The sequence below is a fragment of the Bacillus sp. BS98 genome (genome assembly GCF_008432245.1).
Taxonomy (GTDB): Bacteria; Bacillota; Bacilli; order Bacillales; family Bacillaceae_G; genus Bacillus_A; species Bacillus_A toyonensis.
This window is the reverse complement of the sequence record NZ_CP043831.1, coordinates 57,672-173,014: the sequence shown is the minus strand read 5'-3', so window position 1 is coordinate 173,014 and position 115,343 is coordinate 57,672. Positions and strand designations below refer to the sequence as shown.

Sequence of the window (115,343 nt, the reverse complement as noted above, 5' to 3'; positions counted from 1 at the left end):
CTATTTTCTTTTTAGGAGGTGCTGTTGGTTCCTCTCTTGGAGGATGGGCATATGCATTAGGTGGTTGGAGCCTAACATTATGGATAGGAATCGCTTTTCCGATCATAGCCCTTCTTTATTTTTCTACAGAGAAATAGTTTTATAATTGAATTTTAGCAGTCCGCATTCGTTTGAATGCTTATTCATTGGTATATCCCAGTTTTATAGATTAATGGCGGTTATTTTGAAATTTGTATCATTTCTATTTTGGTTTTCAGTTCTTTTAACTTTTGTCGCATTTTCCATTGTCTTGATGATCTATTATCCATTTTTAACATTCCTTATACAATTATTTAAGAATGAGTATAGCATATAAGGGCAGTCTGTATGAAAATGAACTATTTAAATATAAATTAAACAAAAGCGTTAATTAAAAAAAGACCTCTTACGGGAAGATAAGAGGTCATCAAAAAATGTTGTATTTGAAACACGAGATGTTTCATAAAGATGCTTTAAAATAAATTTATATATTACGTATAATAAATATAAAAGTTTATGAAAAGAATAAAAGTGTATAAATCCGTATTTAAATGAAGAATCCCTAGACTTAGGGGGCTAGGGATTCTCGGTCTGGTATACTTCACACGATATTATAAAAAGAATAGAACGTACTGAAGATAACATATGAATGTTACGTAAATGTATCAACAAAGTGAACAAAAGCGTAATTTGAATAAAAAATGACAGCTGAAATGTTAAGGTCGTATCAGCTGTCACTAAAATAGATATTGAGTTTTATTATTAGGTTTTTTAATTGGTATTTTTGCTCTTATTTCTAGAGGAAATTGTACCAAAGATTGCTCCAGACATTGCACCGATTAAAGTCATAAAGATCGCACTCCAGGCTGCAAATGACATAATTACACCTCCTAGTAATAAATTGTTGTAACTAAATAAAGTTATTGTTTCTTAGCCCTTTTAACAGAAATGATGATTGCAACAATTATTAAGAAAAGAAGAGGAGCCCAAGAAAAGAAAGACATTTAGTACTCTCCCTTTAATATTAACTTTGTACATTCTTATAAAACAATTATCTCATGTTCGCAAATCAAACATACAGAATATGTAATATTGCATATCGAATTGTAGATTGAGAAGAAGTGACAATGATAATTGAATAAAAAATAGCTCTTACTACTAAGTAAGAGCTCCTTAAACAGAGAAAAAGTCGTATGTGATTCTATATGAGAACCACAATAACGTTTTAACTCCCTAATATATAGTTGTTTATATGTGTTGACTGTAGTAGAACTGAAAAAATGCTATTTTACTTGAAGGCTAACAACTATCATCACGAGATTAAGAGTTACTATTTACACAATGATTACCTCGGATTAGTTAAGTACTTCTATATACGAACGACAGATAATACTATCATTGATTTGTGTTTAAGTGAATTCCCTGAAGTGTTTGCGGTATATGAGGGGTTCACTGAAGCGCAGATCAAGAAGATATACAGAGGAAAATTACAATAAAAGAGCAGTTAGCAAAAGCTAACTGCTCGGTTCTCCAAAAGGGGGAAAGGAGAAAGGTTAGGGACTTTATTAAATGAGTTATGGCCATCGCCTATCTATATTATTGACGAAATATTAGGTTTTATTCTGACGACCCCAAAAAAAGCACCTTTAAAAAGTGCTCTTTAAGGGGAAAGTGAGGTACTGAAAAGTAAATTAGGGTTTTTTGCTTCGAGATAATATATGACCATTTCATCATAATGTAACGATGAATCACAAAAGAGCAGCTAGCAAAAGCTAACTGCTCATCTCCAAGGGAGAAACTATCATGTTGTTTATATTATTAACGAAATATTGAGTCTTATTCAGAGGATTTATTAATTATGTAGTTTACATGAGAAGACCTATTAACATCCAAGCTGCCCCAATTAGAATTAAAGTTTCGAATGTAATCCAAAATTTTCTCTTTTCTGGTTTTTGAAATTCTTTAATTACAGAAAATACGGCACTTATTCCTACAAGAGTGAAAAGAACAATTCGGATCGTATCAGTCATTTGCATCACCACCTAAGATTTGAATAGTTTAATTATATATTAATTACCATTTTGTAGAAACTTAATAAAATAATCCTTTTAATAGAAAGCTAGGAATAACAATGGGACTAGGAAACCGTGGAATGGTACTTGAAATGCTTATCAATCTATCGAATGAAATGTATCAAAGGGGGGAGTGGCGCTTATAAATAAACGTCCGACTCCTGTGAAGGTGATTAAGAGTAAGGGAAGCTAAGAGTACAGTAGACTATGACGGCGTGTATAAGCGTTCCGCCTTTCGTTTGTAGACTCATAGGTAGTAAAATCACATTTGTCATGTTGATTCTTGATTTCTATGTTAAAACTAGATCGTTTTACCAATGGGATGATGGTTCATTCGATTGAATGAACTTTATGTTATAAGAGAAGTATCAATTGGTTTATTTGGAGTTGATCACGACAATTACTAATGTAAGTTAAGGTTTTTCTTTTAAACAATAAAACGAGTAGAGAGCTTCCGCTCTTTGTTTGAGCCAATACAGCGGAAACATTCCCCTTCCGTCCCTCTAGTGTATTGGTTCAAAAAAGGCGTCGGAAGAAAGATATACGTCTTGGATATAATCACATTGTGTAAAGACTGTAGGTCAGTGAAGGCTATGCGACAGCCAAAGTATTGGCTAACTCTATGGAGTATCAACGAGAAAATTCTTAGTCTTCTCCTAGTCACCGAACGTAAGGCGCGTAGCTAATAAGAGCTAAAAAATTAAATAATGCGGTGGCTTGGAGAAGGCTGAGGGTGCTCAGCCTTGAACTAATAGTGAATTTTTTATTTATTTTCCCACATCCTATTTAGGCTTTTTATTCAAAATGTATAATTAATTTATAATAATAAAAGGATGTTTATGACTCTTATCGAATAAATTAATTTGGAGGGGATTAGGAGATGGATAAATATATTTTTGATGAATTATTAAATTGGGAAAAAAATTAATAGAAAAGTATAAAGCGATTGTAAAGGTGGAAAGAGAAAGAGAACTTGAATCCTTTACTCTGATGAAAAAAATTGAAATTCTAAAAAAAGTGAGTGAAAAGTTTGAAGGGGAAAGGAAAAAACTTTTCGTAAGGGCAGAAATCAATCCGCTTCAAGACAGAGGGAGAAAATTAGACCAAGAAATTAAAAGTACAAAAGGGATTTATTATGAGAATAAGGAGGAAATCGAAATTACCCTTGAATACTTAAGAAAAGAAATTGATAATGATGATGAGAGTCAGCAAATTATTACGGATGATAAAGAGGTATTTTTAAAATGAAACTAGAAAGGCATCCCAAACGGGTGCTTTTTTCTTTGTTATATAGAAATTACACATTAAACTAGGGAACATTCTAATAAGACAAGCATATGATGAATTCGTGGGACGAGTTATCATATGAGGTGAAACTTGGAGCGCCATACTTATTTGTTTAAGGGTACCTAATGATGGGTACTCTTTTTATTTTGAACAAAATGGACATTTGGGTTAAATGAGTATATAAATAGGAAGAATCTAATTATTGGATACATATTTTACTCTAAGAGGTACAAATTCGATGCGACGTGAAAATGAGTTAAATGAATTACCGTGAGGTGTAGGAATATGCCTGGAGAGCCAACTTGCTGCTTTTTTATTTTTAATAGAAAAAAGGAATCCCGAAAGATCCCTTTTTCTAATTATGATATATCGTAATCGCATATAAGTAAAGACATTTAGTATTATATAACAATTAAATAATATAAACAATGAATATTTTAGGATTTACAATAAGGAGGAGTTATAACGATTGTCTTCTTAAAATATTGAAAATAGACGATTACACTTGTGAGGCATATCAGTACAACCTGTTATTTATTGCACCATGAGTATAGGACGTTATAATAGTCCCTAATTACATATAAAGAGGTGCAGAAAATGAATAAAACAGAATTAATAAAAGTAGTAGCAGATAAAGCAGAACTTACACAAAAGGATGCTGCTACAGCGACACAAGCTGTATTAGACGCAATAACAAATACTCTTGCAAATGAAGAGAAAGTACAGATTCTTGGATTTGGTACATTTGAGGTACGTGAAAGATCTGCACGAACAGGGCGTAACCCGCAAACAGGTGAAGAAATGCAAATTGCTGCTTCTAAGGCGCCTGCATTTAAAGCTGGAAAAGAATTAAAAGAGGCAGTGAAATAATTATACATAGTGAAAAAGGATCTGATATTCATATCGGATACTTTTTATTTGTAACATGGCAAGGTCCCTCTTAAAGATGTAAATTTATATATCTTATTTATGTAATTTATGATATGTTTTCATATGTTAATAAATTACAATACTTTTAAAAAGAAGTATACATTATGATAGATGCTACTTCTTTATAGGAAAAGTCTCAAGGTTAAAAACGATTTTCGTAGATGAAATCATTGCGAAACAAAAAAGAAAGAGTTGGAAGAAAAGAAACAACAATCACGAAACAAAGGGGTAAATTACAATGAAGCGTAAGTTATTAGAAGTTGCACTGCCAGTAATATTGATGAGTGGTGTAGGTTGTGCAAGTAAGGACGTAGCGGAAGAGAAAAAAGAGGATAGTGTAAAAGTAGCAGACTATAAGGAAACAGAGAAGGAAAAAGAAAAAGATAAAAGAACAAATAATGACTCTTCAGCAAGTGATAGCGAGTCTGGAACAACAAATAAGGACCCAATAGCTACTGTAATTAAAGATGTAGATAAAATACACGAAGAAAAAGATAAGTTAGAGAAACAAAAAGAAGCGGAAACAACGAAGGAAGAAACAAGTAAAAAGGAAGTTCAGGTAGAGAAGAAAGAAGAAGTTAGTAAAGAGAAAGACAAGGTGTCTGATGCTACGAAACCTAACAGTATGAAAGAGTATCAAGAAAAAGTAGAAATACAGGCTAATAAATTCATAGCTGCAGTAAAAGCTACGAAACCAATAGTTGAAAAAGATGAAACTCTACGAACAAATAAAGATGAATTAAAAGCACAGTTTAATATAGTGAAAGGAGAGGCAGAGAAGTTAGTAGGCCTTAAACCGCCTGAAAAGTACAGTTATTTTAAAATTGAATTTATAGATGCTAATAAGACATTCCTACGGGCATTAGGCGACTTGTTTAAAGCTCTAGACGAAGGAGATGTAGAAAAGGGTGATACGGCTTTAAATGGTGTATTATATGGTTTCGAGCAATTTGGTATGACAATAAATGGCATAAGAGACATAGAAGAATAAAGTAAGTCTTAGATTGAATAATAAAATTGTGAGAAGTGAAAACAAAAAACCTTGATACAGCTGGTATCAAGGTTTTTTTCTCTTAGTAAGGAGACATATATTGATCGCGTTTCCATTGGTATACCTGCGTGCGGAAGATATCCCACTCAATTTCTTTTGCTTCGATGAAGGGCTCAAATAAATGGTCTCCTAGTGCACCGCATACGACTTCATTCGATTGTAATGTAGCGAATGCTTGCGCTAATGTTGCTGGTAAGTCAATAATATCCGCTTCTTCACGCTCTTCTTATGTCATTACATAGATGCTGCGGTCTACTGTAGTTGGGTCAACACTACGTACTTCTATGCGTGTACTAATGATGATACATTTGAGGCTATGCCTACAGAAGAAGAAAAGGATCCAAAGCAAGGCGTAGCACGTGCGGGAACAGTTACCTCATCTTGGAATATACCAGATGGCTAGGTGCACAAAGGAGAATATATATTAGTACATGCGCCTGGTACAACAGCCAAATCAGCTGAAGAATCAAATCGCTAGGAAGAAGAACTGGAGAGATGTATGAAAGAATTTAAAATGCTTCGTGATACAAAAGAAGAACATGAGGCATCAATGAGTTATCGTGTAGTGATTAAGGATTTAAGAGCAAGAGGAGTTAATGCTTCATTGGTAACACGGAGAGAATAAAAAAATCTATCACTTGGCAGAGTGATAGAAAAATAGCCTTGCAAAAGATCTTAGGATTAATTATATCAAATTAGCATTCGTATAACAACGGAGTGTGTTGCATGCTTTTAGACAAGTTATTACATAGAGTGTTGCTGAATCCTAAATTGTTTCAACAAGCAACATCAACACAACACCTAAATTACTTAGTAAACCAATATCTCAAAATAGGATACAAGAATTATCGCTTGTTACGTGTAGAGGACGGATTCGCGATATGTAAACGGGAGGATGAATAATATGGCAGTTTATAGACCAGTACACGTTTCATTTTGGCAGGATTCATTTGTTTTAGATCTTACACCAGAGGAGAAGTATTTCTACTTATATTTGATGACAAACAGTAAGACGTCTCAATCAGGAATCTATGAGCTTCCACTTCGTATTATTGAAACTTGATACAGGATACAATCGTGAAACTGTTATGAAGCTATTAGAACGTTTTGCTGAGTACGGAAAAATTAATTACAACCAAAAAACAAAAGAGCTGTTCTTAATCAACTGGTTGAAGTTCAATCCAATTAAAAATGTAAACATTGAAAAGTGCGTCTTAAAAGAGATTCAATCCGTGAAGGACCAGGATTTCTTAGTTGATTTCTATGAAACTTGTTTGCAATTAGAACGTGAACAAGATTTTAATATTCCTCGTATTAAGGAGTATTTATCAGTCCATCTGGAGGGGCTTATAAGGGGCTTCCAAGACCCTAGCAAGGAAGAAAAGAAGAAAAAGAAGAAGAAAAAGAAAAAGAACAACAACAAGAAGAACGCGCAAGCGTGGAAGAAGTTGTTGAGGTTAATCCAATCTCTTTTTACGAACAAAACTTCGGACTGATTACACCTTTTATTGCAGATGGTATTCATGCATGGATAGATAATTTAAATGCAGAGCTAGTTATTAAGGCTATGGAGATTGCTTTAGAGAAGAATACCAGAAACATGTCTTACGTAAATACGATTTTAAGAGATTGGCATCTTAAAGGCTTCAGAACAATAACTGATGTTGAGGCAGCTGATAAAGCGTTTCGTACTCAGCGATTAACAAAGGCGCAACAACAGACACAAGCTCCCTATCAACAAAAAGGGTTATCGGAATCTACTAAAAACGTAATACAGCAGCAACAAGCATGGGAGCGGAACATTCCAACAGAAGAAGAACTTGCGGTACTTAACCAACAGAATGCGTGGTTGGCACAATGAGTAACGATATGATTCGTAATGTAGAAGCTGAACAAAGTGTTTTAGGTAGCATAATCCAAGAAGGCGATTTAATTAAAGATTGTCAGCTAAAGGTAAAACAGTTTTCTTTACCAACGCACCAAGTAATTTTCAAGGCAATAAGAGAATTAGAGGATGCTGAGCTTCCGATAGATCTTGTTGCTCTCATTGGAAAATTTGGTGAAAGCTTTATACATCAAATTGGCAGAATTGAATTCTTTGTAAACTTAACAGAAGTTGTTACGACTACTAAAAATTTCTCATATCACGAAGGGTTAATTATTGAATCTTGGAAAATGAGACATGCTCAAGGGGTTTCCAAAATTACGGTATGCAGATGTGGTTGTGCAAATACCAAGTCAAGCCAAAGCGATTGATGAATTAAAACCAACAACAGCGCCTGATGAACGTTATGAGTTGTTTGAGAATTATACAATTGGGATTTGGCGTTATAAGCGAGTGGGGGATAAACAATTTGTATGGGAAGAAGCTGAAGAGATATGTAAACGAGCAAGGGATAGCAAAGAGCCGACGCCAATACGACTTCATCTATCCTTGGAACAATCATTTGTTCCGGAGAATGTTGTGCGGTATTTATAAGCATATAAAAAAGCCGAGATTGCTCTCGACATAATTATTCGACAAAGTAATTATAACATAATTGGGAGTGATTGCGGTGGCAGGTATTAGTGAAAATATTGTGGAAATGAAAGCTGAAATTTCATTATTAGAAAATATGATTTACGTTGTGAAAGATGGACAAGTTTATTCGATTGAACCACCAACTACAGGGTATGGTGAACAATCGTTTGTATATAAAAATGGAAAAGTAGCTCGTATGGATGAACGAAGGACTCAGTTAATTTAATGGAGATTGGAAGGGGGGGGGAATGCTATGAAGTTACTTCCCTATAAATTTTATTAAAAAGAGTACTGTAAAACAGTGTAGCAATAATTTTTTTCGGAGAAACTGTGTGAAAAAACTTAAGTTGGTGATTTTAAGTCTCTAAGTAATAAATATGATTACGATTTAATAACTAGCAAATTTCAAAAAATATTCAAAAAAACACTAGATTTTTATATTGGGATATGACATTATAAATTTTGTGTATTTATATAGAAATATGACATTATAAATTTTATGTTTTTGTATTTATGCAATATTATTAATAGGAGGAAATATTTTGTTTAAAAAGCTATTATTATCGTTAATGCTATTATTTTTAGTAATTCCTTGTTTTAATAATGTTTCTTTTGCAGAAGAAACTATTGTAAAACAACCTTTAGACGCGTATTTTTATGCGTATAATGAACCATCCTTTAATTCTCAAAAGTCTAATGGTGGAAACCAATTCGGTCCACAAAAGGCCTTAGGAGTTAAAGAAAAACGTGCCGATGGTTGGTGGAAAGTTGTCACTTATGAGGGTGATAAATGGATTAATATTACAGGAGAACAAAAGAAAATAGAGAAACCATATATTACTTTTGCTGAGCCTAAATTCACATCACCAAAAGGGAACAATAATGAGCCTATTGCTCCTCAAGTAGTTACAGTAATAGATGGGCAAGTAGATGGATGGTTAAAGATTAAAACGAATGAAGGAGATAAGTGGATTTTCCCTAATTCAGAAGCAGTAAAAGTAGATAAACACTTTTATGCGTATAATGAACCTTCATTTACATCTCAAAAAGCAGCTAGTGGAAATCAATTTGGACCACAAAAATCGCTTGTTGTAAAAGAAAAACGTACAAATGGTTGGTGGAAAGTAGCTACTTATGAGGGTGATAAGTGGATTAACCTAGATGGGGAGTTAAAAGCATTCGATAAACCATTTTTAGTGTTTTATGAGCCTGCATTTGCATCTCAAAAAGGAAACATGGAAGTACCTTATAGTCCTACTACTATTAGGGTGGTAGATGGAAATACTGCAGGATGGTTGAAAGTTCAAACTTGGGAAGGCGACAAATGGATGTATCCAGGTGTTGCAGCAACAACAGCAGTTAGTAAGGGTTTTTATGCATATAATGAACCTTCATTCATATCTTCACGCGGAACTCAATTTGGACCACAGAAATTCCTTGCTGTACTTGAAAAACGTGCTGATGGTTGGTGGAAAGTAGTAACTTATGAGGGACCTAAGTGGATCAATCTTGACTCAGAAAAGCCAGGTAATTGGAGCTATAATGCTGAAAAAAGAAGATGGTTTGAGTATGATGGTAATGGAAATGTAGTACAAAAATTTGGCTGGCAAACAATCAATGGGAAAAAAGTATACTATTCTTTCGAAGACTCTGGATTGTATACGAACAAGTGGTATTTTATTGATAATCAACCGTATGAATTTGATAGATATGGTTATCTTGTAGAGAATTCATTTGACAATACAACTCTAGGCGAGTTGGAAAAAGCTTTATTAGAACATTTAAAACAAAATGGTATGCAGTATAAAGTTGGTACAGCAGAATATGAACAGTACTTAGTTGACCAACTTTTAGAACATAAAGATGCGAAGTTAGCCCTTCATCCTAAATATACTAAAATATTAACTTATGCTGCAGAATACTTGCATGAAAGAACGCTATCTGTAACAGAACAAAAAACTTCATTAAAGGCAAGAAGTGCAACAGCTAGTGAAAATGATACGTTTAGTATGAATCATTTAGCAAACAAAACAATGAAACAGGTTAAAGAAAATAACGATAAAAAAGAAAAAGAAGATGAAATAGAAGCGCAGATGGTGCAAAAATCGCCTGATACAAAGGAATTTAAAGCAGAGAAACCTGCTCAAGCACCGAAAGCCGCTGCACGCTCTTCATATTATTATAATCCAAGCGCAGCAGTTAATTATGCTTTAACATGGGCACTTTCTAGAAATAGTGCTTATGGAGATTGGTCTGGTAATGGAGGAGACTGTACAAACTTTGTTTCCCAAGCACTTTATGCAGGTGGTATGCGTCCGATTATTAAAGATAATCTTACGATTGATTCACCTATCATAACAGATGGTAACTATTGGTTTAGTAAAAAAGTTGAGATGTCTTTAAGATATAGAGTAAGTGCTTCATGGGTTAATGTTGAAAAATTTTATGATTTCTGGGCACCGCGTGCAAATATGGTTACAAAAACTTGGAGTCCAATGCAAGTTTATTATGGATCTTCGCCAGGGGATGTAATCCAATACCAATATGCGGGTGGCGGAACAAAATGGCATTCGTTAATGGTTACAGGTAAAGATACTTCTAAGCGAACTATTTATATAAGTCAACATAGTGGTAATAGAAAAAATGAAAACTATGCAAATATTGATAAAGACTCCAACGGTGATTCGCAATGGATAATCTTGAAATTAACAAATAACTAAAAAGAAAAGGTTGCTGATTAATTTTTCAGCAACCTTTTCTATTATTAATCAAATCAATAGTCTATAGAAATTAGAGATTAATTTTGTTGAATAAAATGGTATAATACATAGAAATCAAATATATAGTCCTACTGGAAGAACCAGCGGACATCAAACTATAAGAGCATGAACAATATTGCTCTGTAGTTTGGTGTCCGTTTTTTGTTTTTTACTAATAAAACAGATAAGGAGTGTTATTAAATATGATGCAATTAACTTTTTTGCCTGAAATTGACCGCAAAGCAACACAGGTTCGTTTAGAAATGGTTCTTGAAAATGTTCGTATTTATAGACAATTTGGGATGATTAGAAATGAAATGAAGGTCACAGCTTCAAGCGAGGTAAGATATCACGGTCCAACAAATATAGTAGGAAAGCCAGCTGAAGATATCGCTTTAGCCAATGTTGCTATGAGTGAAAGAGAAGTGAAATTACAATGTTTATCTTTTCAAATTGATAAGGCATTAAGTCGTTTTAGTAAAAATCAAAGGAATATTATTGTAAAACGATATTTAGAAGATGAAGAAGTCTTTGATTACATGGTTTATAACGAAATTGGTATGAGTGAGCGTACGTATAGACGAAATAAATCTAATGCTTTTTATAAATTAGCTTTTGCTCTTAGATTAGAAGTATATGAGGCAGAAGAAACTGGAGGCAATGAATAATGAATTTTGTTCAACCAATACGTGATCCAGAGCAAATACAGCAGTTAAAAGAGTATTTTAAGGAAAAGAGCTTACGTAATTACATTCTCTTCATTATGGGGATTAATACAGGCCTCAGAATTTCAGATATTTTGAAATTGAAAGTAGGGGGTGTTAAAAGCAGTCATATATCTATGCGGGAAAAGAAAACAGGGAAACAGAAACGAATACAAATTACTACAGCACTGAAAAGAGAACTTAAATGGTTTATTGTAGAAAAAGAAGACAATGAGTATTTATTGCAAAGCAGACAAGGTAAGAATCGTCCAATTGGTCGTAGCATGGCATATAAGATATTAAGAGGAGCAGCGGCAGATTTTGGGTTAGATGAAATAGGAACACATACGTTAAGAAAAACATACGGGTATCACATGTACATGCAAACGAAAAACATAGCGTTACTCATGGAGATATTCAATCACTCTTCAGAGAAATTCACGTTACGTTATATAGGCGTAAACCAAGATGCAATGGATAAAGCAATGACTAGGTTTAAAATCTAATCATTGCTTATTTCTTTTTAAATCTAGGGGTATTGCACATGCCCATCAAGCTAAGATTAGGTATTATTACTTTTTGTGTTTATCTTGCCAAATGAATTAATTTGTTATATTTTTCTATAATGATATTTAGTACAATATCAATAGGAGTGATAAATTGTGAAACTTAAAAAAACAAAGATAATTTTGGGGGGCTTATTACTACTGATTCTCTCTACATTCTTAATGACGAAAGAGTCGAAAATAAAAGATTTTCCTGTGTTTATTTTTTCTAACCATGTTGAAGATGATAAGCCAGCAGATTATCAATATACTTTTGGTTATTTACCTTTAATGTCTATAAGGGCTAAAGGGTGGAAAAAAACGCATGAAGAAGGAGCTACTACTGTATTTGAAAAAGAAAATAGAAAAGTTATTGTTATAAAGTTTCCTGAAGAAGACGATTTTTACTTATATGAACCGAAAGATTAATGTTTAGTAGGGGTAACGTAGCATGGCCATCAAGCTAATATTTTGAAGTGTTCCCAGAACGAAATTTTCTTCGTTTTGGGGAACTACCGATTTCTTAAGTTGATGGGCATGGGGGTATTGCAGCATTTTTGAAAAAACTCACGCTAAGAGTATGCAAGATTTTATACAATTCTAGTAACAAACAAGAACCCTAAAATCGCGCTAGGATAGGAATGTATAAAAAAATGCATAGATCCATAGAACAAAAAAAGAAGGTTCCTTGGTGAGAGTACAGTTTCCTCCCTTTTCCTTGCTACCGATAATGAGACGTTATGTTAACCAGTCATGTATAAGGTATACAAGAAAAACACGACACATCACTTTTTGTAAATGGTATAATAAGGAAAATGTGAGGTGGAAAACTAATGGAAGACTCTATGTTTGCGTTTCGAGTTGTTTTCAATGCACTAACATCATTCTTTTCCAACGGGGTCTGGGTCGTTTTGTTCTTCTTCTTGTTAAATAAAACGTATGAAAACAAAACTTTCAGAACAGCATCGAGTATTATTACTGTTGTTGTCTTAGTATTTTATTTGTTTTATTGCATTCGGAATAGCATGTAATGCCTTTCTTTGAATAAGGTAGGGAAATCCCCCAGTATCAAAGACTAAATTTTACCCATACATCATTTTTTTGATGTAGCTCTTGAAGATAAAAACTATTTAATTTTCAAGGAACAGTTATTAACTTAAAACTTATTATACGAGGAGGGTGTATCATGAAAAAAATATGCTTTGTATTAATTGTCGACGCTGGTATAAATTATGGTTCAATATTTTCTCTACCATTTTTAAGGAATCAGGATGATTTGAAGGAATATTTTTCTAAGTATTATGATGTTTCAATTAATTATATTAGGGATAAAAACTCAGTTGACTATTTGGTAGTTCCCAAACCGTGTCCACCTTTTGATAATGAAAATAATCTTCCAATAATTGAAGTACCAGCAATCTTATTTATGGAAAAGGATTTTGAAAAAATAAAGACTTATATAGACAATTATTTTTCTAATAACTCATAAAGAAAATAAAAGTACAGTAAAAAGAAGTCCGATAAAAAACGAGTGGCGTAGAATATTTCTATTAATCATTCGTTTTTTATTATATTTACATATATTTTTTAAAAGAGGATTATAGACGTTCTGAAAAAAATTAATTATAACAAGAACAGTGTTCGTACCCCAATAAGAGGGGTTTACTTTACTTCCAATAACGAAAATTATGTAAATAAGCTGTCCATATGGGCAGCTTATTGTATTTTTTTGCTTAGCATGATTTTTTTCTGAAATGCTGACGGTATTCTAGGGAGCAAAAAAAAAGCAACAAAATATTAAACTTTAGAAACTAAATAAAGGATAATTAAAAAAGTATATGGATTGAGATACTTTATAATTGTAATACATATTTTAAGGTTGTTAGAACACTCAAAATTTATCGTAAGAATCGCTATTTTTTTATAGTCTATTTACATAATTTATGTTATGGTTTCATATGTTAATTACTTACAATTTTTTCAGGAGGGGTGTAGTGGTTTGAAGGTAAAGAATCTAATATTATTAGCTTTTTCACTTATGTTTGTAGCAGGGGGAGCAACAGGGTGTACTACAAAAGAAAAACAAGTAGACAGTAAAATTTCTATTGAGCAAAATAAGAAAGAAGACTATGAAGAAAACTTAGCCTATCTGATGAAAGATGTTTCTGAACAGTCCAAGGTCGTAAGTGACATATTAACAGGCCAAAAGTCAGTAGAAGAGAAGAAGAAAGAATTTGATTTAGCTTCTAAGGACTTACTTGAAACATCTGAAAAGGTTAAAAAATTAAAGCATGACGAAAAGTATAAAGATGTGCAGTTTACAATGGATACTGCTATGGGTTTACTAGATATGTCACTTAAATCAATTGGAGACGGTCTAGAATTAAAAGATAGAAAATTAATAGAAATAGGTAATGATGCAGTAGTCAAAGCTTCTAAGAAGATAGATGAAGCCAACGAGATGATGAAAGACATTAAATAGATGGAAACTAATAAATAAGTTGGAAGAATAGAAAAAGCATTCTAAAACAAAGGGGTATATGTCAATGAAACGTAAAATTTTATCTTTTGTAGTAGTTCCAATGTTAATGTTAACTGGGGTTGGATGTGAGACAAAGGTTAAGAAAGATGAAGTAATGGAAGCTTCTGTTAAACAGAATAAAAAAGAAGACTTCAGTAAGAATCTAGAATATTTAATGAAAGATTTCTCCGAACAATCTAAGGAAATAGACGGTATTGTAAAAAGTAGCAAGTCAATGAAGAAAAAGTCAGAAAAGTTAAAAGAAGTATCTAAACCTTATTTAGAGTTAGTGGATAAAATAAGTAAGTTAGAGTATGAAGAAAAAGATCACCCAGTACAACAAAATGTAGGTGTAGCGATGATTCATGTAAAAGATGGAGTGGCAATCATACAAGAAGGTTTAGATAAGGGGAAAGAAAATGAAGTCGATGCTGGGGTTGAAAGATTAGAGACTGCTTCTAAGTTAATAGATAAAGCAAACAAAGAATTAAAAAAATCTAAGTAACCTAACTATAAGGAGAGTGTATTATATCTACAGGCTATCCTATAATTAATGGATCCTAAAGCTTAATATATAATAAAAATACCGGTTCTAATTAGAACCGGTATTTTAAATGGTATTATTTCGAAGCACTTATTTTACTAAGTAAAATAAGTGTGTAGCCTAATTCCTATCAATAGTCCGTAGGTAACATCATAATATAACTTTTATCGTTATCAATAGTCTATATACGGTGTGCTAATGGAAGTTTATCCACTTTTACATTCGTTTTGGAACGTATCTCAAAATCTGGACTTTCTTGTTGATAATTTAATACTAAATAATTATCTTCCAATTTTAAATCAAAGATGTTTTTATAACTTATTAAAGAATTGTTTTTTTAGTAATTGTGTTTTGAAGTAATCCCAAATACTTTTAGTTATTATTGAGGGAAGCATTTTATCTATACTTGCAGTACTATAATAATGTCGGTATTTTCATATTATAACCTCCTTTTCAAAACCAAAGGAGATTGAAACATTTAAGTATAAATCTAATGATGGTACACGTAAGTTACCCCATGTATCTAAGGGATCTTGCCCATCTATAACATATCTTTCTTCAATTCTCGCTAAATAATAGTTTTCAGCACCAATGCAATTTAGCCAATAAAATAATAGTAAAATAGGTTCGCTATTTTTAGTATCGTTTATGTTTTCTCCTAGTTCTTCTGGCATATTCCACTTAAAATCCGTCCAATGCCATAACAGACTGTGTGGCATTGTATTTTTTGTTTTTGCCTTATTCAGTAATTCATGCACTTTTTCTACGGATTTAGTATTAGTTAATATTTCATCCATGGATCTTAATAAATTTGAATTCCGTATAATTAAAACAACATTTACCATGTGTTTATAAACTCCTAAAGTGTTCTTTATAAAATTTCACGTACCATATGTTTAATATATTTTTATACAAAAGATAATCAAGGGAATACTGTCCCTGGAAGGAAATATCATTTAGAATTTCACACGTAATTACGTAAAACATAATCACAATCGCTACATATACCCTTATATGATTTAGTGTGTATGGTTTTCTTTTCAAATAGTTCAATTGTCTCGACATACATAAAGTGTTATTCGACTATTTATCGAATATATGTTCAGTATGCAATAGTCATATACCGAAATGGAGGTGAATGAAATGATGATTAATAAAGCCTATAAGTTTCGTATCTATCCAAATAAAGCACAAGCAATTCTAATCAACATAACGATTGGTTGTTCTCGCTTTGTATTCAATCATTTCCTATCCTTATGGGATCACGCATACAAAGAGACTGGAAAAGGCTTGACCTATGGTACATGCTCTGCCAAATTTCCTGCCATGAAGAAAGAGTTTGTTTGGCTAAAAGAAGTGGATAGTATTGCGATTCAGTCGTCTGTTCGCAACCTTGCGGATGCTTATACACGCTTTTTCAAAAAACAAACTAGTGCCCCGCGTTTCAAATCTAAGAAAAACAACGTACAATCTTACACCACAAAACAAACAAAAGAAAATATTGCCATTGTAGGAAAAAAGATAAAGTTGACGAAAGCACAGCGTGTTCTTTCTAGAAGAATGAAAGGATCTTCTAGCTGGAATAAACAGCGAATAAAAGTGGCTAGAATTCATGAATGCATGGAAAATTCTAAAAAAAAATTACTTGGACAAAATCTCAACTGAAATCATCTAAAACCACGATGTTATCGGTATAGAGGATTTGCAAGTATCGAATATGTTAAAAAATCATAAGTTAGCAAAAGCAATTAGTGAAGTATCATGGTCACAATTTCGAGCCATGTTGGAATGTAAAGCAAAATGGTACGGCAAACAAGTCATTGTTGTATCGAAAATATTTGCTTCCAGCCAATTATGTTCTTGTTGTGGATATCGAAACAAAGACGTTAAAAATCTCAACCTACGTAAATGGGACTGCTCTTCTTGTCTTACACACCATGATAGGGATATTAACGCAAGTATCAATCTAAAGAATGAAGCGATAAGGCTTCTAACCGCAAGGACTGTGGAGCTAGCCTAATAAATTAGAGTTCGATAGAACTCTTTACTTAGGAATCCCCCTCTTCTAAACGAAGTGAAAGTGGGGGTAGTTCAAAAGAAGTAAATATGAAAAAGTTAGAGAATTATCTTAGTTATTAAATAGATTCTGCCTATACTTTAAGTAGAGCCCAATTTATTAAATTTAAATAGTTTATATGTTCATATATAGAATTTTGAAGGGGGTAAATTGTAAATGATTCCAACGTCAACATATGTGGCTAAATGGGTATTAGATGACTTAACACTTGCATCAAGACCAAATCAGGGAATCAAACTAAGTACATTTAAAAAGTTAGAGAAACTTTATGTAGAATACAGAGAAATGATTGAGGGAGATACTAGCTTTGAAATCACACATTATCTGCTAGAGTTTATCAATCCACATAATCTTTTTGTAGTAAGAGAAGGTTACTATATATTTGATAATAAAACGATGAAATTTATTAAAGTATCGGACGATATTCATTTTTTAAATCAAAGCTTAGCTTATTGTAATAATGGAGTTGCAGTGGATTTAATAAACGGAAAAATGCATTTTTTAGAAGGGCATTATTATAAAGTTAAGACCTCATATGTTGATTTATTAAAAGGAGAAACTATCCCTGTAATGGTACTAAGTCATTTGGATAATAATGTTGGAGTATCAGTTCCTTTGAAAATGTTTAATGAGGAAAGAACTTTTAAAATTTCAGAGAGTTATATAGTTGATCTTACCTCTAAGAATTGCAACAACGATAGTGAATTTAATCAAAAGGGAAACATAATACGATTTTTAAAACCTTCCATTGTGTAGTTAAGGATATATGGTAATTAAATTCATAATGGGTTCAAGAGGATGAAAAAGGTGCCATTTTAAATGTATACAGTCTTTCGCGGTAAAGTAATTATAAAAGATGAATATAAAGTGTTGGTTGAATAAATAAATACAGGAAGCTGGGAAGAAGCAACTCTAAAATTACTAATCGTTAAAGAATATACAAAAGTTTATCAGAGCAAGGATATTCCATTTACAAAGAAACAAATAAATGAAGCATTAGCAGAAGATGATTTTCTATATATGAGATGGCAGCCTGGCAACTGGGAAGAAGAAAATGACTATTATACAAATTTAAAAGATAATGAAAGGGCATTTATAACCAATTTAAAGAACTACAGAGATACAGAACATAACGTGGCACCTATTACCTCATTTATGAATGTGATATTAAAAGAAGTAGCGACACATATTATAAAGCTGGAAGTTTGGTATGGTGAAGCTGATGAATCAGGGGAAAATGTTTTTATAAATAATGATTTTATAAAGAAGTTGTAGCAGTAATTAAATATTGCTGCTTTTTTATTTATTAATACACTAAAAATTATTGTTGTTAGCTTTATGTATATTCATTTATAATAGAATATGGAAAATTTTATACTGCATTTAAGTATACAAGGGCTGGGAGCAGCTCTTTTTTTTGCTCAGGGGGAGTGTGAAAGAAAAAAGTGTATGTTAGTGACAATATTAAATAATCTAATAGAAAATAAAAAATTAGAATTAGTAGAACTTGTAAATAAACATGGCTTTAGTCATACAAAAGTAATCCATTTAAGTCAAGAAATTGATAAATTAATTAATAAATATTTGAATATAAAAAAGGAACCCTATAATAGGGTTCAAAGGGAACAGATAAAAATAAATAAAAAGAATAATTCGATTATATAAGAAATTTGATAATGTAATATTGAGAAAGTGTAAAAAATCAATTAAGTTTGTTTAAAATTTACCCTTTTTAAGGGGATGGGCAAAGAAACCCAATTAGAGATTCAAACAGCATAGGACAGGATAAAACTTGCTGCACAGGTACAAAGATATATATTGAGGAAAAAGAAGGAAACAACGAAAGAATAAGCGCAACAAGTAGGGGATACAGCGGTCCGCCAGGTGAAGATTTTCGATTAAAACTCCCTTAGAATTTTTAAAAAACATCAAAATGTCGCAACTGATTTGTGCACATGGCGACTTCATTTAAAAATACTGTAACCTAGATTCATAGTTAAACAAATAAATGATGAAAACGATTACTTAATTTCGGTTTGAAAGTATTACATGTAACTCAATACTAGTACGTCAAACAGTAGGCGATACAATGGTTTAAAATTGTGCTATACGGTTTCTCATAAAAAACGTTATCCTTTCCGTGTTTTCACAAAGAAGAATAACGTTTTTCTAGTTACGGAACCCAGTATTCGTTTACCTATAAGATGCGCGAGAGGATTCGTGTATTCTAATTTATAAAAAAGTGTAACAATTGGTCACGTTTGACTTCACTCATTTTTCCTAGCTGAAACAATAGGATGACCCGCATTATCAGTTTGTAAGCACTGTGTTTGAAATTTTGTTAGGAGGATAGCATAACTGGATGGCGCGCTATCATATTCAAACATAACTGCACCATCCTGCCAAATACCATTTTCTTTAGAAAAGCTACTGTCCAATGGGTCACCTTGATTCATATGAACGTTGTGTACACCAAGTCCTACATCAAACGGTTCGCCGAAAATATACACTCTTTTTACACCTTTTAAGCAAGTTTTCATTAGCTCAATTACGTTATTCCCATTTTCAGGGATCCAGAGATGCGGACCAAGTACACCTTTGTGACGTATAACATCGATTGATCCCGAATTGGCATCTGATGCCAAACGGTAAAAACCATCTTGTAAGGTAATGATCTTTTCAAACATATTATTGTCTAGATTTTCGATATGTTTATATTCTATTTTAATATTAGTTCGAGATTTCAAATTCACTGCACACTCATATATACCAGCGGAATTGTTAACAAATATAAGATAATGAGGCCATCTTCCTTCCTCGTCTGGCGGTTCAATATAATGTTTGTGCACACTTCCGATAATTACCCCATAACCATTTTGTAGTGGCATTGTAGACCCTCCATTAAATAAACTTTGTCATTATACTGCCCAAAACGTTTCCGAAAAACACGTATCTAGCATGATCTTATTTCCACAAATACGATTCCAAATCGAGGGAGCTTACTATCTTGTGCTATATAAGTGCGTCTTTATGTCCCCAAAAAACAAATGGTTGATATGGAACACTGAAAACCAAATGTAAATTAAAGAAAAACCACAAGTATATGTTTTGTGGTTTTTGTTAGTGCCTTAATTTCTTATGATGATTTCAATCTACTACGCATACTAATTTTCAAAAATCAAATAAAAAGGACTCCATTTTTCTCTTCCTGATGACCTCTTATCTTTCAGTAAGAGGTCCTTTTTTATCTCTCAGTATTGCATAGTCATTAAAATACTATGCAAAAATACTAGAGACTACAACACTGCGATATTCTCTAGTATATCTTCTTTACCCAGATAATTTATTGCTGTTAAGCAATAAATTATGCCTTTTTTGTATAATTTTCGCAAAATTTCTTTGACCCATTATTTATTTCACTATAAAATAATAAAAGGATATATCTGGTTAACGGTTATATGCATAGGTATGTCCTTTTTTGTAATGATATTACGAATTAATGCCTAATACTGATACGGTAAATGAGATAAATCAGGCTGAAATAGGTAGTAAGGAAAGCAAAGCAGTAATAGCAGACAATACATATCGTGAAAACGTTCATAATGGACTAACTATGGATGGAGAGAAGAAGTACGAAAAGATAAGGGGCAAAAGAATATGAACAGATCACTCAAAGGTATCGCATTAACAGGGCTCAGTGTAAGTTTCTTGCTAGCGGGTTGCACAACAGAAACATATGGACTTACACAGTCAGAGTACAAACTGGTAGATAAAGAATTTAAAGCAGATAAAATGGTAGAAGACATGAAGCGTTTGCGCTATAGTGATGAAGAGATTGAAAGACAATTAAGAGGTGCATTAGCTACAATTAAAACTGAAAAAGATGAGAAGAATAAATCTGAAAAGAAGGCTGAAGTGAAAGCTGAGTCATATAGTAGAGAAAGTAAACCAGAAACAAACAAGTCAGGATACGATAACGATGTAGAGGGGTTTCCTTCAGACGAAGTAGATAATGCAGATATAAAGATGGTAAAAGTTTCAGAAAAAGAGTATCCGTATCGTTTATACGAACAATTTGTAAACATTCAATATGAAGCGAAGGAACTAGAGAAGAGAAACAATTTATTATTTACAGGTGATAAAGTTCATATAACTCGTGTATTAGACCAAATAGATACAACAAAGAATGATGTAAACAAATTTGCAAGCCTAACGCCACCTTCCCATTTTAAAGACTACTATGAGCATGCCATCCTAAGAGGGACAAAGGATATTAAAGGAAACTTACAGAAAGTAGAAGATGCGGTTAAAAAGTATGAAGACGGTACGTACAGTACATCTAAAATGAAAGAAATCGTAGAAAATGGTACGAAAAGTATAGAAGAAGGGATTTATATGTGGTTAGGGCTGTTTGAGGAGATAGACGAGAAATACCCTGATGCAAGGCAAAAAGCACTTGATAAGATGATGAAGGATATGAAGGATTCTGTCAATAAAACCTATATTGATAATGATTCAATGCCTGATCCTAACGATGAAATAATTGAACTATCTTCAAGCGGTAAGGAGTTAGTAGGAGTATGGGACTTTTATAAATTTGAAAAGGTAACTTTTAGTATAGACTTCAAAAAAGATGGAACGATGACCATGTATGAAAGTCAAGACAAAGAACAACAAAAGAAAAACTATGCAACAGGAAATTGGTCATACGATGGAGACAAAAAACAAATTACCTTATCATTAAAAGAGTTTATTGAAAACGGTAAGAAAAACGAAGAGAACGATTATGAAAAGAATCTACCCTTCACAGTAAAGTCTTTCACAGGTGATTCTTTACGAATAGCCGATGAAAGAGGTAGCGTTGAAAAAGCGAAGAAACATAAGTAATTTCGTATAAAAAGAGTATATAAAAAATAAAATAATGAAGTCCATTACACTAATATGAAATAAGTAGTAGAGGGGATTGAAAATCTCCTAAAGAGACGTAAATGAGGTTGAAGATGTGGATAACTAAGTTCAGTATATTGACTTTCTATATAACATAAGTGTATTCTGTAGAATGAATCCCTCCGAGGGCTAATATGGAACCTTTAATCGATGTTATTTTATACTTTGTATTTTATTTTGGAGCACTGTTTCTTATACTGGGTACTGCATTGGTTTTATTTATCGCGTCTGCATTATCAGTAATTAGGAAGAAGAATCTATCATTTCTAATGATTAGTTTAGGTATAAATATACTTGTCATTCCATTGTCTTTTTTTATTGGTGGGATGGCAACAGATTCCCCTGGTAGTACGATGCACGATTTTTGGAAAGTATTTTTCTTTATTCAGGTATTTCCGTTCCCCCTACTACTGCTATCTTTAGTTTGGTGGCTTATTCGTCGAAAAAAAGAAAAAGTTCATGTGTAGCGTTTTTAATGCAAATAAGCTGTCCGTTTGGGCAGCTTATTGTATTTATTACTAAGCGTGATTATTTCCAAAATGAATGCAATACCACTAACAGTTAAATTGAAGGTGAAACATATTGAAATCTTATCAGACGTTAGCCCACTTGTATGCATTAGGACTAGGCTGCGGACTTTGGAATAGAGAGGAGGTAATTTCATGGTGCGATAGGTTGATTGAAGCAAATGATCACCCGCCATATGAAATTATCGAGATATCTTTAATGTCTACAGCAAAAATGGTAGGTATAGAATCGACTTTACTGTCATATAGCCGCATAGTTGATGAAAAAACTTCGGTAAACATTCTTCTTTCTGTTATACATGAAAAGTTAGTAGCTCAGAAATGGAATGTGAGACAAGCTATTACTTGCTCCACTCGATTACTAGTAAACAGAGGCCTGTACTGGGAAGAGGAATATTTTGATTTATACAGCCTTGATGATAGCTATGACTTAGCACAGAAAGGTATCCATTTTAATGAAGAAGATGTGATTTCTGCTTATATCGATTCATTAGGTGCTTTTCGCGTCCATTTTAAAGAGTTTGAGGATCTCTATTTGCAAGTCATGAAACAGAAGTGGGGAGGGTAGAAGGCAGGAAAATGAATCATTGAATCGTAAGAGCTACTTCCCGTATTCATCTAAAAAAGTGATGCATTATGAGTGCATCACTTTTTTCATCTCTTTATTTTCCTTCTAAATGTTTTTGCGCTTTCATTTTCCAATAGTTATTTCTAAAATTATTATACTGTTTATAAATGTATTTGTTATTTCTAAAACTTTCCCCTGATTTCACTTAACAATGCAGTGCTTTAGTAAATTCATCATTTTTATTAGCTAGTATTTCGAACATTGAACCAGTTTTTTTGCGTTAAATGATGTAACTCTATTTTATGATTATCCTTTATCATTTTAGCCAAGAAGGCTCCTTCCTCAAGGAATGCGAAGTGAGTAGGTGGGAGATGAATGGGCTTCGGACAAGAGATGGCAGGAAGCCATCTTAATTGTTCGACATACATAAATTGTTACTTCGCTATCTATCGAACGTATGTTTGTTGTATGATAGACACATGCCGAAATGGAGGTGAAATGAATGATGATTAATAAAGCATATAAATTTCCTATCTATCCAAATAAAACACAAGCAACCCTAATTAATAAAACAATTGGCTGTTCTCGTTTTGTATTCAATCATTTCCTATCTCTATGGGATAACGCATACAAAGAGACGGGGAAAGGTTTGACATATGGTACATGCTCTGCCAAACTTCCTGCCATGAAGAAAGAGTTTGTTTGGCTCAAAGAAGTGGATAGTATCGCGATTCAGTCATCTGTTCGCAACCTTGCGGATGCTTATACACGCTTTTTCAAAAAACAAACTAGTGCCCCGCGTTTCAAATTTAAGAAAAACAACGTACAATCTTACACTACAAAACAAACAAATGAAAACATTGCCATTGTAGGAAAAAAGATAAAGTTGCCGAAACTAGGTCTTGTTCGATTTGCCAAGAGTCGCGAAGTAAAGGGACGTATTGTAAATGCTACAGTTAGACGGAATCCTTCTGGCAGATACTTTGTGTCCTTGTTAGTTGAAACAGAAGTACAAGAACTTCCGAAAACACAATCTTCCATTGGAATGGATGTAGGACTAAAAAATTTCGCCATTTTGTCAGATGGAACAATCTATAAAAATCCGAAGTTTTTTCGATCATTAGAAGAGAAGTTGGCGAAAGCACAGCGTGTTCTTTATAGAAGAACAAAAGAATCTTCTCGCTGGAATAAACAGCGAGTAAAAGTGGCTAGAATTCATGAATACATGGAAAATGCTAGAAAATATTACTTGGATAAAATCTCGACTGAAATCATCAAAAACCACGATGTTATCGGTATAGAGGATTTGCAAGTATCGAATATGTTAAAGAATCATAAGTTAGCAAAAATAATTAGTGAGGTATCATGGTCACAGTTTCGAATCATGTTGGAATACAAAGCAAAAGGGTACGGCAAACAAGTCATTGTTGTATCGAAAACATTTGCTTCCGGCCAATTATGTTCTTGTTGTGAATATCAAAACAAAGACGTTAAAAATCTAAACCTACGTAAATGGGACTGCCCTTCTTGTCGTACACACCATGATAGGGATATTAACGCAAGTATCAATCTAAAGAATGAAGCGATAAGGCTTCTAACCGCAAGGACTGTGGAGATAGCCTAATAAATTAGAGTTCGATAGAACTCTTTACTTAGGAATCCCCCTCTTCTAAACGAAGTGAAAGTGGGGGTAGTTCAATAGAAAGATCTAATTGACGTTCGTCTAGAATGTGGGGGTTTGAGCGATCTGTAGATTCAAATGTTTAGGATACTAGATGAATTTGTGATATATTTTGAAAGTAGTGCATAAGTGCAAAATCACAAAAAAGATCACCTGTTAAATTTTATAGGTGGTCTTTTAATGTTTATCAAATAATCTTTTGATTGAAATAGTGCAGAGGTTTTATACTTATTTTTAATAGATAAAACTACATGAAAATAAAAAATAAGTAAAAAATTGGCGGATTATTCGTCTGAATATATAGAATTTTTAACAAAAATTCATAATTATGTTATATAATGATGTTAACAAACCATATTTTAGGCATTACCCCCGATTGTGTAGAATAAATAATTTTTCGATGAGCTAAAGTATTTTGCTAAAAGAACTTGTAGCGGGGCCTGCTACAAGTTCTTTTATGTTTTTAGTAAAGCAAAATAAGAAAAAAGGAGGGAATACAAGTATGACAAGAAATTTTAAGAAAGCAGCACTTAATTCGTTAGATGGGAAATGGGGAGTAGGTATAGGAGTATCAGCTTTATTCTATTTTGTACCAACCTTAAGTGCATCAGCAATCGCCACTTTCATGTATTTAATATTTGCACTGTTTATCGGGATAATTGGCCCGGATGTGTTATTTATTTATTCAATTGGTGGGGAACTACAAGTAGATCCAACAGCACTTGCTGTACTTATTCTAAGTTATATTGGTTTAGGTGGGGTTTGTTTCCTAATTTATAGTCTCATACAAGGTATCTTCAATTATGGATATTCTGTTTTTACTTTACACTTAGGGAAAAAAGAAGATGCTAAGGTAGACGATGTATTTTCGGGATTTAAAAAGAAGAATGTGTTTAAATCAATGAAATTGGGGCTGTTGCAAGCTATTTTTCTTTTTTTATGGAGTCTCTTATTAATTGTTCCAGGTATTATTAAATATTTTTCTTATTCCATGTCGTATTACATATTAGTAGAGAATCCTGATTATTCAGCAAGTGAAGCATTGAGAGAAAGTAAAAGAATAATGAAAGGACAAAAGCTAAAGTTATTTGTTCTTTGGTTAACATTTATTGGTTGGTTTTTATTAGCCGCATTTATAGGAATGTTTACATTTAACCTATCATTTATTTTCATTTCTCCTTATTACAACACAACTGTCTCACATTTTTACTTAGATTTAATTAAAAAACAGGATATTGGAGAAGCGAAGGTAAGTATATAAATTGGAAGAAATTATGTTTAAGGTGAAGTATATACCTTGTGGATAGTGGATATGCGATTAAGCATATCCACTTTTTAATATTATATTAAAGGACTTAAGCTGCTGTATACATCATGATTATTATGATTTGAGTAAGGATACCACAAACATGTTGCGAGTTGGAGGAAATAGCGATGTGGCCGTACCCCATCGCTATCAAGCTAAGCTCATACAACGTCAATTATAGTAGAGGTTATTTCTTTTTTCTAAAGGCTACGTATAGGGAATTTAAAGATTTGCATACGAAATAAACCCTAATGGGTTTCATTTTTTTGATTTAAGCCGCTTGATTATCAGACATGGTACAATTGCAAACGACACCTAATATATCAAAGACTGTTTTTTTCTCATATCTATGAGATTTTCGCCCGTTTTGCTGTAGGAGGTTGAACAAGCGAATTAGAATCTTTGATAGCTCTTGGGTGTCTTTCTGTATAGCTTGAAAAAGAAGAAGAAAGTAATCTTTAATCATATATATGGTCTTATATTCACTCAGTTCTCGCTTCTTTTTTCTAAGAAGTAATTGCCGCATTTGAAACATGGTAGAAGAACAGAGTAGAATAGCAATCAGTTTCCCATACAAATGGCATTCCAATCGTTCTCGTTTTATCTTTTTACAACGATGAATATGAAAGAATGATTTCCGCGTTTTAAATAAAATCTCAATTTGCCAACGTAAAGAATACCAATCATGTACTTGTCCCATTGGGACAATATCTGTAGGAGTATTTGTCATATATACATTGATACCGCTAAGTCGTTTACTACGAGGAGAATACTTCATCCCTTTCTTTTTTTCTCTTACAGTTTGATCTTGTAATCGTTTTTGTTGTTGTTCTTTTGTTAGTCGATGAATAATCACACGAGTTGGGACTTTATCAGTCATTCCTACATAAGCGTTGGATATTTCGCATGTTTGTCCTGGCTGAAGAGAGTTCATTAAAACCTCCATATCTATCTGGATATACTCTGTACCTTTCTTGATTCTGCCATCTTGAAAATAATCAGGGGTAGGATTTTTTTGATAAATACGAGTATTCGATTTGATACGTGAGATATAGTAAGCCTTATTCTCTTGTATATGTTGAAGATCTTTCAAATGGAAATAGCCTAAATCTCGGATATATAAATCATTTGCTGTAACAGTTGGGACACACAGGGAACCGTAGGTTCGATCATGTTGTTTACCTGGACCTGTATGAATATGAAGGAATTGACCACTTAATAGATCATACTCAAGCTGAATCTTCACCCCCGCTGTATGGCTGCATCCTCCTGCACCCGGATAAATGGATGAAAAGGGATCTGGGAGCTGAAATGCAGTTGAATCTAAAATACGGATACGCTTGAAAATAGAAGTATATGGAGAAGAAATTGGCATAGATAAGGCCAATTTTTGATTTAGTAGTTCAGCTAGTATGTGTTGTAAAAATTGGACGGCTGCTTGATTAAATCGTTGATTCAGTCCTTCAGGACTGATGAGTACTTCTGTTGATGCTTCTAAACAGCTAGACAATTGAGTTAAAGACGTCATAGCGACATTTTGGCTCACCCATACACATAAAGCTACTAAATCTTTTGCTTGGTACTTACTGGATCTTTGTACAAAACCAACATTTCTAGCAAGGTCCCGTAAGGTATTTGGAGATAAAAAACTTTGAATTTCTTGAGCAAATAGTTGTAATTCGTCAGACACAGAAACAGACATACAAAAACGCCATCCTTTCCTATGGTTCTACAGAAAGAATAGCGTATTTTTTCATTTTAGGGGAATTTTTGAAGAAGGAATTAATAGTATTACTAGAATATGTAAAAATACTCCGCTATCTAGTGAACAGTTTTATACTTTCCGAACAATAGCCAAATAAATGGATGATACTATACTTTGAATAAAAAACACAAGCATTACATAATAAATAAAATATTCCTTATCTATTAACTTAAATATTGCTACTAATGCTACTCCAATTAATATACCAACCGTTAGAACAGTATAAGATAATGATTTAATTTTAAAGATGAACATTTGCCCTCTCTCATCTTGTGACTCCATTCGACGTTCAAATGTAATTTTGTAAATTTCTGCAATAAACACCAATACTACTAACACACAAATTACAATCGTAGCAATATTAACCATTATTCATCCTCCTCATATTTAAATACATCAGTTATCTCTTTCTCAAGTGAATTAGCAATTTTGAAAGCTAAAATCAAAGAAGGGTTATATTTATTTTTTTCTAAAGCTACTATAGTTTGTCGACTGACACCAACTGCATCTGCTAATTGTTGTTGAGTCCATCTTTTTTCAGCTCTTCCTACTACTATATTATTTTCAAGCATGTCATTCCTCTCTTCTATTATACAGTTATATTAACGTAATAGTAATATGTTTTTTACAAAAAGTAAAGAATACATTACACCAAACCGAATAATACATTATATGTTTCGCCGAAAAAACGTGAAAATTATATGCTATTAAATTTATTGGGGGGTCTGCCACATGCCCACCAACTTAAGCAAACAAATCCACCCCCTAACGAAAAAATGAGCTTTTTATTACAAATTAGCACAAAATTTCGTTCTGGGGGTAGTTATATTTTGTTAGCTTGATAGCGATGGGACGGTACCCCTTGAAAAGAAAAATGAAGAAATAGTTATTGATGATAAGCAGGTAAATACTATAGCTGTCCCTTAATTATTTAATAATGTTCATTTAAATATTCATATATTTTGCGTTTTTATCCATATCTATTGTAAAATTATATATAGTTCTCCTAATAAGCTGTTATAATGGATTTTTTTAGGGGTTTAATATATATAAATCTTAAATTATTTTTGGGAATATTTTTTTATCTAACTAAGTTATATTGAAGTAGAGGTGAACCATCGGTGCAGCAGGTGTTAGTAATTAAGAATGAAAGGTCTTTAGCAAAGAAAATCGTAAGCGGTCTAACGCAAGAAGGCTATTTCATTTTAAAAATTCACAATGAAAACCAAGGTTTAAATATAATATATGAACAAGATTGGGATATTATCATATTGGATTGGGATTCATTAAGTATATCGGGACCAGAAATTTGCAGACAAATACGACTTGTTAAAACGACACCGATAATTATTGTGACCAACAATATTTCTAGCAAGGATTGCATAGCAGGATTACAAGCAGGAGCAGATGATTATATAAGAAAACCATTTGTAAAAGAAGAATTAGTAGCAAGAGTTCAAGCGATTTTAAGGAGAAGTGACTGCATCCAGCAAAATGAGACAAACTTTTTTCAGTTTAAAGATCTCTTTGTTGATGCATATAGCAATATTGTGAAAAAAGGTGGTGAAAATCTCTCGCTTACTAAGCGCGAGTATGATTTACTTTTATTTTTAATCAAAAATAAAAATAAGATATTGCACCGTGAAATGCTTTTGGATCAGGTTTGGGGATATAACGTAGTAGTAAGTCCAAATGTAGTAGACTTATATATTGGGTATGTAAGAAAAAAGTTAAAGTGCGAGAAGAAAGACAGATATATTCAAACAATACATGGCAGGGGCTATTCAATGGTTGAATGATAAAAATAAGATAATAGGTAAAATACAGTTTGTCATAATAATCAATATCCAGCATAATAGAAAAAACGAGTAAAGACTGCCTTATCCAGTTTTCTTGTTTTTTCATTAAATCTGATAATCAAATAGTATCTGAGAAATATTAAAGACGGAAACCATAAAAGGAATACTTTTATCAGGGGTACCTTCACATGCCCATCAACTTAACATTTTGAAGTATCCCTCAAATGAAAAAATTGCACTGTTAAAAGTAAATATAGAATTAGCATATAGATTATCAAGTATTGTAATTAGAAATAGAATTGGTTAAAAAAGGAGATTCTATGCTATGGAGCAAATTATTTCAAACAATAAGAACGGATCTACGGAGATATATTATAAATTATTCTCTATGTTATCTTTGTTAACTTTTCATAAAATTACATCCATTGAAAAGAAAAAGAAAAGCCTTAAGCTTTCCCTTGAAAACGAATTAAAAAATTTAACAAAAAATAATCCTTATAAATTATAATACGGTTCCCAAAGATTAAACTCTATAAGAGAAATTATAGGATTTTATTAAACCGATATAATCTCATATTATTTTGACCTTAAAAACGCTATTCTTTTTGTAGAAATACAGAGAAAGGATGGCGTGTTTTTTCGTTCTATGATTGGTTTTTTGATGAAAGCGAATTAAAGATTACATTAAGAATAATAGAGTTTCCTAGTGGTAAAAGTTACTCTGAACAAAGGTAAAAGAGATAAAATCCCTTTTGACTTTACGACATACCCCAGTAGAATACAACACATCTTTATTGTAGCATAGAAGGCAGTTTACTTTGAAGATTATAAATAAAGGAAGAAGGGGCTTAATTGTTAAAAAGATTTCTACAGGAGATCTAATGTGGACGTAATTGGAATCACCTTTGAATAAAATTGAAGGTTTCTTACGAACAGATGCTTATCAATTTTTAATGTATTAAAATACTTTTGAATAACATATGTCAGATGCTTGAAAAAACACAAATTTTATTATGATATAACATCTTGTAGGGGTATTGTAATTCATTTCCATTTTTTAATAAAAATATTAAGAATTATAAGGATAATGCATAAAGATTAGAAGAGAAAATAAACTCGGAGGTTTAAAAAATGGGACAAGTAAGCAGGTTTCAAGAAAAACAACAAAATCGTTGTAAAAAGGTGATTTTTAATATTACATTTAATTTGGTATTAGTGACAGTTGATATAGTGACATACCAGTTGTTTTCCCCTTCTGATACATCAAAGAAAGCAATTGCTCAAGAAAAGAAAGCAACAAAGATAGAAGAGAAGAAACGTAAAGAGCAAGAAGCAGCGCAGTTAGAAGAGAAGGAACGTGAAGAGAAAGAAGCAATTTCTTATGCTGTTGATGTTTCAGAGAGTCAATTGATTTTCGATTTTATTGGGAATAATGGTAATAATAAAGCTTACAGTAATATACGAGATAAACAAAGTAATAAAAAATATAAGGTTGGGTAGAGAATCAGGGTTGGAAGCCAGTATCTGTCCAAGTGGTAAAATAGATAATAGAATTTTAATTAGGTGTTTAAAAGTTTACTTTTGTAAAAGTTCAAAAAAGATTCCTTATTAATCAGGACTCTTTTTGTTATGTTGACAGCATTAATTACGTTGTACGAGAAAAAAGAAAGGAATGAAATATTCTCCTCGTAGTAAATGACTTAGTGGTATCAATATTTATATGACCAACACTCCCACAACAGCCCATAAAGGTTCGTGGGCTACGGTACTGTGACCATACCGTACAAATTGTTGGTTCTCATATATTTTTACGTCTTTTGTATGACTATGAATAAAGTATACTATGTTTTGCTATACAAAAACGATGCGTTCATCCCACGTCTAAAGACGGACTAAAGTCCTGCGTGGGATGAATGCATCATAAATTCTGTAATATTCTCTTGCAAGCTATGGAGGCTAATACTTCTCGCATTCAAGTTATTTAAAATATGAATGAGATGCTGAATATTGCAGCCAAATTGATCTATCCGCCAAACAATTAATTTAACAAAAGTAATAAAGTTCAGATAAATAAAGATGCAATATAGTATCCCTTCGGTCAAGTTCTACTGCTTAGTTGTCAGGAAAGAGTTTTTTTGAAATTTCTCCAAGAGTGTTAAAAGCATCAATTATCTTGTCTTGTTCATTGATTGTTAGAGATTCAAAAATTTGATTTATTTTCACTTCATCCAGCTCCGTATGCTGCTTTAACGCATCTTGTCCTTTTGTCGTTAGAGAGACAATCACTTGTCGTTCATCTTTAAAATTTTTTTTCTTAGTAACATATCCTTTTTTTTGGAGCCTTTGAATATGTTCTGAAGTGGTATTGTGTGATAATGCCATTACTTTAGAAAGAAAGTGTATGGTCACATCTTCGTTTTTATTGATGGTTTGAAGAAACCGAATATTCTGGTGTGTCAGTACCTCTTTATAATTGTAATGCAAGTTATAATAAATATCTGTCCATGCTTTATTTAGTTTTTGTGCTTTCATATGTACCCTCCTTTTATATCGTGTAAAACGAAATATTATGACAATTGAAGTGAAATGTCAAATGTTAAGCATGTCTATACTATACAATGCTTTGAAGAAGTTTATTTCTTTCATTTATTGAAAATAGTTAGAATTTTTGTTTGACAGCTTATTAAGTTCGGGTTATCATATCGTATGTAGCGATATAAAATGTTTTTTGTTGGAAACTAACTAGATGTTTATATCGTGTTTTACGATGTAATTTGATTTAATTAAGAGCATTTATTAAACGTTGGGATTGTTTGTTACGATATAAACCTGAGGAGGTAAATTTTTTATGTATTTATATCGTATCATACGATTTAAAAAGGGGGAAACATGGAAAAACTTTATATTCTTAAAAACCGAACGTTTTTATCTTTCTTTATTGCGTCACTTATTACTATGTTTGGAGAAGGGATCTTTAGTCTAGCTAGCATTGTTATTATCTCTAAGAGCACAGGATCTGTTATGTCGATTGGTTATATGCTCATCGTCACAATGTTGCCTTCTGTATTTCTAGCTCCCATAGTTGGAGTGGTAATTGATCGATTTAATAAAGCTAAGATTGCAGTTGCATGCAATATAGCTAGGTTTTTATTCATTGCAATGGTGCCATTATTGAGCTATTTAGGAATCTCATCCTTGTTTGTAGTTTACGCTTCAATTTTTCTAAGCTACATCGTGTGGTACATACTTGGACCTACCGCGGAAAGCATGATTAAAGTCATGCTGGAAAAGGACCAATATATGCAAGGGACTTCCCTCACACAAGCCTCATGGCAGGTGGGACTTATGAGTTCAGCTATCTTAGCAGGTCTATTGCTTAAACATCTAGGAACAAATTTTACTCTTTTATTTACCAGTCTTGTCTACCTTTTAGGTGCTTTTCTATACTTTAGACTATCTAAGCATTATGTAGAAGAACAACATGTGTCTGCTAAGAATACTGGTTATCAGAATTATTTCAAAGATATTACAGTTGGATGGAAATATTTCGTAAAAAATAAGGGTTTGCTATGTCTTGGGCTTGCTGCTTGTGTTGCTACTCCTTTCTTCAGTTCCATTAATATTTTAATTGCTCCGTTTAACTCGAATATATTACATGGAAATGAGTTTACATTGGGGTTAATTGATAGTGCAGCAGGCATTGGTAGCTTCATCTCAGTAGCCTTCTGTTTATGGCTATCAGCGCGAAAGGGTTCTGCATATTACTTAATGCTTTCGTTTTTAATGCTAGGCGGATTTACCATTTTATTTAGTACATCTAGTCGGTACTCTGAGGCCTTTATCTTGTACATAATCATTGGCTTTTTTGTAGGAAATGTAAAAGTGCTATCTAAGTCACTCGTATATAAGTACGTAGACCAACTCTTTGTAGGAAGGGTCATGACTTTAATTTCTATGCTAGGACTCATACTTGGTATCGTAGCATCTATCGCTATAGGATATCTCGGTGAGCGTAATATTGTACAAGCGTATTATGCAGTAGGAATTTGCTTGGCTATTCCAATTGTATTAACCGCACTAGGCATACTTAGCATTAAAAAGCAGGGTGAGGGTAGTGAAGGAGATGAAATTGTAATTTCCAAAGTATAAACAATATGTAATCATTATACGTGTTAGCGGCATCAATATCTTTAATAACAATACAGACCATGAGAAAAATGAAAACTATGGAGAGTGAATATAAATGATTGATTTAAGAAGCGATACTCTAACTACACCATCTGAGATAATGAAACAAGCAATGTTTGAAGCACAAATGGGAGATGACTGCTATGGCGAAGACGAAAGTGTGAATATGCTGGAAGCATATTGTAAAGAGTTATTTCAAGTCGAAGGAGCATTATTTATCCCAAGCGGGACTATGTCAAATCAATTAGCTATAAGAAGTCAAGTAGAGGAAGGGAATGAGATAATTACTGAGGTCAATTATCACATTTCCTTCTATGAGAGTGCTTCAACTGTTATGTTAAATAGAGTGGTACTAAATACTACGAAGACATCCGATGGCTTATTGACGGCTGATATTGTTGAAAAATTAATCCATGCTAAACCACGTGGTTATTTATATGCCCAGCCTCAATTAGTAAGTATAGAAAACACAATTAATTACTACCAGGGACGGACTTTCCCCTTAGAAATCATTAGAGAGCTAAGAGAATGCACTCAGCAATATGATTTGGCCCTTCATATGGATGGTGCAAGGTTATTTAATGCCCATATGGCAACAGGGATTCCCTTAAGTACATATGCTCAAAATGTAGATACATTTACAGTGTGTTTTGCAAAAGGTCTAGGTGCTCCGTTCGGTTCCATGTTAATGGGAACTCGTGAGGCAATTTGTAATGCGAAAAAATACCGTAAACAGTTTGGTGGTGGCTTGCATCAAATAGGAATGTATGCACGTGCAGCACACTATGCCATGGAGAACAACATGGTTAGACTTCGTGAGGATCACAGACTAACAAAATTATTAGCAGGTTACCTTAACAGTCATGACGCAATAAATATAGCCGAAGATCAAGTCGAAACCAACATACTATTCATTGATATTAGTAATCTTGGAATCACTTCTGAGATATTTGCAGAACGCTGTAAACAAAAAGGAATATTAGTGTTCCCATGGTTGCCAAATGTAGTTCGAGCAGTCGTACATCAGCACATTACAGAAGTTGATATAACTCTAGCAGCTGGAGTAATTAAAAATGTCTTTCAAGAAGCCCTTAACACAGATCCTAATCCCATTCTCAAGGAACTCTGTTACGCCTAAACTTATCAAATATTAAAGGAGATTAAGTAGAATGAAAAATATCTTATTTATTGAAACTAATACAACTGGAACTGGTGCAAAGGCAATGAAAATCGCTCAAAAGAAGGGATATAAAGTCCATTTTTGGACCAGCGATATTAAACAGTACGATGCAATAAAGGTGAATAATCCTTTAGATATTGCGGATGAGATTCTAACGATAGACACATACGACGTTGAAAAGATGATGTCTAAAATCTCAGATGAAAATTATATTTTTGATGGAGTGTTGGCATTTGATGACTATCATCTAATTCCAGCGACACAAATTGCTCAGAATTTACAGCTGACAGCTACCGATTTACATGCTTTAAAATTAGTTAGATATAAGCATCTTATGAGAGAGCATTTCAATAAGAGAGCTCAAGATTTATTATTTAAGCAACCTGGATTTGCAATAGTTGATCCTGATACGAATTGGGATAATATAGATATCAAGTTTCCTTGCGTATTAAAGCCTGTAGACGATAGCGGAAGCAATGGAGTATCTATCTGTAATAGTGAGGGTGACCTCAAACGCGCTTTAGAAGCTGAATTGGTAAGGAATATCAATGAAAGAGGATATAGCTTAGAGAGAAAATGGTTAATTGAAGAATTTATACAGGGAGCAGAGTATTCTGCAGAGATGTTACACACTTCAGAAGGATGGAAGCTTATTTCAGTAACTCAAAAAGACATTTATGGTATTCATGCAGTGGAAAGCGGTCATGTGACTTCAAAAGATTTAAGCCCCATTAAAGGTCTTGAAGAGTATTGTGTTCAATTGTTGTCCGAATTTAACTTACAAGCTGGGGCCGCACATATAGAATTTATTGTAAAAGATGCTGATCTTTATTTAGTGGAGATTAATCCAAGATTGGCGGGTGACTGTATTCCGGACTTAGTTGAAATGGCTACTGGAGTGAACATGGTAGAAGCTGTTTTAGATCAAGCAGTCGGAATTTCAATTCAAATTGAAACGCAGCGATCAAAGTCTGCTGCTATACAATTTTGCATCCCTGAGCAATTAGGCACCTATGTAGAGATACACAACGTAGAGCAAGCGGAGAATGTGACGGGGGTAGCAAAGATTCATACGGTTAATCTTCCTTTTCATGTAGAGAAAGTTTCTAGTAGTTACCATAGACTGGGATATGTCATAAGTGAAGGTGATACACCAATTGAAGCCTCTACATCAGCGAAAAAAGCAGTAAGCTTAATTCAATATACTGTTCAGTAAGAGAGTGCAAACATATCCAAGTAATGAAGCGAATATACATCTGATTCAGGGAAGTAAACATAGCATGAATGTTGTAGAGACACCAATACAAGATTTTTTCCCTTTATAATAAATGAGAAAAAAGCATCATATTCCAGTGGGTTTATGATGCTTTTTTATTTATTATGAAAATATGAATTAATAATAATTAAAGGTATTTTCTATTCTAACCTTTTATGAAAAAATAAGAAGAAACAAAGTGTATTATATAAAGGAACATTCACATCTTTCATGATAAATCATATTATAATATATCTTATTGCTAATTTATTAATACATGTACAGTCTTTTTGGTATTATTTATTAAGAAAGTGAAAATTTAATAGTATTGACATTTTTTAGTGTTTATATATAATATATCGTATATATAAATTGGAAAATTCGTTATAAATTAGCTGTTTGTAGTGAGAATGAAGATATAAATAATATTAATATTGAAAACGTAACAATTGACAAACTAAAAAACATCTTTTTAAACGAAAAACAATTGAATTAATTGGCCCTTCAGTAGAATTATTTTACTCATCCACTACATACAATTTAGTTTAATTAGAAATCTCACTACTTCAATAAAAATGTATTAAAAGGGGTCATATTTTATGGGAAAAATACCTTTAACTTCTGCTCAGCGTGGAATTTGGTATGCACAAAAACTTCAGGAAAATAACAATGTCTTTAATACGGCAGAATACGTAGAAATTAATGGGGAAGTTAATGTGAATCTTTTGAAAGATTCAATTAAGCAAACTATTCTTGAGTGTGAAGCACTAAATGCAAATCTTTACGAAAGAGATGATGAATTATATCAAACTATTAATGAAAAGAAAGAAATAATAATAGATTATCACGATTTATCGGGTAATGATGATGCACACAATTTAGCAATTAATTGGATGAAAGAAGAAATGGAACTAGAAATAAATCTTTCAAATGATCAGTTATATCGAGAGATGATTTTCCGTATTGATGATAATAAATATTATTGGTATCAGAAAATTCATCATGCAATTATAGACGGTTATGGTGTTTCTCTAATTTTAAAAAAGGTTTCTGATATTTATACTTCGAAATTGACTAACGTTTGTATAGATAATTTTAGTTTTGGGGCAATAAGTTCTATTATTGAAGAAGAAAATAACTATTATAATTCAGATAAGTATTTACAGGACAGTAAATACTGGATAAATAAAATGAAGTATCATCCGGAGATAGTTAGTTTTAATAATCATCAACAAATGAATCGAGATACTTGTATACCTAAAGGTCAATTTATTCGAGAAACCAGATATTTATCAGCTTGTACAATTAAAAAACTTGAAGATTTAGCTCACTCTCTAAAAATTAATTGGTCTGAAATTTTATTATCTGCGACTGCAATATATTTAAGTTTAACTACTGGACAAAATAAAATAATACTTGGACTACCAATGATGTGTAGGCTCGGTTCAGTATCACTTACAATTCCATCAAATGTGATGAATGTTCTACCTCTAAATGTTAATGTTGAAAGTAACAATAGCATTAACAATTTAATTATGCAGGTTTCAAAGGAAATATTAGAAATTAAAAAACATGAAAAATATCGAAGTGAATTAATTAGACGAGAGCTCGGTTACGTTGGTACTAATGATAAATTATTTGGGCCTGTAGTAAACTTTAAAACTTTTGATTACAGTTTAAATTTCGGAGGTGTAAAAGGTATAGTTCATAATCTTTCAGCAGGTCCAGTAGAAGACATTTCAATTAATATTTACATTGATGTAGAAACATCTACTATAAAAGTTGAAATGGATGCAAATCCGAGACAATATTCCGAAAGCGATATTTCTTTACATAGTGATAGGTTTATAAATTTAATTGATACTTTACTGGATACTGAGATTGATTCTGATGTTGGTTCTATAGATATTTTGTTAGAAAAGGAACGTCTAGATATTTTAAATAAATTCAATAGGTCAGAAAGTCATATATTAAAATTTCAAACGATACACGGTATGTTCGAGTATCAAGTTGAAAAAAAACCAAATAATATAGCTATTCAATCTGGGGATACGAAAATTACATATAAGGAATTGAATATTAAAGCGAACGGAATTGGAAAAGAACTCCAAAAAAGGGGTGTACATCCTGGTGATGTTGTAGGATTAGCTTTTGAACGTTCAATTGAAATGTTAGCTTCTATACTTGGGGTATTAAAGGTTGGTGCAACTTATTTACCAATTGACCCCAAATATCCCGCTGACAGAATTTCATTTATATTAAATGATTCTGGTGCATCATTTTTGTTAAGTGACCATTCAATTAAAGATAAAATTTCATTTCAAGGAGTTAAAATTTCCTTAAATGACATATATCTTGGTGAAGTAAATAATTTAAATAGTGACGTAAAAACTACAGATATAGCCTATATTATATATACTTCAGGAACAACTGGAAAACCAAATGGTGTAATGATTGAACATAAATCGGTTATAAATTTTCTGCAAACCCTTGAGGAGAGAAGTCCACTCAAGGATACAGACTCACTTTTGTTAAAAACCACTATATCTTTTGATGCGTCTGTCTGGGAATTATTTTGGTGGATGTGGAAAGGGGCACGCCTTAGCTTATTAGAAAATCATGCTGAAATGGACCCTTTACTTATTATAGAAGCTATTAATAAATATAAAATTACACATCTTGAGTTCTCACCATCTATGCTTCAAGTTTTTTTAAATTATGTAAATGAATTTAAAATGCAAGATAAATTAGTGACTGTTAAGTATGTTTCTGTAGGCGGTGAAGTTTTGTCTGCTAATTTGACAAGGTGCTTTTACGATACACTTACATTAAAAAATAATACTAGGTTATATAATACCTACGGACCTACAGAGACCACCGTTGAAGTATCAAGTTACCTGACTCAAGGAAATGAGACATCGCTAATTCCTATCGGGAAACCAAACCTTAATACAAAGTTTTATATTTTTAGTGATTCATTTAAATTGCAACCTATTGGTGTCACAGGGAAATTATATATTGCTGGGCAAGGACTTGCGAGGGGTTACTTAAATAGAGCTGATTTAACTAAAGAAAAATTCATTGAGAATCCTATTGTTTCAGGTGAAAGAATCTACTATACGGGTGATTTAGCAAGGTGGCTAGTAGATGGTAATGTAGAATATATGGGTAGAGTAGATAACCAAGTAAAGATACGAGGGTTTAGAATTGAGGTAGAAGAGATAGAAAACGCTCTTTATAAAACCGGATTAATTCAACAAGCAGTAATAATCCCTATTAAAGCTGAAAAAGAAAGTCTAGAATTAATTACTTATTATGTAACTAATAACTCTGTAACAACTGAAAAAATAAAAGAAAAATTAAGTGAAGTGCTTCCGCCTTACATGATACCTAGTTATTTTATGGAACTAAAAGATATACCTTTAACTATTAACGGAAAAATTGATTACAAATCTTTACCTAAGTATATTCATAAAAGTAAAAAGGGTTCCAAAGAAAGAGCTTTAACTCAATTAGAAAGTGAATTAGCAATCGTATGGAGTGCCGTGCTAGGGACTAACAAACCTTCACTGTTAGATAACTTTTTTGATTTTGGGGGACATTCACTTAAAGCAGCAAACTTAGTCACAAAGATTCACGAGACATTTCAAGTTAAATTATCAATAAAAGATGTCTTTGACAACCCTTTATTTAAACAGCTAGCAAAACAAATAGAAGGAAAAAGAAAAGAAGAACATTTAATTATACCTCAAGTAAGTACCAAGAACAGTTATGTAATCTCTCCTCTACAAAAGAGGATGTTTGAAATGAACAAAATCTCACCATCAAAAATTGCATACAATATGCCTTCTGTTACAGAGTTCAAAGGAAATTTAAATGTAAAGCGTTTAGAAAATGCAATTTCACATTTAATAGAAAGACATGAGACTTTAAGAACATATTTTTTAGAAATAAACTCTGAATTAAGACAAAAGATAGCTTCATTTTACTCTTTTAAACTCAATGTCATTGAAATGGATGATCATAAAGAAATAGCTAATTATATTAATAACTTTGTTCAACCTTTTAATCTTAATAAGTTACCACTATTTAAATGCGACTTATTAAAAGTGGGGGAAGATAGCTATTTATTTTTACTAGATATGCACCATATTATATCAGATGGAATTTCATTAAATATTTTTATGAATGATTTGATAAAATATTACAATGGAGAGAGTCTGTCACCCTTACGTGTTCAATATAAAGACTATGCAAACTGGCAATTGTCTCGTATTAAAAGTATAGAAAAGCAAGGGAATTATTGGGGAAATTTATTCAAGGATCAATTCTCAATGTTTAAGCTGCCAACTGATTACGAAACGCAACAAGAATTAGACTTTAAGGGTAATAATATTGAGTTCGTAATTAATAAATCACAAAAAGAGAAATTGTATTTAATTGCTAAAGAGAAAAATACTACTCTATATACAGTTATGTTAACTATTTATACTATTATGCTATCTACTTATAGTAAGAATAATGACATTATTATTGGAAGTATGAGCGGGGGACGCACGCATTCAGATTTAGAATCTACCATGGGCTTATTTGTAAATACTGTTGCCGTTAGGAACCAGCCACTCGATAATAAATTATTTTATGATTTCTTAGAAGAAGTAAAAGAAAACTCTTTAAAAGCTATTGAAAATCAAGAATATACCTTTGATGAGGTACTTAATAATTATCAAGAAAGTATTAATCTTAATAACCAGATTTTTGAAGCGATGTTTCTTTTTCAAAAAGTTATTAAATTAAATGAATTCAAAGGAGATTTAGAAATAAAGTCTTTTAAAATGATCGAACAGCCTGTATCAGATTTTAAATTAATATTAGAAATTATTGATAATGATAGTGAACTTAAATGTATATTAACGTACTCAACTACTTTATATAAATATAGTACCATTAAAGGACTGGGAGATAATATGTTAAATATAATTGAACAGATTATCAATAACTCAGGAGATACAATTTTAAAAATGAAAGAAAAATCAGTTATTAATGTAGCTGAACGAATAGGATCAGATTAATCGGGGAGGGGAAAAAACCTCAGCAGAAGAAGTTGAGAATCATCTCCTAGTACACAAAGATATTACAGATGTAGCAATAGTATCTATCCCAGAGTTGTATTTAGGTGAGCGAATTTGTGCCTATATAATAGCAAAAGAAAATCGTCCTACTTTAAAAGATTTAAAAGAGTTTTTAACTTTAAGAGGTGGAGATGAATATAAATCTCTGGATCAAGTAGAATTTATAACTGAATTTCCTGAGACTGGAGTAAGGAAAGTTAGTAAAAAAGAATTACGTAAAATGATATCAGATAAATATAGGAAGACCAAAATTAATTATTAAATTACTTACATTATGAGGAGAATTTTTAATGACTTTACCAACTATTAAAGACTATCTAATGCCAACAAAAACTGATTTACCAACTAATAAAGTAAAATGGAATGTTGATAAAAAACGTGCGATTTTACTGATTCATGATATGCAAGAGTATTTTATTGACGCTTATGAAGAAGACTCACTGCTAATAAAAACTCTTGTGAAGAATATAAATATACTAAAAAGCACGTGTAAGGAGCTTGGAATCCCAATTATATATTCTGCTCAACCTGAAGGTCAAAATTCTCACCAGAGAGCGTTATTAGAAGACTTTTGGGGAAAGGGAATTCCCCGAGAAGGTAATAAGCAAAGGATTATTAGCAGTTTGACTCCTGAAAAAGATGATATTTTATTAACTAAATGGAGGTACAGTGCTTTTAAAAAAAATGACCTATTAGACATTTTTCAGGAGCAAGGACGTGACCAGATAATAATTTGTGGAGTTTACGCTCATATAGGCTGTCTTTTAACTGCAGCAGATGCATTTATGGAAGGTATACAACCATTTTTCGTTGGAGATGCTGTTGCTGATTTCACTTTAGAAGATCATAAACAATCACTAATTTATACATCAAATAGATGCGCTAAAACAATTACTACCGAGCAAATAAAACAAGCACTATCTAATGAGAATGATGATTTAACTAAAGATTACATCCGTGAACAAGTCGCTGAACTAATTGGCTATAATGAGTTTCAGTCAATTAATGATAATGAGAACTTATTGTTATTAGGGATGGACTCGATAAGGGTTATGACTTTTATGGGAAATCTAAATAAAAAAGGAATCAATTTACCCTTTGTAAAACTTGCTTTGGAACCGACTATTAATAATTGGTGGGAACTTATAGTAAGTAAGAAGGATGAAGTACTTAAATAGTAAAACTAGCTTTATACATAGTTTATTTAACAAGTCACTGTTATGGGGTAAAGTATTTTTAAAGTAGGTAAATCTCCATAACAGTGTTTTATGCGGCTCAGAATAACATTCAAACTCTATAAAAACCCTATTTGAAAAAGGTAAACGTTGTTTCCTAGTTAAAACTAAATCAATCAAAGTTAATTTAGTTTTTAATAAAAAATACGGAGGTAGTTAATAGTGTTTTATTGCGTAAACCTTGAAGAACACAACAACAATAAAGGTATAACTAGTTATGAAGATAAAAGTAATGGAGAACTAGACTCTTTAGCAGGACTCTCTATACCAAAAGATTTTTTTCGCGAGAACATGAACTTTATTTATGAAAGTCAAGATATACCTTTTATATTTAATATTAACAATAATTTTGATAACTTTGAAGTGGATAATCAACTTATAAAAATCAGACCAAACTTATACTCAGACATTTTTTTTGTTGGCACTTGTTACGGAGGTAGTTATTACCATAATGTGGACCTAATGAATGAAAATAATATTTATTCTAAAAAATTACACTTATCAGACTTAAATAGTGAGATATCTAATAATGGTGATATTTGTTTCAAATCTTTTGAATACATGCATTCACATCTAGGTATTAACAAGTTTATAAAACCTAAAATTTGGTTTTATCATATGTCATTAAATTCTTATATGAAATTAGATCACCTTAAGTTTGGTTATAATCCATTTATACATATTTTTTCTATCACAATGAAGGAGGTATAACAATTTGAGTAAATCAAAAGTAATTTATAAGGAGAACTTCGATTGTAAAACCCTTACACTAAACGCTATTTTATCAAGGGTTATACCAATATCAGAATTTATTTGGAACCAGGCAGGGTTAGCAATCTATGAAAATGAGAATAATCTAATTTTTACTCCTTACTATATAAATGAGTATGAACATCTTTATAACACGACTAATGTAAGAAGTATTGAATATAAATCACCAAATTTTGAACTTTGGTTAGAAAAAATAATATTTATATTAAACAGTGGTAGTTCGATACTAGTACGTGTTGATATCTTTGATTTACCATTTAATATGTATTATTGCAAACATAGGGGACCACACTACATTGAAATTACACATATGGAACATGACCAATTTTTTGTATGTGACCATTTTTATAAATATTCTGGTTTGGTTGATATAGCCATTATTGCAAAAGCTATGGAAACTAGAATGGACATTGAAGGTGAAAATGAATACATTTTCCGTAGTTTCTATACGGATGGGCATTCTTTTAAACTAGACAAAAATTATTTATTTAAAGTTATGACTAAGAATAACTCCCAAATATTAGGGGGGGAGGCAGTGGATTTTTTAGATATACCAAATCACAGACGGTTGGTAGGTCTAAAAACTTTTGATAGATTCGATAATTACTTAGAAGAACATTTCCATCAAAAAGGGCCATTAAAAGACATATACAAAAGTTTATTTAATTTGAGTAATTCAAGGTACCATTATTCAAAAATTATCTCAAAATATAAAGGTAATTATAACAATATTGAAGTGATTGAAGACTTATATTTAGATAGCTATCAGAATTTTAGAATAGCAGCTAATTTAGTCCTTAAGTTAAGAGCATCAAAAAAAGAACGAGCATATCTTACTAACTTAAAGGATATATTATCCTCAACTCTAAATATTGAAAGAGAGGCATCTAAATTAGTTGAAGATTTTATTTTAAAAGAAGATGTACCTAATACGTTTTATAAATAATTTTTATAAAAGATTTAATAAACGATAAATACTAAATAACATATTTAAGCTTAGCTTACAAAGTGACCTACTAATGGGTTCAATTCACGTTAATTTATATTAATTAATATATGAATGATAAAGATATAAAATAGACACCTGATTATAATAAATATTTCAATTATAATCAGGTGTCTAAATTCCAATAGGTATAGGAAAACAATATGATGATACATTTAAGCAAGAAACAGTAGAGTATATCCTTGAGTATAAATGTCAACCTAAACATGTACACTTTTGCTTGTCCAAGGCTGTACAAAATTACTTATTCTCTTTATTAAAATGATCCTTAATTCGATAAGATTTTCCAATAATGCTAACGACTGTGGCGTGATGCAAAACACGATTCAATATGGCGTTAGCTATTTTTGTGTCTTGAAAAACTTCATTCCACGATTTGAAATTAATATTGGTAGTGAGAATCGTGGAATGAAGTTTTTCATAACGCATATCAATTAACTGAAAAAATAATTTTGCATCCTCTGAATCAATTGGCAAATAACTAATTTCATCATTGATAAGTAGTTTATGCTTCGTATAATGTTCCATACGAGTTTCAAGACGATTTGCTACTTTTGCACGTTTAAGATTTTAAAGTAAATCATGACATTTAATGAAATATGTACTTGTACGTTTCTTAGCTGCTGTGATGCCAATAGAAATGGTCAATTGGGTCTTTCTTTGACATTTAGCTGAAACTGATTATTGATTTGACTTGTAGTAAATCATGTTCGATGCATTGACTTTTACTAGTGTGTGTTTGATTCTGTAAGAATCTCTTATTGTGCTCTGTGGTAGGGGCTGTAAGAGATTTTTTTCTTGTTTTAAAACGAACATTGGAATCTTGTTTGGATTAACGGGTATTAATTGAAAAATAATCCATTTATAAATTATATTTAAAAATATTGAGATTTTATTCCTTTTATATTATAATTTTCTGTATATGTAAAATATTAGATTTTTAATTTTCGTTTTTAATTAAACAAAAATTTCAATTTCAAAGAATGTAATGAGAGGCATATGTATATTCACTCGTTTTGCTATAATATAATGATTGCGAAATCTCGCAATATAGTCGAGAAAAGTACATTAAAAACTCGTAGTATTAAAATGGAGTTTATATTTATTATCAAATTCTTATTCAGGTTAATTTATGCTCAAGAAAAATATTTTTTGTTATAAATTCAAAATTTCGGATGTGAAGTTCTTTTTGTTGATTTTTGGGAGGTAATGTATGAATAAAAGTAAACTGATTTGTTTGGCACATGCAGGGGGATCTGCACAAATTTTTAAAGAATGGGGCCGTGTTTGTAATTCAATTGAATTTATCCCAATTGAGTACTCTGGTAGAGGGAGCCGCATCGGTGAAACTTTATTTGCGAATTTAAATGAAATGGTTGATGATGTATATAAACAAATTTTAATTCATATTAATGAATGTGAAAAATATTCAATTTTTGGCCATAGTTTTGGAGGATTGGTAGCATTTGAATTAATTAGAAATTTTGATTTTTTTACTCCTGAGCATGTTTTTATTTCAGGAATGGGTGCTCCACATAAAAGAAAGTCACATTCCTTTTTTCATTTACTACCGGATGATCAATTTATTGAAAAAATAAAACATATGAATGGAACTCCTTCTGCAGTTCTCGAAAATAAAGAATTAATAGATTTGTTTTTACCGATATTAAGAGCAGATTTTAAAATGAATAATGAATACCAATACAATACAGAGTCGAGTAGAATCAAAGAAGATTTATCAATTATTTTTGGAAATAAAGATCATATAATAGATAGGAACAATATACTATCTTGGAGAGATTTGACTGATGGGGATTGTGATTTCTTTGAAATCGATGGGGATCATTTTTATGTGAATAGGAATTATAGTGATGTTTTAAATATTATATCTAAAAAATGTCTACATCAATAATACCTTCAATAAAGGACAAGAATGTAACAATTTATGTTTTAAATGAGGTACTCCGTATTCAGCCTATCGAGGTGTTAGGGAAATTATTTATAGGTGGTAGCGGATATTTGGACGAGGATATTTAAATCAGCCTGAACTGACCGAATGCGATTTATTGCTAACCCCTAAACGCCTATATCGAACTGGTGATTTGGCAAGATGGTTTCCAGATGGAAATATTAAATATATAGGACGTAAGGATAATCAAGTGAAGATAAGAGGGAATCGAATTGAAATTGGCAAAGTTGAGTCGCAAATTCTTCAGATACGTTCAATTAAAGAAGCAATTGTTACAGTATATCCAGATGCCCAAAATGAACAAACATTATGTGCTTATTATGTAGTAAATGAAGAACTATCTAATAGAGAGTTAGGAGATAACTTATCTATGTATTTACCGAATTATATGATACCTACATATTTTGTACACCTGAATAAAATCCCATTAACTCCAAATGGGAAATTTGATATTAAATTATTGTCAGCATCTAAAAAAATTATGCAAACTGATGTTGAATATGTTTCACCGGATACTTTTATACAGAAAACATTTGCACGTGTATGGGTGAAGGTGTTAGATGTGAAATGGGTGGGTATACATTATCATTTCTTAGAATCAGGATATAAAGTTTAGATTCAACACTTGTTTAGATACCTAACAATTTCCAATATTCGCAAATATGTTCAGCCGATAAAAAATGCAAATATATAAGATAGGGTTAAAATTAAATACGATGCTCAGATGGAATGACATATATGCAATTGTGTATGAGGATGTTTTGAATTTAAACTAAAATAAGGTTAATGAATGTGTGATTTTTACATATTAAGACGAAGCCTAGAGGAGAGATTCGTCTTTGTTTGTATTTTGGTATTTAACATATGTATTATTCTACCAATGAGAAATTTAAGCGAAATGTTAAGATTTTAAAAACCTAAAAATGATGTTCTGCACTAGTTTCTAATAAAATATATACTAAATGTAGTAGAAAAGTCTGCAGGTTATAATAGTAAAATTCGATCCTACAGTAAAAAAATAAAAAATTTATTTATTGAGTTAGGACATAATCATACTATTCATAAATAATGAACTAAATTTATATGATAATTTAAAATTTCTTTCAATTAAAAATAATGTTCGTTTTAGAAATTTTAATAAGAATTAAAAAATGTTGAATTATAGTATGCAGAAAGATTTGTGAAAGAAATAAGTATCGAATGTGTTGTATTAGAAGTAACGATTTATGAGGAAGAAATGAGGCTAAGAGATTTGAAAAGAAGGCAGAAAAAAAGCTTCGGCTGAAAGAAGATAAGGAAATATTTTGAAATGTTATAGTTATATTTGATAAAAAATAAAAGATGTAAAATTGCATTAATTTATCAATTGTCAAAAGAAAGGACGGTTTAATGTGCAGTATTTATGCTATCAAGAATTTGAAATCTATGGATGAAACCACATACAATAGCCTGTTAAATTTGGTTTCAATAGAAAAGAAAAGAAAAATAGAACGTTATAAAAAAAAAGAAGATGCTTATAGAACTTTGTTAGGTGATGTAATGATTAGATCTATTATTTGTAAACGTTATAAAATATCTAATCAAGATATAAAGTATACTTACAATAAGTATGGTAAGCCGGATTGGGTAGGAGATAAGTTTTTTTGTTTTAATATTTCTCACTCAGGGGATTGGATTGTTTGTATTGTAGGTAATACTTCAGTAGGTATAGATATTGAACAAATACGTCCAATCAAGTTAGAAACAATTTCACAAGTTTTTTCAATGAAGGAAATTGAGGATTTGAATTTAAAGGTATTAACCGAAAAAAATGATTATTTTTATGATTTATGGACTTTGAAAGAAAGTTATATCAAGGCAATTGGCACAGGTCTTTCAACTTCTTTCAACTCTTTTACCATAAAAAAAAATGAGGAGGAAGGTATTAGTATTAATCAAGGTGATACAAATAGTGCTTACTTTTTTAAACAATATCATATAGATTCTGATTATAAATTATCAGTATGTGCCAATTCTAATCAATTTCCGCATAAAGTTATCCTTAAAAACATACATGAAATTATTCATGACATATCTGAAACTGTTAGTATATCCATTTATTCATGACGGTGTTTGCATAAGGTAGTTTACTCAGACTGATAGAGTGTTTAGTGTACTGGTAAATATAAAAGGAATAATAAGTTTCTTTTTGAAAAAAACGCTTATTATTCTTTTTGTTTAAAAATATGGAATTTATTATTAAAAATAATACAATGTTATAGCGATATATTTAAATGTAATATAAAACAAATTAAAAAAATTTATTATCATTAAGCAATTTGAGGTGCGATATAGTTATAAAGAATGTAAAGAGTACGTGTGTAAATATGATTATTTTTGAAATTTTGTTATAAGCCTAAAATAAAAGAAAAGGGAAGGAATACATATATGGATTTGAAAGGGAAAATTGCTTTAGTAACTGGTGCTGCACAAGGTATTGGAGCTGCTGTAGTTAAAGCTCTGGCTGAACTAGGTGTATCTGTAGTAGCAGTAGATAAAAATGAAGAAGTATTAGATAGAATGGCAAAAAAATTACAAAAAAAAAATCAACATGTTGTTGTCTTTCGAGCAGATGTTAGTGATCGCAAAAGGATAGATAAAATAGTAGAAGAAGTTGAATCTACTATGGGGCCAATTGGTATTTTAGTAAATGTAGCAGGAATCTTACGTATTGGCTCTGTTGAATCTTTGAGTGATGAGGATTGGCATTCAACATTTGAAGTGAACACTACGGGTGTATTTTATGTTTCGCGTGCTGTAATTCAATATATGAAGCCCCGTAGGGAGGGGGTAATTGTTACCATAGGTTCAAATGCATCTAGTATACCACGTGTAGGAATGTCTGCATATGCAGCGTCTAAAGCTGCAGTTACTTCGTTTACCAAAACTATGGCTTTAGAATTAGCCGAATATAATATCCGCTGTAATATTGTATCACCAGGTTCCACAGAAACTGAAATGCAACAAAAAATGTGGAATGATGAGAGTGATATGGAAAAAGTAATTAAAGGTTCTCTAGAAAATTATAAATTAGGGATTCCTTTAAAAAAATTGGCTACACCTTCTGATATTGCAGAAGCAGTTTTATTTTTGGTCTCTAACCGTTCTGCACATATTACAATGCATAATATGTGTGTTGATGGAGGAGCAACTTTAGGAGTGTAATATTAAATGTGGGAGGTTATTAGTAGATGAGTTATATGACTGAATATAAAAATTCAGCTCTACAATTATTAGATGATTATAAAGTTGGTTCTTCATTTTTTTTTGCTTCACCAACCCGTACAATCTTAACTGAAGGAGAGTTTACTACAGTAAAGCATCATGAAATTGAAAGTTTTCCAGAACTTGTACAAGCGGTATTAAGTAATGCAAAACAAGCAGGAAATCCTAATCCTATCGTTGTCGGTGCCTTGCCATTTGATTGTAGAAAAGAAGTTCAACTTATTGTACCGGAATATTGCAGAACTTCTGAGCGTTTACAATTGGATACAACAAATCATCTTGAAACAAATGCGAACTTAACATTTGAAATGTCACCAGTCCCAGAGCCTGAAGTGTATATGAATGGTGTGAAGCAAGGGATTGAAAAAATTCAGGATGGAGATTTAAAGAAAATCGTTCTATCTAGATCGCTAAATGTTAAATCTTCAGAGAAGATTGATAAACAAAAACTACTTCGCGAATTAGCAGAGCATAATAAGCATGGTTATACATTTGCTGTGAATTTACCGAAAGGTGAAAACGAGAACAATAAGACATTAATTGGAGCAAGCCCTGAATTACTCGTCTCACGTAATGGTATGCAAGTTACTTCTAATCCGTTAGCTGGTTCAAGACCTCGTAGTGTAGATCCAGTGGAAGATAAGAGAAGAGCAGAGGAATTACTCTCTTCACCAAAAGATTTACATGAACATGCAGTAGTAGTTGAAGCGGTAGCTGCTGCGCTTCGTCCGTACTGTCATACATTGCATGTGCCAGAAAAACCATCAGTTATTCATAGTGAAGCAATGTGGCATTTGTCTACAGAAGTGAAAGGTGAGCTTAAGGATCCAAATACTTCTTCTTTAGAATTAGCAATCGCTCTTCATCCTACGCCAGCAGTTTGCGGAACGCCGATGGAAGAAGCGAGAGAGGCTATTCAAAAAATTGAGCCATTTGACCGTGAATTCTTTACAGGAATGTTAGGGTGGAGCGATTTAAATGGAGATGGCGAATGGATTGTTACAATTCGTTGTGCTGAAGTGCAAGAAAATACACTTCGTTTATATGCAGGAGCTGGAGTTGTTGCTGAGTCAAAACCAGAAGATGAGTTAGCGGAAACATCAGCTAAGTTCCAAACAATGCTGAAGGCTTTAGGGCTAAGAGATAATTCGCTGAATGAAAAATAGGGGGACGAAAGAATGTTAACAGGTTATACGGAATGGCCAAAAGAATTTGCCGATCGTTATCGAGAAGAAGGGTGTTGGCTTGGTGAAACATTTGGCGGCGTGTTAAGAGAGAGTGCTGAGAAATATGGAGATCACATTGCGGTTGTAAGCGGTAATACGCATATAACGTATAGTGATCTTGATAAAAAGGTAGATCGCTTAGCTTCAGGCTTACTGAATTTAGGAATAAAGAAAGAGGATCGAGTTGTAATCCAGTTACCTAACATTATCGAGTTTTTTGAAGTATGTTTTGCGCTATTTCGAATTGGAGCACTTCCTGTTTTTGCATTACCTTCACATCGTAGTAGTGAAATTAGTTATTTTTGTGAGTTTGGTGAGGCGAGTGCTTACGTTATTTCAGATAAGGTTCTCGGCTTTGATTATCGAAAACTAGCAAGAGAAGTGAAAGAGAAAGTGCCAACTTTACAACATGTAATTGTAGTGGGAGAAGAAGAAGAGTTTGTGAACATAAATGATCTGTATATGGATCCCGTCTCATTACCAGAAGTTCAGCCAAGTGATGTTGCATTTCTCCAATTATCAGGAGGGACAACAGGACTTTCTAAATTAATTCCTAGAACACATGATGACTATATTTATAGTTTACGTGTTAGTGCTGAAATTTGTAATTTAAATGCAGAAAGTGTCTATATGGCAGTTCTTCCAGTAGCACACAATTACCCGATGAGTTCTCCAGGAACATTTGGAACTTTCTATGCGGGTGGAAAGGTAGTGTTGGCAACTGGAGGGAGTCCAGATGAGGCATTTGCTCTTATAGAAAAAGAAAAAGTGACGATTACAGCGCTCGTTCCACCATTAGCAATGATTTGGCTTGATGCTGCATCTTCCCTTAATAACGATTTATCGAGCTTGCAAGTGATTCAAGTAGGTGGTGCAAAATTTAGTGCCGAAGTTGCGAAGCGTATTCGCCCTACATTTGGATGTACGTTACAGCAAGTGTTTGGTATGGCAGAAGGGTTAGTAAATTACACAAGATTAAATGATCCGGAAGAAATCATTATTCATACACAAGGAAGACCGATGTCTACATCCGATGAAGTAAGGGTTGTTGATGAAAATGATAACGATGTAAAACCTGGTGAAGTAGGTAGTTTATTAACACGAGGTCCATATACAATTCGTGGTTATTATAAAGCAGAAGAGCATAATGCACGATCATTTACAAAGGATGGATTTTATCGCACAGGTGATCTTGTAAAAGTAAATGAACAAGGTTACATCATTGTAGAAGGAAGAGATAAAGATCAAATTAATCGTGGTGGTGAGAAGGTTGCTGCGGAAGAGGTTGAAAATCATCTATTAGCACATGATGCAGTACATGATGTAGCAATTGTATCTATGCCTGACGATTATTTAGGAGAACGTACTTGCGCTTTTGTAATAGCGCGCGGACAAGCTCCAACTGTAAGTGAATTAAAAACGTTTTTAAGAGAACGTGGTATAGCGGCTTATAAAATTCCAGATCGAATTGAATTTATTGAATCTTTCCCGCAAACAGGTGTTGGAAAAGTAAGCAAAAAAGAATTACGTAAAGTCATTGCTGAAAAACTTATTACAGTAAAACGATAAAACCTATTAAGATTCGAAAGAAAGTGATTAGATGGCAATCCCATCTATTTCAGTATATAAAACGCCAATGGAACCAGAACTACCAAAAAATAAAGTGAATTGGACACCATATCTGAAACGTGCAGTTCTTCTAATCCATGACATGCAAGAATATTTTCTCGATGCATATAGCGATAAAAAATCGCCAAAAGTAGAACTCATTTCAAATATTAAGGTGATTAGAGAAAGATGTAAAGAACTTGGTATACCAGGTGTTTATACAGCGTAACCTGGTGGGAAAACATTAGAACAACGAGGGTTATTACAAGATTTTTGGGGTGATGGTATTCCTGTTGGACCAGACAAAAAGAAAATTGTCGATGAACTTACTCCTGATGAAGATGATATATTCCTGACAAAATGGAGATATAGTGCATTTGAAAAGACAAATCTATTAGAAATTTTAAATAAACAGGGAAGAGATCAACTTATTATTTGTTGTATTTATGCGCATGTTGGTTGCCTTTTAACAGCTTGTGAAGTATTTATGGATGGTATAGAGCCATTTTTTGTAGCAGATGCAGTTACTGATTTTCACTAGACCATCATAAACAAGCATTGGAGTATGCATCTAATAGATGTGCAGTAACTAAAACAAAAGACTTACTATTGAAGGATTTATATAAATTGAAGAAGGATAGTTCAGAATTCACATTACAAAATTTACGTCAATAAGTTGCTGACCTTCTTGAGGAATCGCCCTCTACTTTATTCGATGAGAAAATTTTATTAAATAGAGGATTGGATTCTATCAAAATTATGAGCTTTGTAGAAATGTTGCGCCGAAGAGGATTCGAAGTAACATTTATGGATTCAGCTGAAAGTCCAACTTTAAATGATTGGTTTTCTTAAAGTAGGTTAAAACCTTAATAGAAATTATTATTATATAGGTTATTAATAGTATCGGAATGTTATATTTTTTGAATTGCTAGCTGTAAAAAATATAACATTCTGAGTAGGCTTATGTGAGATAGTGTAAAAATTAGGATTAGTAATATTATATAAGTATAACTAAATTAAGCCCTAATATGGAAAAATGTCTGTAGGTAAATAACTGTATAGATTCATTTTTAGCTAAATTAAAGATAGGGTAAGTATATCAAAGGCGAGTTTAGCATTATTTTTCAATGCATTAAGAAAGTTTATAATCGTAAGCGTATTCAAGATAGAGTTACTTATAAAATCATCCATCAAGTTAAAAGAAAAGTGGATAAATAAAGTAGGTAAAATAATTTTTTATTATCATAGGATTTCAAATGAACCGTGATTTTATAAAAAACAAAAAAGTTAATATTTTTTTTAGATAATATTCTATTATCTAATGATAATCAATAAAGAGGAGTATGATATGAAGAATAATAAAAATAAAAGTGCTTTTGAATCAGATGTATTTAAGATTTATGGTTGGTTAATATCATATATAAAGCCATATAAATTTAATTTTATAATTCTGATCTTTTGTAGTTTGTTAATATCAATTAGTAGCCTTTTAATACCTAAAGCTATTCAATTTTTAATAGATAGCTCATTGGTAAATGAGAACTTAATGGAGTTTTATGTAATATTATTTGGGTGTATGTTAATTATTTTATTGATAAACTTTGTAATAATTCCGATTCAAAATACTAAACAACGTAAACTACAAGAGTATTGTTCTCGAGATTTACAATTACATATATTACAGCATTTAAGAAATTTAGATATATATTATTATGAAACTAATTCTTCTGGAAAACTTCTGTCAATTTTAAGTACAGAGGTAAAAAATGTGCAAAAATTATATAGTTCGTTACTTCCCATGTTTATTCAGGAGCTATTATTTGCCATTATCTCTATAGGTTTTATGTTAATCACGAGTGTTAAATTAACATTAATCATAATTCCATTTCTATTATTATATTATTTATTTGGACCTTATTTTGAAAAAAAAGCATCTATTAGTGGGAAAAGCATGTCTAATGCTCGTATTGCATTAAATAAAAAGGCTTACGAGAGTATATCGGCCATTACAGAGTTAAAAGTTAATAATGTGCAGGAATGGGACTTGAATAATTTTTTGAATAAACATAATGATTTTAATAAAAGTCTAATAAGCATGTACTTTTTTTCTTTTTTAAGGGGTACGATTCGGAGAATTTCTTATTATTTAGGTGGAATTGCTTTAATTATAGTTGGGTATTTTTCAATTAGGAGTAATGATATTTCTTTGGGGATATTTGTAGCATTCTTTCTCTACTATTTTAACGCAATGCATAGAATTACAGCAGTAATAACATCTATGACCGAACAAAAAATATTAATTTACCAAGCTGAAAATTTATATAAATTTTTGGCTGAGAAGCCTAAAGTGAAAAATTTAGTTGTGTCATCTAATGAACTCGAGGATATTACCACAATAGAATTTAAAAATATAAAATTTGGTTATAATTCAAGTCAGCCTATATTAAATAACTTCAATTTAAAGATAACGAAAGGTGAGCGAGTTGTAATAGTGGGTAAGAGTGGTATAGGAAAAACCACTATTTTTAAATTGCTTTTGAGAGCATATGATTCAGAAAGTGGTTGTATTTACATAAATAGGAAAGATGGTAGTCAATTTTCACTATCAAGTATAAGAAATTCTATAGGATACGTACCTCAAGAAACATATTTATTTGGATCATCTGTTTTCGATAATATAAAATTTGCAAATCCAGAAGCTTCTGATGAACAAGTAATAGAAGCAGCGAAATTAGCTAATGCTCATGAGTTTATAAGCAAATTAAGTATGGGGTATAAAACGCTACTAGGTGAAAGAGGAATTAAATTATCCGGAGGACAGAAACAAAGAATTGCGTTAGCAAGAATGTTTGTGAAAAAATCAAATTTGATTTTATTAGACGAAGCAACTTCTTCGTTGGATAATAAAAATGAAGAAGAAATCTATTCTAAATTAAATAATCTATCAACAGAAACAACTGTTATTGCTATTGCTCATAGAATATCTTCTATAAAACATTTTAATCGTATTGTTGTTATTGATAATGGAGAAGTTGTAGAGTCCGGTACTTACGAGGAGCTAATCAGTAATCAGGGTTTTTTCACTAAATTAATAAATAGAGAAAATGAGTGTCTGGAGGTATAAATGAATAGTCTAGTTTGGATTTTTAAAAAAACACGTGGTAATAAATGGATTTATATATTTTCTATTCTATTGTTATTCTTAGAATCTGGCGCTTATATTTCCTCTACTGTTTTACAGCAAAGACTAATAGATAACGTATTTATAAATAAGGAGTATGATCAGTTTATATATGTCTTATCTTTAATTGCTATCTCATATATAAGCTATTCGCTACTTTTTACAATAAGTTCGTATGTCTTAGCCAAAAATATGTCCAACTTATTATTATCTTTATCAAGTAATTATTTTCAACATCTTTATAGTATAAAAACAGCGATTTTTCAAAAAAAGCGTACAGGGGAATATGTACATCACTTTACAGTTGATATAGGAAATGTAGGGCGTTTATTGGCATGGGATATTCCACGTTTACTTCAACAATTACTTAGCATAATACTATTAACTTTTATAATTGGTTCCACTAATATATATGTATTAATATTTATAATATTATTTAATCTTATTTATATATTATTTGCTAAACATTTAGCAAATAAATTTAAAAAGATGTCCAAAATAATTAATAAAAAAGAATCTAAAATTTTAGTTCGGTTAGAGGAATGTATATCTTCTACTAGAGAAGTACTTATTTTTAATAGGACAAAGTGGGAACAACAGACTTTAAATCGCTTATTTGAGCGTTATTATGTGCATGCTTTTAAAGAAGAAAATATTCGAAGCAAGCATTTATTTGCAAATGAATCACTAAAATGGGGAACAAGCCTAATCGTTCTCGCAATAGGTTCGTATAAAGTATATGTAGGGTCAATGTCAATAGGTACGTTGGTTATAATTTTTCAATTATCTTTACAATTAGCAGATGCAATAAAAGGGATATATGATTTAATCTATACGACAATGAGGCGTATAGCGTCTATTGATAATCTTAAGGAAGAATATAACAGAAATAATTGTCAAGAGAAAATTGAAAATAATATACTATTGCCCGAAGATAAAATCACTATAAGTCTAGAAGAAGCCTCTTATAAATATATCAATAATTCGAATTATTCAATAAGAAATTTATCTATGGAAATCCCTTATAGCAAAAAAATTGCACTTGTTGGATCAAGTGGATCAGGTAAATCAACTATAATTAATTTATTGTTAAAATTTGATTTCTTAAATTCAGGAGACATAAAAGCTAATAATTTATCAATAATGAAAATGGAAAATAATGAATGGTTTAAAAATATAGGTGTTGTTTTTCAAGAACCATATTTATTTTCAGATACTATACGAAACAATATACTTCTAGGGACTATTGTTTCGCCGCAGCGACTTGATGAGATTATCAAGGTTGTCTGTTTGGATGATTATATAAGGAGCTTGCCAGATGGTTATGAAACTGTTATAGGAGAAAGAGGTCTAACCCTTTCAGGAGGACAAAGGCAACGCTTAGCACTAGCTAGGGCATTAATAAAAAACCCTGATATATTAATTTTAGATGAAGCAACTTCAGCATTAGACATAAGTACTGAGGAGAAAATCGCGAAAAATATTGATAATATACGTAAAGATAAAACTACCATTATTGTTGCGCATAGGTTATCAACAATTGAAAACTCAGACATTATATATGTCTTGGAGAATGGGAAGCTTGTAGAAAAAGGGAATCACCAGGAACTGCTAAAAAATAATTCACTATATACAAAACTTATTCAAAAGGATATAACAACAAGTATAAATGCCTAAAAAACTCTAAAGAAATTGATTTAAATGTAGAAGACAAAAAAATACCATTACTTGATAAAGAACATCTTCTTATCTTTTTAAGTGAACACTTTTATAAAGATGCAGTCTCTCATGGGTATTTTTTGCCCATCCCCCGAAAAGGGAGAATAAGACAAAAAATACCCAATAAAAAAAGCCCCTATAGATTTGAAGTGCCCCTTGTCAATTAGACAGTATTTAAAAAGCACAACTAAGCAACCTGAGCCCTATATTTATATGGACTCAGGTTATTTAATTTCTTTTGAAATCTTTGGTAGTTATAAAAGTGCATATATTTGCGCACGGCAACTTTAACCTCATCAGCCTTGCGGAAAGAGTATAAATGGAAACACTCTGACTTGAAATGACTGAAGAAGATTTCTATACAAGTATTGTCCCAACAGTTTCCCTTTCGAGACATACTTGCCTTCATCTGATATTTTTTAAGTAATTGATTGTATTGACGGGATGTGTATTGAAACCCTTGATTACTATGTAAGAGGATCCATTTTACGTTTTGTTTTTTTCTTGCCTTTTTAAGTGTATCTAACACAAGTTTCAAGTCATTTCTACGACTGATTTCATAGGCAATAATTTCATTGTTGTACAAGTCTTTAATAGCGGATAAATATAATCTCTGTCCATTGAAATTTAAATAGGTAATGTCCGTTACCCATTTTTCATTCGTTTTTGAAGCTTGGAAATCCTTGTTCAGATGGTTATCTGAAATCACATAAGCTTCTTTCCGTAATAAGGTCGTTTTCTCCTAATAATGGATCTGATCCTTAATTCACTCATTAATCTCTGTACTCTCTTATGATTAATATGAAGATTATAGATGATTTTCAACCAGACTTGTACTTTTCTGTATCCATAAATCCCTCTAATCTTTTTATGACACTTTACTATCTTTTTCTTGATTTCGGCATTCTCCAATTGTTTTTCAGAAGGTGTTGCGTACCGCTTTATCCATTTGTAGTGTCCACTTCTAGTTACACTAGCAATATTGCATAGCATGGCAACAGTATAACCTTTTTTTGTCATCTCATGGATGACTTCAAATTTTTTCGTTTTGGGTACAATAACTAGTTACAATATTATTGATATCATTTTCATCAGTATGTATCCTCGCTTTCGAAAATTACTATTTATATTATTTTTTCGTATAACCTTTTATTTCCCTCTCATATCTTCTAACTACTCTGTAGAATGTAGAACTACTTAGTTATATTAATCCTTCTCATAACAGCTGTAGCTGTGATTCTTCCTTCTTTCCATTCGTTATAAGCATCGATAAATACCTGGGGGGTGGGGGGAAGAGATCTTTTCCTAAGTGCTTTCCTTGTGACTTAACTAAAGCAATCCTTCAGCTTGACGTTGCCTAATGTCCTGGCGTTCTTTTTCAGCAAATGCTGAGAGAATGGTTGTGGTTGCCTTTTGAATAGTACTTTGAATGACATCATTTGTGGCATTACCGTTATAAGTTACGTTTATACATGGTTCTTTCAAGAACTCTAAATTTATTTTTTGTACCTTTTGACGTGTATTTTTCAACAGTTTTTCATATTCCTAAAAGATGTACATTATACAAGCTTTGATTCTTTAAGCAAACGTTTGATTAGTTTGATTAGTTTTATTTAAATATCTTATAAGTACGAATTAACATAGAAAATAATTTTGGCTGACTTTATAGTTAGATAAAAGCTGTAAAGTCAAAAAAGAGAATTTTATCAATTTATTACATAACATGTTCTAATAAAATACAAAAAACAAGCTGAAATTTATCTAGATGGATAATTAATTGAATATATGTAGAAAAAGATTTGTAAATATTATAAAATAATAATTGTTAGGACTTTCCATGATTGCTAAAATAAAGAATTATAAATAAGTATATGAATAGGAGGAGACATGAACTATATTCATCAGATACTTGATAATGTGGCAAGGAAATATAAAAAGAAAACGGCACTAATAACTAGAGACGAGGTTATTACATACCAGGAGGTACAAGAAAGAAGTTTTCAATTTGGTAATTTTTTATTACAACAAGGTATAGAAAAAGGGGATCGAATATTATTAAAACTACCAAATAGTATTGATTTAATCTGCTTATTAATGGGTATCTCTCGTGTTGGTGGTGTCTCTGTGATTATAAATTCGCAGACTACAAAATATAATTACGACTATATTGTTAGTGACTGTAATCCAAAATTAATAATTAGTGAAGAATATAATTCATCAAAAACATCTATAAATCCAATAATATTGATGAATACTGTCAAAGAAGAAATAAAAAATTATGATAAACACAAATTGCTATCTGATGAGATTGAAGAAATGGACTTAGCATTATTGATTTATACTTCTGGAAGTACTGGGAGGCCCAAAGCCGTTGTTTCCCCCCATTCTAATGTTATATTTTGCACTAGAGCAATATCTGAAGTTTTAGAAATTAATGATTGTGATATAATTGGTAATTTTTTACCCTTTTCCTTTGATTATGGCCTATACCAAATATTTTTAAGCTTTTATAATAAAGCGACTTTAGCATTGGGAGAAGTTAGTCTAGCTGGGGTCCAATTTGTAAAGTTCCTAAAGGAATGGAAAGTTACTATTTTACCTTCTGTTCCACATTTAACAGAGGGTCTAATTAAGCTGTTACCTAGATATTGTAACGATGTTCCGCTAAGAATTATTACTAATACTGGTGAGAGTTTGCCTTTATCATATATTTCAAAGCTTAAAGAGTTAATCCCTAATTGCAAAATTTATCCTATGTATGGTCTGACTGAATGTAAAAGGGTATCGATACTAAAACCACATGAAATTGCTATTAAACCCGGTTCGGTTGGAAAACCTTTACAAGGTGTTAAGTGCTATGTTGTTAATGAACAGGGTATTAGTTTAAAAATAGGAGAAATTGGTGAGTTAGTAGTAGAAGGTCCTAACGTCATGACAGGGTATTGGAACAACAACTCTCTTACTAATGAGAAATTTAAAAAGAACATCCATGGAGTAATTAATACCCTTTACACAGGAGATTCATTTAAAATAGATAACGATGGTTATCTCTATTTTATTGGAAGAACGGGTGACTATTATAAACAAAAAGGTTTTAGAATTAGTTCAAAAGAAATTGAAGATACAGTTTATAATCTCAATTTAGCAGAAATAGCTGTATTAATCCCGCCTGATGACCTGGTTAAAAAATCTATACTTTTTTTAAAAACAGATAAATCTATAAGTTATGTTAAGGAAATGCTTATGGAAAGAATAGAATCTTATAAAATACCAGATGAAATTTTAATTTTAAAAGAAATGCCTGTATCTGTAAATAAAAAAATTGATAAGTCAAAACTACGAGAGATTAGGAGTCAGATTTAGATGGTTGATTACAATTGTTTAGTTGAAGAATATGGTAGTCCATTGTACGTTTATAATTTAGCAGAACTAACTAAATCATATCAAAAATTAATAAATTCACTTCCTGATAAAAGTATAATTTATTACTCTCTAAAGGCAAATCCTAACCCTGAGATCACTAGACACTTAATCAATCTTGGATGTTATGCTGAAATCTCATCTATTGGTGAACTAGACACTGTATTGGATGTTGGTGGGTCTCCAGAGCATTGCTTATATACTGGTCCAGGAAAAACTAAAAAAGAGATACAATATGCACTTTCAAAGAATGTTAGTCATTTTTCTGTTGAATCATTCAATGAATTGGAAATAATTAATGATTTAACGAAGAATCATAGCAAATTAATAAATATTACTTTAAGAATAAATCCTTCGTTTAATGTTGGTAACGCTAGTATTAAAATGACCGGCATTCCCTCTCAATTCGGTTTTGATGAGGAGTGTCTTAATAGTGATATAATTAAATTGTTTAAGGGTAATAAAAATTTAAAGATAAATGGTTTTCATATTTATAATGGATCTAATTTTAATAATATAGATATACTGGTAGAGAATTATACTAATATATTGGAAACTATATTAAATTTGAAAAATAAATTATCTATTGATATTGAGTTTGTAGATTTTGGCGGGGGATTTGCAGCACCGTTTGGAAAAGATTTAGACCTACCAGATTATAAGGAATTGAAGGATAGTTTAGAGGCTTTATTAAATAAGCATTTTAAGGACAATCATAGGCCAACTATTGCGTTTGAATCAGGTAGATACTTAACAGCGACATGTGGTTGTTTAATAGGAACTGTGCAGTCTGTGAAGGAAAGCAAAGGTCGAAAATACTGTATCGTAGACTTTGGTATTAATCATCTTGGGGGAATGTCTGGATTAAGGAGAATACCTACCATAGAACTTAATATACTTAAATTAAATATATCTGTAGAAGATAACGCAAAAGTGGAAACTGTTACTATTGTTGGGCCATTATGTACACCGTTAGATTATTTGGCGAAAAATGTTAGTGTAAGTAAGTTACAACCAGGCGATGTTGTATTTGTACCTAATGTAGGAGCATATGGGTTGACTGCAAGCTTAATGGCCTTCTTAAGTAGAGAAATCCCCAAAGAAATAATAATTAAAAATCAAAGTGTGATATGTTCTCACACGTTAAAGATTGTTAGAGGAGTAGAGAATAATGGATAAAGTTTTTATAGAGATTATGAACACACACCTTCAAGAAGAATTAAATATTAATAATCAAAATAAAGATTTAAAAGAATTGGGATTAGATTCCTTAGCTTCTATTGAATTATTATTAGAAATTGAAGAAGCTTATGAAATAATCTTTCCTGATGAATTATTAACTGAAGACACATTTTCAAGTAGTCATAACTTATGGAGTATAGTCAGCAAGTTAAAAGGAGAGTGAGCGATTAGAAAAGTGGAAATTGATAAAAAAGAATATTTGATAGATAAAGCATGGAGAATAAGAGATTTATTAGTTAGTGAATCTGAAGAAGTTGATTTGTATAATAAATTCCCTGTTAATGGATTGAATTTTCTGAAAAAAAGTAACTTCATGAGCTTATTAATCCCTAAAGAATATAACGGGGATGAGATTAGTATAAAAGAGGCATCTGAGGTAGCTCAAATTTTAGGTAGCGGTTGTTTATCAACTTCAATGATATGGGGAATGCACTGTCAGCAGGTAATGACATTGGTTAAATATACAAATAATGAATCGAAAAAAGCGATACTTAATGAAATAGTTAAAGAACAGTTATACATAGCATCAGTAACATCTGAATATGGAAAAGGTGGGCATTTATTAACATCCCATTCTCCTTTAAATTGGATTTCAAAAGATAAATTTCATATTAATAGAGATGCACCTACAGTTACTGGTGGTGCCTATGCGGATGCTTATTTAATTACTACAAAAGCAGAAGAAGATGGTTTAGATTCTGAAGTTTCTTTAATTTATGCGCTTCGAACGGCATTGAAAATTAGTCAAGTTGGCAATTGGAATGCTATGGGAATGAAAGGAACTCAGAGTACGGCAATGCATATTAATGGTCTATTAAAGGATAAAAATATAGTGACTAAAGTTAAGTTTGAGGAAGTTGCTCAATATACATTAATACCAATGGCCCATATTATGTGGGTATCAAGTTGGTTAGGTGCTGCTAAAAATGGTTTTAAACAGCTAATAAAAATATTTAGAAAAAACAAGTCGATAAAGAAATATAATTCTGATATTATGATTTATCGTTTATCAGAGATCCGTTTATTGTTAGATACAGTTGATATATATCTAAATCATGTAGTTGACGTATATGAAGAAAATTACAATAGCAAACAATTAGATATATTGCGTACAAGGACTTTTAATATTCACTTAAATAATTTAAAAATTATAGGATCAGAAAACCTTTTTAAAGCAGTGGATAAATTAATTGAAGTAGCAGGTTTATATCATGGTTATTTAAAAAATTCAGAAACTACATTAGAGCGCACTTTTAGGGATTTAAGGGCAGCCTCTTTAATGTATCATAATGATCGTTTAAAGATTGCAAATGGAAAGATGTCGTTATTTGATTCGGATCTATTGCCCCGTAGATTAAGTTAGACAGTTAATCACTAAAAAATAAATTAAGTACCTAAGAATCCCTTGATTTTTAATAACAATATTTCAAGTGGTGCAATTTTCTTATCTTTAAATAGAAAAGAATTGAACATAATGACCTAGAGCGTGAAAAGGCTGCAAAGATTACTTAGAAAAGTACTTTGCAGCCCCATTATTTTACACCTATTAATATTAATGAAATATAGCAATACTTTTTTATTTCCGCATATGTTTTAGTGAACTATTCCAATTGCTTAAATAAATTCCTAAACTTGTTTTAAGCTTTAAATTAGCTACTGTATGCAGAGCTTCCCTACAATTAGGAACAGCAACTCCTAAACGACACTTTTCTAACATAGTTTTATCATTTTCTGCATCCCCAAAGGCAATTACATTATTTAGATTAATTCCCATAGGGTTAATTATTTTTTTTAAGCCCTCAGCTTTGCAAGAATTAGCTGGATATAATTTGATACCGCCAAGATACCGGATGTTATAACCGCTTAAATCAACGTTTTGAAATAAAATTTCTTCCATACTAATTTTATTAGTTTCATAGAATAGATGTATTTCTGTAACGTTATTAAGTTCGCTTAGTTCTTTAATATCTATGATTTTTATGGCATCCCTTGGAATCCTATAAATTAATTTATATTTCATTAGAGCTCTTTTAGAATTTGAATAAAGTAAACCATTAGATTCAATTACAAATGATGCATTAGCGTAATAATTATGTACTATAGATTTAACTGTTAAATTCGGTATGGATTTTAAAATCTTTATTTCATCTTTTAAGTAATTATAAATTACATTTCCATCATTAAGGACCAGGTTACTATTAAATAAGTTAAAGAAATTTTGAGAAACTCTCAAATTTTTAATCGATTGGACATTTCTCCCTGTAGCTATAAATAAACTTACACCGTTTAATTTAAGTAAAGTTAGCCCTTCCAAAACTCCTTCAAATAAAGTTTCATTTTTGTCAATTAGTGTACCATCTATATCAAAAACGGCTGTTTCATACTTATAATTCTCATTCATAGGATCTCCCTTTTATTTTTAAAATTGTTTTTAGTGAATAACAAATAATAGACAACTTAAAACTTTCCTCTAAATTACATTTTAGGGTTAATTAGTTCTTTATTTACCTTATAGATATCAAACATTCTTTCAATTAAGTTCCCATCACTGTAAACGAAAGCAAGATTATCACTATCATAGTGATAAACATTATTTAATAGTGTATCTTCTTTTACAATTAAGCTATTTAAAATCCAATCAAAAGAGGATGTATCAAATATTTTTTGAACATATCTAAGTGCAAAGAATATTTGGTTTTCAAAATTATATTTTTTTGCAAAAGCAAGTACCGAATTCCAATCTATTTCTTCTTTAGTAAGTAAATAATAGATGTCACATAATTTATATAAAAGCAAATCTTTATGCTTTTTAACATCCCTGTAACAAATAGCTTCTTTATAAAAGTGTTCTGCTAGAAATATTAGTAAACTTTCTTTATTCAACATAAATATCTTTTGACTATTTATCTCTACTTCAACTTTTTTTGCAAAAAGCTCATCAATAATATTGATGTTGTGATTTTTAGTCATCAAATTAACAGAAAAATGAAGATCAATTATGTGTTGAGTAAGAAAATGTTCACTATCCGCAACATTTTTTACAAGTGGAACTATCTCATGTGAACTAAGTTTTCTTACCAGTATTTTTTTACGATTGGGTTTTATTATTTTATTATGATGTATATATTCGCCTTGTTCATATCCAAGTGATAATATTATACTTTTAGCTCGCTCAATATCATTAGGATGAACCAAAATGTCATTATCATTAAAGTCACGAAGTCCAAAATCTTCATAAATATATTTAGATAAACTGATACCCTTTAATAGAACATATTCTATTTTGTTCTCCGTTAATGATTCACAGATTACAGATGTATATTTAAACTGTTCGTCTGCTCTGCATTTTTGTGAGGAATAAGCATTCTTAAGGTATTTGTATAATCTTGGGAAAGAGCATCGGTTACTATCTTCGTTAAAAAAGTATTGTTTTAAATTTAACCATGCTATTCCAGCCACACGATGCATTTCCAACATCCCAATAACTTTGTCCCACTCTAGGTTTTTATGAAGTAAATCCACTAAGTATTCTCTTTCATGTGAGTTTAGATCTTTTTTTGCTAATAATATAACCAATTTATATTCATCTCTTAAAGTTTTGTTATTCATGAATATCTCCTTTATTTTTTACATACTAAATACTTTATTGCTCATAATATTGGAATTTATTATTTGACCATTTTATGGTAATTTGTTTTTTTTACATTGTCAAACATTATTTTACTGAGTATAAAATGTCTCTTTATTACAACCAAAGCTTTCAAAAATTAATCTAATTAAGATGAAATTCTATAGCTTTTTAAAGTTTAAAACAATCATTTCCATTTATTTACGTTAAAGATTATGATATAGATAAATTTGATTTTATATGAGAAGATTAATTTTAATATATAATAATCTATATATTAAAATTAATTCGTTTGTTAACGATAGAAAAATTAATCTAAATGCCTTGGACTGCAAAATATATTTTCTTAAGTTGAACCATTTTTATCTTAGTATAATAATTTAACTAATTTGGTTTTGTTAATGTTTTCTAGAATGTTTTAAACAAAAAACTAACTAAATTAAGAAAGTTTTTAAAAAAATTAACATTTGATATAATATGGAGCTCAAATTCAAAAATTAGATTAACTAAATTCACTATATTGAGGAGAAACAGCTATGTCAATTGATATTGAAATTAGTAAACTATTGAAGGACATAAGAGAAGAAATAATTAATAGAGGAAACTAAGCCTGAACAAATGAGATATTATGATAAAAAAGCAAGAAAATTTTTCTCTAAACCGTCATATGAAGGTTTAGACATCATTAACACTATGATTGATAGTGATAGCTATAATATCCCCGTACGGATATAAAAACCAATAATTCATGAGAACCTTCCACTGTTTGTATATTTTCACGGAGGGGGCTGGGATTTTAGTGATTTAGACAGCAGTGATTATATATGTAGCCATATATCTAGAGAGGTGAATTGCTTAGTATTATCGGTCTCTTATAGATTGGCCCCTGAATGTAACTACCCTATTCCATTAGAAGACTGTTATATGGTAGTTAAATGGTCATATAGAAATTTAAGCAAGTAACCTTTCATTTGGTGGGGAAAGCTCAGGTGCTAATTTAGCTGCAGCAGTTGCATTAAAACTAAGAGATACTAAGGATTTTAAACTAGCTTTTCAAATTCTCATAACTCCCGTGATAAAGTCTAACTACAATACTGAATCTTATAATATTAACTATAATTTTAATCTCACAAAAGAAAAGGTGGAGATCTTTTGGAACCATTATTTAGAAGATGAGAGCCAAGGTCAAGAGTTGTACGCCTCCCCTTTATTAGCAAAAGCAAATGACCTCTCATTATCTCAGCTGAACTAGATCCGCTGAGAGATGATGGAAAGCTTTATGCATTACATCTAGAGAAAGCAAATATCCCAGTTGAATACCTTTGTTTTGATAGCTTAGTTCATAGCTTTATTCATATGGTAGAAAAGTCTAAACTTGCTAAGGAATCATTAGATAATATAATCGTTAAATTGAGAATTTTGATTTGCAATTAAAATTCTCAATTTTAAATTATGAAAATAAATTTTGAATCCTTATATTTATTTAAATATTTTTTTAGAATTTTATTGAATAGTTGGTATTATAAGGATACAATGAGTAAGTATGTTTATAATTTTTATATTCATATAAACCATAGCTTAGGGAGATAGACATTAATGAATACTTATAATATTACTTATCTCGATTGGGAAGTCTTCTTTCAAACTAAATATCCCTTATTAGTTGATTGGATAGAGGATTATTTTTCAAATGAAAAAATAATAAGAGATGTAGAGAGAGATAAATTAAAAGATAAGTGGATAATTACTTATGATGATACTCAAACTACATACGATTATTTGAGTGAAAATAATAAAGAGTACCACGAAGTAATAGTAGAAAATCAAGTGTTTTACGTATCTATAAGAAAAGGACAAAAAACTATAAATATAGTTTCAAATGACTATCTTTCTCATAATATGAATAATACTATTGATTATTTTGTTATGCGAATTATTAGAACACTAATACAAATTCTTGTTATAAAAGATGGGTATACATTCTTTCATTCAGCTTTTGCCGAAATAAATGGTAAAGGTATCGCAGTTACTGGAGATAAGTTTGCTGGAAAATCGACTACTTTGATTAACTTACTTCAAATGTTTACAGGTATTTTCGTATCTAACGACAAGGTGGCAATTAAAGGAAATGCAGAAAGTAGAATGAATGTTATCAGCTTTCCTATAGCAGCAGGGCTTCGTGTGGGAACAATATTGAAAAAATTTAATGGTGTTAGTTTAAAAACTAATAGAACAGATAACGAAGAATTCTTTTCTAAGTTTAACTCCCTTTCATTGGATGAAAAAACAATTAATGGGGGAATTGACAAATGTGATATTAAATTATATTTAAGTGTTAAAGAACTATCACAACTCTTAAATGTTAACTTTAAATTCGAGTCGAAAGTTGATATGATTATTAATCCATTTTACGATAAAAAATTAAAACATTTATCAATCAATGAACTAAAAGGCGAACAAAGAGATCAATTCCTTAATTCTCAAATTCTCGATACTATTTGTAACGAATATTTATTTTTAGAAAAAGAGCTATTAGGAACACCCAATAATAATTTGAAATTACAAAATAGTGTACCAGTATACAGATTAGGTTATAACGAATCATTAGAGAGTGAATTTCGGAATTTTATAGAAGGGAAATTATTAAACCATGGTTGTTGACAAGCAATTAAGTATAGGAGAACCCTCACCAGGCTCAATTTATGGAGATGAAGAAAGAGAAGCTATTTTGGAGGAATTAGAAAAGTTTTATTCTTGGAATCTACATGATTACAAAGATAAAATTTCAGAATTTGAAAATGCTTTTTCAAAATATATAGGGTGTAATTATTCAATTGCCATAAATGGAGGTGGTGCAGCCTTAGACTTGATATTAAAAGCTTTGGATTGTAAGCCCACCGACGAGATAGTTTCACCAGTAATTAATTTTCATGGAACACATTCTGCAATAATTAACACAGGAGCAAAATTAATTCTATGCGACTCTACTAATAATCTAAATATCTGCATAGATAGTTTGAAAAGAAAATTATCACCGAGAACTAAAGCTGTTGTTATAACTCATATGAATGGTCTAGGCTGTGATGAGAACGAGATACTGAAAGAATTAAATGATTATTCTTTGAAAACTGGTAAACAAATAAAATTAATTAGTGATTCCGCTCGATCTTGTGGAAGTGCAGTAAATGGTATAAAAACAGGAAATTTATCGTGGGCTACTTTCTTTAGTTTTCAAAGAAAAAAACAAATGAATACCTTGGGGGAAGGAGGAATGGTTACAACTAACGATTTAGATTTAGCAGAAAAAATTAAAGCGTACAGAAGTTTTGGTATGGGGAAAATATGGGGAAGTAATTTTAAAATGACTAACATTCAAGCTGCTATTGGAATAGAACAGTTAAAAAAGCTTGATTTTAATAACTCTTTAAGAAGAAATTTAGCTGTAAAAAGAACTGAAATTTTATCAAAAGAGTTTCCCGATTGGATTTTACCTGTAAATAATAATAAGTATTTTAATACCTACTATTTGTATTCTATAATACTCCCAAATTACATGAGTAAAGATGATAGGGATAATATTATGAATGTTCTATATGATAAATATGGCGTAGGAAGTTGCATAGCTAATAATGTTACATATAAAACAAATAATTTTATTAAACATAATGCAAGTTTTGATGGTTTGGAAAATTCTGAAGAAATAGCAGATAGACTTTTTTGTGTGATTATTCACCCTAACCTCACAGAAGAGCAGGAAATTTATATTACAGATTCTCTTATAAAGGTAGGTAAATTGTATGTCTAGGCAGCCCAAACAGGTTCTTGTTATTCCTTTTATCATAGATCAAGGGAATATAAAGTTTTGTATACTAAAAAGGGAGGATATGAATTGGTGGCAATTTGTATCAGGAGGCGCAGAGTTTGGGGAAAGCCTAGCAGAAAGTGCACTCAGAGAAGTCCAAGAGGAAATTGGAATTAGTTTCTCGAACAATGAATTAATGCACTTAGATACTTGCTGCAGCGTCCCTAAAAAATATTTTAAGGATAATGATAAATGGAATGATTTATATGTTGTATCTGAACATTCATTTGCAGTAAAACTATCAAATGAAGAAATTAGATTAAGTGATGAACACACTGAATTTAAGTGGGTTGCCTACGATGAAGCCGTGGAATTATTACAGTTTGATAGTAATAAAACTGCATTATGGGAGTTAAAAACGAGGTTGGAGGAAGTAAACAATGGCTAAATTAAAACAAATGATTAGAAATGATATTCCCCATGAATTTAATGAGATGAAAATACTAATGGAGCACCGAAAAAGATTAGAGTTAATTCTTCAAGGGGAAGTTTTACCACCGTATGAAGTGTTAATTCATCCTACTGCAACTTGTAATTTATCTTGCAAATGGTGCATAGGACAAAATGTTGATAATGAAGAAACAACAAATGTAAAAAATGCCTTAACTGTACCAGAAAATTTAATGAATTTAGCAAAGTCTCTTGTTAGTTATAAAAAAGAATATATTATTGATGGAAAGAAAGAAAAATTTGGAGTTGAAAAAGTGAGCTTTTCTGGAATAACAGGCGAGCCCATGATGGCTTCAAAGGCTTTAATTCCAACAATTGAATATTTGGCTACAAATGATATAAAAGTTGGGATGTTTTCCAACGGCCTATTAATTAATAAAAACAATATGGAAACTATACTTAAGATGAATTACATACTAGTTAGTCTAGATGCAGGGAATGGCTCTACATATGATTTCTTAAAAACTGAAGATAAAAAAACCAAAAATTTCGAAACAATACTTAATAACTTAAAGATGTTAATAGATAACAGAGAGAAATATAATTCCAATTTAGACGTTAACATCGGATTCATAGTTAATGCATACAACTACAAAGAAATGTATGATTTAGCAGGCATATTAAAGTCAATTGGAGTACATAATTTTAGAATAAAGACAGATATTGCTTCAAGATTGAATGTAGACGATGAAATGATTAAAGAAATTAAAAGGAATTTTGAACGTATTCGACAAGACTTTGAAGATGGCTACTTTAAATTGGTAACAATTCATAAATTAGAAGAGAATGATAAAATTAGAACTTTTAATAAATGTACAATAAATAAACTGGTTTCAAACGTAAGTTCTGATGGTAATGTTTATGCATGTAATTACCATCCGCCTATAGATGGCGTTAGATATGACAATGTCTTAAAATATGATTTTGAAACAATTTGGGAAAACGCTAATAAAGATTTTGATATAAAAGAATTATGTCCTAAGATGTGTGATCCTTTCAAGACTAGAGCTAATAATCTTTTAGATGCAATAACAGAAAGTGACGATATATCGACTGGTATTAATGAAGCACTCGAGATTTATAAATTTGAAAAAAAATGAATCAAGGTTATTCAGGAAATTTACTAGAAAAAAAAGGGGATAACGTAATCAAAACTTATAAGAAAGACAATGTTGAAACAGTACAGAAAATACTGGATTTCACTAATTATTGTGCTGAAAAAGGGTTTTGTAACTTCGCTACTTTAAAACATAATAATGACGGGACATGTCAAATAATATATAAGTTTATAGAGGGACATATAAAAGAAGTATCTATGCTTAACGCAAAGGATTATATTACATTAGGTGATTTTTTAGGGGATTTTCATAGAAAGGTTAATGATTATCCAAAGGGTAGGTTAATTAATAAAATCAAAAATATTGAACTAACTAAGGTTGTCAAAGATTTAAATAACCTCAAAGAGAACCTTTATACTAATGAATACAAAAAAATATTCATGTTAAATAAAGAAAAAATCGTCGCTGTTCAAAATATATTATTTACAAAGGATGTCATTCATGGTGACATGCATCTCAATAATATAATCCAAAGTGAAAATAAATTATTCCTTATTGATTATGACCAAGCTTCCTCTTTCCCAAGAATATATGAAGTGATGCGCTTTTTTTTCGAGTCAATCAATATTAGTCAAGATACTAAAGAGAATATTTTTCAAAACTTATTAATATATTTAAAATCATATAATGTACTCCAACATTTTTCTATTAAAGAGAAACAGTGGATGATTTCATTTTATTTCTCAATATTGTTGAAAGACTATTCTGTGTATGAAACAGACAATGTCCAATTTCAAACGAAAAGGTTAATAAGAATGAAATTTATCTCTACTCATTTTGACACTTTGAATAAAATAGTTTCTCTAATCTAAAAGTTTTCTTTAGTTAATTTTAGATGTTTCTCATATAAGGAGATAACTTACATTTTTTGAAATATATTTTCGTTTTTTGAATTAAATGAGCCGGGTTTTCTACTCTAAGAAAATTCGGCTTCTATTTTTTCATTATTAAAGGCTCAAGAATATTTAAAGAAGGATGAAAAGAAATACTTCAAGAGGGTTTAAAAGGTGTTGTGGATACTAAGACCGCAATAAGTAGTATTAATGGAGAAGAGGGGCAACTAATATATATAGGATATTCAATCAATGGATTTAGTAATGAGATTTTCATTTGAAGAAATCGTATATTTATTATGGCATAGTTATATACCTAGCCAAAGTCAACTCAATATTTTTTCTCAAACACTAAAAATATATAGAAAATCACCTTTATATGTATATAAATTAATTGAAAAGCTGCTCACAGAAATCGATATGCTGAGTAAAATTCGAACGGTTATTTCTTCTATTAATACAAATGAGATTAAATCTAGACCGACTATAGATGAGGCAATCCAATTAACTGCCGCGATGCCAGTTATTATAGCCAATTTGTATAGAAAAGAAAAAAATTTAGATTTTGTATTGCCAAGCCAAGAATTCAATCACATCGAAAATTATTTATATATGATAACTGGAAAAATACTTTCTTCTATCCATTCGAAAGTATTAGAGACTTATATGATATTAACAATGGAGCATGGACTAAATGCTTCAACGTTTGCGGCAAGAGTAATTACCTCAACAGAAACTGACATGGTTTCAGTGGTTGCCGGTGCATTAGGAGTTATGAAGGGAACATTACACGGTGGAGCTCTTTTAGTTGTTTTTAATATGTTAAATGAGATAAAAAAAATGAAATATGCAGAATCTTGGATGCGAAAAAAGTTGAAGGATAAAGAGCGAATAATGGGTTTTAGTCATTGAGTATATAAAACTAACGCCCCTAGAGGGCAAATGCTCAAAGAGATTATATCCCAATATAAAGAAAATGATACATACCTAGAATTTGCGCTTTATATTGAAAAATTAGCGCTACAACTCCTAAAGGAGTATAAACCAATAAAAAATTATATACAAATGTTGATTTTTATGCAGCCTTTATTACGAATACTATAAATATAGATCCAGTACTTTTCACACCAACTTTTAGGTTAGCCGAATTGTAGGATGGAATGCACATATTTTAGAGCAAAGTAGAGATAATACAATTTTCCGATCAGAATCATTATATATAGGAGATATTAAGAACTAAATATGAATAATTATTATAGGCAATTAAGAGAAAAAATAAAAAATCATAATGCAAAAGTAGGGGTTATTGGGTTAGGTTATGTTGGATTACCATTAGCAGTGGAGTTATCAAAATCTGGTTATGTTGTATATGGGATTGACCTAGATAATAAAAAGATAGATCAACTTTTAAATGGCAATTCTTATATTATGGACATTAGCAATGAAGAAATTGAATTTATTACAAAATCATGTAATTTTACTCCTACTAGTAATTTTGAAATCATTAAGGATTTAGACGCAGTGAGTATTTGTGTACCAACTCCTTTAACTAAGTTTCAGGAGCCAGATATGAGCTATATTATTGCTGCTATGAATGAAATTAAGAAATATATGCATAAAGGTCTACTAATTACGTTAGAAAGTACTACATATCCTGGAACTACTGAAGAACTAATTGAACAAGAATTAAATAATCAAGGCTATATAGTAGGAGATGATTATTTCTTATGTTTTTCTCCTGAACGTATAGATCCAGGAAATACGTATTATAATACAAGAAACACACCTAAAGTATTAGGTGGAACTACTAAAGGATGTACCAAATTGGGAGTAGATTTATATAGTAATTTTATTAATACTATAGTTCCCGTTTCATCGCCCAAAGTTGCAGAGATGAGTAAACTTCTTGAAAATACATTTCGCAGTGTTAATATAGCTTTTATTAATGAGATGGCTATGTTGTGTGATAAATTAGGGGTTGATATTTGGGAAACAGTTGATGCAGCTAATACAAAGCCATTTGGATTTATGAAATTTACTCCTGGTCCAGGAATTGGTGGACATTGTATTCCACTGGATCCTATGTATTTAGCTTGGAAGGCGAAAGGCTCTAATTTCTTTAGTAGATTTATCGATACTGCACAGGAAATTAATAAACAAATGCCAGAATATGTTTATAACAAAGTGAGTAATGCTTTAAACACCCACCAAAAGCCTATAATGGGTTCAAGAGTATTGTTACTAGGCATGGCATATAAACCGGATATTGATGATTTACGCGAATCACCAGGTTTAGAAGTTTTTGAGTTATTAAGAGATAGTGGAGCTTGTGTTGAATATAATGACCCACATGCTCGCTCATTTACAGATAAATACGGGGAAAAAGTCTCTTCAGTTGAATTAGAATATTCAAGGCTATCTGAATATGATTGTATAATTTTAATTACTAATCATAAGGCATATGATAGCAATATGGTGGTTAAGAATAGTAAGCTAATAGTAGATACAAGAAACGCTTTTAAAGAGTTTGATGATCCGAAAATTATTAAAATAGGTGTAGATATTAAAAAATAGGTTCTGGTGCAAAGATTGTATTTATTTGAAAGAGGTATATAGATTCCTAATGAAATCTATTCTTATGCAGCCATTCCGAATAGTTGATGAATTAACTTCACTTCATTTTGGACAGACTTGTCCCGTAAAATAAGTTGGCCTTTTTTAATGATATGTATCGCTTCTATTCCTGAAAGAATAGATTTAGCTGTACGAAAAGATTTCAACCCTAGCATTGAACGAACTCTCTTTTTAATAAAACGATGATCTTGCTCTACAATGTTATTAAGGTATTTTACCTGCCTTATTTGGATGCCCACAGGCATCTTTTTCTCTGTCTTCAACTCTTCAATCGCTATAGGATAGGCCGGGTTTTTCTCCACTGTAATCACACGGGGCTTTGAAACATGGAAAGCCTGCAAAGCTTTCTTGAAAAAACGCTTTGCAGCCCTATGATCTCTTGTTTTGCTTAAATGAAAATCAATTGTATATCCTTTTGAATCAAAAGCACGAGATAGGTACATCCATTGACCTTTGACTTTCACATAAGTCTCATCGACTCGCCAAGAATCATTGGTTGACTTAAAATGACGTCGTACTCGCTTATCTAATTCGGGACCAAAATGATGAACCTATCGCATGATAGTTGTATGAGTCAGGGATAGCCCGCGTTCTTCCATCATTTCGACTAAATCACGAAAACTGAGGTTGTACCGTAGGTACCATCTCACGGTTAATAAAATAATATCCGGTTGATAATGTTTCCACTTGAATAGATTTTGCTTTTCCATACCAATCACATCTTTTTTTAGAGTAATAGTATCAGTATGTCCAAGTCTGAAAGACTTTTTTTAGATATTTTGAAGTTTTTGCACCAGAACCTATTGAACTATCCTGCACTGTTAGTTCAAAAATAATTAAACAGCTTTATTATCTCTTAACATAAGAAAACAATTATTTACGAAGCCTTCTCTTTGCTTTTTTTCGTTGATTTGTTTGACTATATTTTTTTATATGAGTGCTTTTTTTCCTATTATAATTAGGTGACTTTAATATAAGAACAGAAATAGTAGAAAAAATGCAAAATATAAGGATTGCAATTATCCACAGATTAATGTCATATTCATATAGCTTACTAAAATACTTTTTGTCACGAGTAATATAGCTTACATTACTGTCAATTGATTCGAGGGTGTAGGGAATAACCCAAAAGAAACCAGTTATCATAACAAATGTTCCAAGTATGAAACTGAGTATATGTTTTATCATGTTCTGTTCTCCTTTAAGTATGTTTACTAGTATATATGGTTTTTATGCAAAGATTGTCTTGATTTAAATTAATAAACATTCCTGTTAAGTTGATAGTGCATAGGGTGATTTCATGGAAATGAGTAATTAAATTGAATACTTTAAAAAGCGTAGAAAGATTCAATTCCTACGCTTTTTTTTCTTAATAAATATTTATCGTGGTTCTAAATCTCTTATATAAGATTTTACAGCTTGCAATAAGAATTCTTCCTGTCCCATACCTGCATCCGCTGCCACTTGCACTATTTTTTGCTTGAATTCATGATCTGCATGAAAAGTTAATGGCTCTACATTACTTTTAAAGTAAATCCCTTCTACATGTGGAAGTATCGTGCCGGATATCATATGAGAATGTAAGTATTTAATCTCTTCTTGAAATTGTAATGGCTCTACTTGTAATACGAAAGGTTTAATTTCTAATTTGATAGTATCTGATGTAATAGTCAATCGCATATTTGTGACACCAAGTTCTTTATAAAATAAGTTAATTAGATTATAAGTAATGGAATTATATAATTGAGGCTTTTTAAATGAAAAAGATAAATACCCACGTTTTGTAATTACCGCTTGTTTTTGAAGAGGTTCAAAGGAATAATCATGTTCCTTATAAGTGGATAGTGGGAAAATTTCTTCATCCTCTGTAAGAATTTTTCCATCTGCTCCATTGACCTCTATTACCCTAGCTGTTTTTCCGGTATGTAGATGTCTTAATAATTGATATAGATATATATCTTCATCTTGAATCTTAGTGATGAATGTTTTTCGCTCCTTTGTTTTAGCTTTTTCATAATCAAGCATAAAAATCTCTAGCTCTTCTTCATCGATAAGATATACTTGTTTTCCTCGTTTTTCTACCATTGTCGCAGGTAATTTTCCAGATTTGATGTATGTAAAGATAGTAGATGGTGCTACATTAAGAATTTCAGCCGCTTCTTTTGTGCTAAGGCCTTTAACTTCTGCTTTATTTTTTAAGCGTTCAATATCCTCCAAATAGAAAATCTTACTTCCAAATTGTTTCCAGTTATTTTTATATACACATTCTATTAATCCATCTTTTTCTTTCTTTAATATTGTCTGTACGGTTACTCCTAATAAGTCTGCTGCCTCTTTTGTCGTTACTGTAGGTCTTGTAATAAATAATAAATCCTGTGTCATGAAAGGATACCTCCTTAACTATTGTTTACTAGTATTTTAGATATGTTTATATCATATCAGAATATGATTTATACTTAAAATAAGAAATAGAATTTATTAAAGTTCTTATACATTATTATAATTTAAAAATAGCTGTAGTTTGTCTTATATTTTAATAAGTTTTTATAGTTGGTTTTATTATAAATGTAATTTTAATGTTAAATAATAAACGATTAAAAAATATCTATTTACTAATAAATTATAAAAAAATATAAACATAGGTAAATAGAGAAGAATATAGGATTCTTACAGAAAGAAAATGAATTATGATTTGTATAATAGATAGAAGTGAAATAAAATAATACTTATAGGTAATAAAGAGAATTATATTCATAATCTTCAATAGGAGAGGTGAATTCAAATTATGGGTAATAACAATTCAAAAGAAAATGTAACTATTATAAACAATCAAAGTAAGTATATGGATACATATGTAGAGAATATAAGTGGTATCATTCCATTTCTGCATAACAATCGTTATGTAGATAAAGTGGAAGAGAAGATGGAGGTTGCAGAAAAAGAGGGAAAGAGTAAATATACGTATTTAAGTGATATAGAAGTCATTTATCATTTTGTGCATTTACAAAAAGATATGGATGAAAAAAAGAATAGAAAAGAGGATACGAAAAAGAGTTATGTGTCCGAAATCTTGTCATTTTGTCAGTGCATGGTGCAGCACGCAGAGGAATTCGAATTGAATGGGGAAGAGGTACAGCAAAACGACTCTTTATTAAAAACATTGCAACCTTGGCATATTCGTAAATATAATGCTTGGTTGAAGCAGGTAGAGAACGGTAGAAATGGAGATACGTACGCGGTCGCAACACTTGCAAAGAAAACAGTGCTCATTCGTTCTTTTCTAAAACATCTTCACGTATTTTCTTACATTGAAAAGCCTCTTCATGAAGAACTGCAGCGCGCTAATGTAAATGAACAGGATCGGCCAAATCGGGACCTATCCTATGATGAAGTGATGAAAATTTTAGGATTTTATAAAGAACAAGGGCATTTAGTAAACTATACAATTTTACTAGCTCTGGCAAGTACCGGTGCAAGAATTCAAGAATTGTGCACCGCGAGAGTAAAAGACTTACATTATGACGGAAAGTATTGGTTAAAAGTTACAGGAAAAGGAGATAAAGCACGTGAACTTTTCATTCCTGAGCATTTATTCCAATGTATTAACGAAATGAGACGGAGAAGAGGATTCCAAACTATATTGGATAGGGGAGATGAAAGTCCTGTATTTATCAATCAAAGAGGAAACTTTTATAATCCTAAAACGTTATCCAACCAGGTAACAGACATGATAAAAAAGACAAATTTAGATTTTCTACAGTATCGTGAAAATCCTGTAACGGCACATACATTCCGTCATGCTTTTGCAATCATGGCAGTTGAACAAGGAAATGCGGATCTATATCATTTAATGCAAACACTAGGTCACGAAAATATCCAAACAACAAAAATCTATTTAGAGAAGCATATGAAAAGAAAGAATAATGTGGGGACTTCATTTGCGGATATGTTGATGTAAAATTTTAATATAAGAACCTAATTTTATTATGTGTTTTTTATATGATTAATAAGGATTTTATTCGTATGAAAAAACAATAAGAAAGTAGATTCTATTGATAAAAAAATACATTCAATCAAAAGTACTTTTGTAGTTAAGTTTAGTGACAGCTTGTAAATTAGGAGATACACTTGGAATAGATACATTAGCACGTGGGATTGGCTCTGTCAGTAGAGAGCCAATCCCTCAATGATTAATAGTTAAAGCAAACGGACTTTTAAAATTAGGTATTTTCCTATCTAATTTCATTGCTACTGTCTATTTTTGAGGTTTATGAAAATAAAAGAGCCTGTTTAAAGTAGGTAAACAGGCTTTAAAAGATTAAATAAGAATTAAAAGTATGAATATATTTTTGGGTGAAGAGGTGGGGGAATTGGGATATTTAATTTTAGCATTTATGTTTGTAGTTAGCATATATTTCCTAGTTTTTGATAATCCTTATATAACTATTTTTATTATATTTATCATCATGATAGGGAAGTCGTTATATGACAGCAGAAAGAAGAAGCAGTAATCAAGAATACAGTGACAATATGGGAGTAAGATAGTAAATTATTGATATAATATAAATTATAGAGTAGGTAGTTTTTGAAAATGATTATTGAAAATGTTAGTACGATAGGGGCACTCGCTTTTCTATTTTTAATGATTTATCTTGCGACAGATCCTAAAGATGTAAGCTTACTAACAATCCCAGCTTACTTTGGTGGAATATGGGTGACTCACTGGCTTACCGAAAATGGATTTGAAGGTACATTTATTTATACGAGTTGGTTAGTAATTTACATCGTTATAATGATTTACCTTTTCTTCGCTTCAATCCGTCTAGGCATACGTAACATAAAATATATTAAAGAGAAAATAAGAAAACGTAGAGCCATAAAAAAATAACGCAAAGAGAAACCGTCTTTACAGGCGGTTTTATTGTTATACTGAAGTGCAATGTAGATTATTTAACATTTGAGGAGGGGTAATTATAGAATACTCAAGAATCTACACATTAAGTAATGGCCAAGAAAAATCAATAAAGGTAGCGTCCTGGCGTTCATTTAGAGAAGAAATGAATGTGTTAGGAATTCAGGATTCAGATGTGTTTCAAATTCAGTTAGTGGAATACGGAAAAGAGAGAACGAAAAAGAATTCTCCTAAAAATACTAGAAAAAAATAGTCTACTTACGTATAAATATCATAATTAAGCACATGTTATATACAAATATAGTGGAGGTGCAATTATGAATATTCAAAGACACGAAAGTAATACAAATGAAATTCTTATTTCTGCTGCAGCAAGTGCTATTGAACAAATGAAGTATGAAATTGCCCGTGAATTAGGAGTCACATTAGGACCTGATACATCGTCACGTGCAAATGGCTCTGTCGGTGGAGAAATTACAAAGCGCTTAGTTCGAATGGCTGAAGAGCAATTAACAGGGCAATACAGATTACACTAAGTTAAAATAATAAAAGGGGAAAATATCCATGAGTTTAATTATTTATCCTTTTATTTCCATATACGTTTAAAATCAGTGCGTGCAACTAAAAAAACGACCTCTTATATTCAGTTTTAAGAGGTTTTGTTCGTTATTACAATACAATAAGTATGTTATCTCACAAAAACCCTTAAAAGAGGCCTGGAGTTCATTAAACATGATTTCACTTAAAACCCATGTTTTATATTCTTTTAAGGTGTAGTTATAATTAAATGTTCAATTCATTTTAAAAACTTTCCTATGATTAAATATAATTAGATTTTATCTTCAATGTAAAAATGCATTATATAGGAGTGTGATTTGTATGTCTATTCAAATAGTAGAGCCTTCTAGTATTCGACGTTCAGCTAATCCAGGTGAAATTGTGACCCAAGACTTTGTAGTCAATCACATCCCAAATAATGGGAGTTTAGTAGCGACAATTTCCGGAGGTGGCTCATATATAAGGCTTCGTGAGCTCGTCGCGTTTAAATCTGAACAGCGTTGGTATACGAACGACGAAATTAATGATTTGCCCCCTCATTTGCGTGCAAACGCACGAAAAAATGGTTATCAAGAATTAGTTGAAGTGAATCGGGTAGGAGCAGGATCCCCTTTACTTGTCTGGAGTGGGCTTCATGTCACGGGTGTAATTGAATTTGCTGCACCCAACACATCAGAGTTGACTTCAGAAAGTGCTAAGTTAGTTCTTGAAGGCTGGGGAGGGGATCCAGTAGAAGTTCCTCTTCTTTTTATAATTGGTAATATTCAAGTTGAGTTTTTAGTAAATCCAATATTGGCGCACAGAGGGCAGGAAGTTTCCTTGCCAGTTCGTGTGAGTTTACCTAACTCTGCTCCTACAAGTGAAATTATATTGAAAGCATTTAAATCATGGGTAACGATACCATCTCATAGACTAATCGTACAAAGCGGAAGTAGCGTTACCACGAACTTAAAACTTCGTATCGATGTTCGCAATGCCCCGTTAGGTCCATTGTCTACTGAACTTTCAATTGAGGGCTTTACTGATCGTATAATATTTGTTCCATTTGAATTAGAAATTAAAGAATTCTCTCTAAAGATCAAAGCTTCCGAAGATATACAAAATAAGGTAGCGATACCTACCGAGGGCCCCCCAGGATTGAGATCTCCTGTTTCTGACGTTGTAGAAGCTGGTGGAGGAGGATTTGTTCAGCGGTATAACACAGGGAATATTTATTGGAGTCAAGAAACAGGCGCAAAATGGGTTTATGGTGCAATCCTACAAAAATATCTCTATTTAGGTGGACCAACTAGCTTTCTTGGTTATCCAGTTACTGATGAATTACCGACATCTAATAGAATTGGACGTTATAATGATTTTAAAAACGGGTCTATATACTTTTCTAATCCAAGCGGTGCTCATGAAGTACATGGAAAGATTCGTGAGCATTGGCTAGCTCTTGGTGCAGAAAAATCTTATTTAGGATTTCCAAGCTTTGATCAAAAGGGGCACTTTTCTCGCTTTGAAAAAGGAACCATTCAGCTGCAGAATAACGAATTCGTATGGGACGCTTCAGATGCGCGTGAGATTAAAACTGGAGTAATTCATTTAAACGGTGCAGCAGCAAATGGTTGGGCAGATCTTCTATTAAGCAGCTCAGGAGGTTTTCAATTTAAAGGAAGTATACGTTCTACAGGGATATTAAGTTACGATGTTATGATGGTGGTAGCTATTGATCTCCGACCGTTTGGAGGGACTGTCTTAGTATTTAAAGAGGAGGGCGACGTTGAGGGGGATTTAATTTTAGGCGGTAATGAAGCTCATACATGGAATAAGCATGCTATGGATAATCGCATAAAAGATAACTGGGAGTTAATTAGAAATGCTCCTTGGAAGGCGACTTTAACTGTTAACCATGGACCTGGAGACATCTTGGCACTCTGGGCGAGTACTGCTGGTCTCACAGTATTAACCTTTCTTACGATTCTCGGTGTGGCATTTGGAAGTAAAAATATGAAAGCTTGTCGTTGCCAACATGAATACTTAGATAGTGGAATAGGTGATTGGAGACAGGAAGATGCAGTTGTATTTGTACCTATAGATCAGCCGTGTCCACCTGGTTGTTTTGAAAATGGAGTTTAATTATAGTTCAAACAATTCATTATCGTATAGGGTATGGGCTAGTTTGTATCCAAATTGTGTATAAACGTGCAATTTTACCAAAATAGTATGATGCCTCATTTAGCTTCTACTAACAAATTTATTTTTACACCATATTTTCCCCCAAGAATCTAGGATAGCCGATTCTTTCAATACGCGTGTTCTTAGTTCGTTGTATTTTGGATTATTAATCACTATATCACCTCTTTATAATTAAATTGTAGAATGGAATATTAAAAAATAAAAGAAGTGGTTACTTTAGTAATTACTTCTTTCTCATGGAAAGTAAAAAGTATAAATTTTCTAATGAAAAATTCAAATAGCTTAACACTTAAAAGAGAATAAGAGTATCTAGCCATATATAAAAGCAAATAGTAATGAAAGTTCAATTTGTAAAAAGACAATAAAGTCGTTTAAAAAACGTCAGTCATGTTATTCAACAATCGGGCTAGATAATTGAAAAATACCTTGAAAGAAAACTTGATATGTTCAAATATAGATGAGATTGTGAAGGATAACTAAAGTGGCAGGATAGTAAAAAAGGTAGGTAAATTATCCCGCAACCTATAAAAAGGAATAATTGAGTATTATGTTTGGAATAATACTTCTGAATAAAGCGAAAGGATGATTTTACATATGAAGCTTTTCAAATTGTCGATCGTCGGAGAGTCTGTTTATCATATGTATGTCAACGTTGATAATCAATTTTCAGAGCATATTATCCAAGCTGATAAAGAAACCTGGGATGTTGCCAGCTATAGATTCAAAGATAATGAAATTGTAGAACAATTCACCAATCTAGGGTCTGGTTGGAAAATCGGAGAAAATAATCTTGCTATAAAATTAAATGATCCTAAGACCATCCAAGAAGAAGTTGATTCACTTACAAGTTCAAATGATCTAGTGAGAAAGGCACTTATTTTTGTGCCAAAAGGAAATTCATTTGTTAATAGAACTTACCTAAATGAAACCAAGCAAGTATTTGACAATGACTTCATACCAGAAATTAAAAGAGGAGGTTTGGTTGCTTGGCCTGCAGAATGCGGCTTCCATCCCCTCGCAGTTACATGTAGCTGTAAAGGATTTTTTGGCGGAGGTTCATGCACAAGTCCCACTTGTAATGTCGTTCTTGGCATCTGTCAAAGTAACCCAGAGTGTAAGAAAACAGATATGACGTCTGTTTGCAGTTGTCAAAAAGACCAAGAGGAATAAGTGATCTGGTCTTATCCCTGTCAAGTAGACAGTATTAAAAAGACTAAGCAGCCATCGAGATTCGATATTCTATAGGAGCTCGATGGTGGAGTCGTTTTTGGAAACGTTTATAGTTATAAAAGTAAATATATTCTTCAATTGCTTGTATTAAATACGCTTCTGTTTTAAAATGATTCAAATACAACATCTCCGATTTAAAATGGGAGAAAAATGACTCGATACAGGCATTATCGTGGCAGTTTCCTTTGCGAGAGTGGCTGCCAATGATACCTAAATCGAAAAGTCGTTTGTTGTAGGCATGAGATGTGTACTGGACCCCCTGATCTGAATGGAGAATGGTTCCACGCACATCTCTTTTTTGTGCCAACATTTCAATTGTATCTAATACAAGTTCATTATCATTACGCTTGGATATTTTCTCTTTAGTAATTCAATGATATGATATCGTTCTTTATATTTTAGTACGCCCCCATTTACAGATTTGGATACTGCTTTTTTCAATATTCAACCTGAGCCTTATAGTAATCACGCTCTTCTTCAACAGTTTTAAAATGAATCCGTTTGCCTTTTAAAGGGTTCGGTATGCCTTTCATTTTATTATTTTCCCCACGAGTATCTGTAATTTCACCACATTCTTTATATTTTTTTATCCAATTTTTAAGTTGTGTAGAGCTTCTAATCTGATATTTCTCCGCTATCATATCGTAGCTTCCTTCACCGTTTAAATAACTTTGAACAGCTGATAACTTTATCTCATTTGAGTATGTATTAAATGTTGTACCTTTTTTGGCCATGAAAAATCCACTCCAAGTAATAGTGTAACATCCATGTGTATACATGGTCTTTTTCACACTGTCTACCTAAAGGGGATAATATCAATCATAGTCTTTTTCGTTTCCAATTACTTCACACCTTACAGTCAAGCTTATGCTTTATTTTACAGTCAAAACATTAATTTCATATAACATTTGGCTTTTTAATTGTACTAACTGGTAGTTTGGTTTAAGAAAAATTGAGTGATTTTAGGACTGAGGCCATATTTTAGTTATTCCAGTAAAGGGCGCTATTGTTGAATGAACCTTAGATTTTCAAACGATTTTATTGTTATATTTTGAGTGCAGTGAAGTATCTTATATCGAAAATTAAACAACTATATTTTAACCCCGTCCTAAATTTAGAACGGGGTTATGCTTGTTTTAGGTCTAAAAATTAAACAACTAACAATTGGAATTTTGCTACAATGGACATTAAGAGAATATTTATAACTTGAGAACATGTAGTAAGGAAACCTTGAATAGTGTGAAAAAAATCAGCTTCGAATAGAACTGAAAATGGAGTGATTACTTTGATTAAATCTCTTATCTTCGATATTGATGGTACAATTTTAGATACAGAAAAAGCAATATTAAAATCGCTACAATGGGTTTTGAAGAAAGAATTAAATGAAGATTATACATTAGATACGTTGGAATTTGCACTGGGTATCCCTGGGAAGGAAGCTTTAAAAAAAATGAATGTGCCTAATATAGATATTATTCATCCAAAATGGAGTAAAGTTGTATTAAATTATTATCATGAAGTCTCTGTGTTTAAATCACTTGAAGATATAATTGGTATGTTGTCTCTAAGTACTATAAAACTAGGCATTGTGACGTCGAAAACTAAACAGGAATTAATAGACGAATTTGAGCCATTTGGCTTAAGTAGTTATTTTGAACATACAATTTGCGCAAGTGATACGGGTAAGCATAAACCACATCCTGAACCTTTATTAGCCTGCTTAAAACGATTAGACGTTCCTTGTCACGAGGCAATCTACATTGGAGATTCTATATATGATATGCAATGTGCAAAAAGTGCTGGTGTGAAATTTGCTCTTGCTTCGTGGGGATCAAAAACAAAAGATGCTTTTAAAGACGCTGATTATATTTTAGAAGAACCAAAAGATATTTTAAGATTAATATAAAGGATTCATGCTTTACTTTAACTAGATTAGATATTACAAAACCACAAATTAAGTAACTTTAAACTGAACAAAAAAGGAAGTGAAAAGTATGGCTGCATATACTGAAGATCAATTTATATATTTTACAACTAAATTAAACCAATTGGAGTCTGTAAAAGAAAACAGGGAAACATATTGGTATGAATATAGAAAGCTACAAGATTGGTTGCAAGAACAGCAACTAAGTACTAGTTTTATTAGATGGGTTGAATGGAGAATGAAGAAATAATTATTAATTTATCTTTTAGAAGTATCCCTTATAGAATCATGATAAAACTGTATTTAATTAATAAATAGGGTAAGTGGGCATCCAGAGGGATGCTTTTTCTTTTGGCATAGAAATCCCCTTGATGACTATATTTTATATATAATTAATAAATACGGTACGTGAAATTTTATAATGTGTGTAGAGATAAGATTACATTTAATACAATTAGGGAAGAATGGCATATAAGATGATGGAATAAAAGCATTTACTTTTATACAAATGGAGGCGTGTTATGAACGCAGTTTTTAAAGAGTTTAAGCAGTCCTTAAATGCTTTAAGTGCTGCCAACACATATTTAGATTGCTTAGTGCAAAATAAAACTTATCTGCAGTTTCTAATACTTATCATATTTTGTATTATTACTGTTTACATACCTTTTCCATCATTCATGCTTAATTATATAAATGAGGTAGATATACTGATGCAATACTTAATTAAATCTGTTTATTTTTCTTTTCCTATTTCATTAGTCTTCCTATTTATAATGAGGGATCAAAGGTGTTTATTTTCTAAAAAAATCACTTTCCAGCAACTAAAAATTTCTTTTTTTTGTGCTTTCATTATATATGCTATTATGTTGTTATTTTTAGCCGTACTAATTTCTTTTACAACATTCAAAGGAACATCTAATCCTATTGGGAATGAAGGAATTACTAATTTGCTTTACAAAACACCTGGAATTGCAATTCAATTAATCGGAGAGAACATTATGTTTGTATCAATATTGTTCTTTTGGCATAAAATCATACGCTCCTTCATAATAAGCCCCATAGCTTCAATTACAGCCTCTTTAATATTATCTGGAAGCTCATTTGGATTAATCCATCTCTCTACGTATAACTATAATTGGATACAATGTTTAACTATCATTGGGATTCCAGCTATCGCTCAAATGATTTTCTTTCTAATATTTAAAAATATTCATATGGGATACATACTACACTTCAATTACAATTTAATCATTATACTTTTTAGCTATATAGCTACAATTTAAAATAATTTGCCACTGAAAATAAAAGAAAAGGTACCCCTGCTGCAAGGTACCTTTTCTAAGGGGTATAACTCATTAGCTAAGCGGCCGTTGGTTAAGTATACCGCCTAGACTATTACATGAGTTATGTTTTTATTATACATTGATCATATCAAAAATATTATCATTAGTGAAATTAACTTCTATTATTTTTTAATTTTAAAGCTGCCACCATAATAATAACTTTCTCCAAGTTTCATAACAGCTACATATGATCCAGGCTCATAAACTGATGTAATAGGTGTTACAAATCTACCATAATTATGTTCAGTACCAGTATCATAAATTGTTTTTTATCTTTGCAACTTTACTACTTCATTTTCCTCTTCATTAAATCAATATATCTTTACAGCACCTGGAGCTCTCTTTTTTTGAAGAGAAATTCTTAAAATGCAGTGTTAAGTTTTATTTACAAATGAATTTTAGCAACAAGATGGTGGAGATTTGGCCCCAACCACTGTTCGACATTGATGGCAAAATTCACTTCCGTGCAGGACATTGAAATCCGAATAGGTGAGTTTAGGTGGTAAAATTGTAAATCTCAATCCTTCATACATCAAATTATCTTGATTTGCAGAATGATCTAACCCTAGAACGTGTGCTACCTCATGAGCTACCAACCATGTAAATCTTTTAGTATCGCCGGGAGCGTGAGGACCAAAATTACAATTTACTACCGCTCCTGGCTTTCCGTTTGGATGAAGCGCACAGCCTGAAGCGGTCCCCGGTAAGTTAGTGGTTATTTTATCAACTAAATAGACCACTAACTCATTAGGACCAACATAATTACGATTATTAAAAAGTTCATTTATTTCTTCTGAAGGTTGTTCATTTCTTCCACAGCCGCCCACATAAATATCTTTAAGCGATTGCAAATTTGGATTATTACTAAGGTCCTCTGTTGTACCTTGATAAACTGCTATACCACCTTGTGCAAAAAGATCATGCATAGCTTGAAACTGTTCATTTATCCAATAAATTCTCTCACTAGTAAGAGGTAATAAGGTCTTAAAGTGTACGACAACACTGTGTATAGCTTTTACAAATGGTACACTGCCGATGCGAGTTCCAGACCTAAGATCCCAGTCACCTTCTGGCCCCTCGCCCTCGCCAGAGTATTTGAACCAGAACAGATTATCATCTTTGTCAACAGCCATGATAACATGCCCAATTCCTCCAAGGGTAGTTACGCCTCCGAAAGCATACTTCATTTCATTCCAGGGGCCACGGTCAATAACATTACCGGAATTAGGATGCCAGCCAAGGATTCCTGAAAGATCGTCCTCGCCATTACCGCTGTATGAATACCAATACAGCTCCCCATTTTCATGAATCCCGAAGATGACTCTTCCCGATCCGTGAATGTTTGTGAAGTTCTGCCAACCATTTCCTACCCGATTTCCAGAGTTAGGATGCCAGCCAAGGGTTCCTGAAGGGTCGTTCTCTCCAATGCCATTATATGAATACCAACGCAGATCACCATTCTGTTCAACAGCAAAGATTTCGAGCCGCGCCGAGCTGGATCTTCCCGAATATGGACGAACGAAGATATGGATGAAGTTTTGCCACCCGGTGTCAATTATATTACCCGAATTCGGGTGCCAGCCAAGCGTACCGCTGTCGTCAAAATCACCTGTCCCACTGTAAGAGTACCAATGCAGATTTCCGTTTGTGTCAACCGCCATAATATCACCGTCACCGCATCCAAACACATGCGACATATGACCGAAGTCTCGATGAATTAAGTTTCCAGTGTTGAAATCCCAATTATGCTCATTCGCCGGGTGCCACCATGGCTCACCTCGGCCTAAATACTTATTCCATTCGAGAAATCCGTCGCTCTTCAAACCATAGAAGATCCCCTGCAAGGGCAATCCACTATCAACCGCAGTCGTCCCGTTACCACCATGAAACATCCAAAATGTTCTCAGCATGTTCATCCCTCCATATTAAGTTTTTATCTGAACCTCGATTGTATGACAAAACTATCTTATCCTTTCTTGTTTGAGAACACATAATTAGATTGGTAACTTTTTTCCATGAATATGCGCTCCATAAAATAACAAATTATTTGAGGAATTGTCCGGAACTGTATAATTGAAGTAGGTACACATGGTACTCAAACAAAAATAAATTCACTTACAATCCATAGGTGTGAATCTTCACATTTTTATGTAAATATCGTGACTTTATTGATAATCTACAATAATCAATTATTAAGAATGGAATTTCTAACTTCTAATTCATAATTATTTATCTCGAACTAAAAAATCACCTTTTAAAAGAACATTAGTTCGTATATAATAAACTCAGAACAAACGTTCTTTTAAAGGAGATGTATTAATTATGTATGACTATTCCCTTTTACCGAATCGCAAAATTTGTTTCGTTGATCTTAAGAGCTTTTACGCATCAGTTAGTTGCGTTAAAAGAGGATTAGACCCTCGATATACAAAACTTGCTGTAGTGGGTGATGTAAATCGGAGTGGTTCAATTGTACTTGCGGCAACTGCTCCATTAAAAGCATTAGGGGTCAAAAAAATGGCAAGGAGCTGGGAGTTGCCTAAAAGGTCAGATATTATAGTTGTTAACCCTAATATGGAAACATATATTAAATGTTCTAATTACATAACCAGTTTAGCGTTACAATATGTAGCACCTGAGGACTTTTTTCAATACAGCATCGATGAATTTGCAATAGAGCTCGATTCATCTCTACATTTATTTGCCTCAACGCCTTATGAATTTGCTGTTAACTTTCAAAAAGAAATATATAGTAAAACAAGACTAGAATCTACAATCGGTATAGGACCAAACATACTCATGAGTAAGCTAGCACTTGACCTGGAGTCGAAGAAAAATGAAAATGGCATTGCACAATGGGAGTACGAGGATATTCCAACTAAGCTATGGCCTATACGTCCTTTAAGTAAATTTTGGGGAATTTCACATAAAACAGAAGCTAAATTAAATCAAAAGGGGATATATACAATAGGTGATTTAGCAAACTATCCTCTTCATTATCTAAAAAAATCATTTGGCAAAATCGGGGAAGAGTATCATTTACATAGTAATGGCATAGATTTTAGTCGGATATCTGAGAAATACGTACCTGCAACGACTTCAGTTGGTAAAAGCCAAATCCTATTACGTAATTATAATATAGACGAATTCTCAATTATATTATTGGAACATATTGAAGAAGTTTGTTATCGTCTCCGCAGACAAAACAAACTTGCTCAAACAATACAGTTTTCAGTAGGATACAGTGCAGAATATGGAGGGGGAATACGGAAAAGGCACACAATGAATAGAGCAACTAATTTGACCATGGATATATATAACATCTGTAAATATTATTTACACGCACTGTATACTGGTGAACCAATTCGATCAGTTAGTATTTCACTATCAAATTTATTAAATGAAGGAGAGGAGCAGATTTAATTATTTGATAACATTGTACAACGTGAAAAAGAAGTTAAATTAACGAAGGCAATGGATGAAATTAGAGACCGCTTCGGAAAAAACAGTATATTAAGGGGAATATCATATACAAACTCAGCTACGGCTAGATATCGAAACACACTACTGGGGGGCCATAAAGCATGATGAATTCAAAGATACCTAAAGGACGTCTGATGGTCAAGTGGCAGGGATTTGCGGCATTATCTGAACAATTTATTGGAATTAACAAACTTATACAAGAGCAATCAAAAATTGAACGCCCTATATTAACTCCGGAAGAACAGGAAATTATAGAGAAAAAAATCATACACTCTTACACATCAGAATCAGAAATATTGCTTACATATTTTGAAGATGGTCGGCTGCTTACGTGCTATATGACAGTAGTTAATATGAATTCTTTAAAACAATCTATAACATGTACAGATCCATACCGTAATAAAATTACAATTAATTTTAAGGAAATCATACATATACAATAATGTTTACTTAAAGAATATAAATATTCAAGTAGGTTAAACACTTTGAACCATGTGCAAAATTTTATGTGATATGAACCATAAGTTTTCTAAAACGGCAAGCTTATGGTTCTTTTTGTTCGCGGCAAACTTATGCTTCCTGTAGCTTTGAAATAAATTCGTACCAATTATAAAAAAGTTGATCACTTTAACCCTTTGGGTTTACATATCTATAGGGATATTTTTATTAATAAAAGAAACATGATATATAAACTGAATATAAAAACGTTTTAATCCTTTAAAAATATTCCATAATTTAGTATTGTTTAAATATGGAATATTTTGTTTGCATGAAAGGGGTAACTATATGTTTTTACAAAAATATAAAGGTTTGATTATTGGGATAATTGGTGCTGTTATAGGGATATTATCTTTCTTTTATCTTAAAGATTTAGATTATATGTATAGATTGGGTTTTAGATTATCTTCTATAACATTAATAACTATAGGATGGATTATTGTCGAGAATTCGAACCATTTCTATAAAAAAAAGGATAATGGTAATGTATAGATGTTACCATTATCCTTTTTTTTGCGTTTTATTAATCAGAGAATCACATAGTAAGGTTAACATGTGTAATTTTAATCAACCATTTTTATAAAAACCAATCTTAAATCTACTGGAAAAGAATCTATAATAAAATCAACGTTTGTAGCATGTTTTTGAACAAACTTTATTACAAACAAACAGCATTCACGGCAAAGTCATGCTTCCATTTTCTTTGAACAATTAGATAAATATCTTCTAAAACAAGTGAATTGCGGCAAACTTATAGGTAAAGTGACATTTTATAACATGATAGTAGAGAAAAAAACTACCTAAATTAATTTACCAACTACAAAATAGAAAGGGAGCCTATGTATTAATAGGTTCTTTTTCTTTTTTTATATGAATAGTAGCTGCGATTTAATATTTTATAATTTGTGGAAAGGCATAAGATTACTATAAAATATAGATAGATTATTATATTAGAAATCTGAAAATTACTATACAGGAGGAGAAAAGATGTATTTTGGAAAGCCAATAGATCAAGTAACATTGGAAGACATACAGCGTTTAGTGGATGATGGTGTAATGGAGAATAGACTTTTAGACTATAAAAGGGATATTCCAAACAACATAAGAGGGGATTATAAAAGAGAATTCTGTAAAGATATTGTAGCTTTTGCAAATACAGAGGGTGGTACATTAATATATGGAATAGAAGAAATTGAGGATAGCCAACCTAATATTGTAGGAGTAGATATTTCTGATATTGATACATTTTTACAACAAGCAACTAGCGTAATCCGAACAAATATTGAACCTGTATTATATGATTTCAAATTTAATCCAATTCCTATTGGTCAAGAAAATAAGTATGTTTTATGCATTGATATTCCTAAAAGTTGGGCAAGTCCTCATGCAGTAAAAGTTGGAGATTTTACATATCGATTTTTTACTAGGGTAAATACCAGTAATGTTGGCTTAGATATACCTGGTATACAAAATAGCTTTCTCTCTAATGAAGAATTAACAAATAAGATCCGTTCATTTCCTAAAGAGCGTAATCTACAAATACTAACTAAAGAGAATACACTCCCAATGGAAGGCCCTTTTTTATCACTACATTTAATTCCAAGGCAGTCGTTTACTGCTACAACAAATATAGATTTACAAAGAGTTGAAGATTCAAGTAAGTTACTTTCTCCAATTTTTGCTGGCAAATATGATTATAGGTATAATTTGGATGGATATATGTACTATAGTGCCTCTGAAGGTACAAATCCTACCTATAATCAAATTTTTAGGAACGGTATATTGGAAATAGTAACAAATAGATCTATTAGTTTGAATTCACACAATGTAGATAATATACGTGGTTCTGAAATAATATTGGAGTTAATTCAAGCTATACCAAGGTTTATTGAGTTTTATAAAAGCGTTGGTATCAACACAGATATATATGGATTTTTATCATTTTACAATATACAGTCTCATAAACTTCATACGGGTGTAGATATTTCTCCAGAAGAGATAACGCAACACTATATTAATTTACCTGAGTTTATAATTAAGAATGAATATATAGAGAATATACAGTCTCATCTAAAGGACATATTACAATTCCCACTAGATGTATTATGGAATGCTTTCGGTTTACAAAGATGCAGTAGGCTAGAAAGTACTTTAGAATCCCTTAGACAACAAGACGCTTAAAAAATTTTAAGTCCATACTTGCTAAGTAGCTATAGAATAGATAAAAATAACCCCATTCAAAATCTTGAGAGGGGTTATTTTACTTTAAATATGTGTTCAAAAGGCAGATTCATAATTTAAAACTTCATACAAACCAAACATTAACTCCACTACATACACAAACTAAAATTGTATACTTTAGCTAGTTAAATTAATACACAATATTCAAACATACTAATATTATATAATAAGGAAGTTACACTTAATTAGAGAAAACAAATAAGGGAGAGAAAAAACTATGACAAGATTTACGAACCATAATGTAGATAACACGATTTTAGAAGAGGATGTAGAGCTTTTAAAAGTTATGGCACACCCAATGCGTTTAAAACTGATCAGTGAGCTTTCTAAACATAAAACACTAAATGTAACCCAAATGACCGAAATTTTAAACATTCCACAATCAACAGTTTCACAACACCTATCTAAAATGAGAGGGAAGATTCTAAAAGGAAATCGTCAGGGGTTAGAAATTTACTATAGCATCCAAAATCCTAAAGCTGAAGAAATTATGGGATTATTAGGTGCAGTACAATGATTTCTCTTAATTTTCACACAATAAAACATTTACTGTAATTCTTTAAGACTAAAATACTTTTATTATAGGCGCTCTGTGTTGCGTCTTTTTATATTTTTAGTTACCATAGTATTGAAAGAAGAATATAACTGAAAATTAACTTCCTGGAAGTAATTCTAAACAATTCCCAATATAAATAGGAAAGGAGACTATGATGATGAATCAAGTGTATAATAATATTTTTCATTACTATAAAGGAAACAGTAAACAAAATGATCATGATTTACAATTTGAAAACAATGTTACAAAGGCTTTGATAAATGTCTTACAACATAGTTCGTCATCAGTAACAACAGGTTTTATAAAATTAGTAAATCCACTTTATGAAATCAATCCAATCAATCCTTATACATATAGCTTGCAAATTGGAAGTAAATTAAATAAAACATCTAAAATTGCAGTTGTACTAGGCATTGCTGAAGACAATTTTTTGTCTCCTGAAAAACAACCCAAAAGGAAAACGAGTATACCAGACGCTGCCATTATATCCGATGATATTGCAATACTAATTGAAACTAAAATTGGTTATGACTCTAAATTAAGTGAAAATCAACTTATGCACCATAATGATAAATTCCAATCAGAACAATTAAACTTACAACCGCCGATTATTCTTACGTGGAATAAAATTCGAAAGTATTTTAATGATGTTATTAAACAATATAATCCAGATTCTAAAACATATTTTCTGATTAAACAGTTTGATGATTTTTGTGATATTAATGGAATAGGTGGCATAACACACCAACACCATTTTATGAAATTACCCTTATTATCAAGAGGGATTGCACAAGAAATTGACGCATATATATGGAATACCTTCCAAGATGTTTTTGAACCACCACAAACCAAGAGAGGGATTGCATATAAACGAAAAAATAGTCGAGCTGGATTTGGTAAGTTATGTACAGATCGGCAATGTTTAATTTTACGTTTTGGACCAAAGGGAAGTAGCAAGGGTTTAGAAATGCAAGAAGTTATAGACAAGATATTTGGAAAATCATTTGTGCGTAAAGGGAGAGATTTAACCGGTTATACGCATGAAACATATATAGATTATCAAGTTGTATCTCAGTTAGAATTACTTGTTCCTTATATACATCAATCTTATATTGAAACACCATAGTTTATTAAAAAATATCAAATTTCATCTTACATCTCAATAACTAAGAATACTTTTCATTTTGAGATATAAGTTTTTTTGATTTGATTATTAGTAGTGTACAATCTGGTTTGGAGCTAAGAGCAAACATGTGTGAAACCGGGTATAATCCGACCAAGAATACTTTATTAACTCATGTAATATGAAAGATCTAAACTCGATAAATATTTTTCATTTTATATCTCAATAACATAACATTACTTTTAATTTTGAGACGGTATTTTTTCATTTTTAATGACTACCTATAATAAAGGTTATGTAAACTAATAAAAAGTAAGTTTGTGTGGATACCCTTATATGAGTGGTTTCTATCAGCATCCCTCTCCCTACCAGTACATGATTCACATTCAAACTCCAAACATACTATGTACACAATAGCCATGATAAGAACGCATAACATAATAACTAATACAACCAATGTGTTGGTTTCATGATTCATTACAAAAGAATCATTTTTTTAAACATGTAATGATATTCAGATGAACCATATAAAAGAAATGAAAATACCTACGATAGTTCGTTATATTGGTGGATTGCAATTAATACTAGTTATTTTTGAACTTTGTTATAATGGTCAATCCATTTATGTCCTGAATTTGGGTAATTTTCTAAGAATCGTTTTTTATTCGTATCACCGTTATACGCTTTTTTGAAATCGTTCCATTTCATATTATTTTCTTCTGAAGTTCCCAATTTGATAATAGCAAAACCTTTTTCGGTTCCATGAAGATAGAAATAGTCAGATTCTTTAGTAGAAAACGGGCTTCTAGAATCTCCAAAACTTTGTTTTAGAGACACTTTAATGACAAAATATTCACCGCGGCTGTATTCCGTTTGCTCTATTTTATAAAATTGATAATTACCTTCATTAGGTTCATTACCATATCCCCATACCTTCCATTCATCATCCGTCATCACTTCTATTGAAAAAGCTCCTGCATCTACTTGATATGTGACTCCTTTTTCATATGGAAGTGGATGCTTAACATCGTTATCCGTTTCTTTTTTGATTGTTTCTTTTTTTGTAGTTTCCTTTTGGGTAGGTTCTTCTTTAGTTGTTGTCGAAGTATCCCCACATCCTGATAGTAATAGTGTAGAACCAATCAACAACATTAGTATGTACTTTATATTTTTTAGCACAATCTGTTCTCTCCATTCTTTAAATACAAAACCATTTTATCAATTAAATTATATATTATACTATTGTGATTAATAGACATCAATCTAAATTTGTATTTTCTGGAATTCACTAAAAGGTAGAACTCAAGTTTCATTTCTACTTCCTGATTTGCTGAATTTATTACTTATCCTAATTATTATCTAAAAAAGCATGAAGTTAATTGTTATTTATATAGCAAGAATAACAATTAACTTTACATTCTAAAGCTGTATCGGTTTATATGCTAGCACTATATCTACTATTTGTTCTGGACTAAGATCTTTTTCATTCCAATATATTAGATCACTTACTTCTGGATGTGGGGCACTTCTTACTACAGTTTCTAACATTTCATCAATCTCTTCTTCAGTTCCTTCACATTCTACAATTTTACCTACTAGAATTATCAGTTCTCCTCTTGTTAATTCTTTAAACATACATTTCACCTCTTATCTTATTAATTTAATACCTTGTATAAAGTGCATTCATCGAGAAGATATCACTATAAAATTTATAACGTAATCGTCACCTTGACATTGTTTTGCACTCCTATAGCTATCCAATATTCTCACTACATTTATTAGATTATCGCATTGGCTAGCTTATAGTAAAAATGGTCTGTATATGATGATTAATCACAAACAGATCATTTTCAAATTCTATTCATATCAATTTCATAGCCCGAACTTTTTAATTCTTTTGCTAACTTCATTTTCCAGGCATCGAAACCATCCATTGTTATGTATATACTCACTTTCCTAGTCTTGAATTCTCATCATAAATTCCCCTGATATTTATTATTCTGCGTCTTTTAAAATATGTCTCCATTTTTCACAGAAGTTTACCCTAGATTCTTCGTGTCCTTCAATCAGTGCGTTTAAATAGCTTTCATATTCCATTTTAAGAGCCTGAGTAAACAATTTCACATCATATAATACCCAACCTTCTTTACTATGCACATCAATAAGATTTCTAGTATTAAATGTTAGTGCAGTATTTTTTTTAGTCTGCGCCTGATGTAGTATTCCACATCTCACATTACTATAAAAATGTCCTGCCCACTTACGATTAAATGGTCTACCAAAGCTTCCTTGATCTCCATTAAAAAACGGACTATTAACTAAAAAATCTTTAAAAGCATCTCTTGATTCACCACTTGTATCGCGCACTCCTTTATAAAATTGCTGAAAGGTTTCTACTAATAAACAATTGAGTGCCATAATACTAAATGCTTTACTTAAACTAGGATCACTTTCGCATTTCTCCAACATTGCATCTGTAATATCAAAAAACCTTCCCTGAATTCTGTCTTCAAAAATTATAATAGCTGTTTGCCAACTAGTATTTTCACTGGTAGGACTTAGATTTTCAAATAAATCCCTGTAGTCATTTAATTCATATTTTGGCGAGATATATAGTTTATTATTTAACATTTCACTTCAGTCCTTCTCTATATTTATTACATGCTTTTATTAATAGATAAAGCCAATTAACAGTGTAAAATCCAAGATGAAATAACTAATTATACATACAAAGAAACTTACTTCATCTTATCAAAAATCTTAATTTTCAGTCAACTGTTGGTTGTTTAATATACCTCTTTATGTTATCTTTCTACAGTAAAAAAATGGTCTGTTTATGATGGTTAATCACAAACAGACCATTTTCCACAGTTCGGACAATGTATTACAGAGAAGCCTACAAAATCATCGTAATTCTCTTCAATTTCAATTCTTAATAATGAAATATTACCATCATAGACGAATTATGTTGCATTCCAACACTATTTTTTTCCTGAACAAAATATATACTTTCTTCAAGTGATTAATGATTACCTCTTATTTCAGATTCATATATTCTTCTAAAGTTAGTTTTTCTTTATATATATTTTCAGCAATATTTCCTACGTAACGAACATGCCAAGGCTCATATGCATATCCAGTAATATTCTCCTTACCTTTTGGATAACGAATGATAAATCCTGCACGATGTGCGTTATCTTTCAACCATTTCCCTTCCTTCGTATTCGCAAAGGCTAGCTCTAGTTCATTGTTTGCACTTTTAGAAGAAACATCCATAGTTAAGCCTGTTTGATGTTCACTATGCCCTGGCTTTGCAGAGAAACGATCCGTATGCTCTTGCCCATTCTTTTTAACATTGCTGGCATACAGGCCTTTTTGATACTCATAGGAACGAAATCCTGACACAGCATTCAACTGTATACCATCTTGCTTAGCTAAAAAGAATAGTTTTTCTAACGCTTCCGCTGCCTCTTTACGAAGATGACTCTTTTCTACGGTTCCATTAAATGAGAATGGCACATTTGGTACAACTAAATCCTCTGGCTTATAGTTTTCGGGTAAACCATATTCCTTATTTACTACAGCCTGTATACTAGCAAAAGAGCTTGCTATCTTACTTGAAGTCCCATTTTGCTTTCTATTTTTTTCATTATTTATGGCATTTTCACTAGTTTCATGGTTTGTCTTATATGGTTCTTTACCAATAGATATATTGGTGTAAATGATAAAGATACCTAAAATTACTACTATACAAGTTAAGGTTCCTACTAATTTAATTCTCATCATTCATTTCCTTCCTACAACTCCTACTGTTACTCATTCATCATACTTCAACCATATCAAATCCATATTAATTCCTTGTGAACTTTTCTTCATAACGTATTCTTTAATAGATTGATAGTATATCTTCCCGTTCTTTTGACACCCTTAAAATATCAGCATTATTTATACATGTAGAAAAATAATCTAAAAATTTATATAATAAGATAAAAAGTGTAGCATTCAATTATAGAAAGGGCTTGGTATAATGCTAGGTATTGATGTCAAAAAAACAAAAGAAGAGTTAATTATTTCATGGCAATTTGCCGAGATCACGATTCCATTACGTGATGTGATTGAGGTTACCGAAGATGCTACCTATGCGGGTGTTGAAGAACCAAGTGCAATCCGTATCGGAACAGCATATGGGACAACTGATCGTATATTAATTAGAACTGTAAAACAAAATTATGTATTATTTACTACAAACAAAGTGTCGATTTTAAAAGCTATTCTTGCTTAAATATGGTCATATAAATCGACTCAAACAAAGTTCGAATAAAGCAAAGGAGAGAAGTCATAGAAATTTCCTTATTTTATTAAATTCATTAGTATAGCTGATAACACTTTTGAATTCTGCAAAACGAAAATTATTATCTTGGTCACTTTTTTCTATATTTGAGGGTAACATGTAATTGATGCTGCAGAAATTGGGATGCAAAATTGCATATTTAATTCAGATATATTGATGTATAATGAAGGTGAACTGCTCAACATTTTTCTTTTAAGTTAGTATGTCAAAACCTAACTACCTAAAGAACTCAGGTAAACGTATGTTATGTCATTTTAAGAAATACAAAAGGCGCCCTTACAAGGGCGCCTTTTGTATTTCTTAAAATATATTCTAATATTTTATGTTTTAGAGTTCCTCTATTTGAATCGTAAAATGTGGTTTGAATTTCACTTCAATTGTTTTGTTTCCTACGCCACCTTGGACATACAATGAATCATTGCGGGTATAGATTCGTTTAGCTGAATCCATATTGGCTTTAAATATACAATTATTTTCATAAAACATTTTTAATTCAACAGTTTCCTCGTAATAACACATAATCATTACTAATTCAAATCCCAGTTTGTCTATTTTATTATATCTATATGCACCTGCACCAGGAATAAAATAATCTTCTGGTTCACTCTCGAAAATTTCCAATAATTCGTATTCATCATATTTAATATTCAACTTGAGTATTCCTAACTTATTTTATAGGTAGCGTATTTATAGTTTCCTATATGAAGCAGTGACTATTATTCTGGACATAAATCAAGCACATCATGAAACATAGCATATTCTACAGTCACCTGAGGGCCAAAAATTGTTACCCCCTCTGGGAATTTGAAATCTATTAAAACCTCATTTACTTCTGCATAGGATAGTTGTTTGTAATTTTTAGATGTTAAAGATTGTATAACTTGTTGGTCAAATTCCAATTGTTGACTCGTATAGGGCTGTGTGTCATATCCATCTAAAGTAGACATGAGTGACGTATCACCAGGGCAGTCAACTGTAAATTCATATTGTAAGTAAAATACTGGTGCCAATTTTGAAATTAATAAAGTACTGCTGTAGTCAATATTTAAATTCTCTTTTTTATATGCTTTAAAATCGAATACATATTTTTCTGCTGGCCAAATATCATCAATGTTGACAGGTGTTGTTTGAATGTGTGCATTATGAGTAAATACAGTTAATTCTTTTGGTAATTCAATTTTATTTTCACATCTAAGTAAATATTCATTTACAGCTCCATTTACATAAAAATGTTGTATTGCATTTTTTACTAATTCATTCATAAATGAATCCTTTCTTAACCCATTTTCAAATCATGTCCCCCAGATTTGTCCGCAGGTTTGGTTGAATTTAAATTAAAGTCTACTTCTCCCTGATGTTTCCCCTTTTTATTAAGTACTTCAAATCTACCATGTTGTGTATCTAAAGCATAAAGATTCTTTGATTTTGAATCAACATATACGTCCCTTTTATTTACTCTGCTCAGTTTAGAGTCTTTTTTCCATCCATTTTGCTCAGCAATGCCTTTTGAGGCTATTTTTATTTCAGCAGCTTTTTCATTTATATTCATTTTTGCGATTTTTTTATCAAAGGCTGCTACATCGAAAGTACCATTCGCTCCTGTTTTTGTTACATTACCGAGATTCTTAGCATTTTTCTCAAGATCGGATAGTTTACCAAATGTACGGCCAATTACTTTTGTTGTACCAGCAGTAACTCCATATAGGGTTCCCCATACAAATTCGCTTGGACCATATTTTTCATGAGTAAACATATCTTCGCCCGTAAAGAGTTGGATACCTTGTTTTACTTCTCCGATTCCAGGAGAAATATCAAGCATGAATGAAGTTTGTTCAGCTGAACGTTTTTGTTCTTCCAAATACTCCTGCATCTTTTCAGGTGGCACACCAAAATCACGTAAAGTGTCTTTTAGTCCATCCATATTCCCCATTTTTTTTGCGGCTGCTGGTATATCAATTTTGTAACTTGCAATTTTATTAGCAGTACCTAAAAGATTATTCGTCGCGTCGATACCTGACATAATATCTGTGTGAAGCGTTGGGAAAGCTTGTTGTGCTTCTTTAATATGAGTAGAAACACTTCTTGTTAAATCTTCGGCCATTAATGCTTGCTTATGTAGCGACTTAGCTGCCGTATCAACTGACTTAGCAAATTTATCTACACTTTTATTAAAAGTGTGTAAATCTTTAGCCATTGATTTGTATGCAGGTATTCTACCCTTAAAATCTTCACGCCAATCTTTAATCTCTATTGCAGTATCTTTTAATCCGTCAGCTTGTTTTCGGAGCTCTTCTTGTGGTAAGGAATTTATGAATTTTTCTATTGGTTCAATATATGCTTCTCCTACTTCTACTGGAAAACCATTATACATGTTAAGTGACGCTGCAATTACATCCATGTATTCTGCACTGTATTCTGCTAATTGTTTTTTTGTTTCTGGTAACAGATTTTTAGCAGCCTGTACATTGTTAATAATATCGCCAGAATCCTTATTAGCTTTATCTAAAACCATAATACTATCTTTTAATAGCGTGAATTTATGGATTTTACTAAAATCATTTTCCATCATTTGCAGATTCGTGAGGATTGACTGATATTTTACTTGAACATTTGGATCAGCTTCCTTTGCGTTTATGTTATCAACGAAGCTCTTAATGTGTGATCCTTTTAATGTTGTCAGGAATTGATTCATGCTGTGTGCCAATTCACTTGATTCGAGAACAGCCGTATCAATATTTTTCGCTTGATTGGCATCAGCTAATCGCTTTGAGTGTATTTGAATTAATTCTAGACCAAATTTCAAATCGTCTACACCTTGACTAATCTCATCCATTTTATCCGATAAAGATTGGTCAAACACGACTACAAAAAGTTTTTTTACAACGTATGTCTTCCCGTTGTAATTTACTCTAAACCATAAGGGGCCATCTTCCCCCACTACTTCAAGAATTTCATCTTCTCCAACTTGAATAGGATTGAATCCTCTTAAGACTGTTCTTGAACCGTATATGTTATGATCAAAAGATTTAATTTTTACCCAGCCTTTGACCATTTTCCCTGTTCTATCAAATTGAAATTGTTTCCCTTGATAGTTTACATCACCTTTTCGAATGGCACCTTCATCATTAGCGAGGTACCAATGTGTAGCTTGCGGAAACCAACCCTTTTGAGCTGCACCAGTTGTTCTATCAAAATAATAGTCTTTCCCGTCAACGGTATTCCATCCAACTAACAGATTTCCGTTTTTATCGAAGAGATACGTATCGTCTCCCGATCGTAATAATCCAGTATGTTTCACGCCTGGTTTATCATAATAATATTTCTTTTCTCCTTCTACAACCCAGCCAGTTGTATTACCTGTCTCGGCAAATGCATATGAAGGTGCAACTGCAGAAATTAGTAAAAATAATGATAAGAGCAATGTTGCAAGCTTCTTCATATATATCAACTCCTTTTCTATTAATCACAAAGAATTATTATATTCTTATAAAAAAATATTAATAGTTCATATGCAAAATTGCATATGTGGATAGATATCGATTTTATTTTCTTGAAGGCATTTAGGGCTATTGACATAAAAATAAGAGCCCTCCTATTAAGGAAGACTCTTATTCCTTATATTAAATGAATTCAATGATATACCAGGGCATTTTTTCTGTATGACGTTCTACACAAGCTTGATAAACTTCTTTTTCTCGATTACTCAATTTTTTCATTTTGAACTTCAAAAATTGCCTAATTTTACATTAAACACGGATTTAAAGTAAAATTGTGTTTGATCATTAAAATTGTTTACATCCTTTATGTAGGCTTCCCCCCTCTATTCTAGAGATATAAGTTTCCTCTCACATATAACAGTCACAATTACATATACGAAATTTAATTCACTCACGAAAGAAGTTAGCTAAATAAGGCCAACCTTCTTATTTATATAGTAATTTAGGAGTAAATCTTTGAAAATAACACTTAAAGCTCCTAAGAATTATTTACTTATTAAACATTATGTATATGATTATCTACATATTTATCATTACAATATTTAACACCTCATAAAATTAATACATTAAATACTATGTCTATACTTTAACGTAAGAATTCTCAATCCTATCGCTATAAGGTAGAGCAAAATTACTAACATAAAAATAAGCACATCCTGTAAAAACGGATGTGCTTATTTTTAAATTTTCATGCGTTTTTACGTTTTAAGAAAATCACTCCACCAACAATTAACAGTAATGCACCTGCAGCCATAGAGATCCAACTTGTAAGGTCAGCGCCTGTTTGCGGTAACCATCCAATTTTAGATTGAATTTCTTTCTTAGGTTGTGGTTGTTCTTTTACATGCTCTTTAGGTTGCTCTGATGTTGGAGTATTTTTATCTGGATTCGGCTGTTCTGGTTTAGGTTGTTCCGGTTTTACCTCTTTGAATTTCACTGTTTGTCCCTTATCTTCAATGTCAACGTGAATAGCTACTAAGACACTATCTTGATACAGTTCTTCAAATACTACTACTTCTTTACCTTGTAATGCAGAAGCATTACATGTGAAATCTAATGTGATAGAACCATTTTTCTCTTTTGCAGTAAACTTAGATTCTGCTGTTACTTCTTTACCATCAACTAATAATGGTTTGTTTGTTGCTTTATCCATTAGTTTACCTTTTACAACGTACTCTTTACCCACGATTAAGTCTTTGTATTCCACTTTATCTTGGATTGTTACAGACTTAGAAGTGTGCATTTCTTTTGTCCCATCTTTTTTGTCAGTTGCTGTTGTTTTAATTGAAGGAATCTTCTCATCTTTGACGATATGTTTAATGATTTGACCATTCTCTTTGATTTCAAAAGAGAACGTCTCTTCATTATTTCCTTAAAATGTTTAGGGGAAGCACACCAATTTTCAGCATGGAAAGCATTATTAACAATAATTGTGTCCTTTATGATTATCATTCTTCCCTTGGTAATAATAGTATTTCTTATAGTAGGGGTTACAACTCTTTAATAATTTATTTGCTTCTTATCCTTTCGCGAGAATCGTTTCATATTCTTGATGCAAGTTGAAGAGTTTTTGTGAAACTTACTACAAAAATATATGAATATTTGGACTATCTTTGTAATTTATTGTAAAATAATATACATAGAAAGATATTTTAGGGGAAATATAGAAAGAGTATGACTTTCAGCTTTTAAAAGGCTAAAGCATATCCTTTTGTTATTTTTAAAGGGGGATAAAGAAAAGAGTATGAAGGATTTAAAAAGAAAAAGTATTTATGTTTTATTAATAGTTATAGCAATTATGGGGTTAAGTGCTTGTGGTAAAGATCCATCAGATGATTTGCAATCTAAAAAGTGGAATGTCGTTGCTACCAATGGCGAATCATATACAGCAGAATTCGCTAAAAATACAGTTTCTTTCAAGATAGGCGCTTTCACAAGAGGTTTTACATATAAAATTAACAAAGATGAAATTAGTTTAGAAGAAGATGGGAAAGATCCAATTGTATTTGAAGTAGAAAAAGATGGTGATGAATATAAATTTAAAGCAACGACTTCAGCTATTAAAAAGAAATTTGGAGATTTGGCGTTATCACCAAGTAAATAATAAATGAAAAGTCGAGATAAAACTCTGTAATAATTTTACAGAGTTTTTTTATTTGGACTTATATAAGTAATTATTTAAGAAATTTTTACGTTGATACATATTAGTAATATTGTTGGTTGGAAATAAATTTTCAAAACGATTAAACTTTATTTCAAATCCACACCTCTTTCGTATTTTACCTCATTACTTTTAACAAAAGTAGTACCCTATAAGAACATTGTAATTAAAAATAAGCACAAAAAAGATTCCTTTTATACAAAGGAATCTAGTGGTTCAGCTTTTTTATAAACAGTTCGATTTTATTTCAATTTTACTTCTGTCTCTCTACTTCTAATTTGTTACCTTTACTATCTACCATTCTTAAAGAACCTGCTCTCAAGAACTCAACAGTATAATCTACTACCGCATTCATTTGTCTAGCATCTATCTTCTTACCGTCTTTAACAAATTCAGTAGGAATCAAAGTTACTTTATTACTGTCTTTATTGTATAACCATGTTCCTGTCATATGGTTGTCTTCATAAGAAGAGTTACCAGTGTCATCATAAGCCGTGAATGACTTATCTTGTCTAAAGTCTAAACCCTTACGAAACTCAGAACCTTTGTAACTACCCCAAGAACCGATTAACTCGTTACCGTCTGCGGATATTTGTACGTTACCATTATCAGAAGTAGTTGACGACTTAGAGTCGGTCTTCGTATCTACATCGAAACCTAAGGCTTTTGCTTCCTTCTCACTATGGGATTCAATAGGGTCGAATCCTTTATGCCAGTACTTGTTACCCTCATTAATCAAGTCCATTGACTTTTTAGACTTTTCTCTATCTTCGTCTGTTACTTTTCCTTTACCCTTCATAATTTCTACTTGAAGTGCATAGGCTTCACTATAACAGTCTACTGCTTTTAAAATCTCTTTATGAGCGTCTTCAAACTCTTTTGGTGGGTCTATCTTCTTAAACTTAGCGATAATCTTTTGCAACTCAGACTCTTCTTTTAGAATTTCTTTCTTTAAGTCAGTTTCCTTTTTAGTTTTATCCATAGCTATCTCAGTTATTACTGTAATTTTCTGCACTAACTCAGAAGATAAACCAGTCATTCGAGTTGGATACTTCTCTTTTGACAGCTTTTCTTTCGTTTCTGATTTAGATTCTACTTTTTCTTTTGGCTTTGCGTCTGTTTTATCGGTACCACAACCTGCCAATAGCATGAACGGTATCGCAAACGTTACTAGTTTCTTTGCTTTCACTATGCCCCATCCCCTTAGAAAAAATTGTATTTAATTAACATATTGTACCATATCATAATTTGTATAAATAAGATATAAAGTTATCTCATCATTAATTAAAATCTAGACTCTACATAAAAAAGCACTTGAACATTAAATAGCTGTTCGAGTGCTTTATTTCTTCCCTATGTTTCATGTAATTTTAAAAGAACCTCCAATTAAAGTTATGTCAATTACAATAAGTGAAAAGAAAAATATATATTCAATCATACTTCCTGTTCTTGTATATATCGGAAATCTTATTTTCATTTTCAAAGGATAAAGCAATTGAATCCCACTTGGAGTAAGGGCATCTAACACTAAATGACTTAATACTCCAATAAACATTCCTATATATATTATGGGGTACTGAGGAACTAGGTACTTAAGAAATGCCGTTATACCAAACAAAAAGATTAGACTATGTGTTATTGTTCGGTGACCAAAAGTTTTATTGATACCCCAAGATAATAAAGGTATTTTTCTTCATAAAGTAGATCCTTGATGACAAATATCTGGTATTAATGCTCCAATTATTGATGTGGCCGTTAATAAATATGGGTCATCCCCAATTCCCGCATAATTATGTGCAATTAAAGCGAAAGCTGCTCCTGCTGCTACATGAGTTGGGCCTCTCAATTGTATCCTCCTTTCTATTATTCAAGTCTTATCTTAACAGTTGGCGAAAACATAATATCCTTTCACCCAGCGCTCTTTTAACCATCTCAGTTTATATTCCATGCTTGGTGTATAAGCTGCTGCAGAATCCATTAAGTTATACCTATCTAAAATTTCCAAACATCTATTAGGGTTCGTTAAAGTATTTAGAAATTCCAAGTCCTCGCTTTCGAGAAAATTCCATACAATGCCTTTAAAATTAATTGGCAGCAGTTCTAAAATCATATCTCTATCCAAACCCGATGTTTCCAAGAAATTTTGACGATGAGAGAGGGATAAGTAACTCCAATTGGTACTTTGGTATTCTTCCCCTAAAAAAGTAAAACGATCTAAACCATTACAATTTAATTCATAACTTTTTATTGCTTCTATTCCCCATTTCATCTTTTTCCCCCACAATTATTATTCTCAGAATTGACTACTAAGTATGTTCACAAATTTCTACCAGTTACTTTTAAATAACATAATGGACTTCTCTATTCCTTCTTTTCACATAATGAATATATAGATAACATGAACAAACCATATTTATTATCATTGTAGAAAAACTAAAAAACACATTAATTCCTAAAACATCACAGAATAATAAAGCAACCATACTTAAAACATAAAAAAATAATAATCTATCAAAAATAGACAAATGTCATTTCTCCCTTTTCTTAAGATTAGTATTATACAAATGTTGCTTTTTGTAATTTCTCCTTACACTTCCCCAAAACAGAATTCCTAGATTAAAAATTATCCCTATAATTATCATGAGAATCGCATACAAAACTAGATTCACTTTTCTACAGATCCCCCCTTTAATTATAAATATAAAAATAACTCTTTATCTAACGGGTTACTATCGGTAACTTGTCCTTCACTTTAAATATATACAAATAATTCTACGAAACTAAGCGACAGTAAAATAATATCAACCTATTCTTAAAAAGAACCAGGCGTATTCAAAGCTAGGTCATATTTAATTATCCTGCTCTCCATTCTGCTAAGGTCAATTATCTTCACAAGAAAATTTTCTGATTTTATTCGTAGATGTTACAGTCTGAAAAACTCGAAAACAATACTTTTTTCCAGAAAAGTCAATAAAAAATTGTTGAGAAATATTTTTCTAGATACCTAAATATTAACAATTTTGATACAATAATGAGAAATCGCACAATATATAATAGGAGGGGTTTATATGGGAGCAGCAACTGTAACATTAAGTGAAATTACAGAGCTTTTAAGTAACTGGCATGACTCTATTCGCGAACTTGATCATGAACAATCAACTAATTTATTTGGAGAAATAAAAAATAAGATTGATAAAATTGAAGAAAACAAAAACGTGCTTTTATACTACTCTTTATTAGAGTTTAGACATAATATGCTTAACAAGGATTATGAAGGCTCTAAAAAATCGCTTGAAAAAATTGAAGATTTTAATAAACCAAGTGAAGAACTTTTGAATTACTACTATAACTTCTTTAAAGCAATTCATAACACAGAAATTGGAGAATATAAAAAGGCTGGTGAATATTTCGATAAAGCCAAACAGTTAATCGCAAATATCCCTGATGAGATTGAGAAAGCTGAATTCTATTATAAAGCAGCAGCATTTTACTATCAGGTAAGGCACCCTTTAGAAGCAGTTAAATATGCGAACCGCGCTTTAAAATTCTACGAACCTGAAACAGGGTATGAACTTAATATAGCAGCTTGTAATAATATACTTGGATTAACATGTACATCACTTAAACAATATGAATATGCGGAAGAATATTTTATTAAGGCTTTAGATATCGTTACAAAAAAACACAACACCATGTTAGGTCTTAAAATTAGACATAATTTAGGTTTTCTATATGCTGAGCAAGATCTTTCAGAAGCAGCTATACGAAACCTAACAACAGCTATTGATACTCCAGAAAAAAGTTATAAAGCTATTTTCCTTATTGCAAGAGAAAATTACAAACTTGGAAATACAGAAGAGTCATTAAAATTTATTGAAATTGGGTTAGAAGCATGCAATCGCATCAATAACACGGAATATAAACACCACTTCTCAATATTAAGCGCACTAAACTCGAAAAAATCTACAGAAAAGTCCGAAAATATAATCTCAGAAGGAATTGAGTACTTTGAACAAGAAGGTTTATTAGGGTTCGTTCATGACTATTCGAAACAATTGGCTTTAAAATTCTACTCATCTAACCAGCAAGATAAAGCAAACCAATATTTCTTTAAGTCACACGAAGCCGAAGAAAAACTACGTAAAAAGGAGGCACTAAAATAATGAAGAAAGTAATTCAAGTTTTAGGTATCACTCTAGGATTAGTAGCCGTTTTTGGTTTTACTTCAAACAACACAATACAAAATGCTGAACACGGAGAAACATTTGCGCCCAAAGTACAGGATAGCTCTATCCATTACGTAATGAGAGAACACGGAGAAACATTTTAATACTTATAAAGGGCCATACCTCATACATGGCTCTTTTTTTATTATATTAAATTTGATTTATATGCCTTTTAAGATCATATATTCAACTGAATCCATTAAACTTTTACTAGCAGCTAATCTTCCGCCTAACTTCTTTACTTCGCCCAATTTTTGCTAGGAGTTTCACTAATCACAAATCGCGGGATTAACTATTATTTAGAAAGGGTGTAATTTATTCTATGTTAACTACACTTCCAATCATTATGACTACCAATGGCCAGAAATTAAAATGTTCATTTACTAGTATTACAGAACGATGTGATTTTGACCATATCTCCTTCGACATGCAATTTCACGACCTTGTTAATAACTCAAGGGTCGGAACTGCTTCATGTCGTATTCAAAAAGATCAATCAGAAAACAAAATTGAAATTACTATTACAAGTTTAGATGCAAATCATATTGGAAATGGGGTTGGAACTGCTATGGTATATTCCATATACAGATGGGCATATTTTAGCTATCCTGGTTATGAACTCCTCTTCAATGGAATGATTAGCATGGCCTTCGATGAAAAATATTTAATAGGTTTTTATACAAAAGTTGGATTTAACGTAAAAAATGGTTTCTTTAATCTAAAAGTAGAAAGTAATGAATTTCATGAGTTCTGTACAAACACTGAAAATAAAATATCTGATATGTATTTCACATTTCTAAGTAAACAAAATGAAAGCTATAACAATGAAATAGATAATTATATAAGTATCCTGTCACATATTGAAAAGAAATATAATTCAATGACATTAATTTCATTTATTAAACAACGCTATTTTAGACGTAAACAGTCCTATAATGAACATACTCTCATGTAGGTATAAACTAAAGTTTGATGGAATTATTACAAATAACCTTCACACTAAATCAAGAATAGGAAACAAGTTTTAAAAAGCACAATCGTAACTTGTTCTCTATTCTTATGTTATCTTATTTCTGTTTCTACACCATGATTGTATAACTGGATGGTATCCTCAGTAAAATCCTGAACGACTGTTGCAAGTTCTTGTAATTTCTCCTGCGTTACCCCATTAATATACCAAACAAAATTACTATTGGATTCTGAATCCGTTGGTATGGAACCAATGGTTATTTTATATTCTGTAGTTTCTTTTACCGTTTCTTCATATGATTTCTTTACCTCATACTGATACTTTTCAAGACGAATAAACATATCTCGCCAGAATAAATCAGCAATTTCCATTTGATGATACCAGACTTTACGAATATAATCTGGAATACTTCTTGTGTTTTCTAACAAGTACCCCTCTGCCTTTGTGGGGGTGATGGATCATTGCATGAATCGCGTCCGCAATATAATGTGCTGTTGGATGATTACGAACCAAGATACGACGTGTTTCCTGACGCACTTGTAGAAGAACATCGTAATAAAAATACATCATGTCACGAGTCGTAGTAACAACCGACTCTTTTTGAAATGGAAACATAGTACCGTTGTGAAATGTTAGTGATGCATCACCAAGGTTCCATGTATATGTTTGCAAATTCTAGTCCCCTTTCGTGCTTTTTTATATGTAGTATTATCTCCCCATTTCAAAAAAGCATTTATTCAGTAATAAGAAACAATCCTAATATCCCTTTTACACTTTCTAATCTAACCTTCAATCTATAAGTACTTAGTGAGACACTCTAAAGCAAAAAAATATTAATATTTAGATATAACTCAATCAAATTATACATATATTGGATAACTTATGTTAAAATACCATTGAATATTATAAAAATACTAATTATTCAAACAGTGAAAAGGGGCATATAAATGGGGAATTCAACAACCAAATCAAAAAAACTAGTAGGGTTTGTAGCAACAGCAACATTAGCTACATCAATGATTGCAGGGGTAGGTAATGCAAGTGCGCAAACGACAGATACATTAAAAACGGCTGAGCCAGTACAGGAAAAAGCAAGAGACAAGAAAGAAGAACGTCCAGAAAGCTTATTTCCGAGCATGGATATAAATTATGACACTACGATATATGTAGGAGATCCATTTGATCCAATGGCAGGAGTGTCAGCTTATGATTCAAAAGATGGAGATATTACTGATAAAATAAACATAGTTGGTGAAGTAAATCCTTTTGAGCCAGGCGGGTATAATTTAGATTATACGGTTACTAATTCTAGAGGTTTTTCAGTAATTAAACAGGTACATGTATGGGTTAATAGGGGGGAGAAACCTATATTAAGATTGCCTTATGGAGTATCGATTAATGTAGGCGATAAATTTGACCCAATGGCAGGAGTATCGGCTATTGATGAAAAAGACGGTGACATTACTTCTAAAATAAAAGTTGATGGTAATGTAGATACTTCTAAACCTGGTACTTATGAGGTAACTTACACGGTTACTAATTCTAAGGGTCTTACAATAGTTAGGAAACAACCAGTTAAGGTTAAAGAGACGGAAGGAACAAAAAATGAAGCACCTGTATTAACTGTACCATTTAGTACTACACTTCATGTTGGTGAAGAGTTTGATCCAATGGCTGGTGTGTCTGCTACTGATAAAGAAGATGGCAATTTAACTAATAAAGTTAAATATAAAGGTAATGCAGATACTTCTAAACCTGGTAAATACATTGTAGAATATTGGGTTGTTGATTCTAAAGGCGTTAATGCGACAGCTACACGATCTGTAATTGTGAAAGAAAATGAAGAAACTCCCGATATGGAACCCAAATTAACTGCACCTACTAAAACCACGATTAATGTAGGAGATAAATTTGATCCAATGGCTGGTGTATCTGCTACTGATAAAGAAGATGGCGACATTACTGATAAAGTAACAGTTGATGGCAACGTGGATACTTCTAAACCTGGTACTTATGAGTTAACTTATACAGTTTCAGACTCTAAAGGACACAAAGTTACTGCTAAACAAAATGTTACTGTCAAACAAACAGTAGTGCCTAAAGATGAGGTCCCAGTTTTAACAGCACCTACTAAGACTACTATCAATGTAGGAGATAAATTTGATCCAATGGCTGGTGTATCTGCTACTGATAAAGAAGATGGCGACATTACTGATAAAGTAACAGTTGATGGCAGCGTGGATACTTCTAAACCTGGTACTTATGAGTTAACTTATACAGTTTCAGACTCTAAAGGACACAAAGTTACTGCTAAACAAACTGTTACTGTTAAACAGAAAGTAGAAACAACAAATGAAGCACCTGTATTAACTGTTCCATTTACTACTACACTTAGTGTCGGTGAAGAATTTGATCCAATGGCTGGTGTATCTGCATCTGATAAGGAAGATGGTAATTTAACTAATAAAATTAAATATAAAGGTAATGTAGATACTTCTAAACCCGGTAAATACATTGTAGAATATTCGGTCGTTGATTCTAAAGGAGTTAATGCGACAGCTACACAATCTGTAATTGTAAAAGAAAATGAAGAAAATCCCGATATAGAACCAAAATTAACAGTACCTACTAGAACAACGATTAATGTAGGGGATACATTCAATCCACTTTCTGGCGTTAAAGCTATTGATAATGAAGACGGCGATATTATTAATAAAGTAACAGTTGATGGCATCGTTGATGCTTCTAAACCTGGTACTTATGAGTTAACTTATACAATTTCAGACTCTAAAGGGCATACAGTTACCGCTAAGCAAACTGTTATAGTAAAACAAAAAGTAGAAACAAAAGATGAAGATCCAGTTTTAACTGTACCTACTGAAGTAACTATTCATGTCGGCGATAAATACAACCCACTTTCTGGCGTTAAAGCTATCGATAAAGAAGATGGCGATATTACTGACAAAGTAATTCATATGGGCGAAGTTGATACATCTAAAGCAGGTAATTTCGAAGTTAAGTTTCTAGTTCGTGATGCAAGTGGAAATGAAGTAACGGCCACACAAAAAGTAACTGTAAAAGATACAAACACTGAAAACGGTTCTGATAATAGTAATAACAACTCTAATTCTGGAAATGGTTCTGATAATAGTAGTAACAATACTAATTCTGGAGAAGGTCCTGACAATAGTAATACTACTACCGGAAACATCTCTGTCAATAACAACACTAGTAGTAATTTGGATAATAAAAAAGATACCATTAAAGAGCTTCCAAAAACAGGTGCAAGTTCAAATAATGGTACCGCTGTAGGTATATTAGCGATCCTTGCAGGTATGTTAATTACTTTTGGTCGTAAATTTAAAAAGGCTATAAAATAAAGATATTCATAGTCTCCAATCCTGTAGTGAAGGTATTATCTTTGAGACGTAAGAGGTGGATAAATAGCATGATAAATCAAGCTGAATGGTTGTGGCAACGGATTATCGACAGAGGTTCAAATTCTGAAAGTAACTTTAAAGAATCGTTAAATCTTCAGCCAGGTGCAGGTGATGAAGATTTCCAACTTATTGAGGATACACTAGGGCTTACACTACCTGAAGAAATGAAGAGCTTTTATAGAGTTTATAACGGACAAATTTGGGAACCCGGGTTGAATCCATTTGTAAGAAATTTGACCCTGTCTCCCATTTCTGAAATTATATCAAATTGGGAATTTTTACAGGAAGAATTCGATCCGGATGATGATTTAGAGCCAGATATTGAAAAAGAGCTTAAACCAGCTCTTTGGAATTCTAAGTGGATTCCAATTGCAGAAAATGGTGGCGGAGATTACCTTTGCATTGATACAGATCCATCTGAAGTTGGGTTTACAGGACAGGTTTTATACTATTACCATGACTGGGGAAGGCGTGCTATCGAAGCAAAGAATATCTTTTCATTCATCGAAATTTGTTTAAAAGAAGAGAATTGTGAATAAATGTACCTAAAGTAATGTGTGCTTTAGGTACATAAGAAAGGACATTACATATTAAATATGTAATGTCCTTTAATTTATCTAAGCCACTTCATTTTAGGTCTTGATTATTAGAAATTCACACAATCTTTTAAAATACCATTCTATCCTAGTAAACAATCCCTTTTTACAGATGGTACTTGCTGCAAATGAAATCTTTCGGGTATTAAACCTATTTCACCAAAAATTTTTCTAGTTCTTCTGCTAAATGTTTAGCTCCATTAGGACTTAAAGTAATTTTTCCATTTGCTAAAGTTATATTTCTTTCAGATACCTCTCCAGTAATTTGGCAAGCATTATAAGGCGAGTATCTTTTTAAAATTATATTTTCATTATCAACAAAAATTTCTAACGGTGATTTAATCCCTATGCCTAGTGTATCTCTCAATTCTTTAGGTATTACAACTCTTCCTAATTCATCAACCTTTCGAACAATTCCAGTTGCTTTCATAATAATATTCCCCCTAATAAATTATCAATCATTTATATACTAACATCTTTTCATTATGGTTTAGATTGCTCCAATTGTTGTTTCATTTTCTTTTCATTTTCAGTTATAAGATTTATTAACTCCTTTTCTCTATCATTATAATAACTAGTTAATGTTTCAAAACGAAGTTTAATAAGCTTTTCAAGACTGAGCTTTTTATTATTATCAATAATTTCTTTCTCACTTAAGTAAGAGATATTATTCTTTAAGTTATAATGCTCTTTATTAATTACATCATTAATCTCCATATGAGCCTTTTTAATATTCATAAATAAATCTGCCCACTGCGTATTCAGACTAAAGTATTAATAAATCTTCCAATTTTCCCATTCTTTATATAGTTTTTCATACTCTTTATTAAGAGTTTGATATAATTCGTCAGCATTACTTACTGTCGCATAATTCCCTTTTCCTGCTTCTGCTGTATTCTTTAATTGCTGTTGTTCACTATTTTTCACATCAAATCCAATAATATTTACAACTGCATGAGTACTAGATTGATTGAGATTTTTGGCAGCATTGACTGGATCTCCCCCACAAGTCTCTTCTCCATCACTCACAATATATACTACATTTAGGTTTTCCTCACCGGTATACTCTTTAAAATCATCATTTACAGACTCAATAGCGGATGCTAACGGCGTCCACCCCTTCGGACCAAAATTGGATAAAGCAGCATTAAATTGCTCCTTTTTATAAGGCTGTAATGGATACATTACCTCCGAAGATCCACAGGATATACTTTTATCATTTTCATTATTACTTCCTTTATGTCCATAAACTCTTAACATTACATTTGCATTATCCGGAATCTTATCAAGATAGTTGTAAATAGCTTTCTTAGCTGCTTCCATTTTAACTTGACCATTAACTTTACCAGCCATGCTCCCGCTTGCATCAAGTAAAATCTCCACATTCAGGGATTTTTCTTTTGGTTTTATAGAATGTACATTGTCATTATTTTGTTCTTTAATCGCTAATTCAGGGATAATTCTCTCCATTTTACTTACAGCTTCTTTATAACTTTGCGCTTGTAAATTT

Annotated in this window: 104 protein-coding genes and 20 pseudogenes (2 of these 124 cut by a window edge); 85 read left to right on the top strand and 39 right to left on the bottom strand. The window is 31.6% G+C overall.

The genetic code is table 11. The features are described from left to right. On the top strand, positions 1–137 hold the final stretch of the coding sequence (locus tag F0362_RS27980; protein ID WP_149890128.1) for an MFS transporter. The gene continues 1,054 nt to the left of window position 1, outside the view; the window shows 137 of its 1,191 coding nt (coding positions 1,055–1,191); the start codon falls outside the window, past its left edge; the stop codon is at positions 135–137. Positions 138–789: 652 nt separating this feature from the next. Here F0362_RS27980 and F0362_RS31490 read toward each other — a convergent pair. Then, positions 790–979, bottom strand: a pseudogene (locus F0362_RS31490) (hypothetical protein). A gap of 319 nt (positions 980–1,298) precedes the next feature. Here F0362_RS31490 and F0362_RS31080 point away from each other — a divergent pair. Beyond that, the gene (locus F0362_RS31080) at positions 1,299–1,514 is read left to right on the top strand and encodes a hypothetical protein (protein WP_073990853.1); all 216 of its coding nucleotides are present in this window, start codon (positions 1,299–1,301) and stop codon (positions 1,512–1,514) included. A 369-nt stretch (positions 1,515–1,883) separates the two neighbouring features. Here the strand turns inward: F0362_RS31080 and F0362_RS30670 are convergent, their stop codons facing one another. Next, positions 1,884–2,048: a hypothetical protein gene (locus tag F0362_RS30670; RefSeq protein ID WP_000132662.1), complete on the bottom strand. Its 165-nt coding sequence runs from the start codon at positions 2,046–2,048 to the stop codon at positions 1,884–1,886. Between the two features lie 101 nt (positions 2,049–2,149). Here F0362_RS30670 and F0362_RS27970 point away from each other — a divergent pair. The 4 genes and pseudogenes from F0362_RS27970 to F0362_RS27955 all read left to right on the top strand — a co-directional run. Next, positions 2,150–2,314: pseudogene (locus F0362_RS27970) on the top strand (Holliday junction resolvase RecU); the annotation flags it as partial. Positions 2,315–3,002: 688 nt separating this feature from the next. Next, entirely contained in the window at positions 3,003–3,338 is a 336-nt protein-coding gene (locus F0362_RS27965) for a hypothetical protein (protein ID WP_226534329.1), read from the top strand. A 636-nt stretch (positions 3,339–3,974) separates the two neighbouring features. Beyond that, a complete protein-coding gene (locus F0362_RS27960) occupies positions 3,975–4,247 on the top strand; it encodes an HU family DNA-binding protein (protein WP_001043917.1) in 273 nt (90 codons plus the stop codon). A 298-nt stretch (positions 4,248–4,545) separates the two neighbouring features. Beyond that, a complete protein-coding gene (locus F0362_RS27955; protein ID WP_149890127.1) occupies positions 4,546–5,298 on the top strand; it encodes a hypothetical protein in 753 nt (250 codons plus the stop codon). Positions 5,299–5,380: 82 nt separating this feature from the next. Here the strand turns inward: F0362_RS27955 and F0362_RS27950 are convergent. After that, positions 5,381–5,614, bottom strand: a pseudogene (locus F0362_RS27950) (type I glutamate--ammonia ligase); the annotation flags it as partial. A gap of 243 nt (positions 5,615–5,857) precedes the next feature. Here F0362_RS27950 and F0362_RS31290 point away from each other — a divergent pair. From F0362_RS31290 to F0362_RS27890, 12 genes and pseudogenes are all read left to right on the top strand, one after another. Then, entirely contained in the window at positions 5,858–5,983 is a 126-nt protein-coding gene (locus F0362_RS31290; protein WP_254903146.1) for a hypothetical protein, read from the top strand. A 279-nt stretch (positions 5,984–6,262) separates the two neighbouring features. Further along, positions 6,263–7,219 (top strand): annotated as a pseudogene (locus tag F0362_RS27945) (DnaD domain-containing protein). After that, a pseudogene (locus F0362_RS27940) lies at positions 7,216–7,557 on the top strand (DnaB-like helicase N-terminal domain-containing protein); the annotation flags it as partial. The pseudogenes F0362_RS27945 and F0362_RS27940, both read left to right, overlap by 4 nt. Further along, positions 7,541–7,837, top strand: a complete 297-nt coding sequence (locus F0362_RS27935) for a cell division protein SepF (RefSeq protein ID WP_149890126.1) — start codon at positions 7,541–7,543, stop codon at positions 7,835–7,837. The pseudogene F0362_RS27940 and the gene F0362_RS27935, both read left to right, overlap by 17 nt. Before the next feature lie 76 nt (positions 7,838–7,913). Beyond that, positions 7,914–8,105, top strand: a complete 192-nt coding sequence (locus F0362_RS27930; RefSeq protein ID WP_053446363.1) for a DUF3954 domain-containing protein — start codon at positions 7,914–7,916, stop codon at positions 8,103–8,105. Positions 8,106–8,421: 316 nt separating this feature from the next. Beyond that, complete coding sequence (locus F0362_RS27925) at positions 8,422–10,599, top strand: amidase domain-containing protein (protein ID WP_149890125.1); 2,178 nt, start codon at positions 8,422–8,424, stop codon at positions 10,597–10,599. Positions 10,600–10,841: 242 nt separating this feature from the next. After that, positions 10,842–11,306 carry an ArpU family phage packaging/lysis transcriptional regulator gene (locus F0362_RS27920; RefSeq protein WP_149890124.1) on the top strand — a complete coding sequence of 155 codons (465 nt, stop codon included), beginning with the start codon at positions 10,842–10,844 and terminating at the stop codon, positions 11,304–11,306. Continuing rightward, entirely contained in the window at positions 11,306–11,848 is a 543-nt protein-coding gene (locus tag F0362_RS27915) for a site-specific integrase (protein WP_149890123.1), read from the top strand. Before F0362_RS27920 ends, F0362_RS27915 begins: the two co-directional genes overlap by 1 nt. A 156-nt stretch (positions 11,849–12,004) precedes the next feature. Beyond that, positions 12,005–12,316, top strand: a complete 312-nt coding sequence (locus tag F0362_RS27910; protein ID WP_000768760.1) for a hypothetical protein — start codon at positions 12,005–12,007, stop codon at positions 12,314–12,316. A gap of 757 nt (positions 12,317–13,073) precedes the next feature. Continuing rightward, positions 13,074–13,376: a hypothetical protein gene (locus tag F0362_RS27900; RefSeq protein ID WP_000717614.1), complete on the top strand. Its 303-nt coding sequence runs from the start codon at positions 13,074–13,076 to the stop codon at positions 13,374–13,376. 510 nt (positions 13,377–13,886) lie between these two features. Further along, positions 13,887–14,369, top strand: coding sequence for a tungsten formylmethanofuran dehydrogenase (locus tag F0362_RS27895; RefSeq protein ID WP_149890122.1), 483 nt, complete (start codon positions 13,887–13,889; stop codon positions 14,367–14,369). A gap of 58 nt (positions 14,370–14,427) precedes the next feature. After that, on the top strand, positions 14,428–14,913 hold the full coding sequence (locus F0362_RS27890; protein WP_149890121.1) for a hypothetical protein: 486 nt from the start codon (positions 14,428–14,430) through the stop codon (positions 14,911–14,913). A gap of 473 nt (positions 14,914–15,386) precedes the next feature. Here the strand turns inward: F0362_RS27890 and F0362_RS27885 are convergent, their stop codons facing one another. Beyond that, positions 15,387–15,797, bottom strand: a complete 411-nt coding sequence (locus tag F0362_RS27885) for a hypothetical protein (RefSeq protein WP_149890120.1) — start codon at positions 15,795–15,797, stop codon at positions 15,387–15,389. A 298-nt stretch (positions 15,798–16,095) separates the two neighbouring features. Between F0362_RS27885 and F0362_RS27880 the strand changes: the two are divergent. The 4 genes and pseudogenes from F0362_RS27880 (at position 16,096) to F0362_RS31285 (ending at position 18,694) form a co-directional block, all read left to right on the top strand. Next, positions 16,096–16,972 (top strand): annotated as a pseudogene (locus F0362_RS27880) (RNA-guided endonuclease TnpB family protein). Between the two features lie 213 nt (positions 16,973–17,185). After that, positions 17,186–17,785 carry a hypothetical protein gene (locus tag F0362_RS27875; protein ID WP_149890119.1) on the top strand — a complete coding sequence of 200 codons (600 nt, stop codon included), beginning with the start codon at positions 17,186–17,188 and terminating at the stop codon, positions 17,783–17,785. Between the two features lie 264 nt (positions 17,786–18,049). Further along, on the top strand, positions 18,050–18,304 hold the full coding sequence (locus F0362_RS31075; protein ID WP_240522364.1) for a hypothetical protein: 255 nt from the start codon (positions 18,050–18,052) through the stop codon (positions 18,302–18,304). A gap of 87 nt (positions 18,305–18,391) precedes the next feature. Next, positions 18,392–18,694 carry a Spo0E family sporulation regulatory protein-aspartic acid phosphatase gene (locus tag F0362_RS31285; RefSeq protein ID WP_338141408.1) on the top strand — a complete coding sequence of 101 codons (303 nt, stop codon included), beginning with the start codon at positions 18,392–18,394 and terminating at the stop codon, positions 18,692–18,694. Between the two features lie 602 nt (positions 18,695–19,296). Here the strand turns inward: F0362_RS31285 and F0362_RS27860 are convergent. Then, positions 19,297–19,917, bottom strand: coding sequence for a DUF2278 family protein (locus F0362_RS27860; RefSeq protein ID WP_098009652.1), 621 nt, complete (start codon positions 19,915–19,917; stop codon positions 19,297–19,299). A 769-nt stretch (positions 19,918–20,686) separates the two neighbouring features. Here F0362_RS27860 and F0362_RS27855 point away from each other — a divergent pair. From F0362_RS27855 to F0362_RS27830, 5 genes are all read left to right on the top strand, one after another. Continuing rightward, a complete protein-coding gene (locus F0362_RS27855; protein WP_098009650.1) occupies positions 20,687–21,916 on the top strand; it encodes a DUF3994 domain-containing protein in 1,230 nt (409 codons plus the stop codon). A gap of 194 nt (positions 21,917–22,110) precedes the next feature. Further along, positions 22,111–22,443 carry a hypothetical protein gene (locus tag F0362_RS27850; RefSeq protein ID WP_141438357.1) on the top strand — a complete coding sequence of 111 codons (333 nt, stop codon included), beginning with the start codon at positions 22,111–22,113 and terminating at the stop codon, positions 22,441–22,443. 115 nt (positions 22,444–22,558) lie between these two features. Beyond that, positions 22,559–23,071, top strand: coding sequence for a hypothetical protein (locus F0362_RS27845; RefSeq protein ID WP_053446075.1), 513 nt, complete (start codon positions 22,559–22,561; stop codon positions 23,069–23,071). A gap of 502 nt (positions 23,072–23,573) precedes the next feature. Then, complete coding sequence (tnpB, locus tag F0362_RS27835; RefSeq protein WP_144467341.1) at positions 23,574–24,695, top strand: IS200/IS605 family element RNA-guided endonuclease TnpB; 1,122 nt, start codon at positions 23,574–23,576, stop codon at positions 24,693–24,695. 559 nt (positions 24,696–25,254) lie between these two features. Beyond that, positions 25,255–26,013 (top strand): DUF975 family protein, encoded by a 759-nt coding sequence (locus F0362_RS27830; protein ID WP_098010051.1) that lies wholly within the window; start codon positions 25,255–25,257, stop codon positions 26,011–26,013. 316 nt (positions 26,014–26,329) lie between these two features. Here the strand turns inward: F0362_RS27830 and F0362_RS27825 are convergent, their stop codons facing one another. The 3 genes from F0362_RS27825 to F0362_RS27815 all read right to left on the bottom strand — a co-directional run bounded on the left by F0362_RS27825 (position 26,330) and on the right by F0362_RS27815 (position 28,395). Beyond that, complete coding sequence (locus F0362_RS27825) at positions 26,330–27,760, bottom strand: IS4 family transposase (RefSeq protein ID WP_098010049.1); 1,431 nt, start codon at positions 27,758–27,760, stop codon at positions 26,330–26,332. A 132-nt stretch (positions 27,761–27,892) separates the two neighbouring features. Continuing rightward, the gene (locus F0362_RS27820; protein WP_000247165.1) at positions 27,893–28,192 is read right to left on the bottom strand and encodes a hypothetical protein; all 300 of its coding nucleotides are present in this window, start codon (positions 28,190–28,192) and stop codon (positions 27,893–27,895) included. Continuing rightward, positions 28,192–28,395, bottom strand: a complete 204-nt coding sequence (locus tag F0362_RS27815) for a helix-turn-helix transcriptional regulator (RefSeq protein ID WP_000892394.1) — start codon at positions 28,393–28,395, stop codon at positions 28,192–28,194. The genes F0362_RS27820 and F0362_RS27815 overlap by 1 nt, the downstream gene beginning before the upstream one ends. A gap of 549 nt (positions 28,396–28,944) precedes the next feature. On the opposite strand from F0362_RS27815, the gene F0362_RS27810 reads away from it, so the two are divergent. The 4 genes and pseudogenes from F0362_RS27810 to F0362_RS27795 all read left to right on the top strand — a co-directional run bounded on the left by F0362_RS27810 (position 28,945) and on the right by F0362_RS27795 (position 31,166). After that, a complete protein-coding gene (locus F0362_RS27810; protein WP_098010173.1) occupies positions 28,945–29,622 on the top strand; it encodes a response regulator transcription factor in 678 nt (225 codons plus the stop codon). A gap of 325 nt (positions 29,623–29,947) precedes the next feature. Further along, positions 29,948–30,130 carry a hypothetical protein gene (locus F0362_RS27805; RefSeq protein ID WP_000435034.1) on the top strand — a complete coding sequence of 61 codons (183 nt, stop codon included), beginning with the start codon at positions 29,948–29,950 and terminating at the stop codon, positions 30,128–30,130. Between the two features lie 140 nt (positions 30,131–30,270). Next, positions 30,271–30,515 (top strand): annotated as a pseudogene (locus F0362_RS27800) (sodium:proton symporter); the annotation flags it as partial. 238 nt (positions 30,516–30,753) lie between these two features. Then, positions 30,754–31,166 (top strand): annotated as a pseudogene (locus tag F0362_RS27795) (DUF1510 family protein). 568 nt (positions 31,167–31,734) lie between these two features. Here the strand turns inward: F0362_RS27795 and F0362_RS27790 are convergent. Continuing rightward, complete coding sequence (locus F0362_RS27790) at positions 31,735–32,154, bottom strand: MarR family winged helix-turn-helix transcriptional regulator (protein WP_098010169.1); 420 nt, start codon at positions 32,152–32,154, stop codon at positions 31,735–31,737. A 357-nt stretch (positions 32,155–32,511) separates the two neighbouring features. Here F0362_RS27790 and F0362_RS27785 point away from each other — a divergent pair, with 357 nt between their 5' ends. The 8 genes from F0362_RS27785 to F0362_RS27750 all read left to right on the top strand — a co-directional run bounded on the left by F0362_RS27785 (position 32,512) and on the right by F0362_RS27750 (position 44,329). After that, positions 32,512–33,771: an MFS transporter gene (locus F0362_RS27785; RefSeq protein ID WP_098010167.1), complete on the top strand. Its 1,260-nt coding sequence runs from the start codon at positions 32,512–32,514 to the stop codon at positions 33,769–33,771. 94 nt (positions 33,772–33,865) lie between these two features. Then, positions 33,866–34,948 (top strand): threonine aldolase family protein, encoded by a 1,083-nt coding sequence (locus F0362_RS27780; RefSeq protein ID WP_098010165.1) that lies wholly within the window; start codon positions 33,866–33,868, stop codon positions 34,946–34,948. A 31-nt stretch (positions 34,949–34,979) separates the two neighbouring features. Next, entirely contained in the window at positions 34,980–36,206 is a 1,227-nt protein-coding gene (locus tag F0362_RS27775; RefSeq protein ID WP_098010163.1) for an ATP-grasp domain-containing protein, read from the top strand. Positions 36,207–36,844: 638 nt separating this feature from the next. Then, positions 36,845–41,317: a non-ribosomal peptide synthetase gene (locus F0362_RS27770; protein ID WP_097825640.1), complete on the top strand. Its 4,473-nt coding sequence runs from the start codon at positions 36,845–36,847 to the stop codon at positions 41,315–41,317. After that, positions 41,313–41,639 (top strand): AMP-binding enzyme, encoded by a 327-nt coding sequence (locus tag F0362_RS27765; protein ID WP_098010161.1) that lies wholly within the window; start codon positions 41,313–41,315, stop codon positions 41,637–41,639. Before F0362_RS27770 ends, F0362_RS27765 begins: the two co-directional genes overlap by 5 nt. 28 nt (positions 41,640–41,667) lie before the next feature. Next, entirely contained in the window at positions 41,668–42,555 is an 888-nt protein-coding gene (locus F0362_RS27760) for an isochorismatase (protein ID WP_000174708.1), read from the top strand. 219 nt (positions 42,556–42,774) lie between these two features. Beyond that, positions 42,775–43,323, top strand: a complete 549-nt coding sequence (locus F0362_RS27755) for a hypothetical protein (RefSeq protein WP_098010159.1) — start codon at positions 42,775–42,777, stop codon at positions 43,321–43,323. A 4-nt stretch (positions 43,324–43,327) separates the two neighbouring features. Continuing rightward, entirely contained in the window at positions 43,328–44,329 is a 1,002-nt protein-coding gene (locus tag F0362_RS27750) for a hypothetical protein (RefSeq protein WP_098010157.1), read from the top strand. A 300-nt stretch (positions 44,330–44,629) separates the two neighbouring features. Here the strand turns inward: F0362_RS27750 and F0362_RS27745 are convergent. Together F0362_RS27745 and F0362_RS27740 are read right to left on the bottom strand one after the other, a co-directional pair. Beyond that, positions 44,630–45,028, bottom strand: a pseudogene (locus F0362_RS27745) (ATP-binding protein); the annotation flags it as partial. Between the two features lie 45 nt (positions 45,029–45,073). After that, a pseudogene (locus F0362_RS27740) lies at positions 45,074–45,214 on the bottom strand (IS21 family transposase); the annotation flags it as partial. A gap of 388 nt (positions 45,215–45,602) precedes the next feature. Here F0362_RS27740 and F0362_RS27735 point away from each other — a divergent pair. The 9 genes and pseudogenes from F0362_RS27735 to F0362_RS27695 all read left to right on the top strand — a co-directional run bounded on the left by F0362_RS27735 (position 45,603) and on the right by F0362_RS27695 (position 57,314). Next, complete coding sequence (locus tag F0362_RS27735) at positions 45,603–46,301, top strand: thioesterase II family protein (RefSeq protein ID WP_098010155.1); 699 nt, start codon at positions 45,603–45,605, stop codon at positions 46,299–46,301. A 190-nt stretch (positions 46,302–46,491) separates the two neighbouring features. After that, on the top strand, positions 46,492–46,974 hold the full coding sequence (locus F0362_RS27730) for an AMP-binding enzyme (protein WP_170952452.1): 483 nt from the start codon (positions 46,492–46,494) through the stop codon (positions 46,972–46,974). A gap of 809 nt (positions 46,975–47,783) precedes the next feature. Continuing rightward, positions 47,784–48,464 (top strand): 4'-phosphopantetheinyl transferase family protein, encoded by a 681-nt coding sequence (locus tag F0362_RS27725; protein ID WP_240522384.1) that lies wholly within the window; start codon positions 47,784–47,786, stop codon positions 48,462–48,464. Positions 48,465–48,785: 321 nt separating this feature from the next. Beyond that, positions 48,786–49,562, top strand: coding sequence for a 2,3-dihydro-2,3-dihydroxybenzoate dehydrogenase (locus tag F0362_RS27720; protein ID WP_000364391.1), 777 nt, complete (start codon positions 48,786–48,788; stop codon positions 49,560–49,562). 26 nt (positions 49,563–49,588) lie between these two features. Continuing rightward, positions 49,589–50,788, top strand: a complete 1,200-nt coding sequence (gene dhbC / locus F0362_RS27715; RefSeq protein ID WP_098010153.1) for an isochorismate synthase DhbC — start codon at positions 49,589–49,591, stop codon at positions 50,786–50,788. 12 nt (positions 50,789–50,800) lie between these two features. Further along, positions 50,801–52,417 (top strand): (2,3-dihydroxybenzoyl)adenylate synthase, encoded by a 1,617-nt coding sequence (locus tag F0362_RS27710; protein ID WP_149890118.1) that lies wholly within the window; start codon positions 50,801–50,803, stop codon positions 52,415–52,417. 31 nt (positions 52,418–52,448) lie between these two features. Beyond that, positions 52,449–53,308: pseudogene (locus tag F0362_RS27705) on the top strand (isochorismatase family protein). A 496-nt stretch (positions 53,309–53,804) separates the two neighbouring features. After that, complete coding sequence (locus tag F0362_RS27700; protein WP_240522357.1) at positions 53,805–55,580, top strand: ABC transporter ATP-binding protein; 1,776 nt, start codon at positions 53,805–53,807, stop codon at positions 55,578–55,580. Beyond that, positions 55,581–57,314 (top strand): ABC transporter ATP-binding protein, encoded by a 1,734-nt coding sequence (locus F0362_RS27695; protein ID WP_097825633.1) that lies wholly within the window; start codon positions 55,581–55,583, stop codon positions 57,312–57,314. 229 nt (positions 57,315–57,543) lie between these two features. Here F0362_RS27695 and F0362_RS27690 read toward each other — a convergent pair. The 3 genes and pseudogenes from F0362_RS27690 to F0362_RS31480 form a co-directional block, all read right to left on the bottom strand. Further along, positions 57,544–58,068, bottom strand: a pseudogene (locus F0362_RS27690) (IS3 family transposase); the annotation flags it as partial. Further along, positions 58,062–58,349, bottom strand: coding sequence for an IS3 family transposase (locus F0362_RS31485; protein WP_226534348.1), 288 nt, complete (start codon positions 58,347–58,349; stop codon positions 58,062–58,064). The pseudogene F0362_RS27690 and the gene F0362_RS31485, both read right to left, overlap by 7 nt. Before the next feature lie 136 nt (positions 58,350–58,485). Then, positions 58,486–58,862: pseudogene (locus F0362_RS31480) on the bottom strand (recombinase family protein); the annotation flags it as partial. 381 nt (positions 58,863–59,243) lie between these two features. On the opposite strand from F0362_RS31480, the gene F0362_RS27675 reads away from it, so the two are divergent. Genes F0362_RS27675 through F0362_RS27660 form a run of 4 tightly spaced genes read left to right on the top strand, consistent with a single transcriptional unit; the run spans position 59,244 to position 63,381 of the window. Next, complete coding sequence (locus F0362_RS27675; protein WP_098009464.1) at positions 59,244–60,719, top strand: class I adenylate-forming enzyme family protein; 1,476 nt, start codon at positions 59,244–59,246, stop codon at positions 60,717–60,719. Beyond that, a complete protein-coding gene (locus tag F0362_RS27670; protein ID WP_098009466.1) occupies positions 60,720–61,955 on the top strand; it encodes a type III PLP-dependent enzyme domain-containing protein in 1,236 nt (411 codons plus the stop codon). It begins immediately after the preceding gene. Beyond that, positions 61,948–62,181: a phosphopantetheine-binding protein gene (locus F0362_RS27665; RefSeq protein WP_000361951.1), complete on the top strand. Its 234-nt coding sequence runs from the start codon at positions 61,948–61,950 to the stop codon at positions 62,179–62,181. The genes F0362_RS27670 and F0362_RS27665 overlap by 8 nt, the downstream gene beginning before the upstream one ends. Positions 62,182–62,193: 12 nt before the next feature. After that, positions 62,194–63,381 carry an acyl-CoA dehydrogenase family protein gene (locus F0362_RS27660; RefSeq protein ID WP_000401834.1) on the top strand — a complete coding sequence of 396 codons (1,188 nt, stop codon included), beginning with the start codon at positions 62,194–62,196 and terminating at the stop codon, positions 63,379–63,381. A 213-nt stretch (positions 63,382–63,594) separates the two neighbouring features. Here F0362_RS27660 and F0362_RS27655 read toward each other — a convergent pair whose 3' ends face one another. Then, complete coding sequence (locus F0362_RS27655; RefSeq protein ID WP_001005136.1) at positions 63,595–64,419, bottom strand: HAD-IIB family hydrolase; 825 nt, start codon at positions 64,417–64,419, stop codon at positions 63,595–63,597. A 74-nt stretch (positions 64,420–64,493) separates the two neighbouring features. After that, positions 64,494–65,627 (bottom strand): nucleotidyltransferase domain-containing protein, encoded by a 1,134-nt coding sequence (locus tag F0362_RS27650; RefSeq protein ID WP_001060875.1) that lies wholly within the window; start codon positions 65,625–65,627, stop codon positions 64,494–64,496. A gap of 760 nt (positions 65,628–66,387) precedes the next feature. Between F0362_RS27650 and F0362_RS31475 the strand changes: the two genes are divergently transcribed. The 10 genes and pseudogenes from F0362_RS31475 (at position 66,388) to F0362_RS27590 (ending at position 74,483) form a co-directional block, all read left to right on the top strand. After that, the gene (locus F0362_RS31475) at positions 66,388–66,609 is read left to right on the top strand and encodes an alpha/beta hydrolase (protein WP_097825630.1); all 222 of its coding nucleotides are present in this window, start codon (positions 66,388–66,390) and stop codon (positions 66,607–66,609) included. A 7-nt stretch (positions 66,610–66,616) separates the two neighbouring features. Further along, positions 66,617–67,080, top strand: a pseudogene (locus F0362_RS31470) (alpha/beta hydrolase fold domain-containing protein); the annotation flags it as partial. A 162-nt stretch (positions 67,081–67,242) separates the two neighbouring features. Then, complete coding sequence (locus F0362_RS27630) at positions 67,243–68,307, top strand: hypothetical protein (protein ID WP_097825628.1); 1,065 nt, start codon at positions 67,243–67,245, stop codon at positions 68,305–68,307. Beyond that, on the top strand, positions 68,297–69,451 hold the full coding sequence (locus F0362_RS27625; RefSeq protein ID WP_240522358.1) for a DegT/DnrJ/EryC1/StrS family aminotransferase: 1,155 nt from the start codon (positions 68,297–68,299) through the stop codon (positions 69,449–69,451). The genes F0362_RS27630 and F0362_RS27625 overlap by 11 nt, the downstream gene beginning before the upstream one ends. After that, positions 69,444–69,896, top strand: coding sequence for an NUDIX hydrolase (locus tag F0362_RS27620; RefSeq protein WP_000089904.1), 453 nt, complete (start codon positions 69,444–69,446; stop codon positions 69,894–69,896). The genes F0362_RS27625 and F0362_RS27620 overlap by 8 nt, the downstream gene beginning before the upstream one ends. After that, positions 69,889–71,058, top strand: coding sequence for a radical SAM/SPASM domain-containing protein (locus tag F0362_RS27615; protein ID WP_253265956.1), 1,170 nt, complete (start codon positions 69,889–69,891; stop codon positions 71,056–71,058). Before F0362_RS27620 ends, F0362_RS27615 begins: the two co-directional genes overlap by 8 nt. Continuing rightward, positions 71,055–71,888, top strand: a complete 834-nt coding sequence (locus F0362_RS27610) for a phosphotransferase (protein WP_240522360.1) — start codon at positions 71,055–71,057, stop codon at positions 71,886–71,888. The genes F0362_RS27615 and F0362_RS27610 overlap by 4 nt, the downstream gene beginning before the upstream one ends. Before the next feature lie 273 nt (positions 71,889–72,161). Further along, positions 72,162–72,821, top strand: a complete 660-nt coding sequence (locus F0362_RS27600; RefSeq protein WP_098009468.1) for a citrate/2-methylcitrate synthase — start codon at positions 72,162–72,164, stop codon at positions 72,819–72,821. Between the two features lie 176 nt (positions 72,822–72,997). Next, complete coding sequence (locus F0362_RS31465) at positions 72,998–73,063, top strand: hypothetical protein (RefSeq protein WP_353830767.1); 66 nt, start codon at positions 72,998–73,000, stop codon at positions 73,061–73,063. An 88-nt stretch (positions 73,064–73,151) separates the two neighbouring features. Further along, a complete protein-coding gene (locus F0362_RS27590) occupies positions 73,152–74,483 on the top strand; it encodes a nucleotide sugar dehydrogenase (protein ID WP_098009470.1) in 1,332 nt (443 codons plus the stop codon). Between the two features lie 62 nt (positions 74,484–74,545). Here the strand turns inward: F0362_RS27590 and F0362_RS27585 are convergent. From F0362_RS27585 to F0362_RS27575, 3 genes and pseudogenes are all read right to left on the bottom strand, one after another. After that, positions 74,546–75,253, bottom strand: a pseudogene (locus F0362_RS27585) (IS6 family transposase). Between the two features lie 163 nt (positions 75,254–75,416). Next, on the bottom strand, positions 75,417–75,731 hold the full coding sequence (locus F0362_RS31065) for a hypothetical protein (RefSeq protein ID WP_000589780.1): 315 nt from the start codon (positions 75,729–75,731) through the stop codon (positions 75,417–75,419). A 192-nt stretch (positions 75,732–75,923) separates the two neighbouring features. Continuing rightward, a complete protein-coding gene (locus tag F0362_RS27575) occupies positions 75,924–76,925 on the bottom strand; it encodes a helix-turn-helix domain-containing protein (protein WP_098009472.1) in 1,002 nt (333 codons plus the stop codon). A 403-nt stretch (positions 76,926–77,328) separates the two neighbouring features. Here F0362_RS27575 and F0362_RS27570 point away from each other — a divergent pair, with 403 nt between their 5' ends. The 6 genes from F0362_RS27570 (at position 77,329) to F0362_RS27550 (ending at position 83,364) form a co-directional block, all read left to right on the top strand. Continuing rightward, positions 77,329–78,501, top strand: coding sequence for a tyrosine-type recombinase/integrase (locus F0362_RS27570; protein ID WP_149890117.1), 1,173 nt, complete (start codon positions 77,329–77,331; stop codon positions 78,499–78,501). 633 nt (positions 78,502–79,134) lie between these two features. Beyond that, positions 79,135–79,431, top strand: a complete 297-nt coding sequence (locus F0362_RS27565) for a hypothetical protein (protein ID WP_149890116.1) — start codon at positions 79,135–79,137, stop codon at positions 79,429–79,431. 82 nt (positions 79,432–79,513) lie between these two features. Further along, positions 79,514–79,708 carry a hypothetical protein gene (locus F0362_RS31060; RefSeq protein WP_253265963.1) on the top strand — a complete coding sequence of 65 codons (195 nt, stop codon included), beginning with the start codon at positions 79,514–79,516 and terminating at the stop codon, positions 79,706–79,708. Positions 79,709–79,772: 64 nt separating this feature from the next. Continuing rightward, a complete protein-coding gene (locus tag F0362_RS27560) occupies positions 79,773–79,991 on the top strand; it encodes an alpha/beta-type small acid-soluble spore protein (RefSeq protein WP_001025758.1) in 219 nt (72 codons plus the stop codon). Between the two features lie 343 nt (positions 79,992–80,334). Further along, positions 80,335–82,134, top strand: coding sequence for an LGFP repeat-containing protein (locus F0362_RS27555; protein WP_149890115.1), 1,800 nt, complete (start codon positions 80,335–80,337; stop codon positions 82,132–82,134). 654 nt (positions 82,135–82,788) lie between these two features. Continuing rightward, on the top strand, positions 82,789–83,364 hold the full coding sequence (locus F0362_RS27550; protein WP_149890114.1) for a hypothetical protein: 576 nt from the start codon (positions 82,789–82,791) through the stop codon (positions 83,362–83,364). A gap of 43 nt (positions 83,365–83,407) precedes the next feature. On the opposite strand, the gene F0362_RS27545 is transcribed toward F0362_RS27550, so the two are convergent. Together F0362_RS27545 and F0362_RS31055 are read right to left on the bottom strand one after the other, a co-directional pair. Then, on the bottom strand, positions 83,408–83,734 hold the full coding sequence (locus F0362_RS27545) for an IS3 family transposase (RefSeq protein ID WP_253265955.1): 327 nt from the start codon (positions 83,732–83,734) through the stop codon (positions 83,408–83,410). Between the two features lie 268 nt (positions 83,735–84,002). Next, positions 84,003–84,137 (bottom strand): annotated as a pseudogene (locus F0362_RS31055) (transposase); the annotation flags it as partial. A gap of 572 nt (positions 84,138–84,709) precedes the next feature. Between F0362_RS31055 and F0362_RS27530 the strand changes: the two are divergent. The 3 genes from F0362_RS27530 (at position 84,710) to F0362_RS27520 (ending at position 86,631) form a co-directional block, all read left to right on the top strand. Continuing rightward, positions 84,710–85,330: an HAD family hydrolase gene (locus F0362_RS27530; protein WP_149890112.1), complete on the top strand. Its 621-nt coding sequence runs from the start codon at positions 84,710–84,712 to the stop codon at positions 85,328–85,330. Between the two features lie 88 nt (positions 85,331–85,418). Then, positions 85,419–85,598, top strand: coding sequence for a hypothetical protein (locus F0362_RS27525; RefSeq protein ID WP_149890111.1), 180 nt, complete (start codon positions 85,419–85,421; stop codon positions 85,596–85,598). A 271-nt stretch (positions 85,599–85,869) separates the two neighbouring features. Further along, entirely contained in the window at positions 85,870–86,631 is a 762-nt protein-coding gene (locus F0362_RS27520; protein ID WP_149890110.1) for a hypothetical protein, read from the top strand. A gap of 182 nt (positions 86,632–86,813) precedes the next feature. Here F0362_RS27520 and F0362_RS27515 read toward each other — a convergent pair. Further along, a pseudogene (locus F0362_RS27515) lies at positions 86,814–87,023 on the bottom strand (DUF5065 family protein); the annotation flags it as partial. Between the two features lie 66 nt (positions 87,024–87,089). Continuing rightward, entirely contained in the window at positions 87,090–88,601 is a 1,512-nt protein-coding gene (locus tag F0362_RS27510; RefSeq protein ID WP_172624231.1) for a matrixin family metalloprotease, read from the bottom strand. A 412-nt stretch (positions 88,602–89,013) separates the two neighbouring features. Here F0362_RS27510 and F0362_RS27505 point away from each other — a divergent pair. From F0362_RS27505 to F0362_RS27480, 6 genes and pseudogenes are all read left to right on the top strand, one after another. Continuing rightward, positions 89,014–90,279, top strand: a pseudogene (locus F0362_RS27505) (Y-family DNA polymerase). Continuing rightward, positions 90,276–90,617, top strand: a complete 342-nt coding sequence (locus F0362_RS27500; RefSeq protein ID WP_149890108.1) for a YolD-like family protein — start codon at positions 90,276–90,278, stop codon at positions 90,615–90,617. The pseudogene F0362_RS27505 and the gene F0362_RS27500 overlap by 4 nt, the downstream one beginning before the upstream one ends. A 343-nt stretch (positions 90,618–90,960) precedes the next feature. Next, complete coding sequence (locus F0362_RS31050; protein WP_149890107.1) at positions 90,961–91,164, top strand: hypothetical protein; 204 nt, start codon at positions 90,961–90,963, stop codon at positions 91,162–91,164. Positions 91,165–91,659: 495 nt separating this feature from the next. Continuing rightward, positions 91,660–92,853, top strand: a complete 1,194-nt coding sequence (locus tag F0362_RS27490) for an AlbA family DNA-binding domain-containing protein (RefSeq protein ID WP_149890106.1) — start codon at positions 91,660–91,662, stop codon at positions 92,851–92,853. Between the two features lie 277 nt (positions 92,854–93,130). Further along, positions 93,131–93,430, top strand: coding sequence for a transcriptional repressor PagR (locus tag F0362_RS27485; protein ID WP_000196658.1), 300 nt, complete (start codon positions 93,131–93,133; stop codon positions 93,428–93,430). A gap of 196 nt (positions 93,431–93,626) precedes the next feature. Beyond that, positions 93,627–94,595, top strand: coding sequence for a hypothetical protein (locus tag F0362_RS27480; RefSeq protein WP_149890105.1), 969 nt, complete (start codon positions 93,627–93,629; stop codon positions 94,593–94,595). A 585-nt stretch (positions 94,596–95,180) separates the two neighbouring features. Here F0362_RS27480 and F0362_RS27475 read toward each other — a convergent pair. From F0362_RS27475 to F0362_RS27460, 4 genes are all read right to left on the bottom strand, one after another. Next, positions 95,181–95,771: a DUF5512 family protein gene (locus tag F0362_RS27475; protein WP_149890104.1), complete on the bottom strand. Its 591-nt coding sequence runs from the start codon at positions 95,769–95,771 to the stop codon at positions 95,181–95,183. A gap of 240 nt (positions 95,772–96,011) precedes the next feature. Next, entirely contained in the window at positions 96,012–96,227 is a 216-nt protein-coding gene (locus tag F0362_RS27470) for a bacteriocin immunity protein (RefSeq protein WP_149890103.1), read from the bottom strand. Positions 96,228–96,587: 360 nt separating this feature from the next. Continuing rightward, positions 96,588–97,223, bottom strand: coding sequence for a hypothetical protein (locus F0362_RS27465; RefSeq protein WP_149890102.1), 636 nt, complete (start codon positions 97,221–97,223; stop codon positions 96,588–96,590). Between the two features lie 405 nt (positions 97,224–97,628). Further along, positions 97,629–98,375 (bottom strand): M15 family metallopeptidase, encoded by a 747-nt coding sequence (locus F0362_RS27460; protein WP_172624237.1) that lies wholly within the window; start codon positions 98,373–98,375, stop codon positions 97,629–97,631. A 244-nt stretch (positions 98,376–98,619) separates the two neighbouring features. On the opposite strand from F0362_RS27460, the gene F0362_RS27455 reads away from it, so the two are divergent. Next, positions 98,620–98,874 (top strand): SunI/YnzG family protein, encoded by a 255-nt coding sequence (locus F0362_RS27455; RefSeq protein ID WP_149890100.1) that lies wholly within the window; start codon positions 98,620–98,622, stop codon positions 98,872–98,874. Between the two features lie 396 nt (positions 98,875–99,270). Here the strand turns inward: F0362_RS27455 and F0362_RS27450 are convergent, their stop codons facing one another. From F0362_RS27450 to F0362_RS27435, 4 genes and pseudogenes are all read right to left on the bottom strand, one after another. Further along, entirely contained in the window at positions 99,271–99,594 is a 324-nt protein-coding gene (locus F0362_RS27450; protein ID WP_149890099.1) for a hypothetical protein, read from the bottom strand. A gap of 65 nt (positions 99,595–99,659) precedes the next feature. Next, the gene (locus tag F0362_RS27445; RefSeq protein ID WP_149890098.1) at positions 99,660–100,205 is read right to left on the bottom strand and encodes a hypothetical protein; all 546 of its coding nucleotides are present in this window, start codon (positions 100,203–100,205) and stop codon (positions 99,660–99,662) included. A 14-nt stretch (positions 100,206–100,219) separates the two neighbouring features. Further along, positions 100,220–102,382, bottom strand: coding sequence for a colicin E3/pyocin S6 family cytotoxin (locus F0362_RS31045; RefSeq protein ID WP_253265954.1), 2,163 nt, complete (start codon positions 102,380–102,382; stop codon positions 100,220–100,222). A 746-nt stretch (positions 102,383–103,128) separates the two neighbouring features. After that, positions 103,129–103,731, bottom strand: a pseudogene (locus tag F0362_RS27435) (VaFE repeat-containing surface-anchored protein); the annotation flags it as partial. Between the two features lie 72 nt (positions 103,732–103,803). Between F0362_RS27435 and F0362_RS27430 the strand changes: the two are divergent. Both F0362_RS27430 and F0362_RS27425 read left to right on the top strand, forming a co-directional pair. Beyond that, positions 103,804–103,944, top strand: a pseudogene (locus F0362_RS27430) (YIP1 family protein); the annotation flags it as partial. Positions 103,945–104,184: 240 nt separating this feature from the next. Next, complete coding sequence (locus F0362_RS27425) at positions 104,185–104,544, top strand: hypothetical protein (protein ID WP_149890097.1); 360 nt, start codon at positions 104,185–104,187, stop codon at positions 104,542–104,544. A gap of 310 nt (positions 104,545–104,854) precedes the next feature. On the opposite strand, the gene F0362_RS27420 is transcribed toward F0362_RS27425, so the two are convergent. The 4 genes from F0362_RS27420 to F0362_RS27410 all read right to left on the bottom strand — a co-directional run bounded on the left by F0362_RS27420 (position 104,855) and on the right by F0362_RS27410 (position 106,870). Continuing rightward, positions 104,855–105,790, bottom strand: a complete 936-nt coding sequence (locus tag F0362_RS27420; RefSeq protein ID WP_149890096.1) for a DUF7018 domain-containing (lipo)protein — start codon at positions 105,788–105,790, stop codon at positions 104,855–104,857. A 171-nt stretch (positions 105,791–105,961) separates the two neighbouring features. Next, on the bottom strand, positions 105,962–106,267 hold the full coding sequence (locus tag F0362_RS31040) for a metal-dependent hydrolase (RefSeq protein WP_367396591.1): 306 nt from the start codon (positions 106,265–106,267) through the stop codon (positions 105,962–105,964). Positions 106,268–106,294: 27 nt separating this feature from the next. Next, entirely contained in the window at positions 106,295–106,447 is a 153-nt protein-coding gene (locus tag F0362_RS31035) for a metal-dependent hydrolase (protein WP_253265953.1), read from the bottom strand. 33 nt (positions 106,448–106,480) lie between these two features. Next, positions 106,481–106,870, bottom strand: coding sequence for a hypothetical protein (locus F0362_RS27410; RefSeq protein ID WP_149890095.1), 390 nt, complete (start codon positions 106,868–106,870; stop codon positions 106,481–106,483). Positions 106,871–107,669: 799 nt separating this feature from the next. Here F0362_RS27410 and F0362_RS27405 point away from each other — a divergent pair. From F0362_RS27405 to F0362_RS27400, 3 genes are all read left to right on the top strand, one after another. Next, positions 107,670–108,764, top strand: a complete 1,095-nt coding sequence (locus F0362_RS27405; RefSeq protein ID WP_149890094.1) for a Rap family tetratricopeptide repeat protein — start codon at positions 107,670–107,672, stop codon at positions 108,762–108,764. Next, positions 108,764–108,931, top strand: coding sequence for a hypothetical protein (locus tag F0362_RS30665; protein ID WP_000755964.1), 168 nt, complete (start codon positions 108,764–108,766; stop codon positions 108,929–108,931). The genes F0362_RS27405 and F0362_RS30665 overlap by 1 nt, the downstream gene beginning before the upstream one ends. A 218-nt stretch (positions 108,932–109,149) precedes the next feature. Next, entirely contained in the window at positions 109,150–109,782 is a 633-nt protein-coding gene (locus F0362_RS27400) for a GNAT family N-acetyltransferase (RefSeq protein ID WP_000958319.1), read from the top strand. A 107-nt stretch (positions 109,783–109,889) separates the two neighbouring features. Here F0362_RS27400 and F0362_RS27395 read toward each other — a convergent pair whose 3' ends face one another. Beyond that, positions 109,890–110,225, bottom strand: a complete 336-nt coding sequence (locus F0362_RS27395; RefSeq protein ID WP_253265952.1) for a hypothetical protein — start codon at positions 110,223–110,225, stop codon at positions 109,890–109,892. Between the two features lie 519 nt (positions 110,226–110,744). Between F0362_RS27395 and F0362_RS27385 the strand changes: the two genes are divergently transcribed. After that, entirely contained in the window at positions 110,745–113,177 is a 2,433-nt protein-coding gene (locus F0362_RS27385) for an immunoglobulin-like domain-containing protein (RefSeq protein WP_149890093.1), read from the top strand. 68 nt (positions 113,178–113,245) lie between these two features. Then, positions 113,246–113,776 carry an SMI1/KNR4 family protein gene (locus F0362_RS27380; protein WP_149890092.1) on the top strand — a complete coding sequence of 177 codons (531 nt, stop codon included), beginning with the start codon at positions 113,246–113,248 and terminating at the stop codon, positions 113,774–113,776. Between the two features lie 208 nt (positions 113,777–113,984). On the opposite strand, the gene F0362_RS27375 is transcribed toward F0362_RS27380, so the two are convergent. The 3 genes in view from F0362_RS27375 to F0362_RS27370 are tightly spaced (at most 53 nt apart) and all read right to left on the bottom strand, a layout consistent with a single transcriptional unit that may run on beyond the window. Then, positions 113,985–114,263: an AbrB/MazE/SpoVT family DNA-binding domain-containing protein gene (locus F0362_RS27375; protein ID WP_000648288.1), complete on the bottom strand. Its 279-nt coding sequence runs from the start codon at positions 114,261–114,263 to the stop codon at positions 113,985–113,987. Positions 114,264–114,316: 53 nt separating this feature from the next. Then, positions 114,317–114,571, bottom strand: a complete 255-nt coding sequence (locus F0362_RS31030; RefSeq protein ID WP_253265951.1) for a hypothetical protein — start codon at positions 114,569–114,571, stop codon at positions 114,317–114,319. A 36-nt stretch (positions 114,572–114,607) separates the two neighbouring features. Continuing rightward, positions 114,608–115,343, bottom strand: partial view of a VWA domain-containing protein gene (locus F0362_RS27370; protein WP_253265950.1) — the 3' portion only. The gene runs 332 nt beyond the window's last position; 736 of the gene's 1,068 nt are visible here — the last part of the coding sequence; its start codon lies beyond the right edge, outside the window — the gene reads right to left on this strand; it ends in the stop codon at positions 114,608–114,610.

Excerpts from the sequence above, each read along its gene's own strand:
- F0362_RS27425 (WP_149890097.1), top strand. The coding sequence starts at position 104,185 with ATGAAGGATTTAAAAAGAAAAAGTATTTATGTTTTATTAATAGTTATA.
- F0362_RS27670 (WP_098009466.1), top strand. The coding sequence starts at position 60,720 with ATGGTTGATTACAATTGTTTAGTTGAAGAATATGGTAGTCCATTGTAC.
- F0362_RS31290 (WP_254903146.1), top strand. The coding sequence starts at position 5,858 with ATGAAAGAATTTAAAATGCTTCGTGATACAAAAGAAGAACATGAGGCA.
- F0362_RS27790 (WP_098010169.1), bottom strand. The coding sequence starts at position 32,154 with ATGAAAGCACAAAAACTAAATAAAGCATGGACAGATATTTATTATAAC.
- F0362_RS27650 (WP_001060875.1), bottom strand. The coding sequence starts at position 65,627 with ATGAATAACAAAACTTTAAGAGATGAATATAAATTGGTTATATTATTA.
- F0362_RS27890 (WP_149890121.1), top strand. The coding sequence starts at position 14,428 with ATGTCAATGAAACGTAAAATTTTATCTTTTGTAGTAGTTCCAATGTTA.
- F0362_RS27665 (WP_000361951.1), top strand. The coding sequence starts at position 61,948 with ATGGATAAAGTTTTTATAGAGATTATGAACACACACCTTCAAGAAGAA.
- F0362_RS27825 (WP_098010049.1), bottom strand. The coding sequence starts at position 27,760 with ATGTCTGTTTCTGTGTCTGACGAATTACAACTATTTGCTCAAGAAATT.
- F0362_RS27820 (WP_000247165.1), bottom strand. The coding sequence starts at position 28,192 with ATGGTTAATATTGCTACGATTGTAATTTGTGTGTTAGTAGTATTGGTG.
- F0362_RS30665 (WP_000755964.1), top strand. The coding sequence starts at position 108,764 with ATGAAGAAAGTAATTCAAGTTTTAGGTATCACTCTAGGATTAGTAGCC.
- F0362_RS27385 (WP_149890093.1), top strand. The coding sequence starts at position 110,745 with ATGGGGAATTCAACAACCAAATCAAAAAAACTAGTAGGGTTTGTAGCA.
- F0362_RS27610 (WP_240522360.1), top strand. The coding sequence starts at position 71,055 with ATGAATCAAGGTTATTCAGGAAATTTACTAGAAAAAAAAGGGGATAAC.
- F0362_RS27590 (WP_098009470.1), top strand. The coding sequence starts at position 73,152 with ATGAATAATTATTATAGGCAATTAAGAGAAAAAATAAAAAATCATAAT.
- F0362_RS27860 (WP_098009652.1), bottom strand. The coding sequence starts at position 19,917 with ATGCCACTACAAAATGGTTATGGGGTAATTATCGGAAGTGTGCACAAA.
- F0362_RS31075 (WP_240522364.1), top strand. The coding sequence starts at position 18,050 with ATGAGATGGCAGCCTGGCAACTGGGAAGAAGAAAATGACTATTATACA.
- F0362_RS27380 (WP_149890092.1), top strand. The coding sequence starts at position 113,246 with ATGATAAATCAAGCTGAATGGTTGTGGCAACGGATTATCGACAGAGGT.
- F0362_RS27375 (WP_000648288.1), bottom strand. The coding sequence starts at position 114,263 with ATGAAAGCAACTGGAATTGTTCGAAAGGTTGATGAATTAGGAAGAGTT.
- F0362_RS27545 (WP_253265955.1), bottom strand. The coding sequence starts at position 83,734 with ATGTTGGCACAAAAAAGAGATGTGCGTGGAACCATTCTCCATTCAGAT.
- F0362_RS27410 (WP_149890095.1), bottom strand. The coding sequence starts at position 106,870 with ATGAAATGGGGAATAGAAGCAATAAAAAGTTATGAATTAAATTGTAAT.
- F0362_RS27405 (WP_149890094.1), top strand. The coding sequence starts at position 107,670 with ATGGGAGCAGCAACTGTAACATTAAGTGAAATTACAGAGCTTTTAAGT.
- F0362_RS27655 (WP_001005136.1), bottom strand. The coding sequence starts at position 64,419 with ATGAATGAGAATTATAAGTATGAAACAGCCGTTTTTGATATAGATGGT.
- F0362_RS27785 (WP_098010167.1), top strand. The coding sequence starts at position 32,512 with ATGGAAAAACTTTATATTCTTAAAAACCGAACGTTTTTATCTTTCTTT.
- F0362_RS27615 (WP_253265956.1), top strand. The coding sequence starts at position 69,889 with ATGGCTAAATTAAAACAAATGATTAGAAATGATATTCCCCATGAATTT.
- F0362_RS31045 (WP_253265954.1), bottom strand. The coding sequence starts at position 102,382 with ATGAAGAAGCTTGCAACATTGCTCTTATCATTATTTTTACTAATTTCT.
- F0362_RS31285 (WP_338141408.1), top strand. The coding sequence starts at position 18,392 with ATGGAAAATTTTATACTGCATTTAAGTATACAAGGGCTGGGAGCAGCT.
- F0362_RS27815 (WP_000892394.1), bottom strand. The coding sequence starts at position 28,395 with ATGCTTGAAAATAATATAGTAGTAGGAAGAGCTGAAAAAAGATGGACT.
- F0362_RS27855 (WP_098009650.1), top strand. The coding sequence starts at position 20,687 with ATGAACAGATCACTCAAAGGTATCGCATTAACAGGGCTCAGTGTAAGT.
- F0362_RS27830 (WP_098010051.1), top strand. The coding sequence starts at position 25,255 with ATGACAAGAAATTTTAAGAAAGCAGCACTTAATTCGTTAGATGGGAAA.
- F0362_RS31030 (WP_253265951.1), bottom strand. The coding sequence starts at position 114,571 with ATGAATATTAAAAAGGCTCATATGGAGATTAATGATGTAATTAATAAA.
- F0362_RS27920 (WP_149890124.1), top strand. The coding sequence starts at position 10,842 with ATGATGCAATTAACTTTTTTGCCTGAAATTGACCGCAAAGCAACACAG.
- F0362_RS27445 (WP_149890098.1), bottom strand. The coding sequence starts at position 100,205 with ATGAATGAATTAGTAAAAAATGCAATACAACATTTTTATGTAAATGGA.
- F0362_RS27805 (WP_000435034.1), top strand. The coding sequence starts at position 29,948 with ATGGAGCAAATTATTTCAAACAATAAGAACGGATCTACGGAGATATAT.
- F0362_RS27735 (WP_098010155.1), top strand. The coding sequence starts at position 45,603 with ATGAATAAAAGTAAACTGATTTGTTTGGCACATGCAGGGGGATCTGCA.
- F0362_RS31485 (WP_226534348.1), bottom strand. The coding sequence starts at position 58,349 with ATGCTATGCAATATTGCTAGTGTAACTAGAAGTGGACACTACAAATGG.
- F0362_RS27455 (WP_149890100.1), top strand. The coding sequence starts at position 98,620 with ATGCTAGGTATTGATGTCAAAAAAACAAAAGAAGAGTTAATTATTTCA.
- F0362_RS27460 (WP_172624237.1), bottom strand. The coding sequence starts at position 98,375 with ATGAGAATTAAATTAGTAGGAACCTTAACTTGTATAGTAGTAATTTTA.
- F0362_RS27470 (WP_149890103.1), bottom strand. The coding sequence starts at position 96,227 with ATGTTTAAAGAATTAACAAGAGGAGAACTGATAATTCTAGTAGGTAAA.
- F0362_RS27900 (WP_000717614.1), top strand. The coding sequence starts at position 13,074 with ATGAAAAAAATATGCTTTGTATTAATTGTCGACGCTGGTATAAATTAT.
- F0362_RS27885 (WP_149890120.1), bottom strand. The coding sequence starts at position 15,797 with ATGGTAAATGTTGTTTTAATTATACGGAATTCAAATTTATTAAGATCC.
- F0362_RS27675 (WP_098009464.1), top strand. The coding sequence starts at position 59,244 with ATGAACTATATTCATCAGATACTTGATAATGTGGCAAGGAAATATAAA.
- F0362_RS27600 (WP_098009468.1), top strand. The coding sequence starts at position 72,162 with ATGGATTTAGTAATGAGATTTTCATTTGAAGAAATCGTATATTTATTA.
- F0362_RS27525 (WP_149890111.1), top strand. The coding sequence starts at position 85,419 with ATGGCTGCATATACTGAAGATCAATTTATATATTTTACAACTAAATTA.
- F0362_RS27630 (WP_097825628.1), top strand. The coding sequence starts at position 67,243 with ATGAATACTTATAATATTACTTATCTCGATTGGGAAGTCTTCTTTCAA.
- F0362_RS30670 (WP_000132662.1), bottom strand. The coding sequence starts at position 2,048 with ATGACTGATACGATCCGAATTGTTCTTTTCACTCTTGTAGGAATAAGT.
- F0362_RS27935 (WP_149890126.1), top strand. The coding sequence starts at position 7,541 with ATGCTCAAGGGGTTTCCAAAATTACGGTATGCAGATGTGGTTGTGCAA.
- F0362_RS27555 (WP_149890115.1), top strand. The coding sequence starts at position 80,335 with ATGTCTATTCAAATAGTAGAGCCTTCTAGTATTCGACGTTCAGCTAAT.
- F0362_RS27720 (WP_000364391.1), top strand. The coding sequence starts at position 48,786 with ATGGATTTGAAAGGGAAAATTGCTTTAGTAACTGGTGCTGCACAAGGT.
- F0362_RS27850 (WP_141438357.1), top strand. The coding sequence starts at position 22,111 with ATGGAACCTTTAATCGATGTTATTTTATACTTTGTATTTTATTTTGGA.
- F0362_RS27725 (WP_240522384.1), top strand. The coding sequence starts at position 47,784 with ATGGATGAAACCACATACAATAGCCTGTTAAATTTGGTTTCAATAGAA.
- F0362_RS27960 (WP_001043917.1), top strand. The coding sequence starts at position 3,975 with ATGAATAAAACAGAATTAATAAAAGTAGTAGCAGATAAAGCAGAACTT.
- F0362_RS27400 (WP_000958319.1), top strand. The coding sequence starts at position 109,150 with ATGTTAACTACACTTCCAATCATTATGACTACCAATGGCCAGAAATTA.
- F0362_RS27775 (WP_098010163.1), top strand. The coding sequence starts at position 34,980 with ATGAAAAATATCTTATTTATTGAAACTAATACAACTGGAACTGGTGCA.
- F0362_RS27560 (WP_001025758.1), top strand. The coding sequence starts at position 79,773 with ATGAATATTCAAAGACACGAAAGTAATACAAATGAAATTCTTATTTCT.
- F0362_RS27485 (WP_000196658.1), top strand. The coding sequence starts at position 93,131 with ATGACAAGATTTACGAACCATAATGTAGATAACACGATTTTAGAAGAG.
- F0362_RS27565 (WP_149890116.1), top strand. The coding sequence starts at position 79,135 with ATGATTATTGAAAATGTTAGTACGATAGGGGCACTCGCTTTTCTATTT.
- F0362_RS27570 (WP_149890117.1), top strand. The coding sequence starts at position 77,329 with ATGGGTAATAACAATTCAAAAGAAAATGTAACTATTATAAACAATCAA.
- F0362_RS27465 (WP_149890102.1), bottom strand. The coding sequence starts at position 97,223 with ATGTTAAATAATAAACTATATATCTCGCCAAAATATGAATTAAATGAC.
- F0362_RS31050 (WP_149890107.1), top strand. The coding sequence starts at position 90,961 with ATGTTTTTACAAAAATATAAAGGTTTGATTATTGGGATAATTGGTGCT.
- tnpB (WP_144467341.1), top strand. The coding sequence starts at position 23,574 with ATGATGATTAATAAAGCATATAAATTTCCTATCTATCCAAATAAAACA.
- F0362_RS27915 (WP_149890123.1), top strand. The coding sequence starts at position 11,306 with ATGAATTTTGTTCAACCAATACGTGATCCAGAGCAAATACAGCAGTTA.
- F0362_RS27575 (WP_098009472.1), bottom strand. The coding sequence starts at position 76,925 with ATGACACAGGATTTATTATTTATTACAAGACCTACAGTAACGACAAAA.
- F0362_RS27780 (WP_098010165.1), top strand. The coding sequence starts at position 33,866 with ATGATTGATTTAAGAAGCGATACTCTAACTACACCATCTGAGATAATG.
- F0362_RS27550 (WP_149890114.1), top strand. The coding sequence starts at position 82,789 with ATGAAGCTTTTCAAATTGTCGATCGTCGGAGAGTCTGTTTATCATATG.
- dhbC (WP_098010153.1), top strand. The coding sequence starts at position 49,589 with ATGAGTTATATGACTGAATATAAAAATTCAGCTCTACAATTATTAGAT.
- F0362_RS27625 (WP_240522358.1), top strand. The coding sequence starts at position 68,297 with ATGGTTGTTGACAAGCAATTAAGTATAGGAGAACCCTCACCAGGCTCA.
- F0362_RS31065 (WP_000589780.1), bottom strand. The coding sequence starts at position 75,731 with ATGATAAAACATATACTCAGTTTCATACTTGGAACATTTGTTATGATA.
- F0362_RS27700 (WP_240522357.1), top strand. The coding sequence starts at position 53,805 with ATGAAGAATAATAAAAATAAAAGTGCTTTTGAATCAGATGTATTTAAG.
- F0362_RS27490 (WP_149890106.1), top strand. The coding sequence starts at position 91,660 with ATGTATTTTGGAAAGCCAATAGATCAAGTAACATTGGAAGACATACAG.
- F0362_RS27770 (WP_097825640.1), top strand. The coding sequence starts at position 36,845 with ATGGGAAAAATACCTTTAACTTCTGCTCAGCGTGGAATTTGGTATGCA.
- F0362_RS27710 (WP_149890118.1), top strand. The coding sequence starts at position 50,801 with ATGTTAACAGGTTATACGGAATGGCCAAAAGAATTTGCCGATCGTTAT.
- F0362_RS27760 (WP_000174708.1), top strand. The coding sequence starts at position 41,668 with ATGACTTTACCAACTATTAAAGACTATCTAATGCCAACAAAAACTGAT.
- F0362_RS27520 (WP_149890110.1), top strand. The coding sequence starts at position 85,870 with ATGAACGCAGTTTTTAAAGAGTTTAAGCAGTCCTTAAATGCTTTAAGT.
- F0362_RS27695 (WP_097825633.1), top strand. The coding sequence starts at position 55,581 with ATGAATAGTCTAGTTTGGATTTTTAAAAAAACACGTGGTAATAAATGG.
- F0362_RS31080 (WP_073990853.1), top strand. The coding sequence starts at position 1,299 with ATGCTATTTTACTTGAAGGCTAACAACTATCATCACGAGATTAAGAGT.
- F0362_RS27955 (WP_149890127.1), top strand. The coding sequence starts at position 4,546 with ATGAAGCGTAAGTTATTAGAAGTTGCACTGCCAGTAATATTGATGAGT.
- F0362_RS27620 (WP_000089904.1), top strand. The coding sequence starts at position 69,444 with ATGTCTAGGCAGCCCAAACAGGTTCTTGTTATTCCTTTTATCATAGAT.
- F0362_RS27500 (WP_149890108.1), top strand. The coding sequence starts at position 90,276 with ATGATGAATTCAAAGATACCTAAAGGACGTCTGATGGTCAAGTGGCAG.
- F0362_RS27875 (WP_149890119.1), top strand. The coding sequence starts at position 17,186 with ATGATTCCAACGTCAACATATGTGGCTAAATGGGTATTAGATGACTTA.
- F0362_RS27480 (WP_149890105.1), top strand. The coding sequence starts at position 93,627 with ATGAATCAAGTGTATAATAATATTTTTCATTACTATAAAGGAAACAGT.
- F0362_RS27510 (WP_172624231.1), bottom strand. The coding sequence starts at position 88,601 with ATGCTGAGAACATTTTGGATGTTTCATGGTGGTAACGGGACGACTGCG.